Raw genomic sequence first — 113,050 nt, forward strand, 5'->3', positions numbered from 1 at the left:
ACGTACGACGGCACACACCCCAACGAGCGCGGCGAGCGAAAACTCGCCGACGCCTACGCCTCCGCCCTGGCCCAGGCCTGGGACCTCGGCGCGGTCCCGGCGCCGCGCTAGGCCCGCCGTCCGGACCGGCGTCCCCCGTCCGGCCGTCTCCCTTCGGCGCGGCCCCGCCGTCTTTCGGCGCCCCGGCCCTCGCCTTTCGGCATCCGCTCCTAGCCGGAAGGCCGACGTCCTGGAGGCGGCCGCCTTTCTAGGTTCGGGGCATGACGGTCATGACTCCTCCCACCCGCGCCACCGAGCGGGCCCTCGCGCCGGACGTCGCGCGCGGCCTGATGCTGCTGCTCATCGCCCTGTCGAACACCGCCTTCCACCTGTGGCGGGCCGAGCACGGGCCCTCGGGGTGGCAGCCCGTGGACGGGTCGTGGCTCGACCACGTCGTGCAGTTCCTGATGATCATGACCCTGGACCTGCGGATCTACCCGCTGTTCGCGTTCCTCTTCGGGTACGGGATGACGCAGATGTATCTGCGCCAGACCGGGCACGGCACCAGCGGGCGCGCCGCCGTGGGCGTGCTGCGCAGGCGCAGCCTGTGGATGGTCGTCATCGGGCTCGCGCACTCCGCGCTGCTGATGGCGGGCGACATCATCGGCTTCTACGGCGTCCTGAGCCTCGTCCTCGGCTGGGTCTTCGTGCGCAGGAGCGACCGCGCCCTGAAGTGGTGGATCTGGATCGGCGTCGCGCAGACGCTCCTCCTCACCCTGGCACCGGTCGTCGCCGCGCTGCTGCGCGGAGAGCTGTGGTCGCTCGGGGACTCCGGGGCCGAACCCGGGTACCTCGCCTACGGGGCGGACGAGAACAGCTGGCCGGCCGCGGCCGGGACGCGGGTCACGACCGGCCTCTTCATCACCTTCGGCGCCTCCCTGCTGTCCCTGGTCGGCGGCGGGTACCTCGTCTTCCTGCTGGGGTTCTGGGCCGCGCGCCGACGGATCCTGGAGGAGCCGGGCCGCCATCTGCCGCTGCTGCGCCGCACCGCGGTGATCGGCGTCGCGGTGGGCTGGCTCGGCGCGCTGCCCGCGGCGCTCGCCCACGTCGGGGCGATCCGCGTACCGGACGACGCGCAGAGCGAGGGCGGCGCCCTGACGACGCTGCGGGACCTCACGGGCACCGCGGGCGGCATCGGCTACGTGGCCGCGATCGCGCTGTTCGTCGTGTGGTGGACGAACCGCTCCCCGCGCCCGGGCGCCACGGCCGTCGCGGCGGTCGCGGCCGTCGGCAAGCGGTCGATGTCCTGCTACCTCACCCACTCCCTCCTCTTCGCCCCGCTCCTCGCGGCCTGGGGCCTCGGCCTCGGCGCCCACCTGAGCAGCGCGACCATGGCCCTCGTCGCGACGGCCGTGTGGCTGGTGACCGTCGCGGGCGCCTACGCCCTGGAGCGGGCGGGGCGGCGGGGCCCCGCGGAGGCGCTGCTCCGGCGCCTCGCCTACGGCGCCCGCACGGCCGGGGCCCGCCCGGAGGCCGCGGGCTCGGGCACCCGGAAGGCGGACCCGGGCGACGGGGCCCGGAAGGCGGAGGCCGGGGCCAGCCTGCGCAGCCCCCGCTGAGCCTGGTCCCGCCAGTGCGGGGCGTCGGCCCGGCGCGCCAGGGACAGGGCCTGGCAGTAGTGCGTGACGGCGTCGTCCGCGCGCCCCAGGTGCTCGGCGATCTCCCCGAGGTACTGGGCGACCGGGCCGAGCGTGACCATCCCGGACCCGGCGCCCGCCAACTCGTCGGCGGCGGGCAGGAGTTCCTCGTACGCCGCCTCCGCGAGGTCGTCCTCGCCGAGCCGGACGGCGGCGAGCCCGGCGGCCGCGAGGCGCAGCTCGTACAGGAAGTCCCTGCGCATGGTGAGGAGTTCGGGCAGCAGCGCGCGGGCCCGCGCGCCGTGCCCGGCGGCGGCGAGGGTCAGCGCGTGGGTGGCGCCGCAGCCCGCGCCGCGCCCCCACGTCTCGTACTCGCGCAGCGACAGGTCCACGTGCTCGGCCAGACGCCCGTCCTGCTGGCGCAGACAGAACAGCGCGAGCCCGTACACGGCGTGCTCGGCGCCCCACAGGCCGAGCCCGCCGATCTCGTCGCGCGCGGCGGCGTAGCGCCGCCCGGCCTCGTCGTGCCGGTGGGCGACCGCCGGGCGCAGCGCCCCGTACAGGGTGGGGACGAGGCCGAGCGCCGGCATGCCGAGCCCGGCGGCGAGCCCGCGCACGGCCGCCGCCTGCTCGTCCGCCTCGCGGAACGCGGCCCGGGCGGCGTGCGCCTGGAGCAGCGCGGTCCGGGCCACCGCCTCGGCCGCGCCGAGGCCCGCGCCCCGGGCGACGGACAGCATCTCCTCGGCGACGCGGGCGCGGCGCGGCGCGAGCCCGGCGGCACCGTACGTCTGCAGGAGGCGGCTGTTCAGCGCGTGGACGAGCAGCCGTGGATCACCGGCGCGGCGGGCGAGGCGCTCGGCCTCGGCGGCCGCGCGCACCGCCCGCTCCCCGCCGAAGCCGTCGAGCTCACGGGCGAGGACGGCGTGCAGCCGGCACCGCAACGCGACCTCGGACTCCGGCAGTTCGGCCAGGAGGCGCTCCACGGCGCCGGTGACGCGCGGGTCGGGCCCGGTCGCGTAGTCGCGGTGGTACCAGAGGGTGGGCATGTCGTCGCACGCCACGAGGCGCGCGAGGGCGTCGGGGGCGCCGCCCGCGGGGAAGCGCTCCAGGGCGCTGACGCGCTGGGCCCGCGCGCCCTGGAAGTCCCCGGCGGACGTGAGGCTGCGGACCAGGCCGACGACGAGATCGGGGCCGTCGGGACCGGCCACCAGCGGGGCGGTGCCGAGGCGTTCGTGGACGACGAGCGCGCGCCGCCACAGCCGCGCGGCCTCCTGGTGGTCGCCGTCCCGCCGGGCGGCGGTGGCGGCGGCGTCCACGTGCCGCACGGCGCGGTCCACGTCGCGGGGGCCCGCGGACTCCAGGCGGTGGTGGGCGAGCGCGGCCAGGTCGTCCGGGCGCAGCCGCTCCACGGCGTCGGCGGCGGCGGCGTGCCAGTGGGTGCGGCGCAGCCGGGAGGTCTCCTGGTAGAGGGTGTCGCGGACGAGGGCGGAGGCGAAGCGGAGGCGGCCGGGCCCCGGTTCGCCGAGCAGGCCGGAGCCCAGGGCCTCCTCCAGGTGGGCGACGGCGGCGCCGCCCCGGCGGGCCGGGCCGCCCTCGTCGTCCGCCGCGCACATCTCCAGGAAGACATCGATGTCGAGGTCCGTTCCGGCGACGGCCGCGCGACGCAGCATGCCCTGCGCGCCGGGACTCAGCGCCCCGAGCCGATGCCGGATCACATCGGCCACACCGGGCGGGACCCGGGTCAGGGCGGCGTCCACGCCCTCGGCGCTGAGCAGCCGTGCCGTCTCCCGTACGAAGAAGGGGTTGCCGCCGGTGCGCTCCGTGAGGCGGCGGACGGTGTCCTCGTCGAGGTCCGGGGCGGGCTTCCCGGCGTGGGCCGCCAGCTCGCGCAGGACGGCGCCGACGGCGGTCGCGTCGAGGCCCTGGAGTTCCAGCCTGGCCGGTTCGCAGCGGGCGAGCGCGGCGAGGGTGTCGCGGGCCGCGTCGGTCAGCTCCTCCGTGCGGAAGGTGACCAGGAGCAGTACGGGGCTCTCCGCCAGGGCGGTGGGCAGTCGGCGCAGCAGCGTGAGGGTGTCGTCGTCGGCGTGGTGCAGGTCCTCCAGGACGACGGCGAGGGGGGTGCGGCGGGCGACGGCGGCGAGGTGCGCGGTGGCGGCGGTGTGCGTACGGAACCGGGTGGACTCGGCGTCGGCCCCGGCCACGGATCCGGCGGCGGGGTCGAGGAGCGGGGCGAGCGCGGGCGGGGCCGGGTGCCCGTCGGCGACGAGCGCGCGCAGGAGCTCCGCCCAGGGGTGCGCGGGCGGGGCGCCGGTCTCCTCCGGGCAGCGCCCCCGGGCTGCGGCCCAGCCGTGGGTGACGGTGAGCGCGTGGGCGGCCGTCTCGGCGAGGGCGGTCTTGCCCGTGCCGGGGGCGCCGCCCACGAGGGCCACGCGCAGCGCGCCGCGCTCGGCGGCGTGCCGGGCCTCTCGGGCGAGGCGCTCCAGGGCCTCGCCCCTGCCGGGCAGCTCGGCGGGGGTCTGGTCGACGACGGCCCGGGGCACCTCGGACCGCGCCCACCCCTCCCCGGACTCCCGGCTCCCCTCGAACAGGCCACGCCCCCCTCGCCCCGCGGGACCGCCGCCCGCGGCGGGAGCGACGGCCTGCGGCGAGACGACGTGCTCCACGGCCCCCGCCAGGCTTCCGCACTGGCGGAGGATGTCCTCCTCCAGGGTCCGCAGCGCGGGGCCGGGGTCGATGCCCAGTTCCTCCTTGAGGACGGCCCGGGCCGTGCGCAGGGCGGAGAGGGCGTCGGCCTGGCGGCCCGTGCGGTACAGGGCGAGGGCGAAGAGCCGCCAGCCCTCCTCGCGCAGCGGGTGGGCCCGGGTGTGGGCCTCCAGGTCGGCGACGACCCGGGCGGCCGCGCCGAGGGCGAGCTCCGCGTCGGCGAGGCGCTCGGCCGCAAGCAGCCGCAGCTCACTGAGCCGGGTCACCTCGGGCGCGGCCCAGGCCTCCGCCGCGAACTCCGCGTACGCGCCGCCCCGCCACAGCTCCAGGGCGGCGGTGAGCCGGTCCCTGGTCTCGGCGGCCCGGCCGGGCGCGGACGGCTCCGCGGCCCGGCGCACGAGGTCCTCGAAGCGCCAGGCGTCGACCGCCGCGAGGTCGAGGCGCAGCGCGTAGCCGGGCGGCGCGGTGACCAGGGTGCGGGGCGGGGTGCGGGTGGGGCGGCCGGGTTCGAGCGCCTTGCGGAGCGTGGAGACGAGGGTGCGCAGGGAGCCGAGCGCCCGCTCGGCGGGGGTGTCCCGCCACAGGTCGTCGATGAGCTGGTCGAGCGGCACGACCCGGCCGCGGGCCATGAGCAGCCGGGCCAGGACGGCCCGGTGGCGCGGGCCGCGCAGGTCGGCGCGGCGGCCGTCGTCCCACGCCTCCACCGCCCCCAGTACGCGCAGTTCCATCACAGCGTTCCCCCTTCGGCGCAGGGGGACGCGGCCGCGCCGGTCAACGCGGCGGGATGGTGTTCCCCCCAGGGCCGGTCCTCACCGCGCTCGTTCTCCCCCGAGCCCGGCGTGTCGGCCGCGGCGTCCATTGGACGCGGGCGCCTCACCCCGCGTCAATTCGCTGCCCATTCCCGGCGGGTCATGCTGTTTGCGCAGGCCAGGGGTTCAGGCGGCGCGGGTGGCCGGTTCGCGAGGGTGGCCGGCGTGGAGGTGCCGCTGCCACGGACCGCCGCCGCGGCCGGGCCGCCCCGCACGGCCCGGCCGCGGCGGAGTGGCTGGGCGGCGCGTGACCGCGCCTCCGTGCGTATCGTTGTACTGCGCGGCTGCCCGCACCCGGGGGCCGGGGAGGAGCCACGATGTCCGTCGTAGAGAACGACAGGATCGACATGGCCGACTACAACGCCGAGAGCCTGGACCAGTGGTTCGAGCTGATCGAGCGGATGGTCCCCGAGGGAATCAAGGCAGAGGTTGTCGAGGGGGCAGTCGCCATGGTGCCGCAGCGCAATGTGCACTGGCAGATCATCCGGAGGATCCTCTACGCACTGGACGACAGGTTCGGCCGTGATGCACTGGTGATGACGGATGTACGCATCGACTTCCCCGGCTACCAGAACGGTTTCTGCCCGGACGTGGCGAGGTTCCGCGACGGAGCGAAGCCGGACGCGGAAGGGCGCTGGTGCTACGAGGACGTGGAGTTCGTCGCGGAGGTCATCTCCCGGGGCACAGGGCGGAACGACTACGGCCCGAAGAAGACCACCTATGCCGACGCCGGTGTGCCCGTCTACCTCATCGCCGATCCGTACCAAGGCCGCTGCCACGTCTACACCAACCCCAAGAACGGCGAGTACCTGGCCGTCTCCAAGTCCGACTTCGGTGACGAGGTCGACCTGACAGGCACGGTCGTCGACCTCGTCCTCACCACCGCCGGCTTCCCCCGCGACTGACCCCCGGCTCCCCCGGCTCCCCCGGGCCTCTTGCTTCGAGCGCACTTCAAGCCGTTGGCTTGGACCCCATGAAGTACACGCAGCTGGGACGCACGGGGCTCAAGGTCAGCCGGCTCACGCTCGGGACCATGAACTTCGGGCCGCAGACGGACGAAGCCGACAGCCACGCCATCATGGACGCCGCGCTCAACGCGGGGATCAACTTCTTCGACACCGCCAACGTGTACGGCTGGGGTGAGAACAAGGGCCGCACCGAGGAGATCATCGGCAGCTGGTTCGCCCGGGGCGGCGGGCGGCGCGACAAGGTCGTGCTCGCCACGAAGGTGTACGCCAGCATGGCCGCCGACGGGGCCCCGCCCTGGCCCAACCACGACCTCCTCTCGGCCGTCAACATCCGCCGCTCCGTCGAGGCCTCGCTCCGCCGCCTCCAGACCGACCACATCGACGTCTACCAGTTCCACCACATCGACCGGAACACCCCGTTCGAGGAGATCTGGCAGGCCATCGACGTCCTCGTGCGGCAGGGCAAGATCCTGTACGCGGGGTCGAGCAACTTCCCCGGCTACAAGATCGCCCAGGCCAACGAGACCGCGCGCCGCCTCGGCAGCTACGGCCTCGTCAGCGAGCAGTGCCTGTACAACCTCGCGGAGCGGCGCGCCGAGATGGAGGTCGTCCCGGCCGCGCGGGAGTACGGCCTCGGCGTCATCCCCTGGTCGCCGCTGCACGGCGGTCTGCTCGGCGGCGTCCTGAAGAAGCAGGCCGACGGCGGGCGGCGGACCGAGGGCCGGGCCGCGGAGGCGCTGGCCGACGGGGCGGTGCGGGCGCGGATCCAGGCCTACGAGGACCTGCTCGACGAGCACGGCCTCGCGCCCGGCGAGGTGGCCCTGGCGTGGCTGCTCACCCGCCCCGGCGTCACCGGGCCGATCGTCGGGCCGCGCACGGCCGAGCAGCTCGCGTCGGCCCTCCGGGCGGTCGACCTCGACCTGACCGCGGAGCTCCGCGCGTCCCTCGACGACATCTTCCCGGGCCCGGGCCCGTCCCCGGAGGCGTTCGCCTGGTAGCACGGGGGCCGGTGCCGGGCCTCGGGGCTGGGGCTAAGCCCGGGCCCTGAGGCCCGGCTCACGGCCTGGCCCGGCATGGCCCGGCCCCGGCTCCGGCTCCGGCTGGCGCAGGAAGGCCTGAATCCCGTCCCGCCCGGTGCGACCCGGTGCGACCCGGCTCGCTCCACGCCCGTCGTACGCGGTACGCGGTACGCGCGTCGCCCGGCGGCGGGGGCAGCTACTTTCCGGCTGCCGCCGCCAGTGCCACCACGACGAACATCAACACGAGCACACCGGCCATGATCCGGTTCCTGGTCTTGGGATCCACGCCATCGAGCGTAACCGCCCCGGCGGATCCCCCACGGAGCGCCCCAGCCCCACCCCTCCCCGAACCAGGTGCTGCCGCCCCTGGCACCCCGCCCGCGAACCCCCGCGCTGACGCGCTCGTCCTCAAACGCCGGACGGGCTGAATCAGCCCCACCACAGCGCTGCTCCCCTCAACCGACGGGCCCCTCACCACCAACATCACCCCCAGCCGGAGAGGCCAAGACCCCACCCACCCGCCCCCTGGCAGCACAGATGGGGGCGGTGGGCAACGGCGGGAAAGCCGCCAGGTCGGGGCCCGGCCAGGCCGCCGGGGCAGCACGGGTGGGGGCGGTGGGGGAAAACCCGCCGCGGTAGCGGCGGGCGACGGCGGGGAAGCCGCCAGGTCGGGGTCCGGCCGGGTCGCCGGGGCGGCAACGGGTGGGGGCGGTGGGAGAGAACCCGCCGCGGTAGCGGTGGGGAGGGGCTCAGGTGCGGAGGGGCCAGGTGGACAGGGGCTCGTAGCGGGGGCGAGCCCCCTGCAGACCGGCCCGGGGCAAGTGGCTGCGGACGAGCACCAGCTCCCCCACCTCCCACTCCGCCCCCGAGAACCCCCCAAGGCCCTCCACGAACGGCCGCAGCCCCACCTCCCCCCGCCCCCGCGCCAGGGTGAGGTGGGGATGGAAGCCCCGCCCCGCGTCCACGCCGGGCCCGGCCCCGGCCCTGCGCCCCGCCGCGGACACCCGCTCCGCGAGCAGCCGCAGCGCGGCCGCCTCCCCGGCCACCCCCGCCCACAGCGCCCGGTCCCCGAACCGCCCGCCCCCGCGCAGCGCGAGCGCGAACGGCGCGGTGCGCCAGGCCGCCCGCCCGAGCCGCGCGCCGAGGTCGGCCACGACCGCGTCGTCGACCTCGCCGAGGAAGGCCAGCGTCAGATGCCACCCGGCACGCTCGGTCCAGCGCAGCGCCCCCGCGTCGGGCAGCCGCTTCAAGTCGTCCACGCGCCCGTCGAGTTCGGCCACCACGCGCTCCGGGGGCAGCACCGCCACGAAGAGTCTCATGCGGCTAGCCTGCCCTGATGGACAGCAACAGCACAGATCACACCGGCCCCATACGCGTACGCACGGGCGGCGCGGAGGACGTACCCGTGTTCCTCGGTCTGCTCGACAGCGCCGCCGAGTGGCTGGTGGCGCAGGGGTACACGAAGCAGTGGGGCACCGAGCCGCTGTCGGCGAATCCGCGGGTGGTGGAGTCCGTGGAGAAGTACCTCGCCACGGGCACGCCGTGGATCGCCGAGGTGGACGGGGTGCCCGCGGGCATGCTGATGCTCACCGACAGCCCCACCGGCTACGTGGCGCCGGTCGACGAGCCCGAGCGGTACGTGCACTACCTCGCCACCGCCGGGCGCTTCGCGGGCCTGGGCGTGGGCAGGACGCTGCTGGCCCGCGCCGCGGCCGAGACCCGCGCCCAGGGCGTGTCCCTGCTGCGGGTCGACTGCTACGCGGGCAACGGCGGCAGGCTCGTCGCGTACTACGAGAGCAACGGTTTCGTCCGTACGGAGACCTTCACGGCGAAGGACGGCACCTGGCCGGGCCAGGTCCTCGCCATGCGGGTCTGAGCAAGGCCCGGCCCCGGCCCCGTACGGGACCGGGGCTCCGGGGCCGGTTCACGCCGCCGGGGCGAGCGCCACCTCGCGCGGCACGAAGCGCACGTGCTGGCGGCCCCGGCGCAGATCCACCTGCAGGCGCAGGTTGGCCGCGCGCGCCAGGCCCAGGCCGACGCCGAGCGAGGCCAGGGCGACGACGAGCCCGCCGAGCGCGAAGCTCACGCGGACCCCGTAGGTGTCGGTGAGCCAGCCGAAGAGCGGCCCGCCGAAGGGGGTGCCGCCGACGAACACCATCATGAACAGGCTCATCACCCGGCCCCGCATCTCGGGGTCGGTGGCCATCTGCACCGAGGAGTTCGCGGTGACGTTGACGGTCAGGCCGATCGCGCCGACGGGGATGAGCAGCGCCGCGAAGACGTACGCGTTCGGCACGGCGGCCACGGCGATCAGGGCGGCGCCGAAGAGCCCCGCCGTGGCGGTGAGCATCCGCAGCCTGGACGTCCGGCGCCGGGCGGCGAGCAGCGCGCCGATCAGCGATCCGGCGGCCATCAGCGTGGTGAACGCCGCGTACATGCCGGAGCCGCCGTGGAAGACGTCGTCGGCGTACGCGCTCAGCCAGATCGGGAAGTTGAAGCCGAACGTGCCGATGAAACCGATCAGGACGATGGGCCAGATCAGCTCCGGGTGCGCGCGCACGTAGGTCAGGCCCTCGCGCAGCTGGCCCTTGCCGCGGCGCGGGGCGAGCGGGCTGCGGGTCAGTTCGCCGGTGCGCATGAGCAGCAGACCGGCGATCGGCGCGAGGAAGGACAGGCCGTTCGCCAGGAAGGCGTAGCCGGGTCCGACGGCGGCGGTCACGACGCCCGCGACGGCGGGGCCGACGAGGCGGGCGGACTGGAAGTTGGCCGAGTTCAGGCTGACGGCGTTGCGCACCTGGTCCGGGCCGACCAGCTCGGAGACGAAGGACTGGCGGGTGGGGTTGTCGACGACGGTGACGAGGCCGGTGAAGAAGGCCGTCACATAGACGTGCCAGACCTGGACGTGGCCCGTGAGGGTCATCGCGGCCAGGAACAGACCGCCGAGGCCCATGGCTCCCTGGGTGACGAAGAGCAGGTTCCGCTTGGCGAAGCGGTCGGCGATCACACCGCCGTACAGGCCGAAGAGCAGCATCGGCAGGAACTGCATGGCCGTCGTGATGCCGACGGCCGCGGAGGACCCGGTGAGGCTGAGGACCAGCCAGTCCTGGGTGATGCGGGCCATCCAGGTGCCGGTGTTCGACACGACGGCCCCGGCCGCGAAGAGCCGGTAGTTCCGGATCCGCAGCGAGCTGAACATGGAGGTCTTGGAGCGGACAGAGGGGTCGAGGGCGGTTGGTGCGGGGGCGGAGTCTGCTCCGGATCCCGTACTCAAAGGGGTTCGCCTCCTTTGGCGGTCCGGGCCCGCGCGGGGCCCTGAGGGGCACGGCCCCCGAGGGGGCCGTGCCGGTGGTCAGTCGGTCACAGGTGGGCCAGCTTCTCCAGCACGGGCGCGGCGTCGCGGAGCTTCGCCCACTCGTCGTCGTCGAGCTCCTCGGTGAGCCGCGCGAGCCACGCGTTCCGCTTTCTGCGGCTCTCCTCGAGCATGGTCTCGGCCTGCTCGGTCTGGGTGACCACCTTCTGGCGGCGGTCGTCGGGGTGCGGTTCGAGCCGCACCAGACCCTTGGCTTCGAGCAGCGCGACGATGCGGGTCATCGACGGCGGCTGCACGTGCTCCTTGCGGGCGAGCTCGCCCGGGGTGGCGTTGCCACAGCGGGCGAGGGTGCCGAGCACCGACATCTCGGTGGGGCTCAGCGACTCGTCGACCCGCTGGTGCTTGAGTCGACGGGAGAGGCGCATCACGGCGGAGCGCAGTGAGTTCACGGCGGCGGCGTCGTCGCCATGGGAGAGGTCCGGCATGGTCTTTAGAGTAACTCATTACTCAGGCTAAGTACCACCGCGTTTACGCGCACGGGAAGCGGGACCTGCCCAGGAACCGGAACACGGAACCCTTTCGTCACCCGAACGAGTGAGCCGGATTCGGAAAGTCACGCATCGCCCGTCCGGGGGCGGCGACCCTGGCGGGCATGGCATCGACAGTGCTCAGCCTGCGGATAGACAGTGAGCTGCTCGACCGGCTCCGGAAGCACGCCGCCAAAAGGGGAATGAGCGTCCAGGACTACGTGGTCCGGACGCTCATCCGTGATGACTTCGACGAACGGTTCAAGTCGTCCGTCGAGGAGACAGAGAGGTTCTACGCCTGAGGCCGCGCGCCGCGCCCGGGCTCGGGACCCGGACGCGGCGCGCGGCCTCAGGGGCCCGCGGGGCTCTAGGTGAGGTCGAGCGCGGGCATCAGGTAGTAGAAGGCGAACACGGCCGACACGACGTACATGGCCACCGGCACCTCCCGGCCGCGCCCCGCCGCGAGGCGCAGGACGGTGAAGGTGATGAAGCCCATGCCGATGCCGTTCGTGATCGAGTACGTGAACGGCATCATCAGCATCGTCACGAACGCCGGGATCGCGATCGTGTAGTCGCTCCAGTCGATCTGCCCGATCGAGCCCGACAGGATCAGGAAGCCGACCGCGAGCAGGGCGGGCGTCGCCGCCTGCGAGGGCACCATCGTGGCGAGCGGGGTGAGGAAGAGCGCCACGGTGAACAGGCCGCCGGTGACGACGTTGGCGAAGCCGGTGCGGGCACCCTCGCCGACGCCCGCCGTGGACTCCACGAAGCAGGTGGTGGCCGAGGAGGACGAGGCGCCGCCCGCCGCGACGGCGATGCCGTCGACGAACAGGACCTTGTTGATGCCGGGGAAGTCCCCCTTGTCGTCGGTGAGGTGGGCCTCGTCGCCGATGCCCATGATCGTGCCCATCGCGTCGAAGAAGCACGAGAGCAGCACGGTGAAGACGAACAGGACGCCGGTGAGGACGCCGACCTTCTCGAAGCCGCCGAACAGGCTGATCTCGCCGACGAGCCCGAAGTCCGGCGTCGCGACCGGGTTGCCGGGCCACTCGGGGGTCGTCAGGCCCCAGGAGGGCACGTCGGCGACCGCGTGGACGATCATGGCCACAGCCGTCATCACGACGATCGAGAGCAGGATCGCGCCCGGCACCTTGCGCACCAGGAGCGCGAGGGTGAGCAGCACGCCGAGGACGAAGACGAGCACCGGCCAGCCGTTGAGGTGGCCGTCGCCGCCGAGCTGGAGCGGCACGGTGGTGTGGGCGGCGTCCGGGATGCGCGAGACGAAGCCCGCGTCGACCAGGCCGATCAGCATGATGAACAGGCCGATGCCGATCGCGATGCCCTTGCGCAGGCCGAGCGGCACCGCGCTCATCACCCGCTCCCGCAGCCCGGTGGCGACGAGCAGCATCACCACGAAGCCCGCGAGCACCACCATGCCCATGGCGTCCGGCCAGGACATGCGGGGCGCGAGCTGGAGCGCCACCACGGTGTTCACGCCGAGCCCGGCCGCGAGCGCGATCGGGACGTTGCCGATGACGCCCATGAGCAGCGTGGTGAACGCGGCGGTGAGCACGGTGGCGGTGACCAGCTGCTTGTTGTCCAGCTGGTGGCCGTACATGTCCTTCGCGCTGCCCAGGATGATCGGGTTGAGCACGATGATGTACGCCATCGCGAAGAAGGTGGCGAAGCCGCCGCGCACTTCCCGCGCCAGGGTCGAGCCCCGCTCCGAGATCTTGAAGAACCCGTCGAGCCCGCCCTGCGGGGGATTCGGGGGCGGCTGCTTGGCGTCGACCGGAGCGGTGGCCGAGGGGGACATGCGGGACCTCATGACCTCTGTTGAACGGGATAAGCCGAGCTTGCACGAATTTGTATCTTCATACGAAAGCAACCGGCCATTAAGAAGCCGTTTCAGTATGAATACATGAGCGTGAAATGGCTATCTCCGCGCGTAGAGCCTTGGGGCACAAGGGGTCCCGGAGCGCGCTCAGGGCCGGTGGGGGCCCCGTCTAAGCTGAGGGCATGGCGAAGTGGACACCCAAGCACGAGGCGCCGGAGCCCCTGGAAGGGCCCGTCGTCGCCACCATCACCGGCGGCACGGCCATCTGGTTCGTCCTCTTCCTGGCCCAGCTGCCGTTCTACGGCTGGTTCGACGACCGCGACGCCACCTGGTGGGTGTGGACCTGCCTCGCGGGCGGCGGCCTCGGCCTGATCGGCATCTGGTACGTGCGGGGCCGCGAGGCGGCCATCAAGCGGGCGGAGGCCTCTCGTACCGCCGCAGTACGGGATGCGACCTGAGGGCAAACCCCCTCCTACCGTGGTCGGATCTTTCAGACATTCAAGGGGTGAAGCCCCTGATCCCCCCTTACCGTCGAAGGCATGACGCATATCGACGCGGGCGCCGAGCTCGATCCGGTCCACCCGGTGCCACCGCCGACAGGACGCGCCACCGGCCTCAGTGCCGCCGAGGTGGCCGAGCGGGTCGCCCGCGGCGAGGTCAACGACGTACCGGTCCGCAGCAGCCGCTCCACCGCCGAGATCGTCCGGGCCAACGTCTTCACGCGCTTCAACGCGATCATCGGCGTGCTCTGGGCGATCATGCTGTTCGTCGCGCCGATCCAGGACAGCCTCTTCGGCTTCGTGATCGTCGCGAACACCGGCATCGGCATCATCCAGGAGCTGCGCGCCAAGAAGACCCTCGACGGGCTCGCCGTCATAGGCGAGGCCAAGCCGACGGTCCGGCGCGACGGCGTGGCCGCCGAGATCTCCACCTCCGAGATCGTCCTCGGCGACCTGGTGGAGCTGGGCCCCGGCGACAAGATCGTCGTGGACGGCGAGACGGTCGAGTCCGACAGCCTCGAAGTCGACGAGTCCCTGCTGACCGGTGAGGCCGACCCGGTCCTGAAGAAGCCCGGCGACAAGCTGATGTCGGGCTCGTTCGTGGTCGCGGGCGGCGGCGCCTTCACCGCGACCAAGGTGGGCCGCGAGGCCTACGCCGCCCAGCTCGCCGAGGAGGCGAGCCGCTTCACCCTCGTCCACTCCGAGCTGCGCTCCGGCATCTCCACGATCCTCAAGTACGTGACGTGGCTGATGATCCCGACCTCGATCGGCCTGGTCATCTCCCAGCTCGTCGTCAAGGACGACAACTTCAAGGAGTCGATCGCGTACACGGTCGGCGGCATCGTCCCGATGATCCCCGAAGGCCTGGTCCTGCTCACCTCCGTGGCCTTCGCGATCGGCGTCATCCGCCTCGGCCGCCAGCAGTGCCTGGTGCAGGAGCTCCCGGCCATCGAGGGCCTCGCGCGCGTGGACACCGTCTGCCTCGACAAGACGGGCACGCTCACCGAGGGCGGCATGGACGTCACCGAGCTGCGCCCCCTGAACGGCTCGGACGAGACCTACGTACGCAAGGTCCTCGGCGCCCTCGGGGAGTCGGACCCGCGCCCGAACGCCTCCCTCCAGGCCATCATCGACGCCTACCCCGACAGCGAGGAGTGGCGCTGCACCGAGTCGCTGCCGTTCTCCTCCGCCCGCAAGTACAGCGGCGCCAGCTTCAGCGAGAGCGACGGCGAGAGCTCGACCTGGCTGCTCGGCGCGCCCGACGTGCTGCTTCCCGCCGGGGACCCGGCGCTCGACGAGGTCGAGGACCTCAACCACCAGGGCCTGCGCGTGCTGCTCCTCGCCCGCGCCGCGGGCGACCTGGACGCCCCCGACCTCGCCGCGGGGGCGCGCCCCACGGCCCTGGTCGTCCTGGAGCAGCGGCTGCGGCCCGACGCCGCCGACACCCTGCGCTACTTCGCCGAGCAGGACGTCCAGGCCAAGGTCATCTCCGGTGACAACGCGGTCTCCGTGGGCGCGGTCGCGGCCAAACTGGGCCTGCCCGGCGCCGAGAACACGGTGGACGCGCGGCAGCTGCCCAAGGAGGAGGCGGCGATGGCGCAGGAGCTCGACGCCAACTCCGTCTTCGGCCGCGTGACCCCGCAGCAGAAGCGGGACATGGTGGGCGCGCTCCAGTCCAAGGGCCACACGGTCGCCATGACGGGCGACGGCGTGAACGACGTCCTGGCCCTGAAGGACGCGGACATCGGCGTGTCCATGGGCTCGGGCTCGGAGGCGACGCGGGCGGTCGCCCAGATCGTGCTGCTCAACAACAGCTTCGCGACGCTGCCGTCAGTGGTGGCGGAGGGCCGCCGGGTCATCGGCAACATCACCCGTGTGGCCACGCTGTTCCTGGTGAAGACGGTCTACTCCGTCGTCATCGCCCTGCTGGTGGTCTGCTCCCAGGTGGAGTACCTGTTCCTGCCGCGCCACCTGACGCTCCTGTCCACCCTGACGATCGGCGTCCCGGCCTTCTTCCTGGCGCTCGCCCCCAACAAGGAGCGCGCCAAGCCGCACTTCGTCCGCAGAGTCATGCGCTACGCGCTGCCCGGCGGCATCATCGCGGCCCTCTCCACCTTCGCCACGTATCTGCTCGCCCGCCACCACTACGTGGGCGACGGGGCCCGCGAGGCCGAGACCAGCGCGGCCACGCTCACGCTCTTCCTGGTCTCGCTGTGGGTCCTGGCGATCATCGCCCGCCCGTACACCTGGTGGCGGATCTGCCTGGTGGCGGCCATGGGCCTGGGCTTCCTGCTGGTCCTGACCATCCCCTACCTCCAGGACTTCTTCGCCCTGAAGCTGGTCGGTACGACGATGCCGTGGGCGGCGGTCGCGATCGCGGCGGTCGCCTCGGCGGCGACGGAGTTCGCCTTCCGCTGGGTCGACCGCCGCTTCGCGGCGTGACCGCCTAGCGCACGTCGACGAAGTCCCCGGCCGACACCACGGCCGGGGACGAAGCCGACCCGCCGAACACATACCGGAAGGTCCCGTCCACGGACGCCTTCACGGTGGCCTTCAGCTGCCCCTTCGCCCCCGACTTCACGGTCTTGACCGTCGTGTAAGCACTCGCGCCCGCCGCCTTGAACTGGAGCTTCACCGGCTGCCCGGTGTAGCCCGCGTACGTCCGGGACTCCCAGTTCGCCCGCGTCAGGGCGCCGGACACGGTGATGGTCTCGCCCTTCCCCGTCGGCTCCGGGGAGGCGTCGGCCGTGAGCTTGGCGGCGCGCAGGACGCGGGCGGTCTTGTACTTCTCCTTGATGACGTGGTTCTCGGCCCGGCCCTTGCCGAGCAGGCCGGCCACCACGTTCCAGGTCCCCGCGGTGCTGTTCTTGAGGCCGCTCGGGTGGGCGACGGTGACGATCTTGCAGGTGGCCCGCTTCGCGTCGATCTTGGTGCAGCGGGGGTCCTTCGCCGGGCTCAGCATGCCGTCCAGGCGGCTCCAGTCGAGCTTCTTGCCGTACCACAGCGCGACGAAGCCGTCCTTGATGCCCTTCGGGTCGGTGCCCGTGACGGTCATCGTGATCTTCTTGTCGGACGTGCCGAGCACGATGTCCTTGCCGCCGTTGACGACGACCTTCGTGATCTTGGTGTGGCCCTTGTGCGTGTCGGCGGCCTGGGCGGCCGGGAGGGCGAGACCGGAGAGGACGACGGCGCCGGAGACGGCGGCCACGGTGGTGCGGATGCGCATGGGGTGGTTCCTCAGGAGTGCTGGTGGGGTACGGAGGCAGCGTCAGCGGACGTCGACGGCGTCGCCCGCGGAGGTGACGGCCGGGGTGGTCGACGTACCCGCGAAGACATAGCGGAAGGTGCCGTCGGCGGAAGCCTTCACGGTGGTCCTCAGGTTGCCCTTGGCGTCGGACTTCACCGTCTTGAGCGTCGAGTAGCCGCTCGCGCCCTTCTTCTTGAACTGGAGCCGCACGGGCTGCTGCGTGTAACCCGCGTACTTCCTGGTGTCCCAGTTGGCCCGGGTCAGGGCGCCCGCGACCGTGATCGTCTCGCCCTTCCGCACCGGCTCCGGCGAGGCGTTGACGGTGAGCCGCGCGGCACGCTTGAGGTGGATGCCCGTCTTGTACGCCGTGCGGATGACGTAGTCGTCGTCCGTGCCGCCCGCGGCGGCGAAGAGCTTCCAGCCGCCGCCCGCCATGTGGTTGGCGAGGCCGTTCTCGTCCCAGGAGGCCTTCGGGTTCACCGTGATGCTCACCGTGCAGGTCGCGCTGGTGGCGCTGAGCTTCTTGCACTTCTCGTCGGCGACCGGGGCGAGCACGCCGCTGAGGTTCTGGTCGTCGAACTTCCGGCCGTGCCACAGGAGACCGCCGCCGCCCGCGATGCCCTTGGCGTCGGTCGCGGTGACGGCGATGGTGAACTTCTTCTTGGCGGTGGTGCCGACCACGATGTCCTTGCCGCCGTTGACCACCGCCTTGGTGATCTTGGTGTCGCCCTTCTGCGCGTTCTTCGGCAGAGCGGTGACGTCCGGCCCCGCGGCCTGCGCGGCCGGAGCGAGAAGGGCGGACAGGGCCAGGGCGCCGGAGACGGCGGCCACGGTGGCACGGATGCGCATGTTCTCCCCTGAGGAAGGAAGGGGCCCCGTGGTGCCGCAGCCGTCACACGGGGACCGATCGATCTAGGAGTCTGTTGACTCCCAGATCAGACCCACACCCATGGCCAAAGGTTGTACGTTCCGTGAAAACCGCTGGCCGGGCTAGTCGAACCAGCGGTCCCGCGCCAGTTCGCCCGTCCGCGACGGGTCCTCAAGGAGCGCGGCCACCTCGAAGCGGCGCGGCCACTGGCGGGCCGCCCAGGCCAGGCCCGCGGCGACGCCCTCCACGGTCGCGGCGTGCACCGTGCCGTCGGGGGTGCGGCGCCACTCCAGGTCCACGCCGTCCACGACGAGCTCCTCGTGCTCGCGGTACGTCGCCGGGGTGGCCGGGCCGAGCAGGACCCGCACGGACTCGGGCACCTCGTGCTCCACGCCCGACGCGGGGTCCACCTCCGCCCGCACGTACGCGCTCAGCCGCTCCGCCTGGAGCAGCTCCGCGAGGTCACCGGCCCGCGACGGGGCCACGGGAAGCAGCGGCAGGCCCGCCGTCAGCGGCAGCAGGTCGGGAACGTCCGCGACCACCGCGTCCCCGGTGTCGACGCACATGACCTCACCGCCCTCGCCGCCCAGGACCACCCGCACCTCGTCCGGCAGCGTGACCTGCTCCGGGTCGACGTCGGCCAGCGCCCCGTACAGGGCGTGCAGCTGCGCCGGGGAAACGGTCCGCTCCGGGTCCGCGAGCCGGTCGAGCAGCTCGGCGGCGCCGCCGGGCTCGGCGAGCAGCGCGCCCACGGACGTCCGGACGCCGAGCGCGCGCAGCACCTGCTCGTCGTCGAACCCGGCCGCGTCGGCGGAGTCGTACAGGCCGTCGAGCAGCGGATCGCCGCCCGCCGCCCGCAGACCGGCCGGGCGGCGGCCGTCCAGGACCGGGTGGCCGCGCAGCCACCAGGCCGTGTACGGGCGCACGCTCTCCGTCGTGCCGTCCGGGAGCAGCACCCGCACCGGCTGGGTGAGGGCGTCCCGCAGCGGCGGCCGGGACAGCAGCGCGAGCGCGCGCGGCCACTGGTCGTCGGCCACCAGGTCCAGGTCCCGCACCGCCACGATCTCCGTGGCCACGGGCGGCACCGCCGTGTCCGGAAGGCGGTCGAGCACGTCCTCGCACCACACGTCGACCGCGTCCAGGAGGCCCGCGTCGTCGGGCTCGGCGAAGTCCCCGTCGCGGGGCTCCAGGTCGTCCGGGTCGAGGACCACGTCCGTGGCGCGTACGAGGGTGAAGGAGGCGAGGACCCCGCAGGCGGCCAGCGGCTGCTCGCCCCACCGCCCGGCGACGTCCGCGTCCACGAAGGCCAGCTCGCCCTCGCGCATGACCTCGGCGAACGCGCTGCCGGGCAGCACGAGTTCACCGGCGGGCGCGGGCTCGCCGTCCTCGTCGGGCAGCGCGAGCGCGCCGAGCCAGGGCTCGTCGCCGGGCGCGAGGTCGGCGTCGCGGACGAGGCCGAGCACGAGGTCGGCGAGCTCGTCGGCGGCAAGGCCGGCCCGCTCGTCGAGACCGTCGTACCAGGAGTCGTCGTCGAGCGAAGCGGCCACCGCCGCCCGCACCTGGGGCGTCGTCAGGACCGCGCGGGGCGTGGCGGGCAGCGCGCCGAGCTTCTCCAGGAGCGGATGCGCGGCGTCCGCGTGGGCGACCTTCAGGCCGAGCCTGGCCAGGGCCGCGGGCGCGGTCGCGTCCCCCGGCGCGGGCAGCAGGACCTGGCGCGGCCCGATCGTCGTACGCCCGCTCGCCAGCGGCACGGGCAGCCCCGAGAGCCGGTCGGGGTCGACACCGGCGAGGGTGTCGTACAGGCGCCGCCACCAGGACGGCTCCCGCTCCAGGCCCGCGAGCCGGTCGACCGCCTCGGTCAGCGGCACCCGGGCGACGCCGAGCGTGCGCAGCTCGCCCCGGCGCTCCAGGCCCGCGGGCAGCAGACTGGGCAGGACCTCGGCGAGCACCCGCACGGTGTCCGCGCCCGCGCCCTCCACGACCTCCGCGTCACGCGGCCGCAGCGCCTCGGGGGCCGCGTCCTGCGCCCACTCGTCGGCGGGCTCGGGCGCCCGGCCGTCGGCGGGCCCGCGCACCGGAGCCGCGGCGGGCGGCAGGAACGCGGTGCGCGGCAGCCGGTCGAGCACGGCCTGCCGCAGCGCGCCGTCCAGCTCGCTGCGGCCGAGCGGCCCCGGCACCAGGCCGATGACCGCCTCCGTCACCGGCCGCCACCCGGCGAGCAGTTCGGCGTACGCGTCCGCCGCCCGCTCCACCAGGAAGTCCGTGAGCGGCCCCGGCGCGGCGTGGCGGCGGCTGGTGTCCAGCGGGAACGTGCCGATCAGCAGCGCGGGCACGCCGAGCGGCTCGTCGCTGGGGGTCGGCGCGTGCAGCACCGGGCTCGTCCTCGGCGCCCCGGGCGTGCCGTCGTCGCCCACCGGCACGGCCCAGGTGAGCTGCCAGTACGGGCGGAGGCGTTCCTCCACGGGGCGGTCCGCGAGCAGCCGCGTGTCCAGCTCCCCTGCACGGGTGACGGTGCGCCAGCGCGTCGTGCCCTTCCGGGTGTCCGCCACGACGGTGTCCGCGCCGTCGGTGGAGCGGCGCAGGACCCGGGTCGTGCCGTCCGGGGTGCGGACGGAGACCTCCTCCAGGCCGGGCAGCGCGAGCAGCAGCGCGTCGTCGATGCCGGCCAGCAGCCGCGTGACCAGGTCCTCGGCGGCGACGTCCCGCAGCGGCAGGATCACGACCGTGTCGTATCCGTCCGGAGCGCTGCCCTCGGCCGCGAGCGGAAGCCGCAGCAGCGGTACGTGGCCGTCGCGCCGCCGCACCTCGTCGCCGAGGCCCGGGCTGAACCTGGCCGTCTCGGCGGCCAGTTCGCGGGCCTCCGCGAGGGACCAGCGCACCCCTCCGGTACGGCCCACCACGGCGGGCTCGTCCGACACGGAGAGGACGGCGGCGAAGCCCACGCCGAAGCGTCCGGTGGTCCGCCGCAGGGCGTCGCCCTCCCGCTTCGCGGACGCCCTGAGCGTCGCCAGGGACTCCACGCCCGCCGCGTCCAGCGGGGCGCCGGTGTTCGCCGCGGCGAGGACGCCGTCCTGGAGGGTGAGCGCGAGCCGGCCCGGCACGCCCGCCCGGGCGGCCGCGTCCGAGGCGTTCTGCGCGAGCTCGACGACCAGGCGGTCGCGGTAGCCGCCGAGGGCCAGGTCCTCCTCGGCGTTGGCGTCCTCCCGGAACCGGGCCGGGCTCGCCGCCCAGGCCTCGAGCACGGAGCGGCGCAGACGGGCGGTGCCGAACGGGTCGGTGCCCTCGGTGGCAGGCCGCACGGTCTTGCTCACGGTTCGTCGCCCTTCTCCGGTTGGCTGTGGGGGCGAACCGTATCGCGTCCCGCGCCGGGCGCCCTCCGGGGGCTCGGGCCGCGCCCTCGCCGCGGAAGCCGTGGCGGCACAGGAGCCGTGGCGGCTAGGAGTGGCCCAGGTCCTCGTTCGCCCCCGGGTCGGCGGGCGGGACCGAGCCGGAGTCGGGGGCGGGCCGCAGCGGCAGCTCGTCGACCCTCGTCTCGTCCAGGACCGGCGGGGCGGGGCGCGGCGGCTTCGGCATGACCGCGGCCTCGGAGTGCCCGCCGCAGCCGTACGCGAGCGAGACCACGTGGCCGTCAGCGGGACCGAACTCGTTCGCGCACACGCCGAAGGCCTGCCCGAGCGAGCCCCCGATGGGCACCAGGAAGCCACAGCTCACACAGGACGCGGGCGCGGCCTGCGCCATCGGCGTCTTCGCGCCGTACCCCTCGTCCCAGCGGTCGGCGGAGGTGTGCAGGCCGTACCGGGAGAGCACCCGGGCGCGGCGCATGCCGAGCTCCTCGGCGAGGGCCGCGAGGGAGCCGCGGGCGGGCACGGCGTCGGTGGCGGTGGCGTCCGTGTCCCGGACGGTGTCCGTGCCGTCCGTGGCGTCGGCGTACTCCGCATCGGCGTACTCCGCGTCGGCGCGCTCGGCCAGCTCCTGCGACAGGACGGAGTTCGGCGGCGGCGCGTCCTCGCCGGAGTAGCCGGGCTCCAGGCGCAGGTCCTCGGCGTCCGTCGGCAGGAGGTCGCCCGGGCCCATGTCGCCGGGGCGCAGCCGCTCGCTCCACGGCACCCACTCGGGCGCCAGGAGCGCGTCAGGGCCCGGCAGCAGCACGGTCTCGTCGAGCGTGACGACCTTCGCGCGGGAGGCGCGGGCCACGGTCACCGCCCAGCGCCAGCCGCGGTAGCCCAGCTCCTTGCACTCGAAGAGATGCGTGACGACGCGGTCGCCCTCCACGACGACCTCGACATGCTCACCGACCACCCCCGGCGCGGCGGCCTCCTCGGCCGCGGCCCGGGCGAACCCGACGGCCTCGGCGCAGAGGCGGTCGGGGGTACGCGGGGTGCGCTGGGTGCGGCTTCGCGTTGTCGCTGCGCTCACAGGTATCGCTTCTCTCCTACGCCGTCTCACGGGTGCGCCACCCTTACGCGGGGGCACGGACGGAGCGGACCAGGGGGCCGCGTCGACGTCCGCGCCCGACGTCACGGGCGCGCCTACGCCATCCATTCTGCGGGATGGCCATGAGGCGCGCGGCCGAGAGCTTCCGCCGCAGGCGCGTTACGCACGCTACCTGTTCCTGGCCCCTGGGCCCACACCGGCGCCCGTCCCGAGCCCCCCGATCCGGGACCGCCCCACCGAATTCTTCCCTCCCACCCGCCCGCCCGTCCCGGCCCCGGCGACCCGGCCCGGCCCCGACCTGGCGGCTCGCGGGCCGTCGTCCGGCTGTCCGCCCCGGGGTCAGGTCGGAGCCATCCAGCCCGTCCGGCGATTGAGGACAAGCGCGGTAGCGCGGTGTGCGAGCGGGGCGGCGGTCGAAGGCGGGCGCGCGGCGCGGGGGAAGTGCCTGGTCCGTGGTTGAAGGGGCGGTGAAGGGGCGGGTGGGCGGGGGGAAACATGTGGGGCGCCCGGTGCGGCAAAGTGCCTGGTCAAGGGCGGATGAGGCGACATGGGGGGACGTCGGGCGGGAGAGGTGCCACTAGTCGGGGGCGGAAGGGGGCACTATGACTGGGTGGCTGGCGTCAGGTCGTCGTCGTCCCACGGGCTGCACTCCCCCCGCCCGGCAGGCAGGGCAGCCCGTGCGCTGGCCCGCGCGCTGCACCTGCCGTTCACCGGAACGGCCCGCGGCATCCGCAAGGCCACCCACGCCCACGGAGCGGGCGAGTCCGGCCTGGGCAAGCTGATCGAGCTGCACGCGGTGAACGGCGCGGGCGACGTGCTGATCACCATCTCGCTGGCGTCCACGGTGTTCTTCTCCGTGCCGACCGACGAGGCCCGCGGCCGCGTCGCGCTGTACCTCGCCATCACCATGGCACCCTTCACGCTCCTCGCCCCCGTCATCGGCCCCCTCCTGGACCGCCTCCCCCACGGCCGCCGCGCCGCGATGGCGGGCGCGATGCTGGCGCGGGCGCTGCTCGCGCTGATCCTGTCGAGCGCGGTGGCGACGGGCGGCCTGGAGCTGTACCCGGCCGCGCTCGGCGTGCTCGTCGCGTCGAAGGCGTACGGCGTGGTCCGCAGCGCCGTCGTGCCCCGGCTGCTGCCGCCCGCCTTCTCGCTGGTGAAGGCGAACTCCCGGGTGACGCTGAGCGGGCTGCTCGCGACGGGTCTCGCCGCGCCCGTCGGGGCGGGGCTCCAGGCGCTCGGGGCGCGCTGGCCGCTGTACGGGGCGTGCGTGGTGTTCATCGCCGGGACCGTCCTTTCGTTCACGCTGCCCCGCAAGGTGGACTCGGCGAAGGGCGAGAGCAAGGCGCTGCTCGCGGCGGACGAGGAACATCTGCGCCTGGCCCGCGCCAGGGACCGCGGGGACTCGACCCGCAGGAGCCGCCTCGGCCTGCGGACGGTCGGCCCCGCCGTGACGCACGGCCTGGCCGTCAACGCCGCGCAGCGCGGACTCTCCGGCTTCCTGATCTTCTTCCTGGCCTTCCTGCTGCGCGAGCATCCGCTCGGCGGGCAGAGCGCGGCGGTGTCGCTCGGCATCGTCGGGGTCGCCGCGGGCACGGGCAACGCGCTCGGCACGGCCGTCGGGGCGTGGCTGAAGTCGCGCGCGCCCGAGATGATCATCGTGACCGTGGTGGCGGTGGTGCTCGGGGTCGCGGTGTGCGCGGCGCTGTTCTACAGCCCCGTGGGCATCGCCTGTCTGGCGGCCGTCGCGGGCTTCGCGCAGGCCCTGTCGAAGCTGTCGCTCGACGCGCTGATCCAGCGGGACGTACCGGAGGCGGTGCGCACGTCCGCGTTCGCCCGCGCCGAGACGCTGCTCCAGATGGCCTGGGTGGTAGGCGGCGGCATCGGCATCGCCCTCCCCCTGAACGGAACGCTGGGCCTCTCCGTGGCGGCGGCGATCGTGGCGATCGGCTGGCTCCCGACGGTACGGGGCCTCTTGGCGGCGGCCCGCCGGGGAGGCAGCCGCAGGGTGTTGGCGTAGCCGGACGGGGGGCTGCGGGGAGGAACCCGCCGCGGTAGCGGCGGGCAACCGGACGACGGCCCGCGAGCCGCGAGGTCGGGGCCGGGCCGGGTCACCCGGGTGACACGGGTGGGCGGGTGGGAGAAACCCGCCGCGGTAGCGGCGGGCAACCGGACGACGGGCCGGGAGCCGCCAGGTCGGGGCCGGGCAGGCGGAAGCCGGGGCGATGCGGGTGGGCGGGTGGGAGGGAAGGCCCGCCGCGGTAGCGGTGGGGCGGAGGGCCGCGCCGGAGGCGGCCCGGCGGGGCGGCCGGTATGGGCCCAGGGGCCAGGAGATAGCCTTCCGCCATGACCTCCCTGGTACCCCGCTCAGCGCGCAGCCGCCGCGCCGTCGCCTCCCTCGGCGCCGTCTCCGCCGGACTGCTCGTCCTGTCGGCCTGTGACAAGCCGACGCCGCTGGCCACCGTGACGGTCGGCAGCAAGTCCGTGCACTCCGAGGCCTCCTGCTACAAGGACGGCAAGGAGCTCACGCCGTCCGCCGTACAGGACTGCCTGAAGGACACGAAGGACATCAAGTCCATCACCGTCGACCCCGACGAGAAGGTCCGCTTCGGCGTCGACCCGGAGATCGCCGACAAGGGCTGGACGCTGCTGATGAACGGCCAGCCCCTGACCGAGGCCAGCAAGAAGACGTACGTCGTCATCCCGGGCAGCGTGTTCTTCAACCAGCAGTACGGCGGGGGCGGCTCCTCGACGACCGTCAGCCTCCTTGAGGGCGGCAAGAGCGAGGGCGGCGCGCCGAAGGCCACGGGCCTGTGGTCGTTCAAGCTGAAGAAGGACAAGGACGCCTGACCCTGACCGGGACCGGGCGGGGCCCACGCGTCCTGGTGGCCACCGCGGTCCCCGCCGAACGGGACGCGGTGGCCTCCGGCCTGTCCGCCGGAGCGGGCCCCGCGAGCGGCGCCGGCCGCGTGGACGTGCTCGCCGTCGGTGTCGGCCCCGCGGCCGCCGCCGCGGGCACCGCGGCCGCGCTCGCCACCGCCGCCGCGCACGGCACCCCGTACGGCCTCGTGGTCTCCGCCGGAATCGGCGGCGGGTTCCCGCCGGACGCGCCGGTGGGGTCGCTGGTCGTCGCCGACGCCGTGACCGCGGCCGACCTGGGGGCCGAGACGGCCGACGGCTTCCTGCCGGTCACCGAGCTGGGCTTCGGCCGGGTCACGTACGAGCCGCCGGGCACCCTCGTCCGGGAGCTGGCCGCCGCGGCGGGCGCAGCGACAGGCACGGTCCTGACGGTGTCGACCGTCACCGGTTCCGCCGAGCGCGCGGCCGGGCTGCGCGCCCGCCATCCGCGTGCGCTCGCGGAGGCGATGGAGGGCTTCGGCGTCGCCGAGGCCGCCGCCGTGCACGGGCTTCCCGTGTGCGAGGTGCGCGCGGTCTCGAACCCGGTGGGCCCGCGCGACCGGGCCGCCTGGCGCATCGGGGACGCCCTCACCGCGCTCACCGGGGCGTTCGGGAAGTTCGCGCCCGTACTGGAGAGTTGGAACAGGCATGACTGACACCGCCCCCGGGCCCCTGCGCATCGCGTACTCGCCCTGCCCCAACGACACCTTCGTCTTCGACGCCTGGGCGCACGGCCGGGTGCCGGACGCGCCCGCGCTCGACGTGACGTTCGCGGACATCGACATCACCAACGGCATGGCCGAGCGCGGCGAGTTCGACGTGCTCAAGGTGTCGTACGCCGTGCTGCCGTACGTCCTCGACGAGTACGCGCTGCTGCCGTGCGGCGGCGCCCTCGGCCGTGGCTGCGGGCCGCTGGTGCTGACCCGGGAGCCGGGCCTCGACCTCAGCGGCAAGAAGGTCGCCGTGCCGAGCGAGAGGTCGACGGCGTACCTGCTGTTCCGGCTGTGGGCCGCGGACGTCCTCGCGGACGGCGTCGGGGAGATCGTCGTGCTGCCCTTCGACCGGATCATGCCCGCCGTGCGGGACGGCGAGGTCGACGCGGGGCTCGTCATCCACGAGGCGCGCTTCACGTACCAGAACTACGGCCTGCACCGGCTCGCCGACATGGGCGAGCACTGGGAGGCCACGACGGGCCTGCCGATCCCGCTGGGCGCGATCATCGCGAAGCGGTCCCTCGGCGAGGACGCGCTGCGGGGGCTCGCGGACGCCGCGCGGGCGTCGGTGCGCGCGGCGTGGGACGACCCCGAGGTCTCGCGTCCCTACGTCCTGGAGCACGCGCAGGAGATGGATCCGAAGGTGGCCGACCAGCACATCGGCCTGTACGTCAACGAGTTCACGGCGGACCTGGGCGAGGACGGCTACGCCGCGGTGCGCGGCCTGCTGACCCGCGCCGCCGCCGAGGGCCTGGTCCCGGCCCTGGCCCCGGGGGCCCTGGCCTTCCCCTGACTCCGCCCCGCAAACGCCGGACGGGCTGAAGATCCAGCCCGTCCGGCGTTTGAGGACGAGGCGCGAAGCGCCGAAAAGCGGCGCACGGGACCCGCGGTCACACGTCCAGCTGGTCCGCCACCGCGCGCAGCAGGCCCGCGATCTTCGCGCCGGAGGCCTTGTCGGGGTAACGCCCCTTCTCCAGCATGGGGGTGATGTTCTCCAGGAGGGTGGTGAGGTCCTGGACGATCGAGGCCAGTTCGTCCGGCTTGCGGCGCTGCGCCGCGGCGACCGACGGCGTCGGGTCGAGAAGCGTCACCGAAAGGGCCTGGTCTCCCCGCTGGCCGGCGACCACGCCGAATTCCACGCGCTGGCCGGGCTTGAGTGTGTCGACGCCGTCGGGCAGTACGGAGGAATGCACGAAGACGTCGCCGCCGTCGTCGCGGGAGAGGAAGCCGAAGCCCTTCTCGCTGTTGAACCACTTGACCTTGCCGGTAGGCACGTGAAGTCCTCGTCCTCGTACTAGTCGTCGTATCGGCGGCACCGCGCCGCCTTCGGCGTGGACCCTCCGGTCCCCGTCCGCCGGGCGAAAACGGCTCTGGATAGCACTACAGCGGGTCGCACGACCCGCCAGCACCAAGACTATTGGTCCCGGGGCCGGTGACAAGACGTCCCCGGTTTCTTCCTTCGCGCTGGGAACTACCCTGGTCCGGTGCGTGACAAAACCCAAGCGAATTCCACCGGACCGGGCGACGGCCTCGTCCGGATTGGCGCGATCGTTTTCTTCGTCGGTGCCGTGGCCACGCTGGTCACGGTGGCTCCGCTGTTCCTCGGCGGCGACCCTTTCCCACCCGTGGCCTATGCGGTGTGCATGCTGATGGGCGTGGGTTTCCTCATCGCCGGGGCAGGCGTGTTCCGCTCCATCGCCGTGCAGCGGCGTCAGGCCAGGTCAGCGGCGGGCCCATCGGCCACGTGAGCCGCGAGCCAGGCCGGGAACTGGCTCAGATCGCCGAGTACGACGTCGGCGCCCGCCGCGCGCAGTTCCTCTGCGTCGCACGGCCCGGTCGCCACCGCTACGGAGAGCGCGCCCGCCGTACGCGCCCCGCGTACGTCCCCGGTGTGGTCGCCGACGTACACCGACGCCCCGTACTCGTGCAGGGCCTGCGCCTTCCGCTCCGCCCACAGATTGCCGACCACGGCGTCCGCCGCGATGCCGAGGTGCTCGATGTGGAGCTTGGCGTTCGGTTCGTACTTGGCGGTGACGACTATCGCGCGGCCGCCCGCCGCGCGCACCGCGTCGACGGCCGCGCGGGCGCCGGGCAGCGCGGGCGTCGCCGCGATCGCGTATGTGGGATACATCTCACGGTAGAGCTCCGCCGTCGCCGCGACCTCGGTGGCCGGAAACCAGTGGGCCAACTCCTGTTCCAGGGGCGGCCCGAGGCGGGTCACGGCCAGGTCCGCGTCCACGTACACACCGGTCCGCTCGGACAGCGCCACGTAACAGGCGTGGATGCCGGGCCGGGAGTCGATCAGGGTCATGTCGAGGTCGAAGCCGACGGTGAGCGCGCCGCCGTCCCGGGTGGTCCGTGCAGTCCGTGAGGTCATGGCGCCCATTGTGCCGGGGGGCCGAGGACCCGGGCGGGGCGGCCGGACCCCCTTATGCTTCTTAGCCAAGCCTTACCAATCTTCGCCCCGTTCCGCGGCGGACCCCCTGCCGCCCTCGCCCTGCGAAACGAGCCAGCCGATGCGTGTGAACGCCAGACGCGCCGTCGCGATGACGGCGGCCGTCGTGGCCCTGCTGCTCGCCGTCCTGTTCAGCCTCGCCGTCGGCGCCCGCGCGATCGCGCCGTCCGCGGTCCTCGACGCCCTGCTGCACGGCGGGCACGGCGACGCCGCCGAAGTGGTCCGCGAGATGCGCGTGCCGCGCACGGTCCTCGGCGTCATGGTCGGTGCCGCGCTCGCCGTCGCGGGCACCGCGCTCCAGGGCATCACCCGCAACCCCATCGCCGACCCCGGCATCCTCGGCATCAGCCAGGGCGCGTCGGTCGGCGTGGTCGTCGCCATCGCGTACGCGGGCACGCACACGCTCACCGGCTACGTCTGGTACGCCTTCACGGGCGCGGCCCTCGCGGCCGTCGCCGTCTACGCGATCGCCGCCAGTGGCCGGGGCGGCGCGACCCCCGTCAAACTCGCCCTCGGCGGCGCTGCGATCAACGCCCTGCTCGTCTCCGTCACCACGGGCGTCCTCACCACCCGGGCGTCCGCGCTCGACGAGTTCCGCTTCTGGCAGGTCGGCGCGCTCTCCGGGCGCGAGGCCGCGATCGTCGGCCAGACCTGGCCGTTCCTGCTCGCCGGGCTGCTGCTCGTCCTTTCCGTGGCCCGCGGTCTCGACGCCCTCGCCCTCGGCGAGGACGTGGCCAAGGGCCTCGGTCAGAACGTCGCCCTCGTCCGCGTCGTGGGCGGCCTCGGCGCCACCGTTCTGACCGGCGTCGGCGTGGCCGCCGCCGGGCCCATCGCCTTCATCGGCCTCGCGGTTCCCCACATCGCCCGCGCCGTCATCGGCGGGGACCACCGCTGGGTGCTTCCGCTCGCCGCCCTCCTGGGGCCCGTGATGCTCCTCGTCTCCGACACGGTGGGCCGGATCGTCTTCCCGCCGAGCGAGGTCCCCGCGGGTGTGATGACCGCCCTGATCGGCGTCCCGTTCCTGGTGACCCTCGTCCGCAGGAAGGCGGTGGCGGCGTGAGCCCCGACGTCCTCGCCGCCCCGCGCCGGGTGCGTCCCGCCGGGTACGCGGTCGTCCGCCTGGGCAGGGCCACGTTCCTCGCCCACCGCAGGGCGACCGTCGTGGCCACCGTCCTCGCGCTCCTCCTCGCGGCCGCCTGCCTGGCCTACCTGTGCGTCGGCGAGACCTACGTCCAGCCCGTCGAGGCCCTGAAGGTCGTCCTCGGCAGGCCCTCGGCGGACGAGCTGGTCGTGGGCACCCTCCGCGAGCCGCGGATGACGGTGGGGCTGCTCGTCGGCGCCGCCTTCGGCGTCGCGGGCGCGCTCATCCAGACCGTCGCCCGCAACCCCCTGGCCAGCCCCGACATCATCGGCATCAGCCAGGGCGCGAGCGCGGTGACGGTCGCCGCGATGACGTTCGGGCTCACCTCGTACACGGTCCTGCCGTATCTGTCCGTGGCGGGCGGCGTCGCCGCCGCGCTCCTCGTGTACGCCTTCGCGTGGCGCGGCGGCCTGCACGCGACGCGGTTCGTCCTGATCGGCATCGGCTTCGCGATCGCGCTGCGGTCCGTGACCACGCTCTTCATGACGAAGGGCGACTACCTCGTCGCGCAGCAGGCGCAGATCTGGATGACGGGGTCGCTGAACGGCCGCGGCTGGCCGGAGGCCGGGCCCCTCGCCCTGACGCTGCTCGTCCTGCTGCCGTGCGTGGCCTGGGCCGCCCGCGCCCAGCGCACCGTGTCGATGGACGACGACACGGCGACCGCGCTCGGCGTGCGGCTCGGCCGGGTGCGCACCGGGCTCGTGCTGCTCGGCGTCGTCCTGGCGTCGGTGGCGACCGGGGCCGCGGGGCCCGTCGACTTCGTGGCGCTGCTCGCCCCGCAGATCGCCCGGCGCCTGACCAGGACCGCGCAGATCCCGCTGGTCAGCTCGGCGCTGCTCGGCGCGATCGTCGTCGTCCTCGCCGATCTGCTCGCCCGGCGGCTCTTCTCGCCCACCGAGCTGCCGGTGGGCGTCCTCACGGCCGCCGTCGGGGCGCCCTATCTGATCTGGCTCATCGTCCGCAGCCGTTCCGTCCGCAATGGAGGCACCGCGTGAGCGCCCCCGCCGGCGCGCGTCTGACCGCGCGCGAGCTGACCCTCGCCTACGAGGACCGTACGGTCGTGCACGCGCTCGACCTCGCGATCCCCGACGGCGCGGTGACCGTCGTCGTCGGCCCGAACGCCTGCGGCAAGTCGACGACGCTGCGCGCGCTCGGGCGCCTCCTCAAGCCCAGGGGCGGCGCCGTCCTGCTCGACGGCGAGGAGCTGGCGAAGCTGCCGACGCGGCGCATCGCCCAGCGGATCGGGCTGCTCCCGCAGACCCCCGTCGCGCCCGAGGCCATCACCGTCGCGGACCTGGTGGCGCGCGGCCGCCAGCCCCACCAGCGGTGGTGGCAGCAGTGGTCGGACGCCGACGAGCGGGCCGTCACCGAGGCGATGGAGCGCACCGACGTGACCGCTCTCGCCGAGCGGGCCGTCGACGAGCTGTCGGGCGGGCAGCGGCAGCGCGTGTGGATCGCCATGGCCCTCGCGCAGGAGACCGAGCTGCTGCTGCTCGACGAGCCGACGACGTACCTGGACATCGCCCACCAGGTCGAGGTCCTGGACCTCGTACGGCAGTTGAACCACGACCGGGGGCGGACGGTCGCGGTCGTCCTGCACGACCTGAACCAGGCCGCCCGCTACGCCGACCACCTCGTCGCCATGAAGGAGGGGCGGGTGGTCGCCGAGGGCGCGCCGCGCGACGTCGTGACCGCGGAGCTCGTCCGGGACGTCTTCGGGCTCGCGTGCGTGGTCGTCCCCGACCCGGTGACGGGCTCGCCGCTGGTGGTGCCGGGCACCCCGTGGCGGCCCCCGGCCCCGGAGGGCGAGAAGCCCTCCCCCGACGAAAGGTCCTCCTCATGAACCGCAGCTCCCGCCGCCGCGTCCGTACCGTGGGCGCCCTCGCCGTGACCGGCGCGCTCGCGCTCGCCGGGTGCGGTTCGTCCGACGACGACAAGGACGCCGGCTCGGGCAGGACGCACGTCGTGAAGACCGCCATGGGCGAGGTGAAGGTGCCCGTGGCGCCCGAGCGGGTCGTCGTGCTCGACACCGCCGAGCTGGACTCCGCGCTCACCCTCGGCGTGAAGCCGGTCGGCGCCACGCACACCGACGCCTCCAGCGGCTTCCCCGGCTATCTGCCGGAGGACGAGCTCACGGGCATCAAGGACGTCGGCGAGATGATGAACCCGAACCTGGAGGTCATCGCCGGTCTGAAGCCGGACCTGATCCTCACCTCCAAGATCCGCCACGGCGCGAAGTACGACCAGCTGAAGCAGATCGCGCCGACCGTCATGACGGAGACCACCGGCTACCCCTGGAAGGCGAACTTCCGGACGCACGCGGACGCGCTCGGCAAGAAGGCCGCGGCGGAGAAGACCGTCGCCGCCTACGACGCGCACGTCAAGGAGGTCACGGCGGCGATCGGCGGCCCGGCGAAGGCCAGGGCCACCGAGGTCAACGTGGTGCGCTTCGTCCAGGGCGCCGACATCCGCATCTACGGCGAGCAGTCGTACATCGCCACGATCCTCAAGGACGTGGGCCTGGGCCGCGCGCCCGTCTCCCAGAAGGCCAAGGACGGGTTCTCCTACGACGTGAGCCCCGAGAAGATCGACCTCGCCGACACGGACGTCATCTTCCAATCGACGTACGGCGATCCGAAGAAGGCCAAGCAGACGCAGACCGTGAACAGCGGCCTGTGGAAGAACATGAAGGCGGTCAGGTCCGGCAACGTCCACGTCGTCGACGACGAGCTGTGGCTCCAGGGCATCGGCTACACCGCGGCCGACGAGGTCCTGGACCAGCTGCGGACGGCGCTGGCGAAGAGGAAGTAGCCGCCGCGGTACGGGAGTTCGCCCGGGGCGTCCGCGCGGCTACTCGGGCTTGCTCCGCTGCGACCGCCACACGAGGAACAGGGCGGAGGCCACGGCCGCCGCCCTGACCACCCACGGCCAGGCCTCCTCGACCGCCGCGTTCATCTGGCCCTTGGCGATGGGCTCGCCCCACTTGCCCTGCGACCGGCCCCACAGCCAGGCGATGCCGCCCGCGATCGTGAGCGCGGGCACGGCTATCACCGCGGCCTTCTTCTCGGCCGGGCTGAGCTTGCGGGAGAACCACGCGACGATCCAGCCGCCGCCGAGTGCGAACCAGTTGCCGATGACCGCGCCGACGACGAGCGCGGCGGCGGCGAGCAGCAGGACGGGGTTGCTGAGGGAGCGGACACCGGCGAGCACACCGGCCCCGGCGGAGCCATCCGGAACTGACTCTTCCGAGCCGGGCGCTTCCTCGCCGGGGGGCTCCTCGGCGGCAGGCCTCTTCGCGGCGGGGCCCCTGGCAGGACCCTTGGCAGGGCCCTTGGCGGCAGGGCCCTTGGCGGCGCCGCCCTTGGTGAGCGGTGTCCTCCTGGCGGGCGGCGCGTCCTTCGTCAGGAGCGGGAGTATGCCGAAGCGGCGGCGGCGCGCCTCGTCCGGCGCGGCCTCCTCCTCGGCGTCCTCGTCGGCTTCGGAGTCCTCGGCCTCGTCGGGTCCGTCGGCTTCTTCGGAACCGTCCTCCGCCCGCTCCCTACCGGCCCCCTTCTTCTCCAGGTCCGTGGGCGGCCGTCGCAGCATCTCGGGGATCTCCACCCCGCCCACGAACCCGTGCACGGTGTGCGCGCCCTCCTCCGGGACGCGCTCCACCCGCCACCAGTCGGGTTCCAGGTCCGGTGGGCTGTCGCCGAGTTCGTCGGTGCCCGCGAGGTGGGGCGGGGCGGGGCGCGGCGGCTCGGGGGCGGGCGGGCTCGCGGGCCCCGCCGGCGCGGCGGCCCCGGCGGCGCGGCGCGGGCGCGGCACCACCCGGCGCGGACGCCTGGGCTCACGCGACCGGGACGGAGCGGGCGACGAGGGCGCGGACGCCGCGGGCGGCGGGGGCGCGGCGGGCGCGCCCGTGGCGTCGGCGGCGGCGGTGACCAGCTCGTCCGGGGAGCCGATGCGGTCCAGGATGCGCCGCACCGCGGCGGGGCTGTCGGCGGCCTTGGCGCGGCGGCGGTCGATCTCGCCCCGGAGTTCGGACACGAGCCGCATACGGGCGGCGGACGACAGCTGGCGCTGCTGCGCGAGGTCGCCGACGCGGCTCAGATAGTCGAAGACGAGCTGGTCGCTCTCGATCCCCACGAAGTTCCCTCCGGGGCTGCGGTGTTGAGGTGGGCCCGGACAACGAAGTTACCGCGCCGCCGTGACCCGGCAGGTGACGGCCCCTGGCGGCGGGGTCGGGCGTCAGTCGTCGGCGAGCTCCGCGACGCCCGTGACGCGGTGCAGCGGATAGGTGCGGACCTCGTCCGCCGTGTGGTCGTACGCGGTGACGAAGCCGCCCTCGACGCGGACCGGGGCGATGACGCGCTGGCTCGCCGCGCCTTCGGCGTTGACGTAGCCGATCCACAGGGCCTCGCCGGTGAGGACGGCGGCCTGCACGGTGGCGAGGGTCTCGGCGGACGTGGTGCGGGGCAGCTGGCCGGTCGCGGCGGGCGCCGCCTTGCGCGGGGTCGTGGAGGCGAGGTCCCCGGCGCGGATGGCGCGTACGGCGGCGTCGATGAGCGTGGCGTCGGGCAGCGGCGGCCCGTCGGGAACCGGCTCGGGGGCGGTGCGCGGCGGCGTCCGGTGGCTGTGCGCGCGGGTGATCAGGACGTCGCCCTCGGCGCTCTCGGCGGCGGGCGCGAAGCCCATGGCGCGCAGCCCTTCGAGGAGCGTGGAGGGGTCGGCCTGGGCGGCGAGCACGGTGCCCGCGAGGCGCCGCAGCCGCAGCCCGTGGGCCCGCTTGTCCGCGAGGATCTCATCGAGCACGCCCTCGTCGTCGCACCGCACGTACGCGGAGGCGGCACCGACGCGCAGATGGCCGTGTCTGCGGGCCACGTCGTCGATGAGGTACGCGAGGGGCTGCGGGACGGGCGTACGGGAGTGCGCGGCGAGGAACGCGTGCAGGTCGGACGCGCTCTGCCCGGTGTCGAGCGCGCGACGCACGGAGCCCGGCGTGAACCGGTAGACGGTGGCGCCGCCCTTGGACTCCACGTCGGCGAGCACGGCGAGGGCGTCCGCGAGGGGGCGCCGCAGCGGCCCCGGCGCGACCGCGGTGAGGTCGGCCTGGAGCAGGACGTGGTCGAGGGGTTCGGGGAGCAGCGGGGCGAGGCGCCGGGCGGCCTCGGCACCGGCGGCGGCCCGCTCGGCGGCGGACGGGGGCGCGCCCTGCGCCAGGGAGTCCGCGGGGGGCCGCCCGGCGAGCAGCGCGCGGCCGTGGGCGGCGAGCGCCCCGCGCCCGGTGATCCCGAGGAGCTCCGCCTCGCTCAGCGTCCACCGGGCCAGGCGGGCCCGCGGCTCCGTGGCGCCGCCGCCGGAGGGGCGCTCCCAGCGCAGCCGGTCGAGCACGGACTCCTCGGCGGGCGCGGCGCCTTCGGGCAGTCCGGCCAGGAGGGCCAGGACGCGGTGGCGCACCTCGGGCGCGGCGGAGCGGTCGAGCCCCGGGCCGAGCGCGGACAGGGTGCGGTCCTTGCTGTCGCGCCCGCCGACGAGGCCCGGGGTGCGGGTGGCCTCGTACCAGGCGGTGGCGAGCCGGGCCCAGCGCTCGGCGGGGGGCAGCTCCTGCCAGCTGTCGTAGGCGGGGGTCGCGGCGTAGCGCTCGTCGGCCTCGCCGTCGGCGGCCAGGAGCCCGGCGGCGTAGGCGAGTTCGACCCAGAACGCGGCCTGGGGCTCCGCCGCGTCCAGGGCGACGGCGGTCCGCTTGAGGTCCCGGACGCTCAGGCCGCCCGCGCGCAGGACGGCGGGGCCGCCCTCGTCCCAGTCCTTGAGCAGCTCCTCGACGGTGGCGAGCGCGGTGTAGGCCTGCCCGGCCGCCGTCGCGTCCACCACCTGGGGGCGGTGTTCGCGCGCGACCTCCACGGCCGGGGGCGACGGCTCCAGGACGCGGTGGGCGCGGCCCCCGCGCAGGTGCAGCGCGGCCTCTCGGGGCAGGACGACCGTGCCCGGCGCGGTCGGGAGCAGCAGGCCCCGGTCGAGCAGCCAGCGCAGATGGGGGGCCGGGTCCGCGGTGACCTGCCCGTACGGCGGGCCCCACACGAGCCGGGACAGGACCTCGACGGACTCGGCGGGCGCCTCGTCCAGGAGGTGGGACATCCGCTTCTGGTCGGTGAAGAGCGCGGTGAGGGACTCCACGGCCGACACCGCGTCGTGCGTGGAGGCGAGCCCGGCGGCCGTGACGACGCTCTGCACCCGGCCCGGTGACATCCCCGCCGTGGCCTCCGCGACCGTCGGGCCGAGCCCCGTCGGCGAGGGCCGCTGCGGCGTCGGCGCGAGCAGCTCGCGCGCGGTGCGCACCAGGCGCAGACGGCTCTCCGCGCCCCAGACGAGCGCCTGCCTGCGCAGCGTCGTCAGGGCCCGGTCGACGGCCTCGCCCGGCGCGGGCGCGAGCAGCCCCGCGAGCTCCTCGTACGACGCCGGGTCCGGGGCCACGGCCAGGGCCTCGGCGACCTGCTGCGCGAACCGGTCGAGGCGTTCCAGGGCACGTACCACCGACGCCCGCGTGCCCGCGCGGGTGGCCAGCTGCGTCAGATCGTTGGGCACGGGGCTGACGAGGTCGGGCCGGGATCGCAACAGCGCGACGAGCGTCGCGTCGTCGCTCGCCCGGAGGGCTTCCGCAAGGGAACGGGGGGCTTCCGGGGTACTCATCCTGGCAACGGTAGCGGGTCACCGGCGGGCGCCGGTGTGCCGTGCCGCACGCGCCCCGGCGGGCAAGCGGGACCGCGCGCCCCCTCGGGCGGCGCGGGGGCGGCGCGGGGGCGGCGCGGGGGCGGCGCGGGGGGCGGCCCGGGGGCCGGAGCGGGGGCGGCCCGGGGGGGGCGGAGCGGGGGCGGCCCCGGGGGGCCGGAGCGATCACTAGACTGGCTAGAACGTTCTTTCCAGAAAGGCCATGGCAGCTCCGGTGTCCGAGTCCCGCCCGCACGCTCTGTTCTCCTTCGGCACGCTCCTGGACGAGCACGTCCAGACGACCCTGTTCGGGCGCGCCGTGCCCCGCTCCCCCGCGGCCCTCGCCGGGCACGCGACCAGGCCCCTGACCATCACCGACCCGGACGTCATCGCCACCAGCGGCCTGGACGTGCACCTGACCCTGGAGCGCCGCGTCGGCGCCGAGGTCGAGGGCGCCGTCCTCCGCCTGACCGACGCCGACCTCGCCGCCGCCGACGCGTACGAGGTCGACGACTACGTACGGCGGCGGGTCCGCCTCTCCTCAGGGGAGAGCGCCTGGGCCTATCTGGACGCGCGGCCGCTGCGCCCGGCGGCGCGCATCGTGATCGTCGGCGACAGCATCGCCTACGGCCGCTGCGACCCGTACGGCGGCTGGGCCGCGCACCTGGCGTCCGCCCACATCGCCGCGGACGAGAGCGCCCACCGCGTCTTCAACCTGGCCATCCCCGGCAGCACCCTCGCCGACGTCGCCGCGCAGACGCCCGCGCTCCTCGCGCCCCGGCTGCCCGACACCCTCCTGGTCGCCGCGGGCATCAACGACTCCGCCCTGCCCGGCGGCCTCGACCGGCTCGCGGACCACCTCGGCGCCCTGGCCGCCGCGGCCCACGCCCACAACGCCCGGCTCGTCGTCGCGGGCCCCCTCTGGCTGGACGAGTCGAGGACCGCCGACTACGAGGGCCTGTGCTTCACCGAGGCCCGCGCCCTGCGGCTGCGCGAGGGCCTGCGCTCCTGGTGCGCCGGGCACCACACCGACTTCCTCGACCTGTGGGACCCCCTGCACACCCGCCCCGACCTCTTCACCGACGGCCTGCACCCCACCCCCGAGGGCCACAAGACCCTCTCGGTGCACCTGACGGCCCTGACCGGCTGAACCCGGCGCCCGCCGAGCACGGCGCCCCGGCGACGGGGCGCCATGCGGCACACTGGAGGTTTGGCCACCCGGCTGATCTCCAGCAGTGATCGCAGCAGAAAGGGCCCTGAAGTCGTGAATGGACCCCTCATCGTCCAGTCGGACAAGACGCTCCTGTTGGAGGTCGACCACGAGCGGGCCGACGCCTGCCGTCGTGCCATCGCCTCGTTCGCCGAGCTGGAACGCGCCCCGGAGCACATCCACACGTACCGCGTGACGCCGCTCGGGCTGTGGAACGCGCGGGCGGCGGGGCACGACGCCGAGCAGGTCGTGGACGCCCTGGTGGAGTTCTCGCGGTATCCGGTGCCGCACGCGCTGCTCGTCGACGTCGCCGAGACGATGGCCCGCTACGGCCGGCTCACGCTCAGCAAGCACCCGACGCACGGCCTCGTGCTCACCACCACGGACCGGCCGGTCCTGGAGGAGATCCTGCGGTCGAAGAAGGTCCAGCCGCTCGTCGGCGCCCGGATCGACCCGGACACGGTCGTCGTGCACCCCTCCGAGCGCGGCCAGATCAAGCAGACGCTGCTCAAGCTGGGCTGGCCCGCCGAGGACCTCGCCGGATACGTCGACGGCGAGGCCCACAAGATCGACCTCAACGAGGACGGCTGGGCGCTGCGGCCCTACCAGCGCCAGGCCGTCGAGGGCTTCTGGCACGGCGGCAGCGGCGTCGTCGTGCTGCCCTGCGGCGCGGGCAAGACCCTCGTCGGCGCGGGCGCCATGGCCGAGGCGAAGGCGACCACGCTGATCCTCGTCACGAACACCGTCTCCGCCCGCCAGTGGAAGCACGAGCTGATCAAGCGCACCTCGCTCACCGAGGAGGAGATCGGCGAGTACAGCGGTACGAAGAAGGAGATCCGGCCCGTCACGATCGCCACGTACCAGGTCCTGACGACCAAGCGGAAGGGCATCTACCCGCACCTGGAGCTCTTCGACTCCCGCGACTGGGGGCTGATCCTCTACGACGAGGTGCACCTGCTGCCCGCGCCCGTCTTCAAGTTCACCGCCGACCTCCAGGCGCGGCGCCGCCTCGGGCTGACCGCGACCCTCGTCCGCGAGGACGGGCGCGAGTCGGACGTGTTCTCGCTCATCGGGCCCAAGCGCTTCGACGCGCCGTGGAAGGAGATCGAGGCGCAGGGGTACATCGCGCCCGCCGACTGCGTGGAAGTACGCGTCAACCTCACCGACAGCGAGCGCCTCTCCTACGCCACCGCGGAGGCCGAGGAGAAGTACCGCTTCTGTGCGACGACGGCCACGAAGCGGAAGGTGACGGAGGCGATCGTCCGGAAGTTCGCGGGTCAGCAGATCCTCGTCATCGGCCAGTACATCGACCAGCTGGACGAGTTGGGCGAGCATCTGAACGCGCCCGTGATCAAGGGCGAGACGTCCAACGCCCAGCGCGAGAAGCTCTTCGACGCCTTCCGCGAGGGCGAGATCTCCGTGCTCGTGGTGTCCAAGGTCGCCAACTTCTCCATCGACCTGCCGGAGGCGACCGTCGCCATCCAGGTCTCGGGCACCTTCGGCTCGCGGCAGGAGGAGGCCCAGCGCCTCGGCCGCGTGCTGCGCCCGAAGGCCGACGGCCACCAGGCGCACTTCTACTCCGTGGTCGCCCGCGACACCATCGACCAGGACTTCGCCGCGCACCGCCAGCGGTTCCTGGCGGAGCAGGGGTACGCCTACCGCATCGTCGACGCGGAGTCGCTGCTCGCGGAGTGAACGGGGCGAACGGGACGGCCAGGGCGGGCGGAGCGGAAGAAGCGGCCTCAGCGGCGGCGGACGCCCGCCTCCTCCGCGTACTCCCCGAGGACGACGACGCCGACGACGGCGCCCATGAAGACCTTCGCGGCGCGCAGGGCGTCGCCGACGCGGTGCGGACGGTGGGCCTCCGAGACGGCGGTCGCGCCGTCGGCGCGGCGCGGGCCGCTGGAGGGGGCGGACAGGGACGCGGGGGTGATGACTGCGCTGCTCATGTCTCCATGGTCGTTCCCGGGGCGCCCGCACACATCGGCCTGCGGGTCTAACCGCCCGCGTCCACCGGTACGACTCCGGGCCCGCGCCCTCTACACCTACGGATGGACGGCGACCCTGAGGACCGTCTCAGGGATGAGTCAGGGTTCGCCTTCCGGACCAGGAGATCCACCGGAAATCCATTGGTGCCGCCACGGGCCGCTCACCTAGGATTCCCCCTTCCCCGCCTCCCGCCCACGGAGCGCCGCCGCCCGGTCGGAAACCGGCGGCCCGAGCCACGCACCGAGAACGTCCGTCACCGGAGGCAGCACCGTGAACGCCGTATCCGCCGACCCGCTCGCCCGCGAGCGGGCCCATCTGACGTCCTCCCGCGCCGCGCTGCGCGCCATGCGGGAGGACGTCGAGGCCCTGGACATCCGCGACGTCACCGCGAACTGGGTCAACGCCGAGGTGCTCCAGGGCCAGATCGACGACCGGATCAAGGCCCTCGCGGACCTCACGCACACCCCGCTGTTCTTCGGCCGCCTCGACTACGCGCACGCGCCCGGGGCCGAGGGAGCCGAGATCGGACAAGGGAGCGAAGCGACTTCCTTGCAAGGGCGGGGGTGGGAGACGGGTGGGCAGTTTTACATCGGGCGGCGGCACGTGCACGACGCCCACGGCGACCCCATGGTCATCGACTGGCGCGCGCCCGTGTCGCAGCCGTTCTACCGGGCCTCCAAGAAGGACCCGATGGACGTCACGCTGCGCCGCCGCTTCGGGTACACCGGCGGCGACCTGACCGCGTACGAGGACGAGCACCTCACGGACGCGACCGAGGCCGAGCAGGTCAGCAAGCTGCTCCAGGCGGAGATCGAGCGCCCGCGCGTGGGCCCCATGCGCGACATCGTGGCGACGATCCAGCCCGAGCAGGACGAGATCGTCCGCAGCGGGCTCGCCGGTTCGGTGTGCGTGCAGGGCGGCCCCGGCACCGGCAAGACCGCCGTCGGCCTGCACCGCGTCGCCTACCTCCTGTACGCCCACCGCGAGCGGCTCGCCCGCACGGGCACGCTCGTCATCGGGCCGAACCGTTCCTTCCTGCACTACATCGAGCAGGTCCTGCCCGCGCTCGGCGAGCTGGAGGTCAAGCAGGCCACCGTCGACGACCTGGTGGCGCACGTGGAGGTGCGGGGCACGGACGACCCGGCCGCCGCCCTCGTCAAGGGCGACGCCCGCATGGCCGAGGTGCTGCGGCGCGCGGTGCGCTCGCACGTCACGCCGCCGGCCGAGGGCGTCGTGGTCGTCCGCGGCTCCCGGCGCTGGCGCGTACCGGCGTACGAACTCGACGACATCGTGCGGGAGTTGCAGGCCCGCGACATGCGCTACGGCGCCGCGCGCGAGGCGCTGCCGCAGCGGATCGCGCACGCCGTGCTCGTCCAGATGGAGCGGTCGGGGGAGGCGCCCGACGACCGCGTGCAGGACGCCGTGGCCCGCAACGCGGCGGTGAAGGCCGCCGTCAAGGCGATCTGGCCGCTGGTCGACCCGGCGAAGCTGGTGCACCGGCTGCTCGCGGACGCGGAGTTCCTCGCCGCGCACGCCGAGGGGGTCCTCACCGGCGAGGAGCAGCGGGCGGTCCTGTGGGCGAAGCCCGCGCGGACGCCGAAGAGCACCAAGTGGTCCGCCGCGGACGCGGTGTTGATCGACGAGGCGGCGGACCTGGTCGCCCGCACCCACTCCCTCGGCCACGTCGTCCTCGACGAGGCGCAGGACCTCTCCCCCATGCAGTACCGCGCGGTGGGCCGCCGCTGCACGACCGGCTCCGTCACCGTCCTCGGCGACCTGGCGCAGGGCACCACGCCGTGGGCGACGCCGACGTGGGCGGAGGCCCTCGGCCATCTGGGCAAGCAGGACGCGGTGGTGGAGGAGCTGACCGCCGGTTTCCGCGTGCCCCGCGAGGTCATCGCGTACGCGTCCCGGCTGCTGCCCGCGATCGCGCCGGGCCTGACGGAGGTCGCCTCGGTGCGCGAGTCGCCCGGCTCCCTGGAGGTCCGCGAGGTCGGGGCCGAGGACCTGGACGCGGCGGTGCTCGACGCCTGCGCCGCGTCGCTGCGACGCGAGGGGTCCATCGGCCTCATCGCGGCGGACGCGCGGATCGCCGCGCTCGCCGGGGCCCTGGACGCGGCGGGCGTCCCGCACCTCTCGCCCGGCGAGGAGACCACCGCCGGGGCCCGGCTCACCCTCGTGCCCGCCTCGCTGGCCAAGGGCCTGGAGTACGACTACGTGGTGCTCGACGAGCCCGCCGCCGTGGTGGCCGGCGAGCCCGACGAACGCACCGGCCTGCGGCGCCTGTACGTGGCCCTGACCCGAGCGGTCTCGGGCCTCACGGTGCTCCACACCGGGGCCCTGCCCCCGGCCCTGGGCTGACGCCGCCGGGGCTCAGGCGTCGACGGCCGCGCGCCAGGTCGCCACGGACTCGGCCGACAGGGCCCGGCCCCACCCGTGGGGCCGGGCCGCGCCGCCGATGTGGAAGGCGTCGAGCCCCGCCGCCTTCAGCCGCGCGAGGTGTTCGAGCCGGAGCCCGCCGCCCACGAGGATGCGCGGCTCGTACCCGGGCTCCCCGGCCCGCGCGGCCTCGCCCACCAGCGTGGGCAGCCCCTCGTCGACCCCGCCCGCGGCCCCCGCCGTGAGGTACGTGTCGAGTCCGGGCAGATCCGCGAGCTGCTTGCGCAGGGCGTCGCGGTCGGCGGCCCGGTCGATCGCGCGGTGGAAGGTCCAGCGGCAGCCGTCGAGCGCGTCGACGATGCGCTCGACGGCGGCCAGGTCGGCCCCGCCCGCCTCGTCGAGGAAGCCGAGGACGAACTCGTCGGCGCCCTCGGCGCGCAGCTCGCGCGCGCTGCGCACCAGCTCGCTGACGTCTCCCGCCGCGAACCCGTCGGCGACGCGCAGCATGACGCGCAGGGGGATGTCCACGGCGGCACGGATCGCGGCGAAGTCCGCGCGGGACGGCGTGAGGCCGTCGGCGGCCATGTCGGTGACCAGTTCCAGCCGGTCCGCACCTCCGGCCTGGGCCGCGATCGCGTCCTCGGCGTCGAGGGCGATCACCTCCAGGAGTGCGCGCTTGCTCATGGGTGCCTTCCTTCTGGCCTTCTGCGGGCCGGCGTCGTGCCGGCAGCCGCACCACAGAAACACAGGTCTAGTCCAATTACCAGGGTACGCGCAGATCACCCCGGCGCGCGGCGGAGGCGCACCGGGGTGATCAAGCCAGCCGGGCTCGGATGGGTCAGCTCAGTGGCTGGAAACCGCGCAGCCGCAGGCTGTTGCCGACCACGAAGACCGACGAGAAGGCCATGGCCGCACCCGCGATCATCGGGTTGAGCAGGCCCGCGGCGGCCAGCGGGAGTGCCGCCACGTTGTAGGCGAAGGCCCAGAAGAGGTTGGACTTGATGGTGCCGAGCGTCTTGCGGGAGAGCCGGATCGCGTCGGCGGCGGCGCGCAGGTCGCCGCGGACGAGGGTCAGGTCGCCCGCCTCGATCGCGGCGTCCGTGCCCGTGCCCATCGCGAGGCCCAGATCGGCCTGGGCGAGGGCGGCCGCGTCGTTGACGCCGTCGCCGACCATGGCCACCGAACGCCCCTCGCCCTGAAGGCGCTTGACGACGTCGACCTTCTCCTGCGGCAGGACCTCGGCGATGACGTGTTCGGGAGCGATGCCGACCTCCGCGGCCACGGACTCGGCGACGGCCTTGTTGTCACCGGTGAGCAGGATCGGCGTGAGGCCGAGCTCGCGCAGGCGGCGGATGGCCTCGGGGCTGGTCTCCTTCACGGCGTCGGCCACTTCGAGCACGGCCCGTGCCTCGCCGTCCCAGGCGACGGCGACGGCGGTGCGGCCCGCCGCCTCGGCCGCGTCCTTGGCCTTCTTCAGCTCCGCGGGCAGGTGGATCACCCACTCGGCGAGCAGCTGCTCGCGCCCCACGAGCACCGCGTGCCCCTCGACGACGCCCTGCACGCCGAGCCCGGCGACGTTCGCGAAGTCCTCGGGCGTGGGCAGCGTGCCCACCTCGGCGCTCGCCCCCGCGGCCACGGCCTGGGCGATCGGGTGCTCGGAGGCGTGCTCCAGGGCGCCCGCGAGGCGCAGGACGTCCCTCTCGTCGGTGCCCTCGGCGACGTGCGTGGCGAGGAGGGTCATCTTGCCGGTGGTGACGGTGCCGGTCTTGTCCAGGACGATCGTGTCGACGCGGCGGGTGGACTCCAGGACTTCGGGGCCCTTGATGAGGATGCCGAGCTGGGCGCCGCGCCCGGTGCCGACCATGAGAGCGGTCGGCGTGGCCAGGCCCAGGGCGCACGGGCAGGCGATGATCAGCACGGCCACGGCGGCCGTGAACGCCGCGGTCAGGCCCACGCCGTTGCCGAGCCAGAAGCCCAGCGTGGCCACCGCGAGCGCGATGACGACGGGCACGAAGACCCCGGAGATGCGGTCGGCCAGGCGCTGCGCGGCGGCCTTGCCGTTCTGCGCGTCCTCGACGAGCTTGGCCATCCGGGACAGCTGGGTGTCGGAGCCGACCCGGGTCGCCTCGACCACCAGCCGGCCGCCGACGTTCAGGGTCGCGCCGGTGACGGCGTCGCCCGCGCCGACCTCCACGGGCACGGACTCGCCGGTGAGCATGGAGGCGTCCACGGCGGAGGCACCCTCGACGACGCGCCCGTCGGTGGCGATCTTCTCGCCGGGCCGCACCAGGAACCGGTCCCCGACCTTCAACTCACTAACCAGAACGTTCTTTTCAATCCCATTTCGAAGTACGGTGACGTCCTTGGCGCCCAGTTCGAGCAGTGCCTTCAGGGCGGCGCCCGCCTTGCGCTTCGAGCGGGCCTCGAAGTACCGCCCGGCGAGGATGAACGCGGTGACGCCCGCCGCGGCCTCCAGATAGATGTTCCCGGCGCCGTCGGTGCGCTCGATGGTCAGCTCGAAGGCGTGCGTCATGCCGGGCTCCCCGGCCGAGCCGAGGAACAGCGCCCACAGCGACCAGAGGAACGCCGCCGAGGTGCCGACCGAGATCAGCGTGTCCATCGTGGCCGCGCCGTGCCGGGCGTTGGTGTACGCCGCCTTGTGGAAGGGCCAGGCGGCGTACGTCACCACGGGCGCGGCCAGCGTCAGGGACAGCCACTGCCAGTACGTGAACTGGAGGGCGGGGACCATCGCCATGGCGATGACGGGCACGGACAGCAGCACGGCGGCGACCAGGCGCTGCCGCAGCGGCCGCAGCGCGGCGTCCTCGCCCTCGGCGTCCGGCTCTCCCCCGCCCCCCTTCTCCGCGCGGGGCGGCGCGGGTTCCTGCGCGGTGTACCCGGTGGCCTCGACGGTGGCGATCAGATCGGCCACGGCGAGGCCGTCGCCCTCGAAGCTCACCTTCGCCTTCTCCGTGGCGTAGTTGACGGTCGCCTCGACGCCGTCCATGCGGTTCAGCTTCTTCTCGATGCGCGCCGCGCAGGAGGCGCAGGTCATGCCGCCGATGGAGAGTTCTACCTGGGTAGTGGACATGTCCTCTGCTCCTCGTGACGCGCTCTGCCCGGGGTACCCGGGGCCGGTATGCCTGACGAGGATCATTTATACCCCTGGGGGGTATCGAACGCAAGGGAGATCGCGGCTTGACTTCATACCCCCCAGGGGTATTGTCGAAGGTGATCCGAGCGACCCGCTCACGACCCGAGCGACCCCCTCACAAGGAGCCGACGCCATGAACACCGGACTGAAGATCACCGCCTTCGCCGCGGCCGTCGCCGCGACGTTCGGCACCACGTACGCGGTGGGCGCGAGCGTCGACACGGTGGGCAAGCCGGTCGCCCACACCGAGGAGCACGGCGAGAAGACCGCGAAGGGCGACCCCCGGAGCAGGGGCGGGGACCACACCCCGGGAGGCCTCCAGATCGCGGCCGACGGCTACGCCCTGGACCTGAAGACCCCGCGCGCCCGGGCGGGCGACCGCACCGACCTGCGCTTCAGGATCCTGGCGTCGGACTCGGGCCGCCCCGTGACCCGGTACGCCGAGGACCACGGCAAGGAGCTGCACCTGATCGTCGCCTCACGCGACCTGACGACGTACCGCCATCTGCACCCCGCCCGGGCCGCCGACGGCACCTGGTCGACCCCGGCGACGCTGCCCGCGGCCGGGGACTACCGCGTCTTCGCGGACTTCCGGCCCGAGCGGGCGAAGGAGAAGGTGACGCTCGGCGCGGACCTGGCGGTGACGGGCGCGTACGCCCCCGCGCCCGCGCCGGAGCCGTCCGCCACGGCCAAGACCGCGGGCGGCTACGAAGTGCGCCTGGCCGGCGCCCTGACCCCCGGCGAGCCGGGCGGACTGACCCTGCGCGTCACCCGCCGGGGCAAGCCCGTCACCGACCTCCAGCCGTACCTGGGCGCGTACGGCCACCTGGTCGCGCTGCGCTCCGGCGACCTCGCCTACCTCCACGTCCACCCCAACGGCGAGCCCGGCGACGCCACCACGAAGCCGGGCCCGGAGGTCTCCTTCACGGCGACGGCGCCGAGCGCGGGCACGTACCGCCTGTTCCTGGACTTCCGGCACGAGGGGAAGGTGCGGACCGCGGCGTTCACCGTACGGGCGGGCGGGGGCGAGCCCCGGCACGAAGGCACCACCACCGGCGGCCACGGCCACTGAGCCCCGCCGCCCCGGTCCGGTCCGCCCGGCCTCAGCCGAAGATGGTCAGCTCGCCCTCCGTCGCGCCCGCGAGCTCGAACCGGGCGTCCCCCAGCGGCCGTCCCGCGTACAGCCGGACCAGTGTCGGCGCGTCCCCGATGTACCGCGCGGGCGGCCTGCGGCCGTCGCTCACGCCGAGGACCAGCGGCTCGTCCAGGCCGTCGACGTCGGCGTGCAGCGGCAGCGCCGCGCGCTGTCTGCTGTAGGCCGCGAGCAGCGGAAGGGCGTCGTCGAGCCCCGCGCCGCCGTAGGCGCCGGGCAGCCCCCACGCGTCCCGTACGTCACCGGCGTGCACCCACTCGCCGAGCGCGACCCCGTCGAACAGGCCCTTGCCCGCGGCGATGGCGGCGCCCGCGTTCGTCATGCCGTGCTCCAGCTCGTCCAGGACGCGCGCGACGGGCCAGTCGGCCCGCTCGGCGATGTCCCGGTCGTTGCCCTCGGCGGTGAACACGCCCTCGTCGAACCGGCTCTCGATCACCCGGGTGAGGGCGGCCGCGCAGTGCGCGAGCAGGTCCCGGACCGTCCAGCCCGGGCAGCAGGTGGGCGCCGCGAACGCGGCGTCGTCCGCGGCGCGCAACACGGGTATGAGGGCGTCCCGTTCGGTCCGCAGGAGTCGGCCGGGGCGGTCGGATTCCAACGCCGCGCCGGGCGTTGAGGGCTCGCTCGTCATGCCGGCCACCCAACCGCCCCGGCCGCCGCTTGGCAACGCCCCCACACGGGCTCTTCTCCCACCCACCCGCCCCGGCGAACAGCCGAACGACAACGTGCACGCCACCAGACCGGAACAGGCCCGCGGCCACTGGGCCAGGAACGGGAAACCCCACCCACCCGCCCCCCCCCCGTCCCCGCCGCGCCAGCGACGGACAGCCGAACAACAACGTGCAAGCCGCCAGGCCGGGGCCGAGCCAGGCCACTGGGGCAGGAACGGGTGGGCGGGTGGGAAATCCGCCGCGGTAGCGGCGGGCAGCCGAACGACGGCCGGAAGCCGCCAGGCCGGGGCCGGGCAGGAAAGCCGCGCCGGAACGGGTGGGCGGGTGGGAGAGGCCCCGCAAGAGAGGCCCCGCAAGAGAGGCCCCGCAAGAGAGGCCCCGCAAGGGAGCCCTCCGCGGGAGCGGGGCCCGAGCGGAGGGCCGCGTAGGGTCGGGGCATGGCCACCCCCCATGACGCGCTGCGCGCCCGCTGGTGCCGGACACTCGCCGAGGCCCGCCAAGGGACAGCGACCCCGGCCCCGGAACCGTACGCGGACAACCTCCTGGCCCGCTGGGCCGAACCGCACCGCCGCTACCACACGACCACCCACCTCACGGCCGTCCTGGACCACATCGACACCCTGGAACAGCACGCGGACGCCCCGCACTTGGTGCGGCTCGCCGCCTGGTTCCACGACGCCGTCTACGCCCCGGACCGCTCGGAGAACGAGGAGCGCAGCGCCCGCCTGGCCGAGCGGGCCCTGCCGGAGGCGGGGCTCACGGACGAGGACACCGCGGAGGTGGCCCGCCTGGTCCGGCTCACCGTCACCCACGACCCCGCCGAGGGCGACCGCGACGGCGAGGTCCTGTGCGACGCGGACCTGGCGATCCTCGCCGCGCCCCCGGACGCGTACGCGGCCTACGCGGCGGCGGTCCGCGAGGAGTACGCCTTCGTCCCGGACGAGGCGTTCCGCCGGGGCCGGGCGGACGTCCTGCGCCAACTCCTGGCCCTGCCGAGGCTGTTCCGCACCCCGCACGGGGCCGCGCACTGGGAGGCCCCGGCGCGCGAAAACCTCTCGGCCGAGCTGGCGCTGCTCACGTAGCCTCGCGCCATGCTGACGATGGGCGCGGACGAGATCGACGAGGCGGTGGCGCACGCCTGCGGCGCGCTGCGCGCGGCGGCGACGGAGGAGTACGACTGGACGCGGCCCGCGGCCGGCCTCCAGTGGAGCTGTCTGGCGACGGCGGAGCACCTCGTGAGCGACTTCACGGCGTACGCGGCCCAGCTCACGGGGCGCACGAAGGACGCGTACGTCCCGATCGACATCCGCCTCGAAGAGGGCACGGGCCCGGCCGCGGCGGTGCACGCCGTGGAGGCGTCGGGCGGCCTGCTCGCGGCGGTGGTGCGCACCACGCCGAGGGGCGGGCGCGGCTTCCACCCGTTCCCGTACGGCAGCGCGGACGCGCACGGCTTCGCCGCCATGGGCATCGTGGAGCTGCTGCTGCACACGCACGACGTACTGAGCGCCTTCGACGTGGCGTACGAGCCCCCGGCGCGGCTCTGCGAGGCCCTGCTCGCCTGGCAGTTCCCGCACGTGCCGCCCGCCAGGGACGGCGCGTCGCACTGGCGGACGCTGCTGTGGGCGACCGGCCGTGGCACCCTGCCGGGCCGGTCCCGCCCGGAGCGCTGGCGCTGGCACAACCAGATCCACCTGCCCGCGGAGCACGTGGCGCTCCTGGAGCTGTCGCCCCCGGTCCTCGCCGACCTCGCCGCGGGCGGCACCGGCGGCCTCGACTGGATCGCGGGCGGCCCGTGCGAGGGCACTCGGATCGGCGCCGGGCTGATCGCGAAGGCGTACGCGGCGGGCACCCACCGCCCCGAGTGGGGCTCGTACGCGATCGTGCGCACCGCCGACCAGGTCGCGGTCGGCGCCATGGGCTTCCACGGGGTTCCCGACCACGAGGGCTGGGCGGAGGTCGGCTACGACCTGGCCCCCGCGGCCCGGGGCAACGGCTACGCGACCCGGGCGCTGCGCGCGCTGTCCCGCTGGGCCCTGACCCTGCCGGACGTCCGGGGCATCCGGGCGGTGGTCGACGAGGGCAACACGGCCTCGGAGGCGGTCCTGCTCAGGGCGGGCTTCGAGCGGGACGCGGACAGAGAGGGCCAGCGGACCTACACGGTGTCAGCCGGTCCCGGCGATCCATCCAGCCCGTCCGGCGTTTGAGGACGGGGCGCGCAGCGCCGACAAGGGCAGCGGGCCCGGCGTGGGCGGTACCGCCTAGCCCACGGCCCCCTTGCGCCGCCGCAGCCCCGCCTCGGTGAGCCTCCGCACCAGCTCCTTGGATCCCACCTCCACGGCCCCCGCGGCCACAGCGGACGCGTACCGCTCCGCGGGCACGTCGTAGTGGTCGCGCTCGAAGGCCCGCCGGGGCGCCCCGATCCGCACGGCGAAGGCGTGCAGCTCGTCGTAGGAGACGTCACTCACCAGGTGGGACCAGAGCCGCCCGTGCCCGGGCCACACCGGCGGGTCGATGTACAGCGTCACGACAGCCTGCCCACCGGCGCCACGACGACTCCGGCCTTGGCGCACACCCAGTGCGGGTCGGGCCCGAGCTCGGGCTCCACGTCCAGGGCGTGCGGCTCCCCGGTGCCGCACACCGGGCACAGCGGCCAGCGGCCGTACCGCTCCAGGATCCGGTCCTGCACGTCCTGGGCGACGAGCCCGGCGACGTACGCCGCGCCCTCGGGCCACTGCTCGACCCACCAGCGGCGGTGCGCCACGGACTCCTCGACGAAGGAGACCACGTCGGCCTGCGCCACCTCGCGCGCGGCGAGGTCGGCGAGGACCAGCGCGCGGGCCGCGTGCAACGCCTGCTCCAGAGGGTCAATCGTGTCCATGCAGCCATTGTCGCCCCCCGTGCCCCGCGGTGCGGTCGGCAGGAGTCTTGACCCGTTCACGACGGTGAAAATATCTTTCAGGAGTGACCTCTGACGTGAAGGAAATTTTCGCGGGCGGGGCTCCGCCCGCCCCGGCCGCCCTCGCGGCGAAGGTGCGTACGCTCGCGCCGTCGATGACCCGCTCCATGCAGCGCGTCGCCGAGGCCGTCGCGGGCGACCCGGCGGGCTGCGCCGCCCTCACGGTCACCGGCCTCGCCGAGCTCACCGGCACCAGCGAGGCCACGGTCGTCCGCACCGCCCGCCTCCTCGGCTACCCCGGCTACCGCGACCTCAGGCTCGCCCTCGCCGGGCTCGCCGCCCAGCAGCAGTCGGGCCGCGCCCCGGCCGTCACGGCGGACATCGCCGTGGACGACCCGATCGCCGACGTCGTCGCCAAGCTGGCGTACGACGAGCAGCAGACCCTCGCCGACACGGCCGCCGGGCTCGACACCGCGCAGCTCGGGGCGGCCGTCGCCGCGCTCGCCGCGGCCCGCCGCACGGAGATCTACGGCGTGGCCGCGTCCGGGCTCGTCGCCCAGGACCTCGCGCAGAAGCTCCTGCGCATCGGCCAGGTCGCGCACGCGCACTCGGACCCGCACCTGGCCGTCACGAACGCGGTGACGCTGCGCGCGAAGGACGTGGCCGTCGCGATCACCCACTCCGGCTCGACGGGCGACGTCATCGAGCCGCTGCGGGTCGCCTTCGAGCACGGCGCCACGACGATCGCCGTCACCGGCCGCCCCGAGGGCCTCGTCTCGCAGTACGCCGACCACATACTGACCACCTCCACGGCCCGCGAGAGCGAGCTGCGCCCGGCGGCCATGTCGTCCCGCACGAGCCAACTCCTCGTCGTGGACTGCCTGTTCGTGGGCGTGGCGCAGCGCACGTACGAGACGGCCGCGCCCGCGCTGGCCGCGTCGTACGAAGCCCTGGCCCACCGGCACCGCAACGGCTGAGCCCCTGCCGGGGCCCGGCCCCTCATCGCGCTTCGCGCTCGTCCTCAAACGCCGGACGGGCTGGACAATCCCTCCGTCACCGAAAGAGCCGCTGTGCCCATGACCTCCACCCCCGACGGCTACGGCGAACTACGTGCCGAGCTCGCGTCCCTCACCACCGAGGCCTTCCGGCCCGAGCTCGCCGAGATCGACCGGCTGCCGACGCCGGACATCGCCCGGATCATGAACGGCGAGGACGCGACCGTCCCCACCGCCGTCGCCGCGCAGCTCCCCCGGATCGCCGCGGCCATCGACGCCACGGCGGAGCGGATGGCGCGCGGGGGCCGGCTGGTCTACGCGGGCGCGGGCACGGCCGGGCGCCTCGGCGTCCTGGACGCGTCCGAGTGCCCGCCGACCTTCAACACCGACCCCGGTGACGTCGTCGGCCTGATCGCGGGCGGGCCGCCCGCGATGGTCACGGCGGTCGAGGGCGCGGAGGACAGCAGGGCCCTGGCCGCCGAGGACCTCACGGCGCTCGCGCTCACCCCCGACGACACGGTCGTCGGCATCTCCGCGTCCGGCCGCACCCCGTACGCGATCGGCGCGGTCGAGTACGCCCGTACCGTCGGGGCCCTGACGATCGGCCTGTCCTGCAACGCGGGCAGCGCGCTCGCGGCGGCCGCCGAGCACGGCATCGAGGTCGTCGTCGGCCCCGAACTCCTCACCGGGTCCACCCGCTTGAAGGCGGGCACGGCGCAGAAGCTGGTCCTCAACATGATCTCGACGATCACGATGATCCGCCTGGGCAAGACGTACGGGAACCTGATGGTCGACGTCCGCGCCTCCAACGAGAAGCTGCGCGCCCGCTCCCGCCGCATCGTCGCCCTGGCGACGGGCGCCCCCGACGACGAGATCGAACGCGCCCTGGCCGCCACGGACGGCGAGGTCAAGCCCGCGATCCTCACGATCCTCGGCGCCGTGGACGCCCCCACGGCGGCGCGCCTCCTGACGGAGTCGGGCGGCCACCTCCGCACGGCCCTCGCGGCAACGGACCGGGCGTAACCGGGCGCCCTCACACGGAGCGGGGCCGACACCGACGCCTCACGGCAGCCGTCCTTCCCTGTTGACCTGGCGGACGCGGGCCCGCAGGACCTCGCCCGTCGACGCGGGGGCCGTCGACTCCGGTGGGCAGTCCCACTCCCGGCCGCCGCCCACCGGCCGCAGCTGTACGTAGCCGCCCTCGTGGCCCATCACCTGGCCGACGCTGCCGTCCCGTACGTCCACGGCGTACTCGCCCGGGGTCACTTCGCCGCCCCGCGCAGCACCGCCACGAGGCGCATCGCCGTGTCGAGGTTGCACCTTCCCAACTCCACGAGCGGGTACGGGGCCTCGGCCGCCATCGTCAGGGGGTCCACGCGCAGCGAGGGCAGCGTCAGCCCGAGCCGGGCCAGCTCCGCGCGCAGCGCGGCCACCGTGGCCTCGGCCGCGCGGCCCCTCTCCTCCGCCGTCATCGCCATACCTACGCCTTTCTACTGAGTGTTCAACGTTCCTCACCCAGGGTGTTCAGCCGCGCCTACCCTGAAAAGCGCAGGCCACCCAACAGTCCCCGGTGTCCGAGGAGCTACCTGTCGATGACCCGCCCCAAAGACCTCGACCCGTCGTCGAACCCCCGCGCGTTACTCGGCGCCGAGTTGCGCCACGCTCGTGAGAAGTCCGGCTTCAGCCAGGAGGAGCTCGGCTGCCGCATCTTCGTCAGCGGCTCGTTCATCGGCCAACTGGAGGCCGGTACGCGCCGGATGCAGCCGGACCATGCGCGCATGCTGGATGAGGCGCTGGGGACGGAGGATTTCTTCACCCGCAATTGCAAGGCTGCGGCGAAGTCCCGGTACCCGGAGCACTTCGCGGAAGCGGCGGATGCAGAAGAGATCGCTACGGCGATCCGCCAGTACGCACCGATGCTGATCCCCGGGTTGATCCAGACGCCCGCGTACGCACGAGCCGTGAACCGGGCGCACGACCCAACAGCCCCCGAGGAGACCATCGACGAGTGGGTGGACGGCAGGATGGTGCGGACGCGGCTGCTCAACCACCCGACAAAGCCGTTGTTGTGGGTGGTGCTTGACGAGGCAGTGCTACGTCGAGAGACCGGCGGCCGAGCAGTGATGGCAGAAGCCTTGCGTCACGTGGCAGGTCTGACACGCCGGGGCCGAATCATCGCGCAGGTACTCCCGTTCGACGGAGGGGCGCACAAGGCCATGTCGGGTCCGATGAGGTTGATGGACTTCGAGGACGCCGCCCCGTTGGTCTACTTCGAAGGGCCCGGAACCGGACGGCTGGAGGACGACCCAGCAACAGTCGCGCAGTTGCGGTTCACCTTCGAACTCCTCGTTGCCGCCGCTCTCCCGCCTGAGAAGTCCCTAGCTCTACTCGAGTCAGTGGCGCAGGATTACAGCCATGAGGAGCAACCCTGACTACGACCTGAGCACAGCCGTCTGGCACAAATCGAGCTACAGCGGCGGGGGCGGCAACGAGTGCCTGGAGGTCGCCCGCTGGCGCAAGTCCACGTACAGCGCAGGGGATGGCGGCAACTGCCTGGAGGTGGCAGACGGCCCCCCGGACGTCATCCCCGTCCGGGACTCCAAGGACCCCCTTGGCCCCCACCTCCTCTTCCACCCCCCGGCCTGGTCCGCCTTCATCAGCTCCTTGGGGGCGTAGGGCGGGAAACGCCCGAGGGCGGCACCCCCTGCTGGAAGCAGGGGGTGCCGCCCTCGGGAAGGACGAGCCCGAGCCGAACGAACCGGCTCAGAAGTCCATGTCACCGCCGGGCATGCCGCCCGGAGCGGCCGGCGCGGCCTTCTCCGGCTTGTCGGCGATGACGGCCTCGGTGGTGAGGAACAGCGCGGCGATCGACGCGGCGTTCTGCAGCGCGGAGCGCGTGACCTTCGCCGGGTCGATGATGCCCTCGGCGATCATGTCCACGTACTCGCCGTTCGCGGCGTTCAGGCCGTGACCGGGGGTGAGGTTGCGGACCTTCTCCACGATGACGCCACCCTCGAGGCCGGCGTTCACGGAGATCTGCTTCAGCGGGGCCTCAAGAGCCAGCTTGACGGCGGCGGCACCGGTGGCCTCGTCGCCTTCGAGCTCCAGCTTCTCGAACACCGAGGAGGCCTGGAGCAGGGCCACGCCACCACCGGCGACGATGCCCTCCTCGACGGCCGCCTTCGCGTTGCGAACGGCGTCCTCGATGCGGTGCTTGCGCTCCTTGAGCTCGACCTCGGTCGCGGCACCGGCCTTGATGACGGCCACGCCGCCCGCGAGCTTCGCCAGGCGCTCCTGGAGCTTCTCGCGGTCGTAGTCCGAGTCGCTGTTCTCGATCTCGGCGCGGATCTGGTTCACGCGGCCCTGGACGGCCTCGGAGTCACCGGCACCGTCGACGATCGTGGTCTCGTCCTTGGTGATGACGACCTTGCGGGCGCGGCCGAGCAGGTCGAGACCGGCGTTCTCCAGCTTGAGGCCGACCTCCTCGGAGATGACCGTGCCGCCCGTGAGGATGGCGATGTCACCGAGCATGGCCTTGCGGCGGTCGCCGAAGCCCGGGGCCTTGACGGCGACGGACTTGAAGGTGCCGCGGATCTTGTTGACGACCAGCGTGGACAGGGCCTCGCCCTCGACGTCCTCGGCGATGATCAGCAGCGGCTTGCCCGACTGCATGACCTTCTCCAGGAGCGGAAGGAGGTCCTTCACGTTGGAGATCTTGGAGTTGACGATGAGGATGTACGGGTCCTCAAGCGCGGCCTCCATGCGCTCCATGTCGGTCGCGAAGTACGCCGAGATGTAGCCCTTGTCGAAGCGCATGCCCTCGGTGAGCTCGAGCTCCAGACCGAAGGTCTGCGACTCCTCGACCGTGATGACGCCTTCCTTGCCGACCTTGTCCATGGCCTCGGCGATGAGCTCGCCGATCTGGGTGTCGGCGGCGGAGATGGAGGCCGTGGAGGCGATCTGCTCCTTGGTCTCGACCTCCTTGGCCTGGTCGAGCAGGGCGCCCGAGACGGCCTCGACGGCCTTCTCGATGCCGCGCTTCAGGGCCATGGGGTTGGCACCCGCGGCCACGTTGCGCAGGCCCTCGCGGACCAGCGCCTGGGCCAGGACGGTCGCGGTCGTCGTGCCGTCACCGGCGACGTCGTCCGTCTTCTTCGCGACCTCCTTGACCAGCTCGGCGCCGATCTTCTCGTACGGGTCCTCGAGCTCGATCTCCTTGGCGATGGACACACCATCGTTGGTGATCGTGGGGGCGCCCCACTTCTTCTCGAGGACGACGTTGCGACCCTTGGGGCCCAGGGTCACCTTGACGGCGTCGGCGAGCTGGTTCATGCCGCGCTCGAGGCCGCGCCGTGCCTCCTCGTCGAACGCGATGATCTTGGCCATGTGAAGTGGTCCTCCCGGACAGGGGTGGAAAAACTCGGACCGCGCCGGCGCCCGCGACGGACGGTCTGCCTGCCTTGTGGTTCCTTGCCCCACCCGGCCTGCGGACCTCACCCACCCGGTCCTTCTGTCACTCTCACTCGTAGAGTGCTAACGCCAATGATTAGCACTCGCCCCCTCCGAGTGCAAGGTCGCCCCCACGCTCTGGGGTCCGGCTTCCCCCGGCGCCCACCGCCCACCGGGCACGGACCCCGGCCCCCGACGCCGCCGCCGCGACTGCGGCTGGGCTGCCCGCTTGCCCGCTTGCCCGCTTGCCCGCTTGCCCGCTTGCCCGCTTGCCCGCTTGCCCGCTTGCCCGCTGCGGATCTTCCCCACCCGCCCGCCATGACCAGCCAGCTCCACAGCGCGAGCTGGAGGGCACCCCCCTGCCCACACCGCGCCCTGCCAAGCAAACCGGCACCCTTCGCCCCCCACCACCCGCCAGGCGCGGGCCACCACCCACAACAACACCGCTCCACGCCGGGCCTTTCCCACCCACCCACCCGCCCATGACCAGCCAGCTTCGCCGTGCGGGCGGCCCGTTCGCCCCCCACCGCCCGCCGAGTGCGGGCCGCCACCCACAACACCGCCGCTCCGCGCCGGAACTTTCCCACCCGCCCGCCCATGACCAGGCAGCTTCGCAGCGCGAGCTGGAGGGCACCTCCCTGCCCGCACAGTGCACTGCCGAGCAAACGGGCGGGTGGGTGGGAGGCATCCGCCGCGGAGCGACGGTGTTGGGGGCGACGGCCCGCACCCGAGCGACGGACGACAGGACGAACGACCCGCCGCACGGTGCAGCCGCCTGGTCACGGGTGGGCGGGTGGGAGGCGCCCGCCGCGACAGCGGCGGCCACGGGAGCGACGGCACACGCCCGAGAGACGGGCGGGACAGCGGGGCGAACGAGCCGCCCGCACAGTGCAGCCGCCTGGCCATGGGCGGGCGGGTGGGAGGCACCCGCCGCGACAGCGGCGGCCACGGGGGCGGCGGCCCGCACCCGCGAGACGGACGGGACAGCGGGGCGAACGGGTCGCCCGCACGACGCAGCCGCCTGGTCACGGGTGGGCGGGTGGGAGGCATCCGCCGCGGCAGCGGCGGCGTCGGGGGCGGCGGCCCGCACCCGAGAGACAGGCGGGACGGCAGGGCGAACGGGCCCCGCACAGTGCAGCCGCCTGGCCACGGGCGGGCGGGTGGGAGGCGCCCGCCGCGACAGCGGTGGCGTCGGCGGGGGCACCGGGCCCCGGCCGGAGCGGGGGCCAACAGAGGAGGGCCCGCCTCCCGAACCGGGAGGCGGGCCCACGCGTCGCTGGTGGCCGATCGCGTCAAGCCGCTCAAACAGCGAGCTTGACCATGTCCGCCTGCGGACCCTTCTGGCCCTGCGAGATCTCGAACTCGACTCGCTGACCTTCTTCCAGGGTGCGGTAGCCGTCCATCTGAATCGCGCTGTAGTGGACGAATACATCCGCACCACCGTCGACCGCGATGAAGCCGTATCCCTTCTCCGCGTTGAACCACTTGACGGTGCCCTGAGCCATGCCTAACTCCCCTATTACTGGCCCTTGCGCAGGACCGCACTTCACGGACCCGGGTCAGACCTCACCCCCCATGGGTTGGGGGATGTGCGCCGGAACGCGTCGACCGCGGCTGAATGTATCTGTCCAACTGCCGTCTGCAACAGGTCAATCGGACGAGAATTCTGGGCACGGCCGATCGTCGATATGCGGAGAATTCACCGGCGTTCGGGGCAAGTCGGGCCAGACAAAAGCCATGTTCGGCTCAAATAGGCAGGACACTTTGGCTGCTTCTTGTCGGCTCCGCGGCCGACTTCACCGAGGCGACTCATGCCGCCCGACATCAAAAACGAAGCTCCATTCCCAACTGTACCGCGCTCAACCATGCAGAATTGCCCCCTCCGCTTCTCTCGCGGAGGGGGCAATCGCGGTAACTCTGCGTAGGAACAAGAGCCGTTGTATACGAAACGGCCCCGCGAGTTCCCCGCGGCGGTTCCGGAACGGCTCAGCCGCCGGCGACCGCCGGAATGATCGAGACGCCCGCGCCGTCGGGCGTCGCGGTCTGGAGGCCCTGCTCGAAACGCACGTCGTCGTCATTGACGTACACGTTCACGAAGCGGCGCAGCTTGCCCTGGTCGTCCAGGACGCGGGCGCCGATCCCGGCGTGGTTCTTCTCCAGGTCGGCGATGACCTCGGCGAGGGTGGCGCCCTCGGCGGAGACCTCCGCCCGACCGCCGGTGTACGTACGAAGGATGGTCGGGATGCGAACGTTGACGCTCATACTCTTCACCTCGGTAGTTCAGACAGGGCACCCGGTACAGGAGGGCCCCGAAGGGGCGCGGGGCTATGTCGATGTGCGGCTCCGCCGCGTGGGCGCGACCAGCCACAGCGAACCCGCTGACGACATGAGGACCTGCGACTCTACGGCGCTAGCCCGCGAGCCCCGCGGAGCGGAACGCGTCCAGGCTCGGGCGGATCGTCGCGGTCGCCTGCGACGTCGCGGCGACCGCGTCGAGGGTCTTCAGGCCGTCGCCGGTGTTGAGGACCACCGTGGTCAGCGAGGGGTCGATGAGACCGGCCTCGATCAGCTTGCGCGTGACCCCGACGGTCACGCCGCCCGCGGTCTCCGCGAAGATGCCCTCGGTGCGGGCGAGGAGCTTGATCGCGTCGACGACCTGCTCGTCGGTCACGTCCTCCACCGCGCCGCCGGTGCGGCGGGCGATGTCGAGCACGTACGGACCGTCGGCCGGATTGCCGATGGCGAGGGACTTGGCGATGGTGTTCGGCTTCTGCGGGCGGACGACGTCGTGGCCCGCCTTGAAGGCGGCGGAGACCGGCGAGCAGCCCTCCGCCTGGGCACCGAAGATCTTGTACGGCTTGTCCGCGACCAGACCGAGCTCGATCAGCTCCTTCAGACCCTTGTCGATCTTCGTGAGCTGCGAGCCGGAGGCGATCGGGATCACGAGCTGGTCCGGCAGCTCCCAGCCGAGCTGCTCGCAGATCTCGTACGCGAGGGTCTTGGAGCCCTCGCCGTAGTACGGCCGCAGGTTCACGTTGACGAAGCCCCAGCCCTCGCCCAGCGGGTCGCCGATGAGCTCGGAGCAGAAGCGGTTCACGTCGTCGTAGTTGCCCTCGATGCCGACGAGCTCGCCGCCGTAGACCGCGGCCATGACGACCTTGCCCTGCTCCAGGTCGTGCGGGATGAACACGCAGGAGCGGAAGCCCGCGCGGGCGGCGGCGGCGCCGACGGCCCCGGCGAGGTTGCCCGTGGAGGAGCAGGACAGCGTGGTGAAGCCGAAGGCGCGCGCGGCCTCAAGGGCCTGCGCGACGACGCGGTCCTTGAAGGAGTGCGTGGGGTTGCCGGAGTCGTCCTTGACGAACAACTTGCCCTGTTCGACGCCCAGTTCACGGGCCAGGTTGTCGGCCTTGACGAGCTGGGTCCAGCCGGGGTTGAGGTTCGGCTTGTCCGCGACGTCGGCGGGGACGGGCAGCAGCGGGGCGTACCGCCAGATGTTGGCGGGGCCGGACTCGATCTTGGCCCGGAGCGCCTCGGGGTCGCCGACGGGGAGGTCGTACGCGACTTCGAGCGGGCCGAAACACTCGGCGCAGGCGAAGATCGGTCCGAGCGGGAAGACGGTGCCGCACTCGCGGCAGGAGAGACCCGAGGCGGGTCCCAGGTCGACGGTGGCGTCCGCGGTGCCCTCGGGGGACGTGGTGTCGACGGTCTGCACAGCCATGGAGGCGAGGCCCTTTCTCCTCATCTTCCTCGCGGCGCATCTCGCCACGAGACGGAATTGGCACCTTCCCGAGCCGGGAGCCTCGCGGTGCGCCTGTGGCGGCTACGAGACCGGCTGGAGGGTTGCCGGGGCTTCAACGGGCCGTATCCCTCTGCCCCTCTGGATGAGCGGTATTCGGTTGTTGTACGCGGGGCGCCAGTGGCACCCGTGACGGACGGCGACCCCCGACATGCGATGGTCACCGGCCTTGTTCAAGACTGTAACCGACGGCCAGGACAGTTGAGATAGTCGTCCGAACCGCGAGATGGATCACATACGGCCACCAACGGGAGGAACCCGCGTGCTGGAAGAGGTCGAGCGCTGGCTGAGCAGGCGTTCCTGGTCCGTGACCGACCGCCCGCTGGACCGTCTCACCGCCGCGAAGCGGGCCTCGGGCACCACGGTGAGCGTCGTGCTGCCCGCGCTCGACGAGGAGCGGACGGTCGGGGAGATCGTCGCGGAGATCCGTCGCGAGCTGGTCGAGAAGATCCCCCTGGTCGACGAGCTCGTGGTGGTGGACTCCGGCTCGCGGGATCGCACCGCGGAGGTGGCGCGCGCCGCGGGCGCCCGGGTCGTGCGCCGGGACGACGTCCTGCCGCGCGTCCCGGCGGTGCCCGGCAAGGGCGAGGTCCTGTGGCGGTCCCTCCTGGTCACGCACGGTGACGTGATCGCGTTCGTGGACGCCGATCTGAAGGAGTTCTCGGCCGACTTCGTGACCGGCATCGTGGGCCCGCTGCTCACCGAGCCGGACGTGCACTTCGTGAAGGCGATGTACGACCGCCCGCTGACGATGCTCGACGGCCCGGGCGCCCCCGGCGACCCCGACGGCGAGGGCCCCGGCGCCACGGCGGGCCAGGGCGGCCGCGTCACCGAGCTGATGGCGCGCCCCCTGCTCAACATGCACTGGCCCCAGCTCGCGGGCTTCGTCCAGCCCCTCGGCGGCGAGTACGCGGCCCGCAGGTCGCTCCTGGAGCGCCTGCCGTTCCCGGTCGGGTACGGCGTGGAGCTCGGGCTGCTCGTGGACGCGCTGCACACCGTCGGCCTGGACGCGCTCGCGCAGGTCGACGTCGGGGTGCGCAAGCACCGGCACCAGGACGGGCAGGCGCTCGGCCGGATGGCCGCGTCGATCTACCGCACGGCGCAGCTGCGGCTCGCCCGCGCCCATCTCGTGCGCCCCGAGCTGACGCAGTTCGTCCGGGGCGCGTCGGGCTTCGAGCCGCGCACGTATCCGGTGGACACGGAGGAGCGGCCGCCGATGACGGAGATCGAGGAGTACGCAGCGCGGCGCGTGGCTTGAGCGGTGCGGCCGCGCGGGGCCTTCGCCGGTCTTCAGCTGCGGGCCGTCCTGGGCTGGGCGCGCAGTTCCTCGCGCCCCTTTGGGGGCGCTGCCCCACAGGGCGGCTTCCCGTCGAGTCGGCCAAGTGAGGAGCCACTCGCACGGGTGCGCGTTTACGTGGACCCGGCTCGGGCTAGGTTCGCCAACATGGTCTCCCCTCACGCCGCCGCCCGGGTCCTCGTCGCGTCCAACCGCGGCCCCGTCTCGTACGCCGTCGGGGACGACGGCGAGCTGACCGCGAGCCGCGGCGGCGGCGGGCTCGTGTCGGGGCTCAGCGCCATCGGCGACGAGGCGGACGCGCTGTGGGTGTGCTCCGCGCTCGGCGACGGCGACCGCGAGGCGGTGCGGCGCGGGGTCTTTGAGCCCGGCGTGCGCATGCTCGACATCGACGCGAAGACCCACGCGGCGGCGTACAACGGCATCGCGAACTCGGTGCTCTGGTTCGTGCACCACATGCTGTACCAGACGCCCCTGGAGCCGGAGTTCGGACCCGAGTTCCGCGCCCAGTGGGCCGCCTACGAGCAGTACAACCAGGCCTTCGCGGAGGCGCTCGCCGACAGCGCGGCGCCCGGCGCGGCGGTCCTGGTGCAGGACTACCACCTCGCGCTGGTGCCGGGGATGCTCCGCGAGCTCCGCGGCGACCTGCGGATCGGGCACTTCTCGCACACCCCGTGGGCGCCCGTCGACTACTTCCGGATGCTGCCCGACGACATCGCCGAGCAGCTGCTCCGCGGCATGCTGGGCGCGGACCGGCTCGGCTTCCTGACCGGGCGGTGGGCGGACGCGTTCACGGAGTGCTGTGTGCGGCTGCTCGGCGGCACGTCGGGGACGCGGGTCGGGGTGCACGGGCTCGGCGCGGACGCGGACTTCCTGCGGGAGCGGTCGCGGCGCGCGGACGTCGAGGAGCGGCTCGCGAGCCTGCGCGAGCAGGTGGGCGCGGATCGGAAGGTCATCGTCCGGGTGGACCGCACCGAGCTGTCGAAGAACATCGTCCGGGGTCTGCGGGCGTACGAGCTGCTGCTCGACGAGCACCCCGAGTGGCACGAGCGGGTGGTGCACGTCGCGTTCGCCTACCCCTCGCGCCAGGACCTCGCGGTCTACCGCGCCTACACGGCGGAGGTCTCCCGCGTCGCCGAGGGCATCAACACCCGCTTCGGCACGGCCGGTTGGACGCCGGTGGTGCTGCACGTCAAGGACGACTTCGCACGCTCCCTCGCCGCGTACCGGATCGCCGACGTGGCCCTGGTCAACCCCATCCGGGACGGCATGAACCTGGTCGCCAAGGAGGTCCCCGTCGTCTCCGACGAGGGCTGCGCGCTCGTCCTGTCCCGGGAGGCCGGGGCCTACGAGGAGCTCGGCGAGGACGCGTTCGCGGTGAATCCGTACGACGTGACGGGGACGGCCGGCGCGCTCCACGAGGCCCTGCTGCTGCCCGCCGCGGAGCGCGCCGAACGCACCAAGCGCCTGGCCGTCGCGGCCACGGCCCTACCGCCCGCCCGCTGGTTCCTGGACCAGCTCGCGGCGCTGGGCTCCTAGCCGCGCCGTTCAGGCGAGGGCCGCGGTCAGCCGGGCCAGGAGCCCGACCACGCCGGCCGGGCCTTCGACCACCAGGTCGGCGCGCGAGGCGAGCTCCGCGACCTCCGCGCTGCCGCTGCACACAAGGAGCCCCCGCACACCGCCGTCCGCCCGCAGCTTGTCCACGGCGGCGAACGCGGGCAGGTCCCCGAGGTCGTCCCCCGCGTAGAGGACCGACTCGGCTCCCACCTCGCGTACGTACTCGATGAGGGCCACGCCCTTGTCCACGCCGGGCGGCCGCAGCTCCAGGACCATCCGGCCGGGCTCCACGATCAGCCCGTGGCGGGCGGCGAGCTCGCCGAGGGGGCCGCGCAGGGCGTCGAAGGCGGCCTGGGGGTCCTCGGCCCGGCGCGTGTGCACCGCGACGGCCCGGCCCTTCTCCTCGATCCAGGTGCCCCGCCAGGCCCCGATCGCGTCGAGGAAGCCGGGCAGCTCGGCCCGTACCGCGGCGACGCCGGGGTGCGGCTCGGCCGCGCGCACGGTGCCGGTGACGGCGTCCCAGCGCTCCGCGCCGTAGTGCCCGAGCACGACGAGGTGCTCCAGGCCGGGGACGCCCGCGAAGCCGCCGTGGCGGACGGCCACGCCCGCGGGGCGGCCGGTGACGACCGCGACGGAGCGCACCCTCGGGGCGAGGGCGGCGAGCGCGGGGACGGCGTCCGGGTGGGCCCTGGCCCGTTCGGGGTCGGGCACGATCGCCGCGAGCGTGCCGTCGAAGTCCAGGGCGATCACGGCGCGTTCGGGGCGGGCCAGGATCGCGGCGAGGCCGTCGCGGCCCGCGGGGGTCAGTGGCTCGTACGGGGAGTGCGTGCGGTCGTCGCCCATGGGACCGACCCTAGCGTCAGCGCTCCGCGCGGCGTGCGGCGCGTACCCGTCGCAGGCGGTTCACGGTGACCGGGTCGTGGGCCAGGGCGCGCTCGTCGTCAAGGAGGGCGTTGAGGAGCTGGTAGTAGCGCACCGGGGCCAGGCCCAGGTCCTCGCGGATGGCCCGCTCCTTGGCGCCGGGGCCGCTCCAGTTGCGCCGCTCCAGGGCGAGCACGGCCCTGGCCCGCGCGGACAGGCCGCCCCCGGCCCCGGAGGGCTCGGGCGCGGGAGGCTCCGCCTCGGGCACACCGTTCACCCCGCCCACGCTAGCTCGCGTTCTCCTCCGCCGCCGCCTTCGCGTCGAGCTGGCTCAGGGTCGCCTGCGGGTCGCCGTTCGGGTCGACGGTCTTGCCGATGTACTTCTTGATCTGCACGGACACCTGGGCCCAGGACGTCTTGCCGACGGGGTACAGCTGGGAGGCGGGCAGCTCCTCCAGGAAGCCGCCGAGCTTCTTCGCGTCGGCCTTGTCGTCGGCCATCTCCTGGGACGCCGACGTGGTCACCGGAAGGAGGTCGTACTCGCGCGAGAACTCCAGGACGTTGTCCTTGGAGTAGGCGAAGTCGAGGAACTCGCGGATCTCCTTGCGGTGGCCGTTCTCCTTGAAGGCCATCATCCAGTCGGCGACGCCCATCGTGGACTGGGCCTTGCCGTTGACGCCCGGCATGGGGACCATGCCGTACTTCAGGTGCTTCTTGGCGGCCATCTGCATCAGCGTCGGGTGGCCGTTGAGCATGCCGACCTCGCCGCGCGTGAAGGCGGCGAAGGCCTCGGCGCGGTTGAGCTTGCCGGGCGGCGTCGGCCCGGTCAGGCCCTTGCCGACCAGCTCGTTCTTCAGCCAGTTGAACGTGTTGACGTTCTGCTTGGAGTCGAAGTCGTACGAGCCGACGTTGTCGGTGTAGCCGCCGCCCCCGCTGAGCAGCCACTGGTACGTCTCGGCCTGCGCCTCCTCCGGGCCGAGCGGCAGCGCGTACGGGATCTTCACGCCGCGCGCCTTGAGCTTCTTCGCGGCGGCCTGGAGCTCGCTCCAGCTCTCCGGCGGGGTGACCCCGGCGCTCTTGAAGAGCTTCTCGTTGAAGAACAGCAGGCGCGTGGACGCGGCGAACGGCATGCCGTACTGGACGCGGTTGAAGACGCCCGCCTTCGCCAGCGGCGCGAGGAAGTCGGCCTGGGTGGGGATGGAGAGCACGTCGTCGGCGCTGTACAGCTTGTCCTGCGCCGCGTAGTCCGCGTAGGCGCCGATCTGCGCGAGGTCGGGGGCCTCGCCGTCCGCGACCATCTCCTTGACCTTGCGGTCGACGTCCGTCCAGGAGTACACGGTCACGTCGACCTTGATGCCCGGGTGCTCGTCCTCGAACTTCTCGGCCAGCTCGCTCCAGTACTTCTTGGAGCTGTTCGCCGCCGAGTCGCCGTAGTCGGCCGCCACGAGCTTGAGGGTCACATCGCCCGATCCGCCCGATTCGCCGCATCCGGCGAGCAGCGCCGCCATGCTCAGTGCGGCCACCGCCGCCGTAAGGCCTGTCACGCGCCGCTGCACCGCTTTTTCCCACCCTTGCCGAGACTTACCGGAACGCGAGTCTCCCCCGCGTCGACACACCAGGTCTACACCACCCCAGTATCGCTTCTGCAACGGCGGTCACCCATTGCCCGCCCGGTCGTCCTGCTGCTAAGCACTGCTCCGGGCGCCGTCCCCGCGGCGCCCGGCACAACTCCCGCACCGGCAAGGAGCCTTGGCACATGTCGCGTACCGCAAATGAGATAGCCACCCAGCCCGACTGCTGGCGGCGGGCCGCCGGGAGCGCCGCGGCCTTCGCCGGGCTGCCGGAGCCGGGCGAACGGATCGCCGTGACCGGCTGCGGCACCTCGTGGTTCATGGCCCTCGCGTACGCGGCGCTGCGGGAGGCCGCGGGGCAGGGCGAGACGGACGCGTTCGCGGCGTCGGAGTTCCCCACCGGGCGGCGCTACGACCGGGTCGTGGCGATCACCCGCTCCGGTACGACGACGGAGGTGCTCGACCTGCTCGGGCGGGTGCGGGGCGCCGTGCCGACGCTGGCCCTGACCGCCGACCCGAAGACGCCGGTCATGACCGCAGCCGACGCGGTGGCCGTCCTGGACTGGGCGGACGAGGAGTCCGTCGTGCAGACCCGGTTCGCGACCACGGCCCTCGCCTTCCTGCGGGCCGGGCTCGGCGCGGTCCCGGGCGTCAAGCCGGTCGCCGAGGCCGCGGCGGACGCCGAGCGCACCGTCGCCGAGCCGCTGCCGGACGCGGTGGTCACGGCGGAGCAGTGGACGTTCCTCGGCCGCGGCTGGACGTACGGGCTCGCCCTGGAGGCGGGCCTGAAGATGCGGGAGGCCGCGGGCGCGTGGACGGAGGCGTACCCGGCCATGGAGTACCGGCACGGGCCGATCTCCATCACCGCGCCGGGCCGCGTGGCGTGGATGTTCGGGGCGCTGCCGGAGGGGCTCGCGGAGGACGTGGCCCGCGTCGGCGGCGAGCTGGTGGCGCGCACCGACGTCGACCCCCTGGCGGAGCTGGTCCGCGCCCAGCGCCTGGCCGTGCGGCTCGCCGAGGACCGGGGCCAGGACCCCGACCGGCCGCGCAACCTGACCCGGAGCGTCGTCCTCGGCTAGCCCGGACCCGGGACGGGGACGGTGCGCACACTGGACTAGACCTCTTATGGGGTCACACGCGACACTGTCCCCGTGAGACATGTCATCGCCCTGGACGTGGGCGGCACCGGAATGAAGGCCGCCCTGGTCGGGGCGGACGGCACGCTGCTGCACGAGGCGCGCCGCCCCACCGGCCGTGAGCGCGGCGCGAACGCCGTGGTCGAGTCGATCCTGGACTTCGCCGGGGAGCTGCGCGCCCACGGCGTGGCCCACCTCGGCGAGCCCGCCGCCGCGGTGGGCGTCGCGGTCCCCGGCATCGTCGACGCCGAGCGCGGCCTCGCCGTGTACGCGGCGAACCTCGGCTGGACCGACGTACCGCTGCGCGATCTGATCAGCGCCCGCCTCGGCGGCGTCCCCGTGGCGCTCGGCCACGACGTGCGCACCGGCGGCCTCGCCGAGGGCCGCCTCGGCGCGGGCCGGGGCACGGCGCGCTTCCTGTTCGTGCCGCTCGGCACCGGCATCGCGGGCGCCATCGGCATCGACGGCGTCATCGAGCCCGGCGCGCACGGCTCGGCGGGCGAGATCGGCCACATCGTCGTCCGGCCCGGCGGCCCGCCCTGCGGCTGCGGCCAGCGCGGCTGTCTGGAGCGGCTCGCCTCGGCGTCCGCCGTGAGCAAGGCGTGGGCCGAGGCGAGCGGCGACCCGGCGGCGGACGCCGCCGACTGCGCCAAGGCGGTGCGCTCCGGCGACCCGCGCGCGGCCGAGGTCTGGCAGCACGCCGTGGACGCCCTCGCCGACGGCCTGTTGACGGCCCTCACCCTCCTGGACCCCGACACGCTGATCGTCGGCGGCGGCCTCGCGGAGGCCGGGGACACGCTGTTCACGCCGCTGCGCCAGGCGGTGGCGGACCGCGTGGTGCAGTTCCAGACGCTGCCCGCGATCGTCCCCGCGGCGCTCGGCGACGCCGCCGGCTGCCTGGGCGCGGGCCTGCTCGCCTGGGACCTGCTCACGCCGGAGGGCTCCCGTACCGATACATCCACCACCACCCCCACCGACGCACCCCCGGAGGTATCCACCTGATGGCCACTAGCAAGGTTCTCGCCGGTGCCCGGGTGGTCCTGCCCACCGGGACCGTGTCCGGCGGCCGCGTCATCGTGGACGGCACACGCGTCGTGGGGAGCGCTCCCGCGGACGCCGAGACGCTCGATCTGACCGGCCACTGGCTGGTCCCCGGCTTCGTGGACATGCACAACCACGGCGGCGGCGGCGCGTCCTTCACCAACGGCACGGTCGAGGACATCCTGCACGGCGTCCACACGCACCGCCTGCACGGCACGACCACCCTCGTCGCCTCCACGGTCACCGGCGAGATGGACGCCCTGGCGCAGCGCGCGGGCCTGCTCAGCGAGCTGGCCGAGCAGGGCGAGATCGCGGGCGTCCACTTCGAGGGCCCGTTCATCTCGCCGTGCCGCAAGGGCGCGCACAGCGAGTCCCTGCTGCGCCACCCGGACCCGGCCGAGGTCCGCAAGCTGATCGACGCGGCCCGCGGCCAGGCCAAGATGGTCACCCTCGCCACCGAACTGCCCGGCGGCATCGACTCCGTGCGCCTGCTCGCCGAGCACGGCGTGGTCGCCGCGATCGGCCACACCGACGCCACGTACGAGCAGACGGCGGCGGCCGTCGACGCGGGCGCCACCGTGGCCACGCACCTGTACAACGCGATGCCGGGGCTCGGCCACCGCGCGCCGGGGCCCATCGCCGCCCTCCTGGAGGACGAGCGGGTCACCGTCGAGCTGATCGACGACGGCACGCACCTGCACCCGGCCGCCTTCCAGCTGGCCTTCCACCGCGCGGGCGCCGACCGCGTCGCGCTCATCACGGACGCGATGGACGCGGCGGGCTTCGGCGACGGCACCTACCACCTCGGCCCGCTGGAGGTCGTGGTGTCGGACGGCGTCGCGCGGCTCGCCGAGGGCGGCGCCATCGCGGGCTCCACCCTCACCCAGGACCGCGCGTTCCAGCGCGCGGTGACCATCGACGGGCTGCCCGTCGAGGATGTCGTCACCGCGATCTCCGCGACCCCCGCGAAGGTCCTCGGCATCTACGACCGCGTCGGCTCCCTGGAGCCCGGCAAGGACGCCGACCTCGTCGTCCTGGACGCGGACTTCGCGCTCAAGGGCGTGCTGCGCAAGGGCGAGTGGGTCATCGACCCGAGGTGAGGCGCGCGCGGTCCCGCGCGAACCGGTCGCAGTGAGGCGGTTGGCCCCGAGGTCTGGGCCAACCGCCTTCTTTTTGGCATGATCAGGCCCCGAACACCGCAAGCAGTGAGCGCAGAGCCGTACGCGGCGGGCGAATTGGGCGTCCTGGGCCAATCCGCCTTCCTGGATCAGGGGTTTCGGGGGTGAAGCAGTGATCGTCACGGTCACGCTCAACGCCGCCCTTGACCTCACCTATCGCGTCCCGGCCCTCACGCCCCACACCACCCACCGCGTCACCGAGGTGACCGAACGCGCGGGCGGCAAGGGCGTGAACGTGGCACGGGTGCTCGCCGCGCTCGGCCACACGGTGACGGTCACCGGCTTCGCGGGCGGCCCCACCGGGCGCACCCTGCGCGACCACCTCACGCGCACCCCCGGCCTCGTGGACGCGCTGCGCCCCGTCGAGGGCCCGACCCGCCGCACCCTCGCCGTCGTGGACGCCCGCACCGGCGACACCACCCAGCTCAACGAGCCGGGCCCGGCCGTGTCGCCCGCCGAGTGGTCCGGATTCCTCACCGCGTACGAGGAGTTGATGCGCGGCGGCGTCACCGCGGTGGCCCTGTGCGGCAGCCTGCCGCCGGGCGTCCCGGTCGGCGCGTACGCCCTCCTGGTGCGGGCGGCGCGCGCCGCCCGCGTGCCGGTGCTGCTCGACACCAGCGGCGAGCCGCTGCGCCGCGGCGTCGCCGCCCGCCCCGACCTCGTCAAGCCGAACGCCGAGGAACTCGCCGAACTCACCGGCGCCCACGAGCCGTCGCGGGCCACCCGCGACGCCCGCCGCAGGGGCGCGCACGCCGTCGTCGCCTCCCTCGGCGCCGACGGCCTCCTGGCCGTCACCCCCGAGGGCACCTGGCGGGCGACGCCGCCCGCCGCCGTGCGCGGCAATCCGACGGGCGCGGGCGACTCGGCGGTCGCGGGCCTGCTCTCCGGGCTCGTGGAGGGCCTGGCCTGGCCGGACCGGCTCGCCCGGGCGGCGGCCCTGGCGTCGGCGACCGTCGCGGCGCCCGCCGCGGGCGAGTTCGACCGGGCGGTGTACGAGGACGTCCTGCCGAAGGTGACGGTGAGCGGCAAGGCGTCGGCCGCGTAACGGGGTTGGGCGACACGGGCCGCGCGTGCCCGGGAATGAGGGCACCATGCCACTGATCACCACCGGCGAGCTGGTCGGCCGGGCCCGCGCCGAGGGGCGCGGCCTCGCCGCCTTCAACGTCATCACCCTGGAGCACGCGGAGGCCGTCGCGCTCGGCGCGGAGCGCGCGGGCCGCGCGGCCGTGCTCCAGATATCCGAGAACGCGGTGCGGTTCCACGGCGGCGCCCTCACCCCGATCGCCCAGGCCGCCGCGGCCGTCGCCCGCGCCTCCTCAGCCCCCCTGTCGCTGCACCTGGACCACGTCACGGACGTGGACCTGCTGCGGGCCGCGCACCCCGCGGGCTTCAGCTCCGTGATGTTCGACGCCTCGAAGCTGTCGTACGCGGAGAACGTGAAGGCCACCGCGGACGCGGTGCGTTGGGGCCACGAGCGGGACATCTGGGTCGAGGCGGAGCTGGGCCGGGTCGGCGGCAAGGAGGGTGAGGCGCCCCTCGACGCGCACGCGCCGGGGGTGCGCACGGACCCCGACGAGGCCGTCGCCTACGTCGCCGACACCGGGGTCGACGCGCTCGCCGTCGCGGTGGGCTCCAGCCACGCCATGACGGAGCGCACGGCGTCCCTGGACCACGAGTTGGTCCGGGCCCTGCGCGCGCGGGTCCCCGTGCCGCTGGTCCTGCACGGGTCGAGCGGCGTGCCCGACGCGGAGATCCGCGCGGCGGTCGCCGCGGGGGTGGTGAAGGTGAACGTGGGCACGGCCCTGAACACCGGCTTCACCGGGGCGGTACGCCGGTTCCTGGCGGCGGACAGGGCAACGGTGGACCCCCGCAAGTACCTGGCCCCCGCCCGGGAAGCGATGGCGGAGGCAGTCACCCACTTCCTCCACCTGACCGGCTGACAGCAAGCCGATCAGCCCGTCGAGGGGGTACCCCCTGCTCCTCAAGAGCTTGGGGGAGTTTGAGGACGAGGCGCGAAGCGCCGCAAAGGGTCAGCCCTTGACGTGGCCCGCCTTCAGCCACATCTGGTCGAGGTTCGCGTCGCACTTGTCGCCCTGCTGACAGGACACGGAGATCGTGTTCGTGCCCTTGTTCAGCTCCACGAAGGCGAACGTCTTCGTCCAGCCCTTGTCCCAGGCCCCGTCCTCCGCGTGCGCGAAGTTGTCCATGTTGAGCTTGCGCGGGGACGGCGTGCCGTTGATCACGAGGGTCGTCTCGGCCGCCTTGCCGGGCACTCCGTAGCCGACGAAGACCGTGTACGCGCCGTCCTTGGGGATGCCGTTGACGGTCCAGGTCACTTGCGCGCCGACCTTGTTGAGCCCGGCCACGTACACGCCGTCGGCGGACTTGGCGCCGTCGATGTCGGACGCGGTGGTGGTGCCGCCCTCCAGCTTGAGGGCCTTGGCATCCGTTTCGGGCAGTTCGGCCTTCTTGCCCGGCTTGCCCTTGTCCTTGGACGCGCTGGGGCTGGGGTCGGAGGACTCGCTCTGCCGCTGCGAGGGCCCGGCCTTGTTGTCGTCGCCCTTGTCGTCGCCGCCGGTGAGCATGGCCGCGCCGATGCCGAGCGACACCACGGCGACGACGGCGATCGCGCCGATCAGCAGGCCCTTGGTGTTGGGCCCGCGGCCGCGCCCCGCGGGGGCCGGGGGCGGCACCTGCCGGACGGGGGCGGTGGCGCCGGGCTGGGCCTCGGGGGCCGTGTAGTGCGCGCTGGGCTGGCCGTAGGGCTGCTGCTGCGGGGGGTAGCCGTAGCCGCCCTGGGCCGGGGGCTGCTGCGGCTGCTGCCCGTACTGCCGCTCGCCCACCGGGCGCACCTGGTGGTACGAGGACCGGGGCCCGGGGTAGCCGTAGCCGCCGCCTCCAGGGGGCGGGGTGGCACCGGCCGCCTGGCCGTCGGCGTACAGATAGCCGAAGGGGTCGTCGTCGCCCTGTGGCGCGTTCGGCGTCTGCTCGCCGTTGTTGCCGGGCGTCATTCGCAGGTCACTCCCTCGCATCGCGGATGCGGGCGAGCCTACCCGCTCCAGGTGACCGCCCAAGGTGCCGTTGACGTCAACAAGTTCCCGGTACGGGACCTATCCGGCCCGCCGGTGCTGCTTGGCACGGGAACGTTTCTCGACGTACATCCGCTGGTCGGCGGAGTGCAACACCTCGTCCGCCGACATGCCGCAGTGGGCCCAGCCGATGCCGAAGCTGGCGCCCACGCGCACGGCCCGGCCCTCGACCCTGATCGGCGGGATGATGGCGTTCCGCAGCCGCACCGCGAGGTCCTGCGCGTCGGCCCTGCCGAGCCCGTCGGCGAGGACCACGAACTCGTCGCCGCCGAGCCGCGCCACCGTGTCGCCGTCGCGGACGCCGCTGGTCAGACGCCGTGCGACCTCGATGAGGACGGCGTCACCCGTGTGGTGCCCGAAGCGGTCGTTGATCGACTTGAAGCCGTCGAGGTCGCAGAAGAGGACGGCGAGCCCCTTCGTGCCGTCGTCCGCCTCGGTCTCCTCGGGCGGTGCGACGGTGTGCACGTGGTGGTCGAAGTCGCCCTGGGCGCCGTGGTGCGCGCCGGGCGGGGCGGCGTGCCCGTGCCCGGCCGGGTGACCGGCGGCGCCGCTGTACAGGCCGCTGTTGTCGTACGCCGCATCGAGCGAGTCCACCGTGCTCGGCCGGCCCGCGTGCGGCCTGCGACAGAGACGGGCGCTCAGCCGGGCGCGCAGCTCGGCGGAGTTCGGCAGGCCGGTGAGCGAGTCGTGCGAGGCGCGGTGCGCGAGCTGGAGCTCGCGCCGCTTGCGCTCCTCGATGTCCTCGACGTGCGTGAGCAGAAACCGGGGCCCGTCCGCGGCGTCCGCGACGACGGAGTTGCGCAGCGACACCCAGACGTAGGTGCCGTCGCGGCGCCCGAAGCGCAGCTCGGCGCGGCCGCCCTCGGCGGAGGTGCGCAGGAGCGTGCCGATGTCCTCGGGGTGGACCAGGTCGGAGAAGGAGTAGCGCCGCATCGCGGAGGCGGGGCGGCCGAGCAGCCGGCACAGCGCGTCGTTGGTGCGCAGGATGCGGCCGTGCTGGTCGCCGCCCATCTCGGCGATGGCCATGCCGCTCGGCGCGTACTCGAAGGCCTGCCGGAAGGACTCCTCGCTGGCCCGCAGCGCCTGCTGCTCGCGCTCCAGGCGGACGAGGGCGCGCTGCATGTTGGCCCGCAGCCGGGCGTTGCTGATGGCGATCGCGGCCTGGAAGGCGTACATCTGGAGGGCTTCGCGGCCCCAGGCGCCGGGCCTGCGGCCGTTGCGCGGGCGGTCGACGGAGATCACGCCGAGCAGTTCGCCGCCGGAGCCGCCGGTCGCGTACATGGGGGCGAAGAGCCGGTCGGAGGGGTGCCACTCGTCCTCGAAGCGGGGATCGGGGCCCTCGGTGTACCACTGCGGCACGTCGTCCTCGTCGAGGACCCAGCCCTCGGTGTGCGGGATGAAGCGCAGGGCGCCCCAGGCCTCGCCCATGGCGAGGCGGCGGTCCCAGGACTCGCGGGAGCCGACCCGGCCGGTGATGAGCGCCTCGGCGGCGGGGTTGCCCGCGAAGGCGGCGACGACGAGGTCGCCGTCCGGGCGCACGAGGTTGACGCACGCCAGCTCATAGCCCAGGCCGTTCACCACGCCGTCGGCGACGGTCTGCAGCGTGTCCGCGAGGCTGCGGGCCGTGTTGAGGTCCGCCACCACTTGGTGCAGCTGCCGCAGGGTCGCAAGACGGACGTACGGCTCCGACTCGGTCTCCATGCTCGCTCTCCCCGAGACCTCGACAGCAACTCCAGGATCCGCAGCGTCCTCAGTGTCCGTAATCTCTGACTCTTCGTGACTCTTCTGGCTTCGTACGGTGCTGTACGCCTTCGTACTTCTACGTACGGTGCTGTGCTTCCGTGCCCTCAGCGTCTGTCTGATTGCCACGGTCACTGAATCACAGCGAGCTGCCCACCCGGTACACAGGGTCAACAAAATATGGGCCCTGTGACTCAAGTCACAGGTGAGGGCGCATGGTTAAGACCGGAACATGAGGCTCCGTTGACCTGGTGGGGCGCGGGAGGAACGGGTGGGTGACGGCCCGGGACACGAGCGGAGCCCGCGTGGTCCGCGGAGTCCGCGTAGTCCTAGGTCCCGGCCTAGGACCGGTCTCGGCCCCGGGGCCGATGCGCCGCGGCCCGGTCCGGCACTAGCGTCAGTCGTGTGGTTGCCGATCTGACCTTGAACACACAGCCCCCTCCCGTCCCGTCCACCCCCCATCCTGTGGGGGTGAGCAACGACGAGTTCCGCGCCGCCATGTCCCGCCTGGCCGCGGGCGTGGTCCTGGTGACCGCGCAGGAGCCCCCGCTGGACCCGGACGACCCCATGGCGCCGGCCGGCGAGGACGTGGGCATGACGGCCACCGCCTTCCTCTCGGTCTCCCTGGACCCGCCCCTGGTCATGGTCAGCCTGCGCACGGGCTCCCGCATGGACGACCTGCTCGCCGAGCAGCCCCTGTGGGCCGTGTCGGTCCTCACCGAGAGCCAGCGGCACATCGCGGGCCGCTTCGCCATGAAGGGCCGCATCAGCGACCGGCTGCTGTTCGAGGACATCCCGTGCACGCGCGGCCGGGAGAGCGGCGCGCCCCTGGTCGGCGGCGCGCTCGCCGCCCTGGAGTGCCGCACCGAGCAGACCGTGGCGGCGGGCGACCACACCCTGGTGATCGGCCGCGTCCTCACGGCGGAGCTGCCCGGCGCGGACGGCGGCCCGCTGCTGTACTTCCGGGGCCGCTACCGGCAGCTGGGCTGAGCCGGGGCGGCTCCTGACGGCCGGGCCGAGGCGGGGCCGCTACTGCCAGTCCTTGCCCGAGCGGCCCTGCTTGGTCTGCGCGCGCTGCTTCTTCTCCCGCAGCCGCCGTTCGTTGATCCCGCGCGGGATGCGGGTGGGGCGCCGGGGCTTGGGCGGCGGCGCGGTGGCCTCCGCGAGCAGCGCGGCGAGCCGGACGGCCGCCGCCTCCCGGTTGCGCCACTGGGAGCGGTGCTCGCTGGAGCGGACGCTCACGACGCCGTCGACGAGCCGGGGCGCGAGCCGCTCCAGGGCCCGCCGCTTCCAGACCTCGGGCAGCGCCTCGGTGCGCGCCAGGTCGAAGCGGAGCTCGACCTGCGAGTCACTGGTGTTGACGTGCTGGCCGCCGGGCCCCGAGGAGCGCGAGAAACGCCACAGGAGCTCGGCCTCCGGCAGGACGACCGAGCCACGGATGACGTGTTCGCGACCAGACATGTCTCCTATGATCCCGCGTCGGGCGGCCGTACGACACCCGTTTTCCGCCGCCGCGGCCGCCTCGCGGGGCACCTTCGGTAAAGAAAGTAAAGAAGCGCGTCCGCATATGGAACCTTGGATACCCCCCACGGCGTTCATAAGGGTGCCGGTAGCTTCGCCCTCAGAGTGAAGCCCGCACATAGGCGACTAGGGAAGGGACTCCCAACAATGGCTGTAAGCCTGTCCAAGGGCGGCAACGTCTCGCTCACCAAGGAGGCACCGGGCCTGACCGCCGTCACGGTCGGCCTCGGCTGGGACGTCCGCACCACCACGGGTACCGACTTCGACCTGGACGCCTCCGCGATCGCGGTGAACACCCAGGGCAAGGTCTATTCGGACGCCCACTTCGTCTTCTTCAACAACAAGGCGACGCCGGACCAGACGATCGTCCACACCGGTGACAACGTCACGGGCCAGGGCGAGGGCGACGACGAGCAGATCAACGTCAACCTCGCGGGCCTGCCCGCCGACATCGAGAAGATCGTCTTCCCGGTCTCGATCTACGACGCCGAGAACCGCTCGCAGAACTTCGGCCAGGTCCGCAACGCGTTCATCCGCATCGTGAACCAGGCCGGCGGCGCCGAGATCGCCCGCTACGACCTGTCGGAGGACGCCGCCACCGAGACCGCCATGGTCTTCGGCGAGCTCTACCGCAACGGCGCCGAGTGGAAGTTCCGCGCCGTCGGCCAGGGCTACGCCTCGGGCCTGGTCGGCATCGCCCAGGACTTCGGCGTCAACGTCTGAGTCCCCAGCGACTGACCACGGGCCCCGGCCGGACTGCCTCCGGCCGGGGCCCGTCCCGTGTCCGCCCCAAGACGCGGGCCGCGCGGGGAACTTCGCGGCGCGGGACGGCGTTGCCAGGACGACGTGCGCACAGCGCGCGCGGCCGACGGGTACGACACGGGCAGAAGCCGAGGTGGCGCGGAATGGCTATGTGGGACCGGATCAAAGACCAGGCCAAGAACCTGCAGCAGACGCAGGGCGGGCGCACCTCCGGCGGGCCCGGCGCCCCTGGCCACGGCACGCACGGCAGCGGCTCCAAGGGGTCCAAGGCCCAGCTGATCGGCCTGCTCAAGACCCAGCTGACCTCGCTCAAGTCGGAGCTGAAGAGCGGCGCCTACCGCGACGCGAGCATGGCCATGTGCGCCCTGGTGGCCGCCGCCGACGGCACCGTCGACCCGGCCGAGCGCCAGCACGTCGAGTCCCTGATCCTGCAGAACGACGTGTTGCAGAACTTCCCCCCGGACCAGCTCCGCCAGCGCTTCAACAAGCACGCGGACCAGCTGTCCTTCAACTTCCAGCAGGGCAAGGCCGCGGTCATGCAGGAGATCGCCAAGGCCGCGAAGAAGCCCGCGGAGGCCCGGGCGGTCGTCCAGACCGGCTTCGTCATCGCCGGGGCGGACGGCTATGTGGCCCCGGCCGAGGAGCAGGTCCTGCGCGAGGCCTGCGCGACCCTCGGCCTGTCCCCCCAGGAGTTCGGCCTCTGAAGCCCTGGGGGGGCGGAGTCCGCGGCGTACGGGAGCGCCCCGAAGGGGCGCGGGACCTGTCGATCTGCGGCTCCGCCGCGCGGGCGCGACCAGCCACGACGCCCCCGCAGCAAAATGACGGCACAGCGCGTTACCTCCAGCGAAGCACTTAGCGCTCGTCCGGCTTGCCGTCGCCGTACAGCCAGTCCGACCACACCTTCTTCAGCTCGCCGCGCGCCTCGTCGTCGCCCGCGTGCTTCTCGACGTACGTGGTGAAGTCCTCGGTGTCCGCGTTGGCGTGGCGGTACTTCTTCGCCCAGCCCTGGACGATGTCGTAGAAGGTCTCGTCGCCGACGGTCTCGCGGATCTTCTGGATGACCATGGCGCCCCGGTAGTAGACGGGGTCGTCGGAGATGCTCGCGGCGTCCGGCTGCTTGGCGGGCGGGAACTCCCAGAGGGACTCGTGGTCCTTCTTGGTGTCCCAGTACTCGTCCTCGTAGAGCGCGTCGACGGTCTCCTCGACGGTGTCGCCGCCGTTGTCCTCCTCGTAGAGGAACTCCGCGAACGTCGCGAAGCCCTCGTTGAGCCACATGTCCTGCCAGCTCTTCGGCGTCACCGAGTCGCCGAACCACTGGTGGGCCAGCTCGTGCACGAGGGTCGAGGTGTCGGCGTCCTGGACGGGGAACAGCGGCTTGGTCTGGGTCTCCAGGGCGTAGCCGAGGTCCGCGCGGCCGTCGACGACGGCGCCGGTGGACGAGAAGGGGTAGTCGCCGAAGTTGTACTCCGCCCACTCCATGATGTCGGGGATCTTCGCGAGGACCTTCTCGGTCTTCTTCCGCTTGTCCTCGGGGAGCGTGTGGTCGATCGCCGTGAAGACGGGAATGCCGTTCTTCCCCGCGGTCCGCGACGTCTTCGTGTCGTACGTGCCGACGACGACCGTCGCCAGATAGCTGGCCATCGGCTCGGCGTTGTGCCAGCCGAAGGTGGTCCGGCCGTTGGCGGTGGTCTCCTTCGTCAACTCGCCGTTGGAGATGGCCTTCATGCCCTTGGGGACGGTGACCTCTATGTCGTACGAGGCCTTGTCGATCGGGTGGTGGTTGCCCGGGAACCACGCCATCGAGCCCGCGGGCTGGCCCGTCGCGAGCGCGCTGTCCTCCCCCTTGAGCCAGCCCTCCTTGGCGCCGTCCACGTCCGTAATGGTCTGCGGGGTGCCGGAGTAGCGGACGGTGGCGCGGAAGGTCTCGCCCCGGTCGAGGTCGTCGCGGGGTCGGACGGTCAGCTCGCTGCCCGCGCGCTGGAAGCGGGCCTCCTTGCCCTCGACGGTCACGGACTCGACGTCCAGGCCCTTGAGGTCGAGGTTGAAGGCGCTGAGCGTCTTGGTGGCGCGGGCCGTGATGTCGGCGGTGCCGGTCAGCCGGCGGGACTCGGGGTCGTAGCCGATCTTCAGTCCGTAATGAGCCACGTCGTAGCCGCCGTTGCCGAGCTTCGGGAAGTACGGGTCGCGGACGCCCGCGGCTCCCGGGGTGCCGCCGACGCCACTGCTCGTGCACGCGGTGAGCGCGGTCGCGAGGGCGGTGGCGCAGAGCAGCGCGAGGGGGGTGCGGCGGGGCCCCTTGGTCAGGGGGGCGGTGGCTCGGTAGATCACCCCGGTGATCCTATGGCCACCGCTCACCGCCGTACCGGGGCCCCCGCGCGCCGGGGCTCCGCGCGGCCGGGGCTTCGCGCGGCCGGGGCTTCGCGCGGCCGGGCCCCCGCGCCCGGGGTCAGCGGCCCAGCGCGGCCACGCCCGCCTGCGCGAACTTCTCGTCCAGGTCGCCGCTGGGCGCGCCCGCGACGCCGATGCCCGCGACGGGGGCGCCCTTCGCGGTGACCGGGGCGCCGCCCGCGAGGAACAGCGTGCCCGGGATGTCCTTGAGGTTCGGCGTCTGCGTCAGGCGCTTGGCCAGCTCGGAGGTGGGCGCGTTCCAGGAGACGGCGGTGTAGGCCTTGCGCTCGGCGGACTCGTACGACTGCGGGCCCGCGCCGTCGCCCCGCAGGGTGACGATCGTGTTGCCGTTGCGGTCGACCACGGCGACCGTGACGCGCTGGTTCTCCTTCTTCGCCGCGTCCAGCGTCGCCTGCGCGGCCTTCGTCGCGGCGGCCACGGTGAGGTGCGTGCTCTGCGTCAGGTTGCGGCTGCCCGCGTCGGCGCCGACGGCGGCCTCGGCGGCGGCCGCCGGGGCGTCGGCGCTGGCGGACACGGCACCGACCGTCCCGGCGCCGACGACGCCGAGGACGGCGGCGGCGGTGAGGACTCGGGCACGCGGCGAGAGCTGCTTCATGGTGTGACTCCTTGGGGCGGCACGGTCTGTGCGGCGGTACGGGTCCGGAGGCGGGCCCTGTGCTTCGATCCTCCCGGCGGGTCCCGGTCCGCCCCGTCGGCACACCGGCTGCGGGTCGCGCGCGGTTCGGATGACGTCCGGGTCAGCCGATCGGTTGACCCGGGCCTGCGACCAGCGGGCCACAATGAGGGTGTTTGCCCAGTTCACGCGCGTGACAGGAGGTCGGGGATGCGCGGAGGTGACGGTGCGGGAGCGGACCGTCCCGGAGCCGTGGGTCCGGAGGGCCGGGGGCCCGCGGCCGTGGGTCCGGAGAGCCGGGGGCCCGCGGCCGTCGGCCCGGAGAGCCGGGGGCCCGCGGCCGTCGGCCCGGAAAGCCGGGGGCCCGCGGCCGTCGGCCCGGAAAGCCGGGGGCCCGCGGCCGTCGGCCCGGAAAGCCGGGGGCCCGCGGCCGTCGGCCCGGAAAGCCGGTGGCCCGCGGCCGTCATGCACACCGCGTTCTTCCTGCTGCTCGCCGCCTCGCTCTCCCGCTTCCTGCTGCGCCACCCCGGCGAGCCCCGTACACCCTGGATCATCGCCCTCTCGGCCGTACTCGCCCTCCTGTACGTGCTCGGCCCGGCCCTCGGCGCCACGCCCAACCCCCGCCGTCTGCTGTGGCTCGGCGCGGTCGTCGGCGTCTGGGTGGTCCTCGTGGTCCTCGCGCCGAGCTACGCGTGGTGCGCGGTGCCGCTCTTCTACACCGGCCTGCGGACGCTGCCCACGCGCGCGGCCCTCGCCCTCGTCGCCGTCCTGACGGCCCTCGTGGTCGCGGCCCAGCTGCGGCTCGCGGACGGCTTCGACCCGAACCTGGCGTTCGCGCCGCCCGCCGTGGCGGCCGTGGCGACGGCGGTGTTCGTCCACATGCAGCGGCAGACGGCGCGGCAGCGCGCCCTCATCGACGACCTGCTGCGCACCCGGCGCGAACTCGCCGCCACCGAACGGCGCGAGGGCACGCTCGCCGAGCGGCAGCGCCTGTCCATGGAGATCCACGACACGCTGGCCCAGGGCCTGTCCAGCCAGCGGATGCTGCTCCAGGCGGCGGACCGGGTGTGGGACACGGACGCGGCGGCGGCCCGCGCCCACGTCCGTACCGCCGGGTCCATCGCCGACCGCGGCCTGGCCGAGGCCCGCCGCCTCGTCCACGACCTGGCCCCGGTGGACCTGGCCGAGGCGGGACCCGACCCGGCGTACGCGCTGCCCGCGGCGCTGCGGACGCTGGCGGGGCGGGAGTCGGGCGCGGGCCTGACGGTCCGCTTCCACGCCGAGGGCACACCGGTCCCGCTCGCGGGCCGCGCCCGCTCGGCGCTCCTGCGGATCGCACAGGGCGCGCTGGCGAACGTACGCGAGCACGCGGGCGCGGCCACGGCCGCGCTGACCCTGACGTACCTCGACGACCAGGTGGTCCTCGACGTGGCGGACGACGGGCGGGGGTTCGCACCACCGGCGCCCGGCGGTACGCGGGGCGCGCGGAGCGCGCGGGGGCACGGTCTCCCCGCGATCCGCGCGCGGGCGGCGCAGCTGGGCGGAACGCTGACGGTGGAGTCGGCGCCGGGCGAGGGGACGGTGCTCTCGGTGGCGATCCCGCTGGGAGCCGGTCCGTACGCGGGGCTCGACGACGAGGGCCGAGAGGGCCCAAAGGGCCCAGAGGGCCGACACGGGAGGCACGATGGACGCGGGTGAGGATCTGGGCCTGGGCGGGGGGCCTGGGGGCGGGGCGGGTGACGGGTCTGGCGGGGGTCCGGGGGGCGGGCCTGGCGGCAACCCGGGCGACGGCCTCGGCGGCAGCCCGAGCGGCGGGCCTGGCGGGGGCCCGGGTGGCGGACCCGGCGGCAACCCGGGTGGCGGACCCGGGGATGGCCCGGCCGGCGGGCCCGGCTGCAGCACGGGCGGCAACCCGAGCGGCAGGCCCGGCGGCAGCCCGGAGGGCGGGCCTGGCGACAACTCGGGCGGCGGACCCGGCGGGAACCCGGGTGGCGGACCCGGGGATGGCCCGGCCGGCGGGCCCGGCTGCAGCACGGGCGGCAACCCGGGCGACGGCCTCGGCGGCAGCCCGAGCGGCGGACCCGGGGATGGCCCGGGGGACGGCGCGGGCGGTGCCGTTGACGACAGCGCGGGTGGCGCCGCAGGCGGCAGCTCGGGTGGCGCCGCAGGCGACAGCTCGGGCGGCGCCGCAGGCGACAGCTCGGGCGGCAGCTCGGGTGGCTTGCCGGTCCGGCTTCTCGTCTGCGACGACCACGCCGTCGTCCGGGCGGGCCTGCTCGCCCTGCTCGGCAGCGCGCCCGGGGTCGAGGTGGTCGGGGAGGCCGGTTCCGGCGAGGAGGCGGTGGCCCTGGCCGCGAAGCTGCGGCCGGACGTCGTCCTCATGGACCTCCAACTGGGCCCCGGGACGGACGGCGTGGAGGCCACGCGCCGCATCACGGCGGCGGCCGGGGGCGGGAGGCCGCACGTCCTTGTCCTCACCACGTACGACACCGACGCCGACATCACCCGTGCGATCGAGGCGGGCGCCACCGGCTATCTGCTCAAGGCCGAGCGGCCCGAGGAGCTGTTCTCGGCGATCCGCGCCGCCGCGTGCGGCCGCACCGCGCTCTCGCCGCCCGTCGCGTCCCGCGTGATGGCCCGCATGCGGGAACCCCGGCCCGGCCTCACCCCGCGCGAACGCGACATCCTGGGCCAGCTGGCGCAGGGCCTCGGCAACCGCGAGATCGCCCGTGCGCTGTTCATCAGCGAGGCCACGGTGAAGACGCACCTGGGCCGCATCTACGACAAGCTCGGCGTGGAGACACGGGCGGGCGCGGTGGCCGTGGCCAAGGAACAGCGGCTCCTCTAGCCGGGCCGAAGGCTCCTCCGGCCGGGGCCTGGGCGCAGCAGCGGCTCCCTCGACCGGGCCTCGGGAACGGCACCTCCCCCGACCAGGGCCTCCTCCGGCCAGGGTCAGAGAGCAGCGGCTCTTCCCGCCGGGGCCGAGGAGCGGCGCCAGCCCTGGCCGGGGGCTAGGACACGCGCGGGAAGCTGGCCAGGAGGGTCCACAGGGCCGGGTTCTCGCCGAGCCCCTCGTGCAGGTCGGTCAGGTCGGCCACCACGTCGTGCAGGAAGTCGCGTGCCTCGCGGCGCAGTTCGGCGTGCGAGAAGGTGAGCGGCGGCTCGCCCGGGTCCAGCCAGTCCGCGTCGATGTCGACCCACCCGAAGCGCCGCTCGAAGAGCATCCGGTCCGTGGACTCGGTGAAGTCCAGCTCGGCGTGCTGGGGCCGCGCGGCCCTGCTGCCCATCGGGTCCTGGTCGAGCCGCTCCGCGATGTCGCACAGGGCCCACGCGAAGTCGAGCACCGGCACCCATCCCCAGGCTGTGGACAGCTCCCGGTCGGCCTTGGTGTCGGCCAGGTACACGTCCCCGCAGAACAGGTCGTGCCGCAGGGTGTGGACGTCCGCGGTGCGGTAGTCCAGCTGGGGCGGGTCGGGGAAGCGGCGGGAGAGGGCGTAGCCGATGTCGAGCACGCCTCGATGGTGCCATGCGCGCCCCCCGCCCCCTCACGCCCGCTACGCCGCTACGCCCCACGCGACCGCCCCCGCACAACCGCCCTCCACCTCGGGCGCCCCCTAGCCCCCCCCGGATAGCCACCCTCTATCCGCGCGGCCCCTGGCCACCCCGCACAGTTGCCCTCCACCCCACGCGGCCCCTAGCCACCCCGCACAGTTGCCCTCCACCCCACGCGGCCCCTAGCCACCCCGCACAGTTGCCCTCCACCCCACGCGGCCCCTAGCCACCCCGCACAGTTGCCCTCCACCCCACGCGGCCCCTAGCCACCCCGCACAGTTGCCCTCCACCCCGCGCGAGCCCTGGCCACCCACGCAGCCGCCCGCCGTCCCGCACGAGCCCTGGCTGTCGCCCTCCGCCCCGGGCCACCGTCAGCCGCCCGAGGAAGCGGCCTCCGCCCCGGTACCGGCCCCACCCACCGACGAGCCCAGGCCACGCGTGTCCGAGCTGGTCCCACCCACCCGCCCCCACCTGCGGCAGCAGGCCCCCAGGCCCAAGCCCCACCCGGTCAAGCCAAGAGCCACGGGCGAACAGTTGGCAAAGCCCCTCACGGCCACCGCGCCCGGTACCACCGACGAGCCACGCCGCGCGCGCCCCGGCCAGCCCCACCCACCTACGACAGCAAGGGCCAGGCACGAGCCCTCCCCGGCGAGGCCGGAAGCCACAAGCGGACATGCGGGAGAACCCGTGCGGCAGCAGCAGCGGCGCCATCCGGCCAGCCACAGCGGCCACCGCCACCGACACCGAGCCCACGCCGCGCCCGAGCCCCCGACCTCAACCAGCGACAGCGAGGGCCCCCGGCGTAAGCCCCACCCCGCGCGGCCAGGGGCCACGAGCGAGCAGGCGGGGAGAGCCCTCCTGCGGCAGCGGCAGCGGCAGCGGCGCCACCCAACCAGCCACAGCCCCCGACCGGCGCCACCGTCAAACCCACGTGCCACCGTCCCGGGCCGATCCACCGTCCGCCGCCAACGAGCCCACGCCACGCGCCCGGGCCAGTCCCCCCCCCGGCCCCCACCCGGCGAAGCCAGGAGCAACGGGTGGGTGGGTGGGAAAGCCCGCCGCGGTAGCGGCGGGGCCACACGACCAGCCGCAGCGCCCCGCGTCGGACCCGCGCAGGCGAAAGCCGGGGCGGTACGGGTGGGAGGGCGGGAAGGCCCGCCAGGGCCAAGCGGCACCGGACCGACAGGAACACCCCGCCAGGGCTGAGCCGCAGGCCCCGGACAAGGCCCGCAGAGGCAGGGCTGCGCCGGGACAGCGGAGAAGGCCCGCCACGGCAGGGCTGCGCCAGGGCCGGGGAGAGGCCCGGCAGGGCAGGGGGCAAGGCGGCAGAGGAAGCCCGCCACAGCAAGGCCACAGGCAAGGCGACGGCAGGCCCTGGCGGCAGGGCCGGGCGCGGTGGGGGCAGGCCCCAGCCGCAGGGCCGGGTGGGGTGGGGGCAGGCCCCGGTGGCAGGGCCGGGTGGGGTGGGGGTGGCGCTGTGGCGGGGGCTCCCGCCAGGCCCTGGCCTGGCGATGTCACACCGGCCAGGGGCAGACCCGTCGTACCCGTACGAGGACCACGACAGAAACGGACCCCACCCATGCCCCGCACCCCTTCGACCACCCCCACCGTCACGGTGATCGGCGGCGGCTTCGCCGGCCTCACCGCGGCCATCGCCGCCGCCGAGGGCGGAGCCCGGGTCACCGTGCACGAGGCGCACCACACGCTGGGCGGCCGCGCCCGCACCTCGGAGGGCACGTACCGGACGAACGACGGACCGCACGCGCTGTACAACGGCGGCCCGCACTGGACCTGGCTCAAGCAGCGGGACCTGATCGGCGAACTGGCCCCGCTGCCGCCCCTGGAGGCCGCGCGGCTGCGGCTGCGCCACCGGGGCGCGCTGCGCCGCACCCCGCCCCTGGCGATGCTGCGGCTGCTGCGCCGGGCGCCCGAACAGGCCCCCGTCGACGAGGACTTCCTGACCTGGGCCACGCGCGAGGTGGGCCCGGAGGGCGCCCGTGCGGCGGCCCACTACACCGCCGTGGCGCTCTTCCACCACGACCCGGGCGCGCTGTCCGCCCGCTTCGTGCACACCCGGTTCCGCCGCGCCGCGAAGCTGCCCCCGGAGGCGCACTACCCGGTGGGCGGCTGGGGCACGGTCGTGGACCGGATGGCCGCCCGCGCCTGGAACCTGGGCGTCCGGGTGGAGACGCTGGCCCGCGTCGGCGACATCGCGGAGCCCGCGCGGCGCGGCCCCGTCATCGTCGCCACCTCGCTCGACGCCGCGCGGCGGCTCCTGCGGGACGACGGGCTGACCTGGGAGAGCGGGCGCACCACCCTCGTGGACGTGGCGCTGCGCCCGCGCCGGGGCGATCTGTTCGCGGTGTCGGACCTGGACGGCACGGGCTGGATAGAGCGTTTTACCGCCCAGGACCGTACGCTCGCCCCGGAGGGGCGGCAGCTGATCCAGGGGCAGATCCCGCTCGCGCCGCACGAGTCGAAGGCGGACGGCGTCAGGCGCGCGGAGGAGCTGCTCGACCTCGGTTTCCGCGACTGGCGCGAGCGCGTGACCTGGCGCCGCGCCTCGGTGGCCGGCGGCCGCACGGGCGCCGTCGACCGGCCGGGCACGACCTGGCGCGACCGGCCCGCGGTGGACCGGGGCGACGGCGTGTTCCTGGCGGGCGACCAGGTGGCGGCGCCGGGGCTGCTCAGTGAGGTCTCCTTCAACAGCGCCATCGAGGCGGTGTCGCTCGCCCTGACCGGCACGGGCCGGCTGACCGCCACCACACCCTGGGTTGACCTCAAGTCCGCTTGAGGTTGAAGGGTGGGTGGTGGTCGGCCCCCGCCGGTCCAGCAAGCCCGCGTCCCTGAGGAGTTCGCCATGCACGCCGTACGTCTGCACGCCTTCGGCCCCGCCGAGAACCTCACGTACGAGACCGTCGAGGACCCCACGCCCGGCCCGGGCCAGGTGCGGATCGCCGTCGCGGCGGCCGGGGTGCACCTGCTCGACACCTCGGTCCGGGAGGGCGAGCAGGGCCCGCTGCCCCAGCTGCCCGAGCTGCCGACGGTCCCGGGCCGCGAGGTCGCGGGCACCGTCGAGTCCGTCGGCGAGGGCGTGGACACCGCCTGGGCCGGCCGGCGCGTCGTCGCGCACATCGGCTTCGCCCCCGGCGGCTACGCCGAGCTGACCGTGACCGAGGCCGCCCGGCTGCACGAGCTCCCCGAAGGGCTCGGCTTCCCCGAGGCCGTCGGGCTCATCGGCACGGGGCGCACGACGATGGGCATCCTCCAGTTCACGGAGCTCGACGCCGACTCCGTCGTCGTCGTCCCCGCCGCCGCGGGCGGCATCGGCACCCTGCTCGTGAGCTACGCCAAGCACGCCGGGGCCACGGTCATCGGGCTCGCGGGCGGGCCCGCCAAGACGGCCCGCGTCACCGCGAACGGCGCCGACCTGGCCGTCGACTACACCGACCCGGCCTGGCCCGACGAGGTCCGCGCGTTCCTGAAGGGCCTGGGCGACGGCGGCCGCGCCGCGACCGTGGTCCTCGACGGGGTGGGCGGCGACGCGGGCCGGGCCGCCGTGGACCTGCTCGGGCCCGGCGGCACCCACCTCACCTTCGGCTGGTCGGAGAAGAAGGGCCCGGTGGACCTGACCGACGAGGAGCTGGCCGCGCGCGGCATCACGCGGATCAACCCGCTCGGCGGGGCCATGCTGGAGAGGGCGGGCGGCGACAACCCCGTCCGCACCCTGGAGCTGGCCGCCCTGCGCGCCTGGGAGGGCGGCTACTTCACCCCCGCCGTGCAGACCTTCCCGCTGGCCGAGGCGGCCGCGGCGCACCGCGCCCTGGAGACCCGCGCCACCACGGGCAAGGTGGTCCTGATCCCCTGAGCCCCCACCCGGCTGTCCCCCTGCCCGTCCGATCCGCCGGGCCCCCGGGCCGGGCCCGCCCGATCCGCCGAGCCGGGCCCGCCCGGGATGCGCGGTCCCACTCCGGCAAAAATCGGATGCCCATGCGGCTTTCGCGAACTACCGTCCGGATTATGGACTCCGCACCCCCCAGCCCGGCCCCGTCCACCACCATCACGTTCCGCGACCTGCCGGACACCGATCTGGACCGCGCCCTCGACCTGGTCTACCTCGCCTTCCACGAGACCCCGGAGGACGAGAAGCGCAAGCACCACCACGACCTGCTGCGCGGCTGCGACCGCGTCGGCGCGTACGACGGGGAGACCCTGGTCGGCCTCCTCGCCGCCTTCCGCTTCACCATGTCCGTGCCGGGCGGCGAACTGCCGTGCCCCAGCGTCACGTTCGTCTCCGTCGCGCCCACGCACCGCCGCCGCGGCGTGCTCTCCGGCATGGTCGCGGCGCTCTTCGAGAGATGCGGCGCGAGCGGCCGTCCGCTGGCGGCGCTGTGGGCCTCGGAGGACGCGATCTACGGCCGCTTCGGCTTCGGCCCGGCCACGTACAACAACACCGTCGAGGTGAAGTCCGAGCGCCCCCTGGCCCTGCGGATCACCCCGGCCGAAGGACCCCTGCGCCTGGTGGACCCGGCGGCCGCCCCCGCGCTGCTCGCCGAGTACTACGACCGTACGCGCGCCGCCCGCGCGGGCCGCATCGACCGCACCGAGGCCTGGTGGCGCGAGGAATGGATGGCCACGGAGGACGAGGACGACGACGACCTGTCGCCCCCGCGCGTCGTGGTCCTCGGAGACGCGGCCGACCCCGAGCGCGTCACCGGGTACGCCATCTACCGCACCAAGGGCCGCGACGACGCCCCCGGCCTGGTCCGCCTGGACGAGCTGGAGGCGGACACGCCGGAGGCCGAGGCCGCACTGTGGCGCTATCTGGCGTCGATCGACCTGACCGGCCTGATCCAGGCGTGGGGCCGCCCGCTCGACGACCCGCTGCTCCTGTTCGCCGGGGACCGCGACCAGGTCCGCGTGACGGGCCAGTACCCGGGCCTGCGGGTCCGGCTCGTCGACGTGCGCGCCGCGCTGCTCGCCCGCTCCTGGGCGGCCCCCGCCGACCTGGTCCTGGAGGTCCGCGACCCCCAGCTCCCCGCCAACGAGGGCCGCTTCCGCCTGACGGTCACCGACGCGGACGGCCCGGCGGCGTACGAGCCGACCGACGCCCCCGCCGACCTCACCCTCGACGTGCGGGACCTCGGCTCGGCCTACCTCGGCGGCGCGCCGCTCGTGTCCTTCGTACGGGCGGGCACCGTCACCGAGCACACGCCGGGCGCGGCCGCCGCCCTGGACGCGGCGCTCACGACCGCGCTGCTGCCGCACACGGTCGACGCGTTCTAGCCGCCCGCCGAACAGCGCCTCGTGCAGCTGCTCCTCGGTGGCGCGGGCCTCCTGCGGCTCCTTCTCGTACGCTGCGAGTTCACGGATCAGGGTGCGGATGAGAGGGACGTCGGCCGGTGCGGCGGTACGAATCATGAGCGCGGCAAGCCACGGGCGACGGCCGCGGGTCAACCGGAAGGCCCCGGCCGCGCTGCTCGCCCTCGGCCTCGCCGCGGGCTGCACCCCGGGCGGCTCCGGCTCCGGCCTGCACACCGCCACGGACACCGGCGGCGCGGGCCGGACCGTGGCGCTGAAGTTCTACGACCCCCAGGGCCACGGCACGCTCCTGACCCCCGGCCGGGCCCGCGCCGTCACGCACGGCAGCGGCGGCTCCGACAGCGACGCCCTCGTCGACCCGCGCACCCTGCGCGTCCTCGACGACTTCCCGCTGTACGAGGACGGGCGGCGGCTCCGCTTCGACCTGCCCGGCCGCGGCGGACCCGCGGCACTCGCCCTCAACTGGCCCACCGACCAGGGCTTCTCCACCGTCGTCCTCGACAACGGCGGCAAGGGCTTCACCCACGGCACCACCGTCGTCTTCAACCACGCCGCCGCCAAGGACGCCGAGCGCCGCCTGGACGAGGCCCTCGCCCTGCGCCCCGCCTACCGCCGCTCGGCCCGCTTCACCGCCGCCCGCCGCACGGCCGCGCGCGAGCTGGCCCGCGCCGACGCCGCGGACTCCGACGCGGGCCGGGGCAAGCACGGCCAGCGCGCCCTGAGCGCCATCGACACGGCGTACGGGCTGCTCCTGGAGGAGTACGGGCCGCGCGCCCGGCGCACGCACGCGCCGTGGACGGGCGTCACCGTCGCCGACGGCGCGGACCCGAAGCGGTGGGCACCGCTCGCCGGGCGCCTGACCCGCCCGCACGGCTGGGCCCGGATCGTCTTCGACGCGGACGACGACCCCCGCGCGCCCGTCCCCCGGCGCTACCGCGAGGCCGTGGCAGCCGCCCACGCCGCCGGTCTGAAGGTCCTCGGCCAGCCGGTCGACTCCGCGTACGCGAACGGCTCCGAGCACCCCGAACTCGGCACCCGCGCGGGCTATCTGGCCCGGATCAAGCGGTACGTCGACGCGTTCCCGGAGATCGAGGCCTGGGAGGTCGGCAACGAGGTCAACGGCTGCTGGACGGACTCCCGCACCACCGCCGACGGCGACTGCACGGACAAGCTCCTGCCGCCGCGCGACCGCATGCGGCACAAGATCGCGGACGCGGCGGCGTACGTACGGAAGAAGCGGCCCGGAGCCGATGTCGTCCTCACCCTGTACTGGCAGCTCGGCACGGACGCGGCCCGCTGGTCGGCGTTCACCTGGCCGCGCGCGAACCTGCCGCGCGCGGTCCGCGAGGACATCGACGTCGTGCTCCTGTCCAGCTGGATCGAGGACGCCCCGCTCGGCCTCGCCTTCGACCAGGTCATGACGCGGCTCGCGGCCGACTTCCCCGGCCGGCGCGTCGGCCTGGGCGAACTGGGCTACTGGAACGCGGACACGTCCCGGTTCTACTGGGCCTTCGACGAGGACGACCCGGCCGCGGCCCGGCGGCGGGTCGCCCGCCGCTACTACGCGGCCGCCCTCGGCTATCCGTCGAGCGTCGGCGGCACCTTCTGGTGGTACTTCGCCCAGGAGATGCCGGGCGACGCGGGCCTGCGCGCCGCCGTCGGCGGCGCGGTGCGCGACGCCCGCTGACGGCCCGCCCGGGACCGGCCCGCCCAGAAACTAGAGCGGGCTCGCGAGCAGCCGCCGCGCCAGTTCCAGGTCCTCCTCCGGCGCCGGACGCCCGTCCTCCACCTCCCACAGCGCGTTCTGGAGCACCCGCCCGAGCGTCCACGCGAGCGCCCGCTCCCGGTCCAGGCCCAGGACCTCCGTCATCGCGTCGAAGCGCCAGCGCGCGTCGTCCGGGTCGAAGCGGTCGTTCAGGGCGGGCCACAGATCGAAGCCGGGGTCGCCCGCGAGGGGCTTGGGGTCGATGGCGAGCCACGGCTCGCGCCCGGCCGCGAGGACGTTGCCGAAGTGCAGGTCCCAGTGGAGCATGCGGTCCCCGGGCTCGCCCACGACCTCGCGCACGGCGTCCGCGCACCGCGCCACGAGCGCCCGGTCGGCCGGGTCGGCGATCTCCTTGAGCGCGGCCGGGGTGTCGTCGAGCATCTGCCCGGCGATGGCGCCGAGCGTGCGCATGCCCGCGGGCGCGGGCCCGGCGGTGAGCCGCGCGAGCAGCTCCGCGACGACGAGGACGGCCCCCCGGGTCTCGTCCTTGCCCGCCTCGGCGAACCGGGTCAGCTCCCGGCCGTCACCGGCCCGTTCGAGCAGCATCGTGCCGGTGGCGGCGTCGTGGTCGAGCAGCCGCACCGCGCCGTCGCCGTCCCACACGCGCAGCGCGACCGGCTCGCCCTCGGTCTCCTCGTCCAGGACCTGGAACTTCACCACGGCCGGTGAGCCGTCGGCGCGCTCCACGGGCAGCACGAGCGCCGCCATGCCGTGCATGGAGGCGCCCACGGGCGTCAGCTCCCAGCGCTCCAGGGTCCGCGCGGCGAGCTCCGGCAGCCCCGCGACGAAGGCGCGGCCCGCCTCCCCCGCGTACTTGTGCTGGGATTCGACCAGGGCGTCCGGTACGTGGATCTCGATCACAGGCGCGACCCTACGCAGGGTGCCGCGAGGGCCGCGCCCGATTAAATCCGGCCACCCGGCTCGTTCAGGAGACCCCGGCGTCCTTGAGGGCCTTCGCGAAGTCGGCCTTGTCGTACAGGGAGTCGGCGGGCGCCTTCTTGCCGTCGATCTCGACCGTGGGCGTCCCGGAGACGCCGTCGGCGGTGAAGGCCTTCATGGCGGTGGCCACCCACGCCTTGTGCGCGTTGGCGGTGACCGCCTTGTCGAACGCGGCGTCCTTGATGCCCGCGGCCGCGCCCACCTTCAGCAGGAACGCGGGCGTGAAGCCGTCGTCGCTCTCCTCGGGCTGGTTGGTGAAGAGCGCGGAGTGGAACTGCGGGAACTTCCCCGTGTCCACGGCGGCCCGCAGCGCGTTGGCGGCGTTCTTGGAGCCGTCGCCGCCGAAGTTGTTGTCGAGGAACGAGGCGATCGTGTACTCGACCTTCACGTCGCCCGCGGCCAGCGGCGCGACGAGCGCCTGCGCGCCGTTCTCCTCGAACTTCTTGCAGAAGGGGCAGCGCGGGTCCTCGTACACCTTCACCGTGTGCTTCGCGGACGGCTCGCCGACCGTGATCACGCCGCCCTTGACAGCGGTGGGGACCTTCGCGAGGTCGTTCACCGAGGCGGGCGGGACCTTCGCCGCCGGACCGGTGTCCTGCGACGGCGACGGCGACTTCGCGGCCGGGTCGGACGGCTCGGCGGAGGCCGACGGGGACTTCTTGCCCCCGCCCATCCAGTCGCCGTCGCCGTCGTCGTCGGAGTCGCACCCGGTGACCACGGCACCGAGCAGCGCCACGGCGGCCACCGAAGCGGCCATGCGCCCGGCCTTGCGTACGGCCATGAAAAGCCCTCCAGAACTCCTGAAATCGCCACGTACCACTGAGGGCACCCGAAGTACCGGAAATCTATCCGACCTCTGCCCAGAGCTCCGCGCGCGCAGTAACGTCCCGCCCCATGAGCAGCCCCTTGAGCAGCACGGACACCGTGAACGGCGGCATCTCCTTCTGGTACGCGGACGACGGCCTGCCCGCGCCCCGCGAGCCCCTCGGCGGCGACGCGAGCGCCGACGTCTGCGTGGTGGGCGGCGGCTACACCGGCCTGTGGACCGCGTACTACCTGAAGAAGGCGGCCCCGTCCCTGCGCGTCACGGTCCTGGAGCAGAGGTTCTGCGGCTACGGCGCCTCGGGGCGCAACGGCGGCTGGCTCTACAACGGCATCGCGGGCCGCGACCGGTACGCGGCGCTGCACGGCCACGAGGCCGCCGTCCGCCTCCAGCGGGCCATGAACGACACGGTCGGCGAGGTCGTCCGGGTCGCCGCCGAGGAGCGGATCGACGCCGACATCCACCGCGGCGGCGTCCTCGAAGTCGCGTGCACACCGGCCCAGCTGGCCCGCCTCAAGGCCTTCCACGCGGCGGAGCTCGCGTACGGCGAGAGCGACCGGGTGCTGCGCGGCGCCCGCGAGACGGCCGAGCGGGTGCGCGTCGCCGGGGCGGTCGGCTCGTCCTGGACGCCGCACGGCGCGCGGCTGCACCCGGTGAAGCTGGTCAAGGGCCTCGCGGCGGCCGTCGAGGCGCTCGGCGTGCGCATCCACGAGTCGACGCCCGTCACGGAGATCCGCCCCCGGCACGCCGTCACCCCCTACGGCACGGTCCGCGCCCCGTACGTGCTGCGCTGCACGGAGGGCTTCACCGCCTCCCTCAAGGGCCAGCGCCGCACCTGGCTGCCGATGAACTCCTCGATGATCGTGACCGAGCCGCTGCCCGACGAGGTGTGGGACACCCTCGGCTGGGCGGGCCGCGAGACCCTCGGCGACATGGCGCACGCGTACATGTACGCCCAGCGCACCGCCGACGGGCGCATCGCCATCGGCGGCCGGGGCGTGCCCTACCGCTACGGCTCCCAGACCGACACCGCGGCCAACCCTGGCCGCACCCAGGCCGCCACCGTCGAGGCCCTGCGCGAGCTCCTGGTCCGCTTCTTCCCGCAGCTCACCGGCGTCGGCGTCGACCACGCCTGGTCGGGCGTCCTCGGGGTGCCGCGCGACTGGTGCGCCACGGTCACCCTGGACCGGGCGACGGGCCTCGGCTGGGCGGGCGGCTACGTCGGCTCCGGCGTCGCCACCGCCAACCTCGCCGGGCGCACGCTGCGGGACCTGGTGCGGCGGGACGCGGGCCAGGCGGGCGCGACGGACCTGACCGGGCTCGCCTGGGTGGACCACCGGGTGCGCAAGTGGGAGCCGGAGCCGCTGCGCTGGCTGGGGGTGCACGGCCTGTACGCGGCGTACCGCGCGGCCGACCGCAGGGAGCTGGCCCGGCCGGCGGCGCGCACCACGCGCCTGGCCCGGCTCGCGGACCGCCTCACCGGCCGCGGCTGAGCCGGGACGGCCCCGCGGCGGCCCCAGCGGAAACGGTTCGCGAGGACGGTGTGTGGAGCCCCCTGTCGGATTCGAACCGACGACCTTCGCTTTACAAGAGCGGCGCTCTGACCAGCTGAGCTAAGGAGGCCTGCACGGGCCCCTGTGCGGCCGTGCCCGTGCAGTGTAACCAACGGGACCCCCACCGCAGTCGAAAATCTCGTCGAAGGTCATCCCCTCCGGACTACTGACAGAGCGGTGACCAGCGGGGTAGCGTCACGGGCAGTCCAGACGACTGGACTAGACCCATCCTTTACTCGGATCGTCCGGCACGTTCCTGCCGGTGAAGGGGGCCCTCACCATGGCCACTGTGACGTTCGACAAGGCGACCCGGATCTACCCGGGTTCCACCAAGCCCGCCGTCGACGGGCTCGAGATCGAGATCGAGGACGGCGAGTTCCTCGTCCTGGTCGGCCCGTCCGGCTGCGGCAAGTCCACCTCCCTGCGCATGCTCGCGGGCCTGGAGGACGTGAACGGCGGCGCGATCCGCATCGGCGACCGCGACGTCACGCACCTGCCGCCCAAGGACCGGGACATCGCCATGGTGTTCCAGAACTACGCGCTGTACCCGCACATGACGGTCGCCGCGAACATGGGCTTCGCCCTGAAGATCGCGGGCGTCGACAAGGCCACGATCCGGCAGAAGGTCGAAGAGGCCGCGAAGATCCTCGACCTCACCGAGTACCTGGACCGCAAGCCGAAGGCCCTCTCCGGCGGTCAGCGCCAGCGCGTCGCGATGGGCCGCGCCATCGTCCGCGAGCCCCAGGTCTTCCTCATGGACGAGCCGCTGTCGAACCTCGACGCCAAGCTCCGCGTCTCCACGCGTACGCAGATCGCCTCGCTCCAGCGCCGCCTCGGCATCACCACCGTGTACGTCACCCACGACCAGGTCGAGGCCATGACGATGGGCGACCGCGTCGCCGTCCTCAAGGACGGTCTGCTCCAGCAGGTCGACTCGCCGCGCAACATGTACGACCGCCCGGCGAACCTCTTCGTCGCGGGCTTCATCGGCTCGCCCGCCATGAACCTCGTCGAGGTCCCGATCACCGACGGCGGCGTGAAGTTCGGCAACTCGGTGGTGCCGGTCAACCGCGAGGCCCTCGCCGCGGCCGCCGACAAGGGCGACCGCACCGTCACCGTCGGCGTCCGCCCCGAGCACTTCGACGTGGTCGAGCAGAACGGCGGCGCCGCGAAGACCCTCACCAAGGAGTCCGAGGACGCCCCGGCCGGTCTCGCCGTGTCCGTGAACGTCGTCGAGGAGCTCGGCGCCGACGGCTACGTGTACGGCACCGCCGAGGTCGGCGGCGAGCAGAAGGACCTCGTGGTCCGCGTCAACGGCCGCCAGGTCCCCGAGAAGGGCGCCCTGCTCCACGTCGTGCCGCGCCCGGGCGAGACCCACGTCTTCTCCACCTCCACCGGCGAGCGCCTCACCGACTGACGTCCCCCGGGGCGCGGCAAGCGCCGGGCTTCCCCGACGTCAACCGGCCCGAAGGGCCCCGTGCTCAGGCACGGGGCCCTTCGCGCGCTCCGGGACATCTCAGCGCGTTGTCGACAAATACCCCGGCACATCGGTCATTTCGCCCGGTGTTCGTCAACATCCACTTCGCCAAACCACATTCCCCCTCACCCAACCGGGTGACTAAATGTCGCCAAATCATCACCTAGCGCTACCCTCACTCGCGTGACGCACTCCGCCAACTACACCCAGAAGTCGCGCCGAGGCCACCGCGGCCCCGGCCGCCGCATCGGGCGCACACTCGCCCTCGTCCTGCCCGTCGTCCTGGTGCTGTCCGGCACGCTCGCGGTCACCCGGGTCAACTGGTCCGGCAGCTCATCGGATTCGGTCCTCACCGCGTCCGCGGGCGACCTCTCCGCGCCGGCCAGGTCCCGCGGCCCCCACGAGATCGTGCGCGACCGCCTCCTCCTCGAACTCCAGGAGAAGAACCCGGGCGTCGCCCTCACCCACCTCCAGCAGGAGGTCGACCGGCACCCGTCGCTCGCCAAGCACTGCGTGTCCATCGCCCGCGCCCTCGGCCGCGCCGCCGTCCGCGCCTACGGCCCGAGCCGCGCCCAGTCGTACGCCCGCCCGGTCTGCGACACGTCCTTCGCCGCGGGCGTCGCCGCCCACCACAACAACTGAGGAGCACCGGGCCGACCCCGGCCCCACCCCTAGCGCCCCCTGTCAGCGCCGGCCACGTCGGAACCCTGCGCGCCCCAACGCGTAGGGTTCCGCCATGACCACCGGTGACATCCACACAGCAATGCCCACGCAGGCCGTGGTCCTGGCCGGCGGCCAGGGTTCCCGGCTGCGCCCGTACACCGATGATCGCCCCAAGCCCATGGTCGAGATCCCCGGCACGGGCACCCCGATCATCGGCCACCAGCTGGCCTGGCTCGCGGCCGAGGGCGTGACGGACGCGGTCATCTCCTGCGGCCACCTCGCCGAGGTCCTCCAGGACTGGCTGGCGAGCGCCGACCTGCCGCTCAAGGTCACCACCGTCGTCGAGACGGAGCCCCTGGGCCGCGGCGGCGGCCTGAAGTACGCGGCCGCCCACCTGCCCAAGACCGACCAGCCGTGGTACGCCACGAACGGCGACATCTGGACCCGCTTCTCGCTGCGCGACATGGCGGCCTTCCACGCCGAGCGCGACGCCACCGCCACGCTCGCCCTCGCCCGCCCCCGCATCCCCTGGGGCGCCGTCGAGACCGACGCGTTCGGCCACATCACGGACTTCATCGAGGCCCCGCCGTCCCCGTACCTCATCAACGCGGGCGTGTACGTCTTCTCCGCGGCCTTCACCGCCCTGCTCCCGGACCTCGGCGACCACGAGCGCACCACGTTCCCGCGCCTGGCCCGCGAGAAGCGCCTGGCGGGCTTCCCGCTGCCGCAGGGCGCCTACTGGCGCGCCATCGACACCGCGAAGGACCTCACCGAGGCCGCCAAGGAACTGGCCGCGCAGTAGCGCCCGAAGGGGCGCGGGGAACTGCGCGACCAGCCACGACGAACCCGCAGGCGACCGACCACCTCAGCCGAGCACGCCGCCGAGCAGGCCAGGGCGGCCGCCGCTGCCGCCGGTGCCGCCGTCCGAACCGCCGGTGGTGCCACCGGTCGTGCCGCCGCTGGGCCCGGCGCCGCCGGTCGTGCCGCCGCTGGACGTCGGGCCGCTGGTGGCGGCGGGCGGACGCTCCTGGGTCGGCGCGGGCTGCTGCTGCGCCGGAGCCTGCTCGCCGGTGCCCTGCGTCGCGCTCGGCCTGCTGCCCGTGCCGCTGACGCTGCCCGTCTCGCGGGCCGCGTCCGGCGTGCCGGTGGCGCCCTCCTGCGAGGGGCTCGCCGTGGTGCCCTGCGTCGGCGTCCCGGCGGCGGCCGAGGGGCTGCGCGGATCGCTGCGGCGCTCGCGCTTGCCGTCCGGGTCGCCCGGCAGCGGGGAGCCCGGCAGCTCGTTGCGCGGCGACTCGCCGGGCCCCGGCACGGTCACGCGGTCCGCGTCCCGCACCGCCCCGCCGAGCAGCGAGCCGACGAGCAGCGTCAGACCGACCACGACGGTGCCGACGAGCCCGCCCCTGCGCAGCACCCGGCGGCGCAGCTCCCACAGCGCGGCGCGCGGCCCGAGCGTGCGCCAGGCCTCCCCGGCGAGCCGGGCGTCGACGGAGTACACCGGGGCGCCCGCGATGATCAGCGGCGACCAGGCGGCGAGATAGATGATGTCGGGCGCGTCGTACGCCGGGACGGTCTTCCAGCTCACCGTCACGAGCAGCGCGATGGACAGGAGCATCCCCACCCCGGCGGCGACCCGCTGCCAGAGCCCGAGCACGGTCAGGACGCCGACGATCACCTGGAGGAAGGCGATGACCAGGCCCGCGCCCACGGGGTGCTGGAGCGCCCAGTCCCGCAGCGGCTCGGCGAGCGCCCACGGGTGCAGCGAGTTCAGCCACTTGACCATGGAGCCGCGCTCGCCGCCGTCGAAGTAGACGGGGTCGCAGAGCTTGCCCATGCCCGCGTAGATGGAGATGAAGCCGAGGAAGACGCGCAGCGGGAGCAGCACCACGCCGAGGTTGAGGCGGCGCCCCGGGTAGTACGCGTGGCGCACGCCGTTGGGCGGCTTCCCGGCGCGGCGCTCGGCCGCGTCCTCGGCGAAGTCGGCGGCCTCGTCCCCGTAGCCGTCGTCGTACGGATCGTCGGCGTGCGCCTCGTCGTCGGCGCTGCCCGGCATGCGCATCTGCGGCAGGAGCCGGGTGGGGCCGTGGTCGCCGCCGCGCGTGCCCACGGCGGGGGTCTGCACGGTGTCGCCGTACGGATCGTCGACGTCGACGCGCGGGATGACCTGGGTGGCACCGCCGTCGTCGTAGCCGACGCGGGTGGCCTGCGGATCGCCGCCGGCCGTCACGTCCGCCGCACGGCGCACCCCGCTGCCGCGCACGGCCTGCAGCAGCCCGCCCGCGCCGGGGTCACCCGGCTCGGACTTACCGCTCCAGACGACCGGCGCGCGCCGGCGCGCCCCGCCGCCCGCCGCGCCCACCGCGGGCATGCGCATGGTCTCCTCGGCGGCGCTCACATGGCGGGCGACGCGCGGCGATCGGGTCCGGCCCGCCGGGGGCAGCTGGACGCGGAAGCTCGCGTGATTGACGATGACCTGCGCGGGGTCGCAGGGCACCTTCACCATGCTCAGCGCGGGGGTGTCGTCGAACCCTGACGAGCGTCCCCCCGTGGGTGTGCGGGGTGTTCTGGTGTCCACACTCATCTAACCGAGTGACGCGAGGTTTGGACACTGCCTTGACCGCCCGGATCTGTCCGGACCCCGTCAAACCCCACCATTCCCCGCCACCGGCGGGCCCGCGGCCCGGCCGGTGTGCGGGGGTCGGCGCACCGGGCTCAGGCCCGGCGGCGGGCCGCCTCGTAGAGCACCACGCCCGCGGCCACGCCCGCGTTCAGGGACTCGGCCCCGCCCGGCATGGGGATCCGCACGCGGAAGTCGCAGGTCTCGCCGACCAGGCGCGAGAGGCCCTTGCCCTCGCTGCCGACGACGATGACGACCGGGCCCTCCAGGGCGTCCAGCTCGCCGATCTCGTGCTCCCCGTCGGCGGCCAGGCCGACGACGGCGATGCCCGCCTTCTTGTACGCCTCCAGCGCCCGCGTGAGGTTGGTGGCCCGCGCCACCGGCGTGCGCGCTGCCGTACCGGCGGACGTCTTCCACGCGCCCGCCGTCATGCCGGCCGCCCGGCGCTCGGGCACGACCACGCCGTGGCCGCCGAAGGCGGACACGGACCGCACCACGGCGCCCAGGTTCCGCGGGTCCGTCACGCCGTCGAGCGCGACGATCAGCGGGTCCTCGCCCTGGTCGTACGCCGCCGCGGCGAGGTCCTCCGGGTGCGCGTACTCGTACGGCGGCACCTGGAGCACGAGGCCCTGGTGGTTGAGGCCGTTGGTCATGCGGTCCAGCTCGGGCCGCGGGGCCTCCATCAGGTGGATGCCGCCGCGCTCGCCGGCGAGCTGGATGGCCTCGCGGACGCGCTCGTCGTTGTCGATGAACTGCTGGACGTAGAGCGTCGTGGCGGGCACGCCCTCGCGCAGCGCCTCGGCGACCGGGTTGCGGCCGACGACCATCTCGGCCGCGGACTTGCCGCCGGTGCGGCGCTGCGGGCGGCCCTGCGCGCGCCGCGCCTGGGCCTGCGCGATGCGCTGCTTGGCGTGCCCCTTGCGCATCTCGGCGGGCGGCGTCGGCCCCTTGCCTTCGAGGGCCCGGCGCCGCTTGCCGCCGCTGCCGACCTGCGCGCCCTTCTTGCCGGACATGCGGCGGTTGTTAGCGGCCATGACCTACCTGTTCCTCGGGTTACGTACGTATGTCTCTGCAATGCAGTGTGCCGCCCGGCGCGCCGGGCGGCACATTCGCGGGGTCCCGCTAGCGGGAGCCGAGCGTCCAGCGCGGCCCCGACGGGCTGTCCTCGATGGCGAGGCCCGCCTGGGCGAGCTGGTCGCGGATGGCGTCGGCGGTGGCCCAGTCCTTGCGGCCGCGCGCGGCCTCGCGCTGGTCGAGCACGAGCCGGACCAGGGCGTCGACCACGCCGTTCAGCTCCTCGCCCGAGCCCTCGCCGCCGGCCGCCGCCCAGTGCGGGTCGAGCGGGTCGAGGCCGAGGACGCCCAGCATGGCCCGCACCTCGGCGAGCCGCGCGACGGCGGCCTCCTTGTCGTCCGCGGCGAGCGCGGAGTTGCCCTGGCGGACCGTGGTGTGGACGATCGCGAGCGCCTGCGGGACGCCCAGGTCGTCGTCCATCGCGTCGGCGAACGCGGGCGGCACCTCGGCCGCGGGCTCCACGACGCCCCCGGCCAGCTCCACGACGCGCTGCGTGAAGCCCTCGATGCGGGCGAACGCCGCCTCGGCCTCGCGCAGGGCCTCCTCGCTGTACTCGATCATCGAGCGGTAGTGCGGGGTGCCCAGGTAGTAGCGCAGGACGATGGGGCGCCAGCGCTTGACCATCTCGGAGACGAGCACCGAGTTGCCGAGCGACTTGGACATCTTCTCGCCGCTCATGGTGACCCAGGCGTTGTGCACCCAGTACGTCGCGAAGTCGTCGCCGAAGGCCTTGGCCTGGGCGATCTCGTTCTCGTGGTGGGGGAAGATCAGGTCGATGCCGCCGCCGTGGATGTCGAAGGCGCTGCCCAGGTACTTGTGGGCCATGGCCGAGCACTCCAGGTGCCAGCCGGGGCGGCCGGGGCCGAAGGGCGTGTCCCAGGCGGGCTCGCCCGGCTTGACGGCCTTCCACATGGCGAAGTCGCGCGGGTCGCGCTTGCCGGTGATGCCCTCCTCGCTGGGCTGCTGCATCTTGTCCAGGTCCTGGCGCGACAGCTCCAGGTACCGCGGCCAGGAGCGCACGTCGAAGTAGACGCTGCCGTCGGCCTCGTAGGCGTGGCCGCGCTCGATGAGGCCGCGCATCATCTCGACCATCTCGGTGACGTGGCCGGTGGCGCGCGGCTCGTAGGTGGGCGGGAGGCAGCCGAGGGCGTCGTAGCCGTCGTTGAAGGCGCGCTCGTTCTCGTAGCCGATGGACCACCAGGGGCGGTCCTGGTCCGCCGACTTCCGGATGATCTTGTCGTCGATGTCCGTGACGTTGCGGATGAACGTCACGTCGTAGCCGCGGTACGCGAACCAGCGGCGCATGATGTCGAAGTTGAGACCCGACCTGATGTGCCCGATGTGCGGGGCCGCCTGCACCGTGGCACCACAGAGGTAGATCGAGACACAGCCCGGGGTCAGGGGCTGGAAGTCACGGATCTGCCGGGCGCTGGTGTCGTACAGGCGAATCGTCACCACTCCAGGGTAGTGGGCGCCGGGCAGTGCCCCGCTCCCCTGGGGGACACGGGGCACGCAACCGTGATGTTCCGGCCCGTCAGATGCGGCCGACGACCTTGCGGGGCGTCACGCGGACGACGACGCGCTGTGCGTCGTCCTTGGACGCCGGGTTGAAGTCGGCGTAGTCCTTGCCCGTGTACTTCCGCGACAGCTCGTCGATCAGCTCCTGGCCGCCCTCGGTGGTCAGCTCGGCGGTGCCGCGGATCTCCGCGTAGGTGTACGGGGCGTCGAAGGGCTGGAAGAGCACCGTCACGCGCGGGTCGCGGCGCAGGTTCTTCTCCTTCTGCCGCCCGACGGTGGTGGAGATGAGGACGTCGTCCCCGTCGCGCTTCACCCAGACCGGTGAGAGCTGGGGGCTGCCGTCGGGCTGGATGGTGGCGACGGTGACGAACACGGGCGTGTCGAGCAGGGACTTGAGGTCGTCGGACAGTGCGGCGGACATGGCTTCGCTCCTCGGCCTGGTTGATCGCTGGACGAGTCGTACCCCTATCGGATCCTGCGGTTCCGCACCACGGGGCGGGGCGGGTTTCGGACCTGTCTCAGCCCGTACGGACCACCAGCGCCGTCGCGATGCCGACGAGCCCGTCGCCGCGGCCGGGGAAGCCGAGGCCGTCCGTGGTGGCGCCGGAGACGGAGACCGGGGCGCCCACCGCGTCCGAGAGGACCTTCTGGGCCTCCTCGCGGCGCTTGCCGATCTTCGGCCGGTCTCCGATCACCTGAACGGAGACGTTGCCGATGGTGAAACCGGCCTCGCGGACGATCCGCGCGGCCTCGGTGAGCAGTGTGAGCCCCGAGGCCCCGGCCCACTCGGGCCTGCCGGTGCCGAAGTGGGCGCCGAGGTCGCCGAGCCCGGCGGCGGAGAACAGCGCGTTGCACGCCGCGTGCGCGACGACGTCCGCGTCGGAGTGCCCGGCGAGTCCGGGCCCCTCGCCCTCCCACTTGAGCCCGGCGCACCACAGCTCGCGGCCGTCCTCGAAGGCGTGGATGTCGGTGCCGACGCCGACCTGCGGCAGCGGGTACGGCAGCGGTTCAGAAGCCATCGTTGGCCCTCCTGCGGGCGAGTACGGCCTCGGCGAGCACGAGGTCGAGGGGACGGGTGACCTTGAACGCCTCCTCGTGGCCGGGGACGAGCACGACCGGCTCACCGAGCCGCTCGACGAGCCCGGCGTCGTCCGTGGCGCCCTCGCCGACGACGTCGGCCTCGTGGGCGCGGACCAGGGTGGCGCGATCGAAGCCCTGGGGCGTCTGCACGGCGCGCAGCCGCGCGCGCTCGGGCGTGGCGACGACCGGCTCGGGCGCCCCCGGCGCACCGGGCTCGACCTCCTTGACGGTGTCGGCGAGCGGCAGCGCGGGCACCACGGCGGGCGCCCCGTCGCGGACGGTCTCGATGACGGTGTCGACGGTGTCGACGGGCACGAGCGGGCGGGCCGCGTCGTGCACGAGGACGACGCCGACGTCCGGCGGGAGGGCGTCGAGGCCGAGCTTCACCGACTCCTGGCGAGTGGCGCCGCCGGGCACGACGACGACGTCGGTGCGCTCGGGCAGCGCGTGGTCGGCGAGCAGCGTCTTGACCTCGGTGGCGCCGTCCGGCGGGGCGACGACCACGACGAGCGTGACGGCGCGCGAGGCGGCCAGGGCGCGCACGGCGTGGACGAGCATCGGCGTGCCGTTGAGGGCGCGCAGGGCCTTGGGAGCACCGGGGCCGAGGCGTACGCCGCGGCCCGCGGCGGGGATCACGGCCGCGGTGCGAGAGGTTACGTCAGACATCGGTTCCGTTCAGGTTTGTGCGCTCGGCCGACATGGGTATGGCCACACCGTGCCGGGCGCGACGCCTTGACCGGACCCTTCCGTGACATCTGGTCGAGCCAGCTGCCCGAGCCCGGCACGCCAAAGTACCGGGGGATCTTTCCGTGCCCGCCAACCGCCGGTGAAGTCCGGGGGACGACAGGGCGTGGCCTGGCCCCGGATCCCGGGCGTGAGGTGCGTACGAGCGCTTTGCCCTGCGTACGAGCGCTTTTGGGTATGAACATGCCGCAGTGCCCGGCGACACCCTGTGGGGTCGGCGGGCACTGCGGCAGTTCCTTCATCCCGGAGTCATTCCGGACGCGTGCCCAGGTGGGGCACGGTGTCCGCACGCGCCGGAGCGACGGCTTCGGTCGTCAGGACGCGAGGACCTCGTCGAGCAGGGCCTCGGCCTTGTCCTCGTTCGTGTTCTCCGCGAGCGCGAGCTCGCTCACCAGGATCTGACGGGCCTTGGCGAGCATGCGCTTCTCTCCGGCGGACAGTCCGCGCTCCCGCTCCCGGCGCCACAGGTCACGGACGACTTCCGCGACCTTGATGACATCGCCGGAGGCGAGCTTCTCGAGATTTGCCTTGTAGCGACGCGACCAGTTCGTGGGCTCCTCGGCGTACGGCGCGCGCAGTACTTCGAAGACCCGGTCCAGGCCGTCCTGGCCGACCACATCACGCACACCGACGAACTCCGCGTTGTCCGCTGGCACACGTACCGTCAAGTCGCCCTGGGCGACCTTCAGCACCAAGTAGGTCTTGTCCACGCCTTTGATCTGACGAGTTTCGATGGCCTCGATCAGCGCGGCCCCGTGATGGGGATAGACCACGGTGTCGCCAACCTTGAACGTCATGTGACAGGTACCCCTTCCGTGGCTATCCAGGGTAACACGGATACGGCGTCTTCTGAATGGCGTTTTCGCAGGTCAGGGCATATCTCGGGGCTTGACAACAGCAACAGGAACGTGCTGCGGACCGGCTGCGGAAGGGGGTATTCGCAGGTCGGAGCCGCTCTCCGGCGACGGTGAAACGCCCACGTTACACACCCCGCGAGAGCGCCCCAAGGGGACGAACGTCCCGGTTTGCCGGGTTCCCTCAGGTGAACTTCCGCTACTCCGTTCGGTGACCGGGGACACGTGTACGCCCGCCGGTGAGCGGCGAAGTACGGGCCGCGCGGGGGCGAATCCAGAATTGATCAAGAAGCGCGGGCGCCCCCGCGCCGGAAGCGCGCTCCGATGCGCTTGCCGATACGGCGGCGATACGACGGCGATCCGGACGCTGATCAATTTCCGGCCCGCCCCGCATTCCTTACCGGAAATCCCCGAGACGCCACTGACGCGGTTATACGAATGCCGAAACGTGAGGCCAATGGGAAGCGCGGGGCGGTGGAGGCGCCGGAGGCTGGTGGCACGTAGGGGCGGGTCGGGTGCCGCGGTGCGGGAACGGCTCGGTAACCTAAGCGCGCTGACACACCCTTAGGGCAACCGCCCGCCCGTATCGCCCACGTTCAAGGAGTTGCCGCCGCCGTGAGCCGCAGCCTTCGACGCGGCGCCATCGCCGCCACCGCCCTCGCGATCTCGCTCGCCTCGCTCACCGCTTGCGGTGCCGGGAACAACGCCCAGACGATCGAGATCAAGCCGGACAACGCGGCGACCGCCGTCGGCGACATCAAGATCCAGAACGCCATGATCATCACGCAGCCGGACCGCGAGTCGACCGGTCCCGCGGTGATCTCCGCGACCGTCTTCAACAACGGCCGTACCGCCCAGACCCTGGAGTCGATCACGGTCGACGGCACGGGCAAGAAGGCCGCCCTGAGCCCCGCCAAGGGCGACCGCCCCGGCAAGAAGGGCAAGGGCGGCGGCCTGGTCATCCCGGCCCACGGCTCCGTCGTCATCGGCGGCAAGGACAACGCGTCCGCCGTCCTGCCGAGCAGCCGCGAGGCCGTCAAGGACGGCAACGCGCAGCCCGTGACCTTCGGCTTCGACAAGACCGGCGACGTCAAGCTGAAGACGTTCGTCGTGCCGGCCGAGAGCTACTTCGAGAAGTGGGGGCCGAGCGAGCTCCCGAAGGCGCCGGACGCCAAGCCGTCCGGCTCCCCGTCCGGGAAGCCCTCCGGCAAGCCTTCCGGGAAGCCCTCGGGCAAGCCGTCCGAGGGTGCCTCCGGGACTCCGTCGGGCAACCCTTCCGGTGAGGCGGAGGCCCCGGCCAATGGGGCGGACGCGGACGCGGGGGCCTCGCACGAGGCCGCGGGGCACTGAGGCCGCGCACGTAGTACGGGAGAGGGCAGGAACCCTTCGGGGTTCCTGCCCTCTCCCGTACGTGCTGTTGTTCTGACCCGCGGGCCGTGTGTGGCTGGGCGCGCCCACGCGGCGGAGCCGCACATTGACACAGCCCCGCGCCCCTTCGGGAGGCTCCCGCTCGGGGCGCTTCCCTGTGGGGTGGTTTACGGCTCGAACTTGTAGCCCAGGCCTCGTACCGTCACCAGGTAGCGGGGGGCGCCGGGGTCCGGCTCGATCTTGGCGCGCAGGCGCTTGACGTGGACGTCGAGGGTCTTGGTGTCGCCCACGTAGTCGGCGCCCCAGACGCGGTCGATGAGCTGCATGCGGGTCAGGACGCGGCCCGCGTTGCGCAGCAGCATCTCCAGGAGGTCGAACTCCTTGAGGGGCAGGTCGACCTTGGAGCCGGAGACCGTGACGACGTGCCGGTCGACGTCCATGCGGACCGGGCCCGCCTCCAGGGCCTGCGGGGTGACCTCCTCCGGCTCGCCCCTGCGGCGCAGGACGGCGCGGATGCGGGCGACCAGCTCGCGCGACGAGAACGGCTTGGTGACGTAGTCATCGGCTCCTATTTCGAGTCCGACGACCTTGTCGATCTCGCTGTCCTTGGCGGTGACCATGATCACCGGGACGTTGGAGCGGCTGCGCAGCTGGCGGCAGACCTCCGTGCCGGGCAGGCCCGGCAGCATCAGGTCGAGCAGGACGAGGTCGGCGCCATTGCGCTCGAATTCGTCGAGTCCGTCCGGGCCGGTGGCCGCGATCGCGACCTCGAAGCCCTCCTTGCGGAGCATGTACGACAGGGCGTCGCTGAAGGATTCCTCGTCCTCGACGACGAGCACTCGGGTCACGGAAGGACCTCCGGGGCGGCAGGAATGGGTTCGTATGCGGTTGTGTCGTCGGGCCCGGCGCCCTGGTGCGCCCTCTCGTCGCCGAAACCGTGGCCGGCTCCGCGCTCGCGGGTCGCACCCGCCTCGGGCAGGCGCAGGGTGAAGGTGGAGCCCTGTCCCTCCGAGCTCCACACGGTGACCTCCCCGGCGTGCGAGGCCGCCACGTGCTTGACGATGGCGAGGCCGAGTCCCGTACCGCCGGTGGCGCGGGAGCGGGCCGGGTCGACGCGGTAGAAGCGCTCGAAGATGCGCTCCTTGTCCTTGTCCGAGATGCCGATGCCCTGGTCCGTGACCGCGACCTCGATGAGGTCCCCGCCGGGGGCGTTGACCCGCCGGGCGGCTATCCCCACGCGGGTGCGGGCGGGCGAGTAGTTCACGGCGTTCTCCACGAGGTTGCCGAGGGCCGCGGCCAGCTGGCCGCGGTTGCCCCAGACGTGCAGGTCGGCGGTGCCGCCCGCGGCCATCGTGATCTGCTTCGTGCCCGCCTGGTGGCGGCAGCGGTCGATGGCCTCGGCGACGAGCTCGTCCACGCGGACCGGCTCGGCGTCCTCCAGGGGGTCGTCGTTCTGCACCCGGGAGAGGTCGATCAGCTCCTGCACGAGGTTGGTCAGGCGGGTCGCCTCGTTCTGCATCCGGCCCGCGAAGCGCTCGACGGCCTCGGGGTCGTCGGCGGCGTCCATGACGGCCTCGGAGAGCAGGCTGAGGGCGCCGACCGGGGTCTTCAGCTCGTGGCTCACGTTCGCCACGAAGTCGCGGCGCACGGCCTCGATGCGGCGGGCCTCGGTGAGGTCCTCGACGAGCAGCAGCACGAGCCGGGAGCCCAGCGGGGCCACGCGCGCGGAGACCGCGAGGGCGTCGCCCCTGCCGGTGCCGCGGCGCGGCAGGTCCAGCTCGACCTGCCGTATCTCGCCGTCGCGCCGGGTGTCCCTGGCCATCTGGAGCATCGGCTCGACGGCCAGCTTCCCGCCGCGTACGAGACCGAGCGCGTACGCGGCCGAGCTGGCCTTGACCACGCTGTCCGCCTCGTCGAGCACGACGGCGGAGGAGCGCAGCACGGAGAGCACGGTGTCGACGCCCGGTGGCAGTACGGGGTCGGTGTGCAAAGAAGTCCTGGTGGGGCGTTTCTGGTCGCGTTCGCTCCAGCGGAACGCCAGCATGGCGATGACACCGGTGCACACTCCGGCGATCGCTGCCGCTGCGGCGACCGCCGCGTTCACGTCCATGCCTCAAGGTTATGCGTGGTCGGAGCACCAGCCACAGCCATCCGAGTGGCCCCTCGAACAGTCGTCGCTCAGAGTTCACCGAGGGGACAGTGGTGGTTCATTTTGGGTGGCCGGGTCGGCGGAGCGGTTGGTTCCGCCGCACAGGGGCCGTATCCCACCGTTCACCTGGAGGACAGGGGCGATTCACTTGTGATGCCGGTAACGGACGCGTCCGCACCACACCGTGGGAGCGTAGGGGAGAACCCCTGATGACGTAGGGGCCCGCCCCTGTGACGTACGAGAGAGGGACAGCCAGATGCGTGACGCGTACCACGAGGAACTTGACTCGATCGGCGAGGGACTGGTCGAGATGGCCCGGCTCGTCGGGTCGGCGATCGGGCGCGCCACCACGGCCATGCTCGACGCGGACCTGAAGCTCGCCGAGACCGTGATCGCCGCCGACCAGAAGGTCGACGACCTCCAGCACGACCTGGAGGCCCGCGCGATAGCACTGCTGGCACGCCAGCAGCCGGTGGCCACCGACCTGCGCATCGTCGTGACCTCCCTGCGGATGAGCGCCGACCTGGAGCGGTCCGGCGACCTCGCCCAGCACGTGGCGAAGCTCGCGCGGCTGCGGTTCCCGGAGTCGCCGGTGCCGCGCGACCTGCACGCGACCATCCTGGAGATGGGCCAGCTCGCGCAGCGTCTGATGGCCAAGGCGGCGGAGGTCATCATCACCAAGGACGTCGACCTGGCGCTCCAGCTGGAGCAGGACGACGACGAGATGGACCTGCTGCACCGCACGCTCTTCCAGCACCTGATGGACGACCGCTGGAAGCACGGCATCGAGACCGCGGTCGACGTGACGCTGCTCGGCCGCTACTACGAGCGGTTCGCGGACCACGCGGTGTCGGTGGCGAACCGGGTGGTGTACCTGGTGACGGGCGAACACGCGGATGAGCTGCAGCCGGGCAGCACGGCTGTGGAGGGGGGCTGACCCCCTCCTTTCGGGGCCGGCCCGTGGCGGGGCCTGGCCTCTGGGGGTCTGGTCCCTCGGGCGGCTTGCGCCTTGGAGGGCCTGATCTCTGGGGGCTGGCCTCTGGGGCCTGATCCCGCAGGGGGCCTGATCCCGCGGGGGGCCTGATCCCGCGGGGGGGCTGGTCCCTGAAGGCCTGACTTCCGGGGCTTGACCTTGGAGGCGGCTCCCCCGTCGCTGGGGGGGGGCTGTCCGGTGTGACGGGTGGCCGCGCTGCGCGCCGCCGGGGCGGGCCCACTCGCCCGCCCCCACCAGGCCTGGACGGAAGGCGGGCCAAAGGCCTCCGCCCCGGGAGCCGCCGGAGCGCCACCTGGGGCCCACCGCCCGGGCGCGGCCCTGTCAGCATCAGCTGGGGGCGGCACGCGTCTGAGGCCCTGGTGCAACCTGCACCGAAGCGACCAGCGGCAGACCTCCGCACCACCAGCCGAAACCGCCGAGGCGGTCCCACCACCCGCGCACACCCGCGAAGCGCACCACCCGCAGCGCTCCGCGTCGGGGCCGGGCAGGCGGAAGCCGGGGCGATGCGGGTGGGTGGGTGGGAGAGGCAGCGGCGAAGCCGGGCAGGCCGGTGCACGGGGACCCGGGGGTCAGGGGGCAGGCCTCAAGGGAAGTGGGGCAGAGGGAGGATGGGGGGCCGGGCCCTGGGCCCGGCCCCACCGCTAAGCCCAGCGGAGCGTCAGCCGCAGCCGCCGCCACACTGGCAAGCCCCACCCGACTGGCAGCCGCAACTGCAGCCCGGCCCGCACTGGCAACCGCTCGTACAGGTGTCGCGCTCAGGGGATTCAGCCATGGTCTCCTCCTCGAAGGCGTGAGACGTACTGCCTGCTCTCCATTCCATGCATCGGGCAACGGGGCGCGTCAACGGCGCACATGCGCGCGCTCAGCCTCACGAGCGCCGCCCGCTGCCTCCCGCGCCACCCCCTCCACCCTTGCCATGGGCATGGCCTAATCCGCACTGCGCAGGGGGCTTCACGGCCTGCCCGGCCGCCCCAAGGCCGCGGCGAGCACGGGGCCACCGTCAACGCCCTCGTGGACGTACGGGACACGAACCGCATGCAGCCCCGTCGGCAATCCCCGGTGGGTCCGACATCCAAAGGCTCCGCACACGCACGGCTCCCCCCTCCATTCTGCGTACGGATTCACGTACGCGGCCGCGTCCACAGGGACACATGAGGCCCACGGGACAGCGGATGACGTGCCGTCACACCCGGTCCCGGAGGCTTGAATTCATCGGGCACTCCGGGGTGCGGCAGGTCGTTGAGAGCTCACTCAGCCAAGCCGCGTCCACTCCAGAGGCATCATGGGCATGCTGCGTGACACAGGCCGCTTCGTCGTCCGGATCGGCACGGGAACAGCTCACGGCTTCATCTGGCTCGTCACCCACTTCTATGACTACGCGCTCACCCCCACCGGGCACTTCTTCGCCTTCCTCGGCACCGGAACAGCCCGGTGCTTCCTGTGGCTCGCCACCCGCTCCTACGACCACGTACTCACCCCCACCGGGCACCTCTTCGCCTTCCTCGGCACCGGAACAGCCCGGTGCTTCCTGTGGCTCGTCACCCACTTCTATGACTACGTGCTCACCCCCACGGGGCACTTCTTCGCCTTCCTCGGCACGGAAACAGCCCACGGCACCGCATGGCTCGCCATCCGCTCCTACGACTACGCCCTCACGCCCTTCGGGCACGGCTGTGTCTGGCTGCTCGTGTTCGTGTGGGAGCGCCTGATTCTCTGGCTGGTCCACTTCGTGCTCAGTGAGGAACTGGCCAAAGTCGCCGTGTCGGCGATCCTTCTGGAGATCGCCGTACTGCCCTTGCTCCGGAGGTGGCGCGGCGAGAAGTGAACTGCCCGGCTGGCAGAGCCCGTTGACGTCTGTTCATGGATCTGAGCCGCACCGGGGGCTTCCCGCGTGGTGCGGTGCCGTGCCATGCTCCCGCTCGACGCAGACGTGAACCTCGTTCAGTTATGTAAACAACAGCGAGGAAATGGGGGCACCATGCCCAACCTCAGCAGACGCGGCGTCCTGGGTGGAGCCATCGCCGTCGCGGCCACCGCCGCGACCGGGACCGGAACCGGGCCCGCCGCAGCCGTGGCCGCCCACCCGGCCGCGCTCTGGCGGGAGTTCGCCCGGAACCCGTACGACCACCCGCAGATCCCCTACGTGGGCCGGGCCGGATACCGAGGCGGCGAAAGCCGCTTCCGCCGGCCGCGCGCCGTCTTCCCCGTCCGCCGCTACGGCGCCGGGCCCGGCGCCCGGGCGGACGCCGCGCCCGCGATCAACCGTGCCCTCGCCGCCGCCGGAGAGGCCGGCGGGGGCACGGTCCAGCTCGAACCGGGTACGTACGGGATCGACGGCCTCATCCGGATCGCCCACGACAACGTCGTCCTGCGCGGCGCGGGCAGCGGCCGCACCACGCTCGTCGCCACCCGCCACCTCACCGAGCTGATCGGCCCCTACGGCAGCCGCTACGGCGGGGACAAGTCCAGCTGGTCCTGGGCCGGAGGGCTCATCTGGCTGTGCCCGCGGGAGCGTTGGGACTCCCTCGTCGCCGCGATCCGGGCCGGTCAGTGGCCCTTCGAGGGGTGGACGGGGAACAGGCGGGACCAGTGGCGCGGCCTCACCGCCGTCTCCCCCGCCCGCCGCGGCGACCGAGCGGTGCGCGTCGCGGACCCCGCGCGCGTGCGCCCCGGCGACCTCGTCCTCCTCCGCCTCGCCGACGACCGCGACCACACCCTCCTGGAGCACATGGCGGGCGGCGGCCCGGGCCCCGAGGCGTACTCCTGGGACGACAAGACGAAGCTGACCTCGTACGTCCCCTACGAGTGGCCCGTACGGGTCACCGGGGTGCGCGGGCGCGAGGTCACCCTCGAACGGCCGCTCCCGCTCGACGTGCGGCCCGAGTGGAACCCGCTGCTCACCACCCACGTCACCGCCCTCACCGGCTCCGGCGTCGAAGGGCTCACCCTGGAGGCCGTGCAGACTCCGCAGTCGCCGCACCTCCTCGACAAGGGGTTCAACGGCGTCACCTTCCAGTGCGCGTACGACTGCTGGGCCGACGACGTGCGCGTGCGGCACGTGGACAACGGCTTCGGCCTCGTCGCCGCGTCCGCCTGCACCCTGCGCCGCACGTCCGTCGGCGGGCGCGGCGCGCACCACCCGTACTTCTGCCGCGAGGGCTCGCACGACAACCTGATCGAGGACTTCCGCATCGAGCGGCGGACCGTGCCCGCGCCCCCGGGGACGCAGCTGCACGGCATCAACGTGGAGGGCCTGTCCTCGTACAACGTCTGGTCGCGCGGCCACCTGGAGACGGGCACCTTCGACACGCACCGGGGCATGCCGTTCGCGAACGTCCGCACGGAGATCGTCGTCAACAACGACGGACGGCACGGCGGCGACGCCAGCGCCGGGCCCCTCTACGGCGCCCGGTTCACCCACTGGAACGTCACCGTCAGCAACCAGCGCGCCGGACTGGTCAAAATTGACGGCATCGCGCCGTACAGCGCCACGGTCGGCATCTCCCTCGTGCGGGAGTTCGACCAGATCGACGTACCGGACTTCTCCGGAGAGCTCGGCTCCCGCATCGAGGCCTACGGTTCACCCGATGCGGTACGTCCCCGGAATCTGTACGAGGCCCAGCGCGCCCTGCACCTCCGCTGAAGGGCCCGGCCCGAAGCCGAAGAGGGCCTCAACTGAAGGGGACCAGGCGGACGACGGTCACCGTCAGGACCGAACCCGACACGTAGTAGAGGACGATCGCGCCGCCGACGGTCGCCTCCCTGCGGTCCCGCTCCTGGTCCACGGCCGCCGAACCGTGCCCGTACGGGTCCCGGCCGAGGGTGCGCTCCATCGCCGCCCGGAACTGGTCGGCGTCCCCCATCTTGGCGAGGGTGTCGTCGGCGGGCGGCGCGTAAGTGATCCGGTAGCTCCGGCTCCGGTGACGGCTCACGCGATGCTCCGCCTCTCGGCCTCATCGGCCGCGAGGCGGTCGAGGAGCGCCTCGGCCTCGGGGTCGGGCACGGCCTGCAGCATCCAGTGGCGCATCACCGAGTGGATCTCGTCGACCCCCGCCCCGTTGATGGCGCGGTCGAAGTCCGCGCGCCGGTCCTCGGGGAGGGCGGCGCGGATGTCCGGGATGGTGTTGGGCACCTCGACCTCCTCGCCGCCGATGAAGGTCTTCAGTGGTTCGGCCATGGTCGGGTCACTCTCCCTGGGGTCCCTGGACGGTCCCGGCGCTGCTGTCACCGTAGCGGCCGGGCCGGGGGCGTTCAGCCGCTGGCGTCGGCCTTCTCCGCCGCCTTCTCCGTACCGGTACCGGGCCGCGGCCCGCTCTCGTACGTCACCGGGTCCGGGAGGTTGCGCATGAGGCCCCAGTACCCGAGGGCCGCGACCGTACCCATGACCGCGCAGAAGCCCCACAGCCAGTCCGCGCCGTAGCGGTCGATGACGGAGCCGGAGATCAGCGGGGCCGCGAGCGCCGCGACGGCCCACGACATGGTGTACATGCCCTGGTAGCGGCCGCGCGCGTTCGCCGGCGAGAGGCGGACGACCAGGCCCGTCTGGGTGGGGGCGTTGACGATCTCGGCGAGCGTCCACAGGCACACCGTGAGGGTGATGAGGCCGACCGACCCGGCGAACGCCGTGAGGGCGAAGCCGTACCCCGCCACGAGCGAGGAGATCACCAACAGACGCTGCGGATCCCGGTGTTCGATGAACCGCGTCACCGGGATCTGGAGGAGCACGATCATGACGCCGTTGAAGGCGATCGCGATGCCGTAGTCACTCGGCTTGAAGCCCGCCTCGCCCATCGCCACCGGCAGTCCCACGTACGCCTGCTGGAAGATCAGCGCGACCAGGAAGGAGAGTCCGACGACGCCCATGAAGCGGCCGTCCCGCAGCACCGTGCCGAGGCCGGGCTCCGGCCCGTCGCCCGCCTCCCCCTCGCCGGGCGCGGGCCGCGACTCCGGCAGCTTCACGAAGATGACGGCCGCGCACGCGAGCGTCATCGCGGCCTCCAGGAGGAAGCCCGCGAGGTAGCTGTACGAGGCGATGAAGCCCGCGGCGGCCGAGGAGATGGCGAAGCCGAGGTTGATGGCCCAGAAGTTCAGCGAGAAGGCGCGGACGCGGTCCTCGGGCCGGACGATGTCGGCCATCATCGCCTGCACGGCGGGCCGCGAGGCGTTGCTCGCCATGCCCACGAGGAAGGCCACCGCCGCGATGGCCACCGGGTGGGTCATGAACCCGAGCAGCGCCACGGAGAGACCCGTGGACGTCTGCGCGATGAGCAGCGTGGGCCGCCGCCCCAGGCGGTCGGTCAGCACGCCCGCGCCGAGGGAGGAGACCACTCCGCCGAGCCCGTGCAGGGCCGCGACGAGGCCCGCGTACGTGGCCGAGTAGCCCTGCTCCAGGGTCAGGTAGATCGCCAGGAACGTGGACACGAAGGCCCCGAGGCGGTTCACCAGGGTGCTGGTCCACAGCCACCAGAACGCCGGGGGCAGCCCCGACACGGATTCCTTGACGGCGCGTCTTGCGGCGGTGAGCGGCATGCGAGGACCCCCGGGGCGGTGCGGGCCCGGCCGCCGTGGCGATCGGGCAGGTAGGTGCATGTAAGTGTCAGGAACGGTGGTCACAACTTACGCAACCGTGGTCCCCGCGCACTAGTCATTTGACAGGTAGCGTCAATCGCTCCGGGACGCGGCCCCCTCCGGAGTTCCATTACGCTCGTGGGCATGGCCGACGCACCGTACAAGCTGATCCTCCTCCGCCACGGCGAGAGCGAATGGAACGCGAAGAACCTGTTCACCGGCTGGGTGGACGTCAACCTCAACGAGAAGGGCGAGAAGGAGGCGGTCCGCGGCGGTGAGCTGCTGAAGGACGCCGGCCTGCTGCCCGACGTGGTCCACACGTCGCTCCAGAAGCGCGCCATCCGCACGGCCCAGCTCGCACTGGAGTCCGCGGACCGCCACTGGATCCCGGTCCACCGCTCCTGGCGGCTGAACGAGCGCCACTACGGCGCCCTCCAGGGCAAGGACAAGGCCCAGACCCTCGCCGAGTTCGGCGAGGAGCAGTTCATGCTCTGGCGCCGCTCCTACGACACCCCGCCGCCCGCCCTGGAGGACGGCACCGAGTTCTCCCAGTCGGGCGACCCGCGCTACGCCTCCATCCCGCCGGAGCTGCGCCCCCGCACGGAGTGCCTGAAGGACGTCGTCGTCCGCATGCTCCCGTACTGGTACGACGGCATCGTCCCCGACCTCCTGGCCGGCCGCACCGTCCTGGTGGCCGCGCACGGCAACTCCCTGCGCGCCCTGGTCAAGCACCTCGACGGCATCTCCGACGCCGACATCGCGGGCCTGAACATCCCCACGGGCATCCCGCTCGCCTACGACCTGGACGCCGCCTTCAAGCCCCTGAACCCGGGCGGCACGTACCTCGACCCCGAGGCCGCGAAGGCCGCGATCGAGGCCGTGAAGAACCAGGGCAAGAAGAAGTAAGCCGCCCGCCTTGTGCCCCCTGCCTGCGGCTTTCCGTGGGTGGGGGGCTTTGGCTCAGCCGGGTCAGCCGGGATGGGTGGGTGTCACCCTCCCGTGACGGCTGGGACGATCACTGCTGCGATCGCGGAGAGCAGGCCCCCCACCGCGAGGGCCGCGTTGAACTTCTCCTTCGCCGTGGGGAAGACAGCGCGGCCGAAGTCCCCCGCCTTGCTGCGCAGCACCACCATCTTCAGCTTCTGCCACCGGTGCTGGCGGTTCCGGCACCCCATCAGAACGCCGTAGGCGTTGTTGCGGCAGTAGGTCTTCCCGTCTCGGTTGACCGCTCCGCACCAGACCGGCACCTGGAAGGCGGCGTAGGCCGAGACCGCCACCGACAGAGCGACAACGGTCGGCAGCGACCACTGCTGGCTCCACGCGACGATGAGAGCCGCAGCCGCTATGTATCCCCAGTACAGACCCACCGCTTTTCCCATGGCTACGTAGGGTAGGTGCATATGCACGGAAGCGGCAGGGGCGTTCCGGACACGACGGTGGGACGCCGGCTCGGGAGGCCGCGGGAGGGCTAGTCCCGGGGGCGGGTGAGGTGGGTGAAGGCCTCCAGGTTGCGGGTCGATTCGCCTCGGGAGACGCGCCAGGCGTACTCCTTGCGGATCGCCGTCGCGAAGCCCAGCTCCAGGAGGGTGTTGAAGGAGCCGTCCGCCGCTTCCAGGACGGAGCCGAGGAGGCGGTCCAGCTCGTCCGGGGCGACAGCGGCCAGCGGGAGCTTGCCGGTGACGTAGACGTCGCCCAGGGAGTCGATCGCGTAGCTCACGCCGTAGAGGCGGAGGTTGCGCTCCAGGAGCCAGCGGTGGACGGCCTCGTGGTTCTCGTCGGGGTGGCGGACGACGAAGGCGT

The 113,050-nt window shown here is 73.6% G+C and carries 101 protein-coding genes, 1 tRNA gene, 1 pseudogene and 1 riboswitch (2 of these 104 cut by a window edge); of the genes and pseudogenes, 52 read left to right on the forward strand and 51 right to left on the reverse strand.

The window, feature by feature from the left end; all coding sequences use genetic code 11:
* Both C9F11_RS18595 and C9F11_RS48650 read left to right on the forward strand, forming a co-directional pair.
* Positions 1–111, forward strand: the 3' portion of a protein-coding gene (locus tag C9F11_RS18595) for a GDSL-type esterase/lipase family protein (RefSeq protein WP_138960357.1). 567 nt of this gene lie to the left of the window's left edge; only the last 111 of its 678 coding nucleotides appear in the window; the start codon falls outside the window, past its left edge; the stop codon is at positions 109–111.
* Positions 112–260: 149 nt separating this feature from the next.
* A complete protein-coding gene (locus C9F11_RS48650) occupies positions 261–1,598 on the forward strand; it encodes a DUF418 domain-containing protein (protein WP_138960358.1) in 1,338 nt (445 codons plus the stop codon).
* A 2,045-nt stretch (positions 1,599–3,643) separates the two neighbouring features.
* Here the strand turns inward: C9F11_RS48650 and C9F11_RS48655 are convergent.
* A pseudogene (locus tag C9F11_RS48655) lies at positions 3,644–5,047 on the reverse strand (BTAD domain-containing putative transcriptional regulator); the annotation flags it as partial.
* A gap of 398 nt (positions 5,048–5,445) precedes the next feature.
* Between C9F11_RS48655 and C9F11_RS18610 the strand changes: the two are divergent.
* Both C9F11_RS18610 and C9F11_RS18615 read left to right on the forward strand, forming a co-directional pair.
* Positions 5,446–6,033: a Uma2 family endonuclease gene (locus C9F11_RS18610; RefSeq protein ID WP_138960360.1), complete on the forward strand. Its 588-nt coding sequence runs from the start codon at positions 5,446–5,448 to the stop codon at positions 6,031–6,033.
* Positions 6,034–6,101: 68 nt separating this feature from the next.
* Entirely contained in the window at positions 6,102–7,094 is a 993-nt protein-coding gene (locus C9F11_RS18615) for an aldo/keto reductase (RefSeq protein ID WP_138960361.1), read from the forward strand.
* 770 nt (positions 7,095–7,864) lie between these two features.
* On the opposite strand, the gene thpR is transcribed toward C9F11_RS18615, so the two are convergent.
* Positions 7,865–8,434, reverse strand: a complete 570-nt coding sequence (gene thpR / locus C9F11_RS18625; protein WP_138960363.1) for an RNA 2',3'-cyclic phosphodiesterase — start codon at positions 8,432–8,434, stop codon at positions 7,865–7,867.
* Positions 8,435–8,451: 17 nt separating this feature from the next.
* Here thpR and C9F11_RS18630 point away from each other — a divergent pair, with 17 nt between their 5' ends.
* Positions 8,452–8,991: a GNAT family N-acetyltransferase gene (locus C9F11_RS18630; RefSeq protein ID WP_138960364.1), complete on the forward strand. Its 540-nt coding sequence runs from the start codon at positions 8,452–8,454 to the stop codon at positions 8,989–8,991.
* Positions 8,992–9,039: 48 nt separating this feature from the next.
* On the opposite strand, the gene C9F11_RS18635 is transcribed toward C9F11_RS18630, so the two are convergent.
* Both C9F11_RS18635 and C9F11_RS18640 read right to left on the reverse strand, forming a co-directional pair.
* Entirely contained in the window at positions 9,040–10,386 is a 1,347-nt protein-coding gene (locus tag C9F11_RS18635; protein WP_138960365.1) for an MFS transporter, read from the reverse strand.
* An 86-nt stretch (positions 10,387–10,472) separates the two neighbouring features.
* Entirely contained in the window at positions 10,473–10,910 is a 438-nt protein-coding gene (locus tag C9F11_RS18640; protein WP_138960366.1) for a MarR family transcriptional regulator, read from the reverse strand.
* Positions 10,911–11,077: 167 nt separating this feature from the next.
* Between C9F11_RS18640 and C9F11_RS18645 the strand changes: the two genes are divergently transcribed.
* Complete coding sequence (locus C9F11_RS18645; RefSeq protein WP_138960367.1) at positions 11,078–11,254, forward strand: ribbon-helix-helix protein, CopG family; 177 nt, start codon at positions 11,078–11,080, stop codon at positions 11,252–11,254.
* Between the two features lie 65 nt (positions 11,255–11,319).
* Here C9F11_RS18645 and C9F11_RS18650 read toward each other — a convergent pair whose 3' ends face one another.
* Entirely contained in the window at positions 11,320–12,768 is a 1,449-nt protein-coding gene (locus C9F11_RS18650) for an NCS2 family permease (protein WP_138960368.1), read from the reverse strand.
* 203 nt (positions 12,769–12,971) lie between these two features.
* On the opposite strand from C9F11_RS18650, the gene C9F11_RS18655 reads away from it, so the two are divergent.
* Positions 12,972–13,247: a DUF2530 domain-containing protein gene (locus C9F11_RS18655; RefSeq protein ID WP_138960369.1), complete on the forward strand. Its 276-nt coding sequence runs from the start codon at positions 12,972–12,974 to the stop codon at positions 13,245–13,247.
* An 81-nt stretch (positions 13,248–13,328) separates the two neighbouring features.
* Complete coding sequence (locus tag C9F11_RS18660) at positions 13,329–15,731, forward strand: HAD-IC family P-type ATPase (RefSeq protein WP_138960370.1); 2,403 nt, start codon at positions 13,329–13,331, stop codon at positions 15,729–15,731.
* Positions 15,732–15,735: 4 nt separating this feature from the next.
* On the opposite strand, the gene C9F11_RS18665 is transcribed toward C9F11_RS18660, so the two are convergent.
* From C9F11_RS18665 to C9F11_RS18680, 4 genes are all read right to left on the reverse strand, one after another.
* Complete coding sequence (locus C9F11_RS18665; protein ID WP_138960371.1) at positions 15,736–16,515, reverse strand: calcium-binding protein; 780 nt, start codon at positions 16,513–16,515, stop codon at positions 15,736–15,738.
* 42 nt (positions 16,516–16,557) lie between these two features.
* Positions 16,558–17,385 carry a calcium-binding protein gene (locus C9F11_RS18670; RefSeq protein ID WP_138960372.1) on the reverse strand — a complete coding sequence of 276 codons (828 nt, stop codon included), beginning with the start codon at positions 17,383–17,385 and terminating at the stop codon, positions 16,558–16,560.
* A gap of 141 nt (positions 17,386–17,526) precedes the next feature.
* Positions 17,527–20,715: a molecular chaperone Hsp90 gene (locus tag C9F11_RS18675; RefSeq protein ID WP_138960373.1), complete on the reverse strand. Its 3,189-nt coding sequence runs from the start codon at positions 20,713–20,715 to the stop codon at positions 17,527–17,529.
* 124 nt (positions 20,716–20,839) lie between these two features.
* The gene (locus C9F11_RS18680) at positions 20,840–21,820 is read right to left on the reverse strand and encodes a DUF3027 domain-containing protein (protein WP_138960374.1); all 981 of its coding nucleotides are present in this window, start codon (positions 21,818–21,820) and stop codon (positions 20,840–20,842) included.
* A gap of 661 nt (positions 21,821–22,481) precedes the next feature.
* Here C9F11_RS18680 and C9F11_RS18685 point away from each other — a divergent pair.
* From C9F11_RS18685 to C9F11_RS18700, 4 genes are all read left to right on the forward strand, one after another.
* Positions 22,482–23,858 (forward strand): MFS transporter, encoded by a 1,377-nt coding sequence (locus tag C9F11_RS18685; protein WP_138966678.1) that lies wholly within the window; start codon positions 22,482–22,484, stop codon positions 23,856–23,858.
* A 326-nt stretch (positions 23,859–24,184) separates the two neighbouring features.
* Positions 24,185–24,688: a DUF2771 domain-containing protein gene (locus tag C9F11_RS18690; RefSeq protein WP_138960375.1), complete on the forward strand. Its 504-nt coding sequence runs from the start codon at positions 24,185–24,187 to the stop codon at positions 24,686–24,688.
* A 2-nt stretch (positions 24,689–24,690) separates the two neighbouring features.
* Positions 24,691–25,392, forward strand: a complete 702-nt coding sequence (locus C9F11_RS18695; RefSeq protein WP_249402198.1) for a futalosine hydrolase — start codon at positions 24,691–24,693, stop codon at positions 25,390–25,392.
* Positions 25,385–26,242 (forward strand): 1,4-dihydroxy-6-naphthoate synthase, encoded by an 858-nt coding sequence (locus C9F11_RS18700; RefSeq protein ID WP_138960377.1) that lies wholly within the window; start codon positions 25,385–25,387, stop codon positions 26,240–26,242. The genes C9F11_RS18695 and C9F11_RS18700 overlap by 8 nt, the downstream gene beginning before the upstream one ends.
* Before the next feature lie 97 nt (positions 26,243–26,339).
* Here C9F11_RS18700 and C9F11_RS49855 read toward each other — a convergent pair whose 3' ends face one another.
* Positions 26,340–26,723, reverse strand: a complete 384-nt coding sequence (locus C9F11_RS49855; protein ID WP_030363393.1) for a cold-shock protein — start codon at positions 26,721–26,723, stop codon at positions 26,340–26,342.
* A gap of 210 nt (positions 26,724–26,933) precedes the next feature.
* Here C9F11_RS49855 and C9F11_RS18710 point away from each other — a divergent pair, with 210 nt between their 5' ends.
* Positions 26,934–27,197 (forward strand): hypothetical protein, encoded by a 264-nt coding sequence (locus C9F11_RS18710; protein ID WP_138960378.1) that lies wholly within the window; start codon positions 26,934–26,936, stop codon positions 27,195–27,197.
* Here C9F11_RS18710 and C9F11_RS18715 read toward each other — a convergent pair.
* The gene (locus tag C9F11_RS18715; RefSeq protein WP_138960379.1) at positions 27,161–27,826 is read right to left on the reverse strand and encodes a haloacid dehalogenase-like hydrolase; all 666 of its coding nucleotides are present in this window, start codon (positions 27,824–27,826) and stop codon (positions 27,161–27,163) included. The genes C9F11_RS18710 and C9F11_RS18715 overlap by 37 nt on opposite strands.
* Before the next feature lie 139 nt (positions 27,827–27,965).
* Between C9F11_RS18715 and C9F11_RS18720 the strand changes: the two genes are divergently transcribed.
* The 4 genes from C9F11_RS18720 to C9F11_RS18735 are packed head-to-tail and all read left to right on the forward strand — an operon-like array spanning position 27,966 to position 31,856.
* Positions 27,966–28,964 (forward strand): iron ABC transporter permease, encoded by a 999-nt coding sequence (locus C9F11_RS18720; RefSeq protein WP_138960380.1) that lies wholly within the window; start codon positions 27,966–27,968, stop codon positions 28,962–28,964.
* Complete coding sequence (locus tag C9F11_RS18725; protein ID WP_138960381.1) at positions 28,961–30,040, forward strand: iron chelate uptake ABC transporter family permease subunit; 1,080 nt, start codon at positions 28,961–28,963, stop codon at positions 30,038–30,040. Before C9F11_RS18720 ends, C9F11_RS18725 begins: the two co-directional genes overlap by 4 nt.
* Complete coding sequence (locus C9F11_RS18730; RefSeq protein WP_138960382.1) at positions 30,037–30,888, forward strand: ABC transporter ATP-binding protein; 852 nt, start codon at positions 30,037–30,039, stop codon at positions 30,886–30,888. The genes C9F11_RS18725 and C9F11_RS18730 overlap by 4 nt, the downstream gene beginning before the upstream one ends.
* Positions 30,885–31,856 (forward strand): iron-siderophore ABC transporter substrate-binding protein, encoded by a 972-nt coding sequence (locus tag C9F11_RS18735; protein ID WP_138960383.1) that lies wholly within the window; start codon positions 30,885–30,887, stop codon positions 31,854–31,856. Before C9F11_RS18730 ends, C9F11_RS18735 begins: the two co-directional genes overlap by 4 nt.
* A 39-nt stretch (positions 31,857–31,895) precedes the next feature.
* Here the strand turns inward: C9F11_RS18735 and C9F11_RS18740 are convergent, their stop codons facing one another.
* Both C9F11_RS18740 and C9F11_RS18745 read right to left on the reverse strand, forming a co-directional pair.
* The gene (locus C9F11_RS18740; RefSeq protein WP_138960384.1) at positions 31,896–33,173 is read right to left on the reverse strand and encodes a hypothetical protein; all 1,278 of its coding nucleotides are present in this window, start codon (positions 33,171–33,173) and stop codon (positions 31,896–31,898) included.
* A gap of 102 nt (positions 33,174–33,275) precedes the next feature.
* Positions 33,276–35,714 (reverse strand): helicase C-terminal domain-containing protein, encoded by a 2,439-nt coding sequence (locus C9F11_RS18745; RefSeq protein ID WP_138960385.1) that lies wholly within the window; start codon positions 35,712–35,714, stop codon positions 33,276–33,278.
* 241 nt (positions 35,715–35,955) lie between these two features.
* On the opposite strand from C9F11_RS18745, the gene C9F11_RS18755 reads away from it, so the two are divergent.
* Together C9F11_RS18755 and C9F11_RS18760 are read left to right on the forward strand one after the other, a co-directional pair.
* Entirely contained in the window at positions 35,956–36,882 is a 927-nt protein-coding gene (locus tag C9F11_RS18755) for a GDSL-type esterase/lipase family protein (protein WP_138960386.1), read from the forward strand.
* Positions 36,883–36,996: 114 nt separating this feature from the next.
* On the forward strand, positions 36,997–38,637 hold the full coding sequence (locus C9F11_RS18760) for a DNA repair helicase XPB (protein WP_138960387.1): 1,641 nt from the start codon (positions 36,997–36,999) through the stop codon (positions 38,635–38,637).
* A 47-nt stretch (positions 38,638–38,684) separates the two neighbouring features.
* On the opposite strand, the gene C9F11_RS18765 is transcribed toward C9F11_RS18760, so the two are convergent.
* Positions 38,685–38,891 carry a hypothetical protein gene (locus C9F11_RS18765; RefSeq protein WP_171075778.1) on the reverse strand — a complete coding sequence of 69 codons (207 nt, stop codon included), beginning with the start codon at positions 38,889–38,891 and terminating at the stop codon, positions 38,685–38,687.
* Positions 38,892–39,201: 310 nt separating this feature from the next.
* Between C9F11_RS18765 and C9F11_RS18770 the strand changes: the two genes are divergently transcribed.
* Positions 39,202–41,292: an ATP-binding domain-containing protein gene (locus C9F11_RS18770; protein WP_171075779.1), complete on the forward strand. Its 2,091-nt coding sequence runs from the start codon at positions 39,202–39,204 to the stop codon at positions 41,290–41,292.
* A gap of 12 nt (positions 41,293–41,304) precedes the next feature.
* Here the strand turns inward: C9F11_RS18770 and C9F11_RS18775 are convergent, their stop codons facing one another.
* The gene (locus C9F11_RS18775; RefSeq protein WP_138960388.1) at positions 41,305–41,994 is read right to left on the reverse strand and encodes a copper homeostasis protein CutC; all 690 of its coding nucleotides are present in this window, start codon (positions 41,992–41,994) and stop codon (positions 41,305–41,307) included.
* 154 nt (positions 41,995–42,148) lie between these two features.
* Entirely contained in the window at positions 42,149–44,401 is a 2,253-nt protein-coding gene (locus C9F11_RS18780) for a heavy metal translocating P-type ATPase (protein ID WP_138960389.1), read from the reverse strand.
* Positions 44,402–44,597: 196 nt separating this feature from the next.
* Here C9F11_RS18780 and C9F11_RS18785 point away from each other — a divergent pair, with 196 nt between their 5' ends.
* On the forward strand, positions 44,598–45,536 hold the full coding sequence (locus C9F11_RS18785) for a hypothetical protein (protein WP_138960390.1): 939 nt from the start codon (positions 44,598–44,600) through the stop codon (positions 45,534–45,536).
* Between the two features lie 31 nt (positions 45,537–45,567).
* Here the strand turns inward: C9F11_RS18785 and C9F11_RS18790 are convergent, their stop codons facing one another.
* Entirely contained in the window at positions 45,568–46,245 is a 678-nt protein-coding gene (locus C9F11_RS18790) for a maleylpyruvate isomerase family mycothiol-dependent enzyme (protein ID WP_138960391.1), read from the reverse strand.
* A gap of 477 nt (positions 46,246–46,722) precedes the next feature.
* Here C9F11_RS18790 and C9F11_RS18795 point away from each other — a divergent pair, with 477 nt between their 5' ends.
* Together C9F11_RS18795 and C9F11_RS18800 are read left to right on the forward strand one after the other, a co-directional pair.
* Positions 46,723–47,367 (forward strand): hypothetical protein, encoded by a 645-nt coding sequence (locus C9F11_RS18795; RefSeq protein WP_138960392.1) that lies wholly within the window; start codon positions 46,723–46,725, stop codon positions 47,365–47,367.
* A gap of 9 nt (positions 47,368–47,376) precedes the next feature.
* Positions 47,377–48,489: a GNAT family N-acetyltransferase gene (locus C9F11_RS18800; RefSeq protein ID WP_171075780.1), complete on the forward strand. Its 1,113-nt coding sequence runs from the start codon at positions 47,377–47,379 to the stop codon at positions 48,487–48,489.
* 54 nt (positions 48,490–48,543) lie between these two features.
* On the opposite strand, the gene C9F11_RS18805 is transcribed toward C9F11_RS18800, so the two are convergent.
* Together C9F11_RS18805 and C9F11_RS18810 are read right to left on the reverse strand one after the other, a co-directional pair.
* The gene (locus tag C9F11_RS18805) at positions 48,544–48,810 is read right to left on the reverse strand and encodes a DUF4031 domain-containing protein (RefSeq protein ID WP_138960393.1); all 267 of its coding nucleotides are present in this window, start codon (positions 48,808–48,810) and stop codon (positions 48,544–48,546) included.
* Positions 48,807–49,163, reverse strand: a complete 357-nt coding sequence (locus tag C9F11_RS18810; RefSeq protein ID WP_138960394.1) for a hypothetical protein — start codon at positions 49,161–49,163, stop codon at positions 48,807–48,809. The genes C9F11_RS18805 and C9F11_RS18810 overlap by 4 nt, the downstream gene beginning before the upstream one ends.
* An 83-nt stretch (positions 49,164–49,246) precedes the next feature.
* Between C9F11_RS18810 and C9F11_RS18815 the strand changes: the two genes are divergently transcribed.
* Both C9F11_RS18815 and murQ read left to right on the forward strand, forming a co-directional pair.
* Positions 49,247–50,158, forward strand: a complete 912-nt coding sequence (locus C9F11_RS18815; protein WP_138960395.1) for a MurR/RpiR family transcriptional regulator — start codon at positions 49,247–49,249, stop codon at positions 50,156–50,158.
* A gap of 99 nt (positions 50,159–50,257) precedes the next feature.
* Positions 50,258–51,199, forward strand: coding sequence for an N-acetylmuramic acid 6-phosphate etherase (gene murQ, locus C9F11_RS18820; protein ID WP_138960396.1), 942 nt, complete (start codon positions 50,258–50,260; stop codon positions 51,197–51,199).
* Between the two features lie 39 nt (positions 51,200–51,238).
* On the opposite strand, the gene C9F11_RS18825 is transcribed toward murQ, so the two are convergent.
* Complete coding sequence (locus tag C9F11_RS18825) at positions 51,239–51,442, reverse strand: hypothetical protein (RefSeq protein WP_138960397.1); 204 nt, start codon at positions 51,440–51,442, stop codon at positions 51,239–51,241.
* On the reverse strand, positions 51,439–51,654 hold the full coding sequence (locus C9F11_RS18830) for a hypothetical protein (RefSeq protein WP_138960398.1): 216 nt from the start codon (positions 51,652–51,654) through the stop codon (positions 51,439–51,441). The genes C9F11_RS18825 and C9F11_RS18830 overlap by 4 nt, the downstream gene beginning before the upstream one ends.
* A 114-nt stretch (positions 51,655–51,768) precedes the next feature.
* Between C9F11_RS18830 and C9F11_RS18835 the strand changes: the two genes are divergently transcribed.
* Complete coding sequence (locus tag C9F11_RS18835) at positions 51,769–52,608, forward strand: helix-turn-helix transcriptional regulator (RefSeq protein ID WP_138960399.1); 840 nt, start codon at positions 51,769–51,771, stop codon at positions 52,606–52,608.
* On the forward strand, positions 52,592–52,852 hold the full coding sequence (locus tag C9F11_RS18840) for a DUF397 domain-containing protein (RefSeq protein ID WP_138960400.1): 261 nt from the start codon (positions 52,592–52,594) through the stop codon (positions 52,850–52,852). The genes C9F11_RS18835 and C9F11_RS18840 overlap by 17 nt, the downstream gene beginning before the upstream one ends.
* Positions 52,853–52,939: 87 nt before the next feature.
* Here the strand turns inward: C9F11_RS18840 and groL are convergent, their stop codons facing one another.
* The 4 genes from groL to thrC all read right to left on the reverse strand — a co-directional run bounded on the left by groL (position 52,940) and on the right by thrC (position 58,367).
* Complete coding sequence (gene groL / locus C9F11_RS18845; RefSeq protein WP_030682188.1) at positions 52,940–54,562, reverse strand: chaperonin GroEL; 1,623 nt, start codon at positions 54,560–54,562, stop codon at positions 52,940–52,942.
* A gap of 1,364 nt (positions 54,563–55,926) precedes the next feature.
* A complete protein-coding gene (locus C9F11_RS18850) occupies positions 55,927–56,130 on the reverse strand; it encodes a cold-shock protein (RefSeq protein ID WP_005315736.1) in 204 nt (67 codons plus the stop codon).
* 481 nt (positions 56,131–56,611) lie between these two features.
* Positions 56,612–56,887 carry a MoaD/ThiS family protein gene (locus C9F11_RS18855; protein ID WP_138960401.1) on the reverse strand — a complete coding sequence of 92 codons (276 nt, stop codon included), beginning with the start codon at positions 56,885–56,887 and terminating at the stop codon, positions 56,612–56,614.
* Positions 56,888–57,035: 148 nt separating this feature from the next.
* Positions 57,036–58,367, reverse strand: a complete 1,332-nt coding sequence (gene thrC, locus C9F11_RS18860) for a threonine synthase (RefSeq protein ID WP_138960402.1) — start codon at positions 58,365–58,367, stop codon at positions 57,036–57,038.
* Positions 58,361–58,513: riboswitch (SAM riboswitch) on the reverse strand. (Overlaps the previous gene by 7 nt.)
* A 170-nt stretch (positions 58,514–58,683) precedes the next feature.
* On the opposite strand from thrC, the gene C9F11_RS18865 reads away from it, so the two are divergent.
* Together C9F11_RS18865 and C9F11_RS18870 are read left to right on the forward strand one after the other, a co-directional pair.
* Positions 58,684–59,679, forward strand: coding sequence for a glucosyl-3-phosphoglycerate synthase (locus C9F11_RS18865; protein ID WP_138960403.1), 996 nt, complete (start codon positions 58,684–58,686; stop codon positions 59,677–59,679).
* A 186-nt stretch (positions 59,680–59,865) separates the two neighbouring features.
* Complete coding sequence (locus C9F11_RS18870) at positions 59,866–61,254, forward strand: trehalose-6-phosphate synthase (protein WP_138960404.1); 1,389 nt, start codon at positions 59,866–59,868, stop codon at positions 61,252–61,254.
* Between the two features lie 9 nt (positions 61,255–61,263).
* Here C9F11_RS18870 and otsB read toward each other — a convergent pair whose 3' ends face one another.
* From otsB to C9F11_RS18885, 3 genes are read right to left on the reverse strand one after another with little or no spacing between them, the layout of a single operon-like run.
* Positions 61,264–62,115, reverse strand: a complete 852-nt coding sequence (gene otsB, locus C9F11_RS18875) for a trehalose-phosphatase (RefSeq protein ID WP_138960405.1) — start codon at positions 62,113–62,115, stop codon at positions 61,264–61,266.
* 16 nt (positions 62,116–62,131) lie between these two features.
* The gene (locus C9F11_RS18880) at positions 62,132–62,410 is read right to left on the reverse strand and encodes a DUF3263 domain-containing protein (RefSeq protein ID WP_249401787.1); all 279 of its coding nucleotides are present in this window, start codon (positions 62,408–62,410) and stop codon (positions 62,132–62,134) included.
* Positions 62,411–62,420: 10 nt separating this feature from the next.
* Entirely contained in the window at positions 62,421–63,641 is a 1,221-nt protein-coding gene (locus C9F11_RS18885; protein WP_138966689.1) for an extracellular solute-binding protein, read from the reverse strand.
* Positions 63,642–63,889: 248 nt separating this feature from the next.
* Between C9F11_RS18885 and C9F11_RS18890 the strand changes: the two genes are divergently transcribed.
* The 5 genes from C9F11_RS18890 (at position 63,890) to C9F11_RS18910 (ending at position 68,999) form a co-directional block, all read left to right on the forward strand.
* Positions 63,890–64,783 (forward strand): sugar isomerase, encoded by an 894-nt coding sequence (locus tag C9F11_RS18890; RefSeq protein ID WP_138960406.1) that lies wholly within the window; start codon positions 63,890–63,892, stop codon positions 64,781–64,783.
* 72 nt (positions 64,784–64,855) lie between these two features.
* The gene (locus C9F11_RS18895) at positions 64,856–65,842 is read left to right on the forward strand and encodes an ROK family protein (protein ID WP_249401788.1); all 987 of its coding nucleotides are present in this window, start codon (positions 64,856–64,858) and stop codon (positions 65,840–65,842) included.
* Positions 65,842–66,981 carry an N-acetylglucosamine-6-phosphate deacetylase gene (nagA, locus tag C9F11_RS18900; protein WP_138960407.1) on the forward strand — a complete coding sequence of 380 codons (1,140 nt, stop codon included), beginning with the start codon at positions 65,842–65,844 and terminating at the stop codon, positions 66,979–66,981. Before C9F11_RS18895 ends, nagA begins: the two co-directional genes overlap by 1 nt.
* 190 nt (positions 66,982–67,171) lie before the next feature.
* Positions 67,172–68,104 (forward strand): 1-phosphofructokinase family hexose kinase, encoded by a 933-nt coding sequence (locus C9F11_RS18905; RefSeq protein ID WP_138960408.1) that lies wholly within the window; start codon positions 67,172–67,174, stop codon positions 68,102–68,104.
* Positions 68,105–68,150: 46 nt separating this feature from the next.
* Positions 68,151–68,999, forward strand: a complete 849-nt coding sequence (locus C9F11_RS18910; protein ID WP_138960409.1) for a class II fructose-bisphosphate aldolase — start codon at positions 68,151–68,153, stop codon at positions 68,997–68,999.
* Between the two features lie 90 nt (positions 69,000–69,089).
* Here C9F11_RS18910 and C9F11_RS18915 read toward each other — a convergent pair whose 3' ends face one another.
* Both C9F11_RS18915 and cdgB read right to left on the reverse strand, forming a co-directional pair.
* Positions 69,090–70,070: a carbohydrate-binding protein gene (locus tag C9F11_RS18915; protein WP_138960410.1), complete on the reverse strand. Its 981-nt coding sequence runs from the start codon at positions 70,068–70,070 to the stop codon at positions 69,090–69,092.
* A gap of 99 nt (positions 70,071–70,169) precedes the next feature.
* Positions 70,170–71,849 carry a diguanylate cyclase CdgB gene (gene cdgB / locus C9F11_RS18920; protein WP_138960411.1) on the reverse strand — a complete coding sequence of 560 codons (1,680 nt, stop codon included), beginning with the start codon at positions 71,847–71,849 and terminating at the stop codon, positions 70,170–70,172.
* 456 nt (positions 71,850–72,305) lie between these two features.
* Between cdgB and C9F11_RS18925 the strand changes: the two genes are divergently transcribed.
* Positions 72,306–72,878 carry a flavin reductase family protein gene (locus C9F11_RS18925; protein WP_249402199.1) on the forward strand — a complete coding sequence of 191 codons (573 nt, stop codon included), beginning with the start codon at positions 72,306–72,308 and terminating at the stop codon, positions 72,876–72,878.
* 39 nt (positions 72,879–72,917) lie between these two features.
* Here C9F11_RS18925 and arfB read toward each other — a convergent pair whose 3' ends face one another.
* Positions 72,918–73,349: an alternative ribosome rescue aminoacyl-tRNA hydrolase ArfB gene (arfB, locus tag C9F11_RS18930; protein WP_138960412.1), complete on the reverse strand. Its 432-nt coding sequence runs from the start codon at positions 73,347–73,349 to the stop codon at positions 72,918–72,920.
* A 207-nt stretch (positions 73,350–73,556) separates the two neighbouring features.
* Between arfB and C9F11_RS18935 the strand changes: the two genes are divergently transcribed.
* Both C9F11_RS18935 and C9F11_RS18940 read left to right on the forward strand, forming a co-directional pair.
* Complete coding sequence (locus C9F11_RS18935) at positions 73,557–74,132, forward strand: TerD family protein (RefSeq protein ID WP_138960413.1); 576 nt, start codon at positions 73,557–73,559, stop codon at positions 74,130–74,132.
* A gap of 182 nt (positions 74,133–74,314) precedes the next feature.
* On the forward strand, positions 74,315–74,875 hold the full coding sequence (locus C9F11_RS18940; protein WP_171075781.1) for a TerB family tellurite resistance protein: 561 nt from the start codon (positions 74,315–74,317) through the stop codon (positions 74,873–74,875).
* Positions 74,876–75,023: 148 nt separating this feature from the next.
* Here the strand turns inward: C9F11_RS18940 and C9F11_RS18945 are convergent, their stop codons facing one another.
* Both C9F11_RS18945 and C9F11_RS18950 read right to left on the reverse strand, forming a co-directional pair.
* Complete coding sequence (locus C9F11_RS18945; protein WP_138960414.1) at positions 75,024–76,499, reverse strand: M1 family metallopeptidase; 1,476 nt, start codon at positions 76,497–76,499, stop codon at positions 75,024–75,026.
* Between the two features lie 118 nt (positions 76,500–76,617).
* Positions 76,618–77,175, reverse strand: coding sequence for a heme-binding protein (locus tag C9F11_RS18950; RefSeq protein ID WP_138960415.1), 558 nt, complete (start codon positions 77,173–77,175; stop codon positions 76,618–76,620).
* Positions 77,176–77,658: 483 nt separating this feature from the next.
* On the opposite strand from C9F11_RS18950, the gene C9F11_RS18955 reads away from it, so the two are divergent.
* Both C9F11_RS18955 and C9F11_RS18960 read left to right on the forward strand, forming a co-directional pair.
* Positions 77,659–78,891: a sensor histidine kinase gene (locus C9F11_RS18955; protein WP_249401789.1), complete on the forward strand. Its 1,233-nt coding sequence runs from the start codon at positions 77,659–77,661 to the stop codon at positions 78,889–78,891.
* 523 nt (positions 78,892–79,414) lie between these two features.
* A complete protein-coding gene (locus C9F11_RS18960) occupies positions 79,415–80,041 on the forward strand; it encodes a response regulator transcription factor (RefSeq protein ID WP_138960417.1) in 627 nt (208 codons plus the stop codon).
* A gap of 163 nt (positions 80,042–80,204) precedes the next feature.
* On the opposite strand, the gene C9F11_RS18965 is transcribed toward C9F11_RS18960, so the two are convergent.
* Positions 80,205–80,705, reverse strand: a complete 501-nt coding sequence (locus tag C9F11_RS18965; protein WP_138960418.1) for a hypothetical protein — start codon at positions 80,703–80,705, stop codon at positions 80,205–80,207.
* A 1,619-nt stretch (positions 80,706–82,324) separates the two neighbouring features.
* Between C9F11_RS18965 and C9F11_RS18970 the strand changes: the two genes are divergently transcribed.
* The 4 genes from C9F11_RS18970 to C9F11_RS18990 all read left to right on the forward strand — a co-directional run bounded on the left by C9F11_RS18970 (position 82,325) and on the right by C9F11_RS18990 (position 87,754).
* On the forward strand, positions 82,325–83,539 hold the full coding sequence (locus C9F11_RS18970) for an NAD(P)-binding protein (protein WP_138960419.1): 1,215 nt from the start codon (positions 82,325–82,327) through the stop codon (positions 83,537–83,539).
* 66 nt (positions 83,540–83,605) lie between these two features.
* Positions 83,606–84,613: a zinc-binding dehydrogenase gene (locus C9F11_RS18975; protein ID WP_138960420.1), complete on the forward strand. Its 1,008-nt coding sequence runs from the start codon at positions 83,606–83,608 to the stop codon at positions 84,611–84,613.
* 152 nt (positions 84,614–84,765) lie between these two features.
* On the forward strand, positions 84,766–86,031 hold the full coding sequence (locus C9F11_RS18980) for a GNAT family N-acetyltransferase (RefSeq protein ID WP_138960421.1): 1,266 nt from the start codon (positions 84,766–84,768) through the stop codon (positions 86,029–86,031).
* Between the two features lie 133 nt (positions 86,032–86,164).
* Entirely contained in the window at positions 86,165–87,754 is a 1,590-nt protein-coding gene (locus C9F11_RS18990) for a hypothetical protein (RefSeq protein WP_138960422.1), read from the forward strand.
* Between the two features lie 30 nt (positions 87,755–87,784).
* Here the strand turns inward: C9F11_RS18990 and C9F11_RS18995 are convergent, their stop codons facing one another.
* Both C9F11_RS18995 and C9F11_RS19000 read right to left on the reverse strand, forming a co-directional pair.
* Complete coding sequence (locus C9F11_RS18995) at positions 87,785–88,693, reverse strand: aminoglycoside phosphotransferase family protein (RefSeq protein ID WP_138960423.1); 909 nt, start codon at positions 88,691–88,693, stop codon at positions 87,785–87,787.
* A gap of 64 nt (positions 88,694–88,757) precedes the next feature.
* Entirely contained in the window at positions 88,758–89,552 is a 795-nt protein-coding gene (locus tag C9F11_RS19000) for a thioredoxin domain-containing protein (RefSeq protein ID WP_138960424.1), read from the reverse strand.
* 113 nt (positions 89,553–89,665) lie between these two features.
* Here C9F11_RS19000 and C9F11_RS19005 point away from each other — a divergent pair, with 113 nt between their 5' ends.
* Complete coding sequence (locus C9F11_RS19005; protein WP_138960425.1) at positions 89,666–91,087, forward strand: FAD-dependent oxidoreductase; 1,422 nt, start codon at positions 89,666–89,668, stop codon at positions 91,085–91,087.
* A gap of 53 nt (positions 91,088–91,140) precedes the next feature.
* On the opposite strand, the gene C9F11_RS19010 is transcribed toward C9F11_RS19005, so the two are convergent.
* Positions 91,141–91,217, reverse strand: a tRNA-Thr gene (locus C9F11_RS19010).
* Between the two features lie 210 nt (positions 91,218–91,427).
* On the opposite strand from C9F11_RS19010, the gene ugpC reads away from it, so the two are divergent.
* From ugpC to C9F11_RS19025, 3 genes are all read left to right on the forward strand, one after another.
* The gene (ugpC, locus tag C9F11_RS19015; RefSeq protein WP_138960426.1) at positions 91,428–92,564 is read left to right on the forward strand and encodes a sn-glycerol-3-phosphate ABC transporter ATP-binding protein UgpC; all 1,137 of its coding nucleotides are present in this window, start codon (positions 91,428–91,430) and stop codon (positions 92,562–92,564) included.
* 243 nt (positions 92,565–92,807) lie between these two features.
* On the forward strand, positions 92,808–93,266 hold the full coding sequence (locus tag C9F11_RS19020) for a hypothetical protein (protein WP_138960427.1): 459 nt from the start codon (positions 92,808–92,810) through the stop codon (positions 93,264–93,266).
* 109 nt (positions 93,267–93,375) lie between these two features.
* On the forward strand, positions 93,376–94,089 hold the full coding sequence (locus C9F11_RS19025) for a nucleotidyltransferase family protein (RefSeq protein WP_138966695.1): 714 nt from the start codon (positions 93,376–93,378) through the stop codon (positions 94,087–94,089).
* A 63-nt stretch (positions 94,090–94,152) separates the two neighbouring features.
* On the opposite strand, the gene C9F11_RS19030 is transcribed toward C9F11_RS19025, so the two are convergent.
* The 7 genes from C9F11_RS19030 to C9F11_RS19060 all read right to left on the reverse strand — a co-directional run bounded on the left by C9F11_RS19030 (position 94,153) and on the right by C9F11_RS19060 (position 101,114).
* Complete coding sequence (locus C9F11_RS19030) at positions 94,153–95,859, reverse strand: DoxX family protein (protein ID WP_138966697.1); 1,707 nt, start codon at positions 95,857–95,859, stop codon at positions 94,153–94,155.
* Positions 95,860–95,996: 137 nt separating this feature from the next.
* On the reverse strand, positions 95,997–96,935 hold the full coding sequence (rlmB, locus tag C9F11_RS19035) for a 23S rRNA (guanosine(2251)-2'-O)-methyltransferase RlmB (RefSeq protein ID WP_138960428.1): 939 nt from the start codon (positions 96,933–96,935) through the stop codon (positions 95,997–95,999).
* A gap of 88 nt (positions 96,936–97,023) precedes the next feature.
* Positions 97,024–98,430, reverse strand: coding sequence for a cysteine--tRNA ligase (gene cysS, locus C9F11_RS19040; RefSeq protein ID WP_138960429.1), 1,407 nt, complete (start codon positions 98,428–98,430; stop codon positions 97,024–97,026).
* A gap of 79 nt (positions 98,431–98,509) precedes the next feature.
* Positions 98,510–98,914, reverse strand: coding sequence for a PPOX class F420-dependent oxidoreductase (locus C9F11_RS19045; RefSeq protein WP_138960430.1), 405 nt, complete (start codon positions 98,912–98,914; stop codon positions 98,510–98,512).
* A 97-nt stretch (positions 98,915–99,011) separates the two neighbouring features.
* Positions 99,012–99,512: a 2-C-methyl-D-erythritol 2,4-cyclodiphosphate synthase gene (ispF, locus tag C9F11_RS19050; RefSeq protein ID WP_030682302.1), complete on the reverse strand. Its 501-nt coding sequence runs from the start codon at positions 99,510–99,512 to the stop codon at positions 99,012–99,014.
* The gene (gene ispD, locus C9F11_RS19055) at positions 99,502–100,239 is read right to left on the reverse strand and encodes a 2-C-methyl-D-erythritol 4-phosphate cytidylyltransferase (RefSeq protein WP_138960431.1); all 738 of its coding nucleotides are present in this window, start codon (positions 100,237–100,239) and stop codon (positions 99,502–99,504) included. The genes ispF and ispD overlap by 11 nt, the downstream gene beginning before the upstream one ends.
* Positions 100,240–100,631: 392 nt before the next feature.
* The gene (locus tag C9F11_RS19060) at positions 100,632–101,114 is read right to left on the reverse strand and encodes a CarD family transcriptional regulator (protein WP_003953493.1); all 483 of its coding nucleotides are present in this window, start codon (positions 101,112–101,114) and stop codon (positions 100,632–100,634) included.
* A gap of 672 nt (positions 101,115–101,786) precedes the next feature.
* Between C9F11_RS19060 and C9F11_RS19070 the strand changes: the two genes are divergently transcribed.
* On the forward strand, positions 101,787–102,521 hold the full coding sequence (locus tag C9F11_RS19070) for a DUF461 domain-containing protein (protein ID WP_138960432.1): 735 nt from the start codon (positions 101,787–101,789) through the stop codon (positions 102,519–102,521).
* Positions 102,522–102,706: 185 nt separating this feature from the next.
* Here the strand turns inward: C9F11_RS19070 and C9F11_RS19075 are convergent, their stop codons facing one another.
* A complete protein-coding gene (locus C9F11_RS19075) occupies positions 102,707–103,387 on the reverse strand; it encodes a response regulator transcription factor (protein ID WP_030682312.1) in 681 nt (226 codons plus the stop codon).
* The gene (locus tag C9F11_RS19080) at positions 103,384–104,649 is read right to left on the reverse strand and encodes an ATP-binding protein (RefSeq protein WP_138960433.1); all 1,266 of its coding nucleotides are present in this window, start codon (positions 104,647–104,649) and stop codon (positions 103,384–103,386) included. The genes C9F11_RS19075 and C9F11_RS19080 overlap by 4 nt, the downstream gene beginning before the upstream one ends.
* A 295-nt stretch (positions 104,650–104,944) precedes the next feature.
* On the opposite strand from C9F11_RS19080, the gene phoU reads away from it, so the two are divergent.
* The 3 genes from phoU to C9F11_RS19095 all read left to right on the forward strand — a co-directional run bounded on the left by phoU (position 104,945) and on the right by C9F11_RS19095 (position 109,325).
* The gene (phoU, locus tag C9F11_RS19085) at positions 104,945–105,625 is read left to right on the forward strand and encodes a phosphate signaling complex protein PhoU (RefSeq protein WP_138960434.1); all 681 of its coding nucleotides are present in this window, start codon (positions 104,945–104,947) and stop codon (positions 105,623–105,625) included.
* A 1,345-nt stretch (positions 105,626–106,970) separates the two neighbouring features.
* On the forward strand, positions 106,971–107,507 hold the full coding sequence (locus C9F11_RS19090) for a hypothetical protein (protein ID WP_138960435.1): 537 nt from the start codon (positions 106,971–106,973) through the stop codon (positions 107,505–107,507).
* A 153-nt stretch (positions 107,508–107,660) separates the two neighbouring features.
* The gene (locus tag C9F11_RS19095) at positions 107,661–109,325 is read left to right on the forward strand and encodes a glycosyl hydrolase family 28-related protein (RefSeq protein WP_138960436.1); all 1,665 of its coding nucleotides are present in this window, start codon (positions 107,661–107,663) and stop codon (positions 109,323–109,325) included.
* A 28-nt stretch (positions 109,326–109,353) separates the two neighbouring features.
* On the opposite strand, the gene C9F11_RS19100 is transcribed toward C9F11_RS19095, so the two are convergent.
* From C9F11_RS19100 to C9F11_RS19110, 3 genes are all read right to left on the reverse strand, one after another.
* Positions 109,354–109,545 (reverse strand): hypothetical protein, encoded by a 192-nt coding sequence (locus C9F11_RS19100; RefSeq protein WP_051855438.1) that lies wholly within the window; start codon positions 109,543–109,545, stop codon positions 109,354–109,356.
* Positions 109,546–109,610: 65 nt separating this feature from the next.
* On the reverse strand, positions 109,611–109,859 hold the full coding sequence (locus tag C9F11_RS19105; protein WP_138960437.1) for a hypothetical protein: 249 nt from the start codon (positions 109,857–109,859) through the stop codon (positions 109,611–109,613).
* 74 nt (positions 109,860–109,933) lie between these two features.
* Positions 109,934–111,211 (reverse strand): MFS transporter, encoded by a 1,278-nt coding sequence (locus C9F11_RS19110; RefSeq protein ID WP_171075783.1) that lies wholly within the window; start codon positions 111,209–111,211, stop codon positions 109,934–109,936.
* A 183-nt stretch (positions 111,212–111,394) separates the two neighbouring features.
* On the opposite strand from C9F11_RS19110, the gene C9F11_RS19115 reads away from it, so the two are divergent.
* Complete coding sequence (locus C9F11_RS19115; protein ID WP_030682335.1) at positions 111,395–112,156, forward strand: phosphoglyceromutase; 762 nt, start codon at positions 111,395–111,397, stop codon at positions 112,154–112,156.
* An 83-nt stretch (positions 112,157–112,239) separates the two neighbouring features.
* On the opposite strand, the gene C9F11_RS19120 is transcribed toward C9F11_RS19115, so the two are convergent.
* Positions 112,240–112,629 carry a hypothetical protein gene (locus tag C9F11_RS19120; RefSeq protein ID WP_138960438.1) on the reverse strand — a complete coding sequence of 130 codons (390 nt, stop codon included), beginning with the start codon at positions 112,627–112,629 and terminating at the stop codon, positions 112,240–112,242.
* 89 nt (positions 112,630–112,718) lie between these two features.
* A protein-coding gene (locus C9F11_RS19125) for a YbjN domain-containing protein (RefSeq protein WP_171075784.1) crosses the window boundary here: on the reverse strand, positions 112,719–113,050 show its 3' portion. It continues 175 nt past the right edge of the window; the window shows 332 of its 507 coding nt (coding positions 176–507); its start codon lies beyond the right edge, outside the window — the gene reads right to left on this strand; the stop codon is at positions 112,719–112,721.

The sequence above is a fragment of the Streptomyces sp. YIM 121038 genome, from assembly GCF_006088715.1.
GTDB lineage: Bacteria > Actinomycetota > Actinomycetes > Streptomycetales > Streptomycetaceae > Streptomyces.

Bases quoted from the DNA above. Each gene is read 5' to 3' on its own strand.
- C9F11_RS19045 (WP_138960430.1), bottom strand. From the start codon at position 98,914: ATGTCCGCCGCACTGTCCGACGACCTCAAGTCCCTGCTCGACACGCCC.
- C9F11_RS19005 (WP_138960425.1), top strand. From the start codon at position 89,666: ATGAGCAGCCCCTTGAGCAGCACGGACACCGTGAACGGCGGCATCTCC.
- C9F11_RS18745 (WP_138960385.1), bottom strand. From the start codon at position 35,714: ATGAGTACCCCGGAAGCCCCCCGTTCCCTTGCGGAAGCCCTCCGGGCG.
- ispD (WP_138960431.1), bottom strand. From the start codon at position 100,239: ATGTCTGACGTAACCTCTCGCACCGCGGCCGTGATCCCCGCCGCGGGC.
- nagA (WP_138960407.1), top strand. From the start codon at position 65,842: ATGGCCACTAGCAAGGTTCTCGCCGGTGCCCGGGTGGTCCTGCCCACC.
- cdgB (WP_138960411.1), bottom strand. From the start codon at position 71,849: ATGGAGACCGAGTCGGAGCCGTACGTCCGTCTTGCGACCCTGCGGCAG.
- C9F11_RS19090 (WP_138960435.1), top strand. From the start codon at position 106,971: ATGCTGCGTGACACAGGCCGCTTCGTCGTCCGGATCGGCACGGGAACA.
- C9F11_RS18790 (WP_138960391.1), bottom strand. From the start codon at position 46,245: ATGACGAGCGAGCCCTCAACGCCCGGCGCGGCGTTGGAATCCGACCGC.
- C9F11_RS18700 (WP_138960377.1), top strand. From the start codon at position 25,385: ATGACTGACACCGCCCCCGGGCCCCTGCGCATCGCGTACTCGCCCTGC.
- C9F11_RS18855 (WP_138960401.1), bottom strand. From the start codon at position 56,887: ATGAGCGTCAACGTTCGCATCCCGACCATCCTTCGTACGTACACCGGC.
- C9F11_RS18615 (WP_138960361.1), top strand. From the start codon at position 6,102: ATGAAGTACACGCAGCTGGGACGCACGGGGCTCAAGGTCAGCCGGCTC.
- C9F11_RS18720 (WP_138960380.1), top strand. From the start codon at position 27,966: ATGCGTGTGAACGCCAGACGCGCCGTCGCGATGACGGCGGCCGTCGTG.
- rlmB (WP_138960428.1), bottom strand. From the start codon at position 96,935: ATGGCCGCTAACAACCGCCGCATGTCCGGCAAGAAGGGCGCGCAGGTC.
- C9F11_RS19120 (WP_138960438.1), bottom strand. From the start codon at position 112,629: ATGGGAAAAGCGGTGGGTCTGTACTGGGGATACATAGCGGCTGCGGCT.
- C9F11_RS18755 (WP_138960386.1), top strand. From the start codon at position 35,956: ATGGCAGCTCCGGTGTCCGAGTCCCGCCCGCACGCTCTGTTCTCCTTC.
- C9F11_RS18835 (WP_138960399.1), top strand. From the start codon at position 51,769: ATGACCCGCCCCAAAGACCTCGACCCGTCGTCGAACCCCCGCGCGTTA.
- C9F11_RS18780 (WP_138960389.1), bottom strand. From the start codon at position 44,401: ATGTCCACTACCCAGGTAGAACTCTCCATCGGCGGCATGACCTGCGCC.
- C9F11_RS18670 (WP_138960372.1), bottom strand. From the start codon at position 17,385: ATGCGCATCCGTGCCACCGTGGCCGCCGTCTCCGGCGCCCTGGCCCTG.
- C9F11_RS18665 (WP_138960371.1), bottom strand. From the start codon at position 16,515: ATGCGCATCCGCACCACCGTGGCCGCCGTCTCCGGCGCCGTCGTCCTC.
- C9F11_RS18870 (WP_138960404.1), top strand. From the start codon at position 59,866: ATGGTCTCCCCTCACGCCGCCGCCCGGGTCCTCGTCGCGTCCAACCGC.
- thpR (WP_138960363.1), bottom strand. From the start codon at position 8,434: ATGAGACTCTTCGTGGCGGTGCTGCCCCCGGAGCGCGTGGTGGCCGAA.
- C9F11_RS19105 (WP_138960437.1), bottom strand. From the start codon at position 109,859: ATGGCCGAACCACTGAAGACCTTCATCGGCGGCGAGGAGGTCGAGGTG.
- C9F11_RS18690 (WP_138960375.1), top strand. From the start codon at position 24,185: ATGACCTCCCTGGTACCCCGCTCAGCGCGCAGCCGCCGCGCCGTCGCC.
- C9F11_RS18715 (WP_138960379.1), bottom strand. From the start codon at position 27,826: ATGACCTCACGGACTGCACGGACCACCCGGGACGGCGGCGCGCTCACC.
- C9F11_RS19110 (WP_171075783.1), bottom strand. From the start codon at position 111,211: ATGCCGCTCACCGCCGCAAGACGCGCCGTCAAGGAATCCGTGTCGGGG.
- C9F11_RS19000 (WP_138960424.1), bottom strand. From the start codon at position 89,552: ATGGCCGTACGCAAGGCCGGGCGCATGGCCGCTTCGGTGGCCGCCGTG.
- C9F11_RS18910 (WP_138960409.1), top strand. From the start codon at position 68,151: ATGCCACTGATCACCACCGGCGAGCTGGTCGGCCGGGCCCGCGCCGAG.
- C9F11_RS19115 (WP_030682335.1), top strand. From the start codon at position 111,395: ATGGCCGACGCACCGTACAAGCTGATCCTCCTCCGCCACGGCGAGAGC.
- C9F11_RS18915 (WP_138960410.1), bottom strand. From the start codon at position 70,070: ATGACGCCCGGCAACAACGGCGAGCAGACGCCGAACGCGCCACAGGGC.
- C9F11_RS18640 (WP_138960366.1), bottom strand. From the start codon at position 10,910: ATGCCGGACCTCTCCCATGGCGACGACGCCGCCGCCGTGAACTCACTG.
- C9F11_RS18785 (WP_138960390.1), top strand. From the start codon at position 44,598: ATGAACACCGGACTGAAGATCACCGCCTTCGCCGCGGCCGTCGCCGCG.
- C9F11_RS18830 (WP_138960398.1), bottom strand. From the start codon at position 51,654: ATGGCGATGACGGCGGAGGAGAGGGGCCGCGCGGCCGAGGCCACGGTG.
- C9F11_RS18950 (WP_138960415.1), bottom strand. From the start codon at position 77,175: ATGAAGCAGCTCTCGCCGCGTGCCCGAGTCCTCACCGCCGCCGCCGTC.
- C9F11_RS19060 (WP_003953493.1), bottom strand. From the start codon at position 101,114: ATGACGTTCAAGGTTGGCGACACCGTGGTCTATCCCCATCACGGGGCC.
- C9F11_RS18970 (WP_138960419.1), top strand. From the start codon at position 82,325: ATGCCCCGCACCCCTTCGACCACCCCCACCGTCACGGTGATCGGCGGC.
- C9F11_RS18840 (WP_138960400.1), top strand. From the start codon at position 52,592: ATGAGGAGCAACCCTGACTACGACCTGAGCACAGCCGTCTGGCACAAA.
- phoU (WP_138960434.1), top strand. From the start codon at position 104,945: ATGCGTGACGCGTACCACGAGGAACTTGACTCGATCGGCGAGGGACTG.
- ugpC (WP_138960426.1), top strand. From the start codon at position 91,428: ATGGCCACTGTGACGTTCGACAAGGCGACCCGGATCTACCCGGGTTCC.
- murQ (WP_138960396.1), top strand. From the start codon at position 50,258: ATGACCTCCACCCCCGACGGCTACGGCGAACTACGTGCCGAGCTCGCG.
- C9F11_RS18890 (WP_138960406.1), top strand. From the start codon at position 63,890: ATGTCGCGTACCGCAAATGAGATAGCCACCCAGCCCGACTGCTGGCGG.
- C9F11_RS18975 (WP_138960420.1), top strand. From the start codon at position 83,606: ATGCACGCCGTACGTCTGCACGCCTTCGGCCCCGCCGAGAACCTCACG.
- C9F11_RS18850 (WP_005315736.1), bottom strand. From the start codon at position 56,130: ATGGCTCAGGGCACCGTCAAGTGGTTCAACGCGGAGAAGGGATACGGC.
- ispF (WP_030682302.1), bottom strand. From the start codon at position 99,512: ATGGCTTCTGAACCGCTGCCGTACCCGCTGCCGCAGGTCGGCGTCGGC.
- C9F11_RS18800 (WP_171075780.1), top strand. From the start codon at position 47,377: ATGCTGACGATGGGCGCGGACGAGATCGACGAGGCGGTGGCGCACGCC.
- C9F11_RS18655 (WP_138960369.1), top strand. From the start codon at position 12,972: ATGGCGAAGTGGACACCCAAGCACGAGGCGCCGGAGCCCCTGGAAGGG.
- C9F11_RS18735 (WP_138960383.1), top strand. From the start codon at position 30,885: ATGAACCGCAGCTCCCGCCGCCGCGTCCGTACCGTGGGCGCCCTCGCC.
- C9F11_RS18885 (WP_138966689.1), bottom strand. From the start codon at position 63,641: ATGGCGGCGCTGCTCGCCGGATGCGGCGAATCGGGCGGATCGGGCGAT.
- C9F11_RS18990 (WP_138960422.1), top strand. From the start codon at position 86,165: ATGAGCGCGGCAAGCCACGGGCGACGGCCGCGGGTCAACCGGAAGGCC.
- C9F11_RS18795 (WP_138960392.1), top strand. From the start codon at position 46,723: ATGGCCACCCCCCATGACGCGCTGCGCGCCCGCTGGTGCCGGACACTC.
- C9F11_RS18955 (WP_249401789.1), top strand. From the start codon at position 77,659: ATGCACACCGCGTTCTTCCTGCTGCTCGCCGCCTCGCTCTCCCGCTTC.
- otsB (WP_138960405.1), bottom strand. From the start codon at position 62,115: ATGGGCGACGACCGCACGCACTCCCCGTACGAGCCACTGACCCCCGCG.
- groL (WP_030682188.1), bottom strand. From the start codon at position 54,562: ATGGCCAAGATCATCGCGTTCGACGAGGAGGCACGGCGCGGCCTCGAG.
- C9F11_RS48650 (WP_138960358.1), top strand. From the start codon at position 261: ATGACGGTCATGACTCCTCCCACCCGCGCCACCGAGCGGGCCCTCGCG.
- C9F11_RS18935 (WP_138960413.1), top strand. From the start codon at position 73,557: ATGGCTGTAAGCCTGTCCAAGGGCGGCAACGTCTCGCTCACCAAGGAG.
- C9F11_RS18940 (WP_171075781.1), top strand. From the start codon at position 74,315: ATGGCTATGTGGGACCGGATCAAAGACCAGGCCAAGAACCTGCAGCAG.
- C9F11_RS19095 (WP_138960436.1), top strand. From the start codon at position 107,661: ATGCCCAACCTCAGCAGACGCGGCGTCCTGGGTGGAGCCATCGCCGTC.
- C9F11_RS19100 (WP_051855438.1), bottom strand. From the start codon at position 109,545: ATGGGGGACGCCGACCAGTTCCGGGCGGCGATGGAGCGCACCCTCGGC.
- C9F11_RS18980 (WP_138960421.1), top strand. From the start codon at position 84,766: ATGGACTCCGCACCCCCCAGCCCGGCCCCGTCCACCACCATCACGTTC.
- C9F11_RS18660 (WP_138960370.1), top strand. From the start codon at position 13,329: ATGACGCATATCGACGCGGGCGCCGAGCTCGATCCGGTCCACCCGGTG.
- thrC (WP_138960402.1), bottom strand. From the start codon at position 58,367: ATGAGGAGAAAGGGCCTCGCCTCCATGGCTGTGCAGACCGTCGACACC.
- C9F11_RS18610 (WP_138960360.1), top strand. From the start codon at position 5,446: ATGTCCGTCGTAGAGAACGACAGGATCGACATGGCCGACTACAACGCC.
- C9F11_RS18645 (WP_138960367.1), top strand. From the start codon at position 11,078: ATGGCATCGACAGTGCTCAGCCTGCGGATAGACAGTGAGCTGCTCGAC.
- C9F11_RS18765 (WP_171075778.1), bottom strand. From the start codon at position 38,891: ATGAGCAGCGCAGTCATCACCCCCGCGTCCCTGTCCGCCCCCTCCAGC.
- C9F11_RS18810 (WP_138960394.1), bottom strand. From the start codon at position 49,163: ATGGACACGATTGACCCTCTGGAGCAGGCGTTGCACGCGGCCCGCGCG.
- arfB (WP_138960412.1), bottom strand. From the start codon at position 73,349: ATGTCTGGTCGCGAACACGTCATCCGTGGCTCGGTCGTCCTGCCGGAG.
- C9F11_RS18775 (WP_138960388.1), bottom strand. From the start codon at position 41,994: ATGAGCAAGCGCGCACTCCTGGAGGTGATCGCCCTCGACGCCGAGGAC.
- C9F11_RS19080 (WP_138960433.1), bottom strand. From the start codon at position 104,649: ATGGACGTGAACGCGGCGGTCGCCGCAGCGGCAGCGATCGCCGGAGTG.
- C9F11_RS18630 (WP_138960364.1), top strand. From the start codon at position 8,452: ATGGACAGCAACAGCACAGATCACACCGGCCCCATACGCGTACGCACG.
- C9F11_RS18650 (WP_138960368.1), bottom strand. From the start codon at position 12,768: ATGTCCCCCTCGGCCACCGCTCCGGTCGACGCCAAGCAGCCGCCCCCG.